The sequence below is a fragment of the Clostridium sp. K04 genome, assembly GCF_019734375.1.
Taxonomy (GTDB): domain Bacteria; phylum Bacillota; class Clostridia; order Clostridiales; family Clostridiaceae; genus Clostridium; species Clostridium saudiense.
Genome location: NZ_JAASHD010000004.1, coordinates 1 through 115,343 on the forward strand (window position 1 = coordinate 1; position 115,343 = coordinate 115,343).

Below are 115,343 nucleotides of genomic sequence, written 5' to 3' on the forward strand. Positions count from 1 at the left end.
AAAGCTTCAGCTTCATTAACTATTTTTTACTTTGTGGATAACCGCACTTGAAAAACATTAAGTTTTTCAGTGCCCTCTTTACTTAGGCTATTTTTTTATTGTATTAAAAAAGAAATATTTTTAAGGTTGTGTATAGTTTGTTATATTTAAATAGTATACGAGAGTAATAAATAATATGGAATAATTTTTTAGAGAAAAGAGTATATCTCATATAGAGAATAAAATTATGTAAAAGATAAAGAAAATATTTACTTTGGGTAATGGGTGATTGAGGATGAAAAAATGGTACAAGTTTTTTATAATTTTTATTGCTATATGGATAGTTGTGGCAATAGTTTTAAATATTAAGCTAGACAAAATAAATAGTAGAAATAGTAGTAATGAAAAAGAAGTAACTGAAAAAGATAATAGTAATGAGACTTTTAATAGCAAGTTTAAGGAGCAAGGAGAAATGAGAGGGGTATGGCTTTCAACAGTTAATAATTTAGATTGGCCGGAGGTAGGAAGTTATAACAATAATAAGATGCAACAGGAATTATTAAAGGAAAAATTAGATTTTATTGAAGATAATAATATGAATACTATATTTTTTCAAGTAAGACCTATGGGAGATGCTTTATATGAGTCAGAGTATTCTCCATGGTCAAAATATTTAACTGGAGAATTGGGAAAGGACCCTGGATATGATCCATTAGAATTTGCAATAAAAGAAGCTCATAAAAGAGGAATTGAAATACAAGCTTGGTTTAATCCATTTAGAATAGATAGTAATTCAGAAAAATTTAATTTAGATAATTATATAAATGAATTACCAGAAGGTAGTCCTTTAAAAGAAAATAAAGACTGGATTGTAAAATATGATAAATATAGTTATTTAGATATTGGAATACCAGAGGTAAGGCAATATGTAATAGATTTAATTTTAGAAGTAGTGGATAAATACAATATAGATGGAGTTGTGCTTGATGATTATTTTTACCCTTATCCAGTTAATGGATTAGAGTTTTCAGATGATGAAACATATAAAAAGTATGGTGAAGGATTTTTTACAAAGGAAGAATGGAGAAGAAATAATGTAGATACATTTATTAGTGAACTAAATAATGCAATAAAATCAAAAGATTCTACCCTGAAATTTGGAGTAAGTCCATTTGGAATATGGAGAAATGGGGAGTCAGTTGGAGGTAGTGCAACAAGTGGATTAAGTAGTTATGATGATGTTTATGTAGATTCAAGGAAGTGGATAAAAGAAGGATATATTGATTATATTATTCCACAAATATACTGGCAGTTTGATAATAAAAATGCACCTTATTCTATTCTTGTTGATTGGTGGGCTAAGCAAGTTGAAGGAACAAATGTAGAGCTATATATAGGAAATGCTGTTTATAAAATAAATGATTCAACTTATGGAGATGCATGGTTAAATGAAAATGAGGTAATAAATCAAATTAGATATTCAAGAACAATATCTAATGTTAAAGGTAACTGTTTCTTTAGATTAGGTAGTTTAGAAGAGAATCGATTAGGATTTACAGATGAATTAAAAGAATTTTATGAAAAAAATCAATAGAATATTTGACAAAAAATAGAAATAATGATATTATTATCTCATAATGATAGTAAATTTAATTCGTTTAACAAAGGCAATGGGGCCTTAAGGTTATCTTAAGGTACTGTTGTCTTTTTTACATTTAAATTTCTATTATCTTTTTGATATTACTTCAAAAAGCTAAACCCTTAAAATTTTTATATAGTTTGCAAAGCACTTATTTAAAAATAAATTAGTAAAATGTAACCCCTAAAATTAAATTGCCTAAGTGATAAATAAGTGCTTTGTAATATATAAGTATTGGTATATTATTTATTAATTATTTATAGTAGAGTAGTATAAAAATTAATTGGTTTAGTATTAAAACTTAATTAATAATAACTATTTCTATTTAAATTATTAGTTTTTGATTATTTGCATAGATTAATAGAAAATTAATTATGATTAAGTAGTTGCTATTATTTTACCAAGATCTTTTAGATCATACCCACCAATTCCTTGTAGCTCATTTTTAAATTTATCAGAAGATAAAATGGAAATAATATTTTGATAAATTGGATTATTTAAATCACTTTTTTTTATAATCAAATCATATCTTTCAGTCTGAATTGGTATAAAATCAATAGTTTCGACTTGCATAGAAGCTTTTTTATTGCCAATTCCAACATTTGCATCTCCACGACCAACTGTACTTGCAACGGCTAAATGCGAAGTTTCTTCATTATAATATCCATTTATACAGTTTGGATCAATATTAAGTAATCTTAGCTTTTCATCAAGTAAGACTCTAACACCGCTACCTTTTTCTCTGTTAACAAATTTAATTTTATTATTAATTAAATCTTCAAAAGATTTTATATTTAATGGATTTCCTTTAGCAACATAAAAACCTTGTAATCTATAGGCTAAATTGATAAGTACGCAAGATGTTCCAGGAACAAGTCTTTTAACATAATCTACATTATAGTTATCATTGTCACCATCCCAAAGGTGACATGAAGCTATAGAAACTTTATTGTTATATAAATCATACAAGCCGTTATAACTCCCTTTGTAGGAGCGTAAAACAGTAAAATCAGGATATAGCTCTTCTATGTATCTTGCTAAAATATCTAATAAGATATCTTGACCAGAAATTATAATTTCGTTAGTAGATTGATTGCTTAATGTAATAGAATTATGAGTTTTCTGCTTGGGTATATTAGCTTTTGATTCAAATGTATTATTTTGAGATTCAGTATATTTTAGCTGCTTAGAGCCAATTTTTTGATTGCGTATATATTCTTCTACATCATGCATATCAATTCTAATTTTTTTCCCTATTTTATAGCTTGGCAATTCACCGCGTTTTATAAGTTCATAAACAGTATTTTTCGTTATTTTTAGTAATTCTGACACTTCTAGTGGAGTCAAAGAAGATTTTAAGTCCATGTTATCCCTCCTATATATTATGATAATTTTAGCATTATTAATAAATAAATTGCAAGAATTAACGATATATGATACTATCTATTTGTATCAAACGTGACAAAACTAAACAAAACATAATAAAACATGTTTATTTAAAGGAAATGGAGGATGTAATAATGAAGAAATTAGGAATGATTTCAATGTTACTATGCTGTAGCTTATTATTTGTAGGTTGTGGTAAAGGTACTGAGGGGGAGAATACTAGTAAAGGTGATACAGAGGCAAAGGCTCCTGTAGAGCTAAATATATCTGCAGCTGCAAGTTTAAAAGAAGTAATGGCTGATTTAGAAACAGAATATAAGAAGAGTAATGAAAATGTTACTTTAGTTGTAAACTATGGTTCATCAGGTTCTCTTCAACAACAAATAGAGCAGGGAGCACCTTGTGATTTATTTATTTCTGCAGGGCAAAAGCAAATGAATGCATTAAAAGATGAGGGATTATTAGTTGATGATACAACAAAAGATTTAGTTGAAAATTCTTTAGTTCTTGTAGCAGCTAATGGAATTGATATTACTAGCTTTGATGATTTAAAAAGTGATAAAGTTACTCATATAGCTGTTGGTGAACCAGAAAGTGTTCCAGCTGGTAAATATGCAGATGAAGTATTAACAAATACAGGAATAAAAGATAGTATTACTGATAAATTAGTTTTTGCTAAAGATGTTAAAGAAGTTTTAGCTTGGGTTGCATCAGGAAATGCAGATGTAGGATTTGTATACTTAAGTGATGCATTAAGTAGTGATAGTGTTACTATAGTTGAAAATATTGATGAAGTAAATAATCATTCATCAATTACTTATCCAGTATCTGTTATAAAAGATTCAACTAATGCTGATGAAGCAAAGAAATTTGAAGATTTCTTATTTACTGATGCAGCACAAAAGATATTTGAAAAGTATGGATATAAATCTGTAGAATAATATTCTGTAGAGTTAAATTGAAGAAAGTAAGGTTATAAGTTATGGATTTTTCACCTTTATGGATATCGCTTAAAACGGCCTTTCTTGCAACTATTATAACTTCAATAATAGGGATATTTATATCTTATAAAATGGCTAATTATAAAGGAAGAGGTAGAGGATTCATAGATGGAATCTTCACTCTTCCTCTAATATTGCCACCAACTGTTATAGGATTTTTCTTATTACTTATTTGTGGGAAAAATGGATTTGTAGGAAAGATTTTTATGAGTTTTAATAAAAATATTATATTTAGCTGGAGTGCAACAGTTATAGCTGCTACTGTAGTTGCATTTCCTATGATGTATAGAACTTGTCGTTCTGCATTTGAACAAATAGATAAGAATATGATTTCAGCAGCAAGAACATTAGGTTTAAGTGAAACTAAGATATTTTTTAAAATTGCAATGCCACTTGCATGGCCAGGAATAATTGGTGGATTGGTATTAAGTTTTGCAAGGGCGTTAGGAGAATTTGGGGCGACTTTAATGATTGCTGGTAATATACCAGGAAAAACACAAACAATGCCAGTGGCAATATTCTTTGCTGTTGAAGGTGGAGATATGAATAAGGCTATGCTTTGGGTTTTAATTATAGTTGCAATTTCATTTATAATGATATTTTTACTAAATTATTGGTGTGATACTCAACAAAAAATAATAGGCAATAGGGGGAGATAATTATGAGTTTATATATAGATATTAATAAAGAATTATCTTCTTTTAATTTAGATGTTTCTATGGAAAGTAAAGGTGGTATTATAGGCTTTTTAGGAGCATCGGGTTCAGGAAAAAGTATGACGCTTAAATGTATAGCAGGTATTGAAAAAGCTGATAGTGGAAAAATAATAATTAATGATAAGGTACTTTTTGATTCAGAAAAAAAAATAAATGTAAAGACCAAGGATAGAAAAGTAGGATTTTTATTTCAAAATTATGCCTTATTTCCTCATATGACTATAAAAGACAACATTGAAATTGGATTAGATAGGATAAGTAAGGCAGAAAAGAATAAATTATCATCTAATTTTATTAAAAAATTTGGATTAGAAGGACTAGAAAAGAGATATCCATGGCAGCTTTCAGGTGGACAACAACAGAGAGTTGCACTTGCAAGAGCTCTTATTACTTCACCAGATATCTTGCTTTTAGATGAACCTTTTTCTGCATTGGATAATCACTTAAGAGCTACAATGGAAAGAGAGCTTGTAGAAATTTTAAAGGATTATAATGGGACAGTTGTTTTTGTAACTCACGATATTGCAGAGGCTTATAGAGTTTGTGATAAAATTATAGTTTTTGATAGTGGAAAGGCTAGTAATATTAGAGAAAAAAATCTTTTATTTGAAAATCCTTTAAGTTTTGCAGAAGCTAAGCTTACTGGCTGTAAGAATATATCAAAGGCTAAAAAGCTAGAAGATAATTTGATTTTAGCTGAAGATTGGGATTTAAAATTAAAATGTTCAAGTAACAATAGAGATACTGATTATATAGCAATAAGATCCCATAATATTAAGTTGTTTAAAGGGCAAGAAAATGATGAAAATGTATTTACTATGAGTATTGAAAATATAGTAGAAAATCCTTTTGATTATACTTTATATATTAGGAGCATTAAGTCAAATAAATCAAATTTAATACATTTTACTATTTCAAAAGAAGAAATGGTATTTGATATTAATGAAAAGATAAAGGTTAAATTTGAGCCAGAATATTTATTTACCTTTAAAGGTGAATAAATCATTATAGAAAATCATGTCATGAAGTTTGACATGATTTTTTTGTATTGTTATTTATTTAGATGATATAATTATAAATAAAGTTAGATATGTATAAAGGAGGAGAGGTATGTATAAAAATATTATTTTTGATTTAGGAAATGTAGTTTTAGATTATAATCCAAAGGTATATTTAAAGAACAAATTAAATGATACTAAAAGTGAAGAATTGGTATTAGATAGTATTTTTAAAAGCAAAGAGTGGCCGATGTTAGATAGAGGAACTATTACAGAAGAAGTAGCAATTAAAAATATAGTTAGTAGAAATATTGAAAGTAAAGATATAATAGAGTTAGCTTTTGAAAACTGGTATGAAATGTTAACACCTTTAAATGAGACTGTTGATATTATAAAAGAACTTAAAGATGATGGGTATAAAATATACTATTTATCAAATTTTCATTCAAAAGCATTTGAGATTGTAACAGAAAAATATGAGTTTTTTAACCTTTTTGAAGGTGGGATTGTATCATTTAGAGAACAGCTTTTAAAACCAGAAAAAGAAATTTATAATAGGCTTTTAGAGAGGTATGGTTTAATTCCTGAAGAAAGTATTTTTATAGATGATGTCCTTGAAAACGTTAAAGGAGCAGGTGAAGAAGGAATTAAGGGGATTCAATTTAAAAATATAAATGAATTGAGAAAAGAGTTAAATGAATGTGGTGTTTTAAAAAGATAAATACAGAAAAGTATAAATTGAAATTTAACTTAAAAGAGTACAATGGAGGAATTTTATGGGCATTTTATTAGAAGCTTGTGTTGGATGTTATAAAGAGGCTAAAAAAGCAGAGTTACAAGGAGCAGATAGAATTGAGCTTTGTGATAACCTAGGTGAAGGTGGGACAACTCCGTCTTATGGAACTATATATTTAGCAACGCAAAATATTAATATACCTATAGCAGTAATAATAAGACCTAGAGGTGGAGATTTTGTTTATTCAAATGATGAATTTGAAATAATGAAAAAAGATATAGTTATTTGTAAAGAGTTAGGTGTAGAAACTGTAGTATTTGGTATATTAAATAAAGAAAATAAGATTGATATAGAACGAACTAAGGAATTAATTGATTTAGCTAGCGGATTAAAGGTTACTTTTCATATGGCTTTTGATGAAATAGATGATAAGTTTGAAGCATTAAATCAATTGATATCTATGAATGTTGATAGAGTTTTAACTAAAGGATGTAAGACTTGTGCATTAGATGGTAAAAATACATTAAAGAATCTTGTGGAAAAAAGCGATAATAGAATTACTATTTTAGTAGGAGGAGGAGTTACTTATAAAAATTATAAAGAACTTTCAAATTATATAGGATGTAATGAAATGCATGGAAGTAAGATAGTAGGAACTTTAAAATAGTATAGTTTTTGAATGAATTTAATAATTTTATATTTAAGATAATAGATTTAAATATAAAAATAGATGTAAAATTTATTTTTAACAGTATGCTTATATAAATGAACTAATCAAATAAATTCCAATAAGTTCAACTTATTGGAATTTTATTTGATTTATACTTTATAGAATTTTTTTAAAGAAAATTTCTCCAACACCATCCTCATTAATCCCACATAGCATTCCACATTCAATAAAACCCATTTTTAAGTGCCATTTTTGAGGATTAACTGCATCTGTCATAGTTGAGCTTAATAAGGTATTTTGTCCATTATTTTTTAAATAATTTTCTAAAAATGATAACATAGATTTTCCAATGCCATTAGCTCTATAATCCTTTTTTATGACTATGTAACTTATAAATGGAAGGTGTGTCCAGATATATTCTATTTTTAAACAACCAATAATTTTATTGTTATGCTCTGCTACTATTACTTCTTTCATATGAATTTTATTTTTTATAATATTAACATTTTTATGTAAGTCCAATTCTACACAGCTATTAAAATCTTTTTCTTCAGCAAATCGAATATTCATATTTAATTACTACCTTTCTATACACTATTTTACAATTTGATTATAGCCTATTTTTGCTATTTTATAAATAATTATTATAGTATATAATAAGAAATAAATTAAATTATAAGAAAAGGAATAAGATTATGGTACATGAATTAACAGTATATAAGTTAGGTAAATTATTAAATGAACTTTCTTCACAGTATGATGTGAATTTATTAGTAAAAAGAAAGTTAAGTGGAGGATTTATTACAATTACAGGTGAAGTAAATGTAGATTATATTCCAACTGATAAAAAGACTTTAAAGGGAAATAACATTATTGGTTTAAAGGTAAAAAACAACAGTGGAGAAATTGATTTAAAAATTACAGGAATTAAGGATACTTTATTTAAAGTTGAAGTTGCCCCTACAAAGTTTAAAGAAGTTAGTATTGGGGGATTATCTATAGATAAGATTCAAGAAAGTAAAGATGAGTGCAAAGTAAGAGTTGATGAAGATTTAATTTTTACAGTTCCTGCACCAAGCGAAGTAGTAGAAAAATTAATATAAAAAATAAATTAATAAATGTCGATGCTATTTAAGTATCGATATTTTTATGTTTTTATAAAGTCATAAGGAAAAGTAATTTTATAGTATAACAAGAGTAATTATATAAATTTTAACTTAAATTTCATAGTATTCTGTATATTTAAGATTAATAAAATTATGCTATAATGATGTAGTTGAAAAAATTAAGATATTGGGGGTAAAAGATTGAGTGACGATATTATAAAGAAGCTAACCCTTGAAATAAATAAGCATGAAAATTTAGAAGATAAAGAACTTAAAATAATTAAGTTCCAACTTTTAAGAAAAAGTATGATTTTAAAAGTTGTTTTAAGAGGTAAGGAAAAATTAACTCATGACGAAGAGGAGTTAATTAAAAAGATAATTTGTAAAACTTTAATGATAAGAATTACTGTTGAAATAGTATTTTATAGGGATGCATCGGACATAACTTTAGAAGAAGTTATACAAAATCACTGGATTGAATGTATTTCAAGTACTATTAAAAAAACTCCTTTATGTAAAAGTCTTTTATTAAATTGTAGAAAAGAAATTAATGGGAATAAAGTTACTATTTACAATGGATATGATAAATTAACAGATCATTTAAAAGGTAAACAAGGAGAAAAGTCATTAGAAGATACTGTAAAAGCAATGTTTGGTATATCTTGTAGATTTGAATTGAAATTTGATCCTGAAATGGAGATAACTATAGACTTTGAAGCTAGGGAGAAAGAAGAACGAGAATTATTAAGTAAAGCAATGCAAGCAAGAGTTCAAGAAATGAGTAACAGCTCTAGTGGAGGAAGTAAACCAGCGGAGAAAAAGCCTGCTGAAAAGAAAGCTTATGAAAAGAAAGAAAATGGATATAAGAGAGAGGCAAAAGCTGAAAATGCTATTTATGGTAGAAATATATCTATTGAAGCAACTCCTATTAATGAAATAAATGAAAGATCAGGTTATGTTGCAGTTTTAGGTGATGTATTTAAAGTTGATACTATGGAAACTAAAACAGGAAAGATAATTTTAACATTCTATATTACTGATTATACAAGTTCAATAACAGTAAAATGTTTCTTAAAACCACAAGAAAAAGATGAAGTTCTCGATAATGTTAAGAAAGGTTTATATTGTAAGGTAAGAGGGGAAGCAGTATATGATACTTACCAAAGAGAAGTTGTAATAATGGGTAGAGACATTTTAAAAATGAAAAAGATGGAGAAAATGGATGGAGCTGAAGAAAAAAGAGTTGAGCTTCATTGCCATACTACTATGAGTGCAATGGATGGAGTTACTCCAGTTTCTAAAATAATAGAAAGAGCTGCTAAATGGGGGCATCCAGCAATAGCTATTACTGATCATGGTGTTGTTCAGGCCTTTCCTGATGCACAGATAGCTGCTAAAAAAAATAAAATTAAGGTTATTTATGGTGTTGAAGGGTATTTAGTTGATGATGGTGTTCCATTAGCATTAAATGAAAAAGGGCAAAATTTAGATGATACTTATGTTGTATTTGACTTAGAAACAACAGGATTTTCATCTAAGAATGATAAGATAATTGAAATAGGTGCAGTTAAAATTAGGAATGGAGAAATTATTGATAACTTTAGTGAGTTTGTTAATCCAAGACGACCTATACCATATAAGATAATAGAATTAACAGGTATTAATGATGATATGGTTAGAGATGCACAATCAATTGAAGATATACTTCCAAGATTTATAGAGTTTATAGGAGATTCTGTTGTTGTTGCACATAATGCTTCTTTTGACTGTAGTTTTATTTCTAAAAATTGCAATGATTTAGGATTGAAATTTGAGCCAACTATAGTTGATACAGTGCCGTTATGTAGATTTTTATATCCAGAATTAAAATCTGTAAAATTAAATATTGTAGCAAAGCATTTAGGTGTAAAGCTTGAAAGTCACCATAGAGCTGTAGATGATGCTAAAGCAACGGGAGATATATTACTTGAATGTATTAAAAAAATTAAGGAAGAAATAGAAATAAATACTCTTTCAGAATTGAATAAGGTATTTTTAGAGAAAGTTGATATTAAAAAATTACCTACTTACCACATAATTATATTGGCTAAAACTCAAGCTGGGATTAGAAACCTGTATAAACTAGTATCTGAAGCGCATATAGATAATTTCTTTAGAAGACCTAGGACTAAAAAGTCAAGGCTTATGGAAATGAGAGAAGGGCTTATTATTGGTGGAGCTTGTGAGGCTGGTGAAGTTTATAGATCAGTAGTTGGTGGAAAAAGTGATGAAGAAATAAAAGAAGTAATGAGCTTTTATGATTATGTTGAGATTCAACCTATTGCCAATAATGCTTATATGATAGAAAAAGGTTCGGTTAAAGATGAAGATGAACTAAAAGATATTAATAGAAAAATATATGATTTAGCGAAGGAAATTAACAAACCTACTGTAGCAACTTGTGATGTTCATTTCTTAGACCCTCAAGATGAGGCATTTAGAAGAATTATAATGGCAGGGCAGGGGTTTGGTGATGCTGATAATCAAGCACCACTTTATCTTAGAACTACAGAAGAGATGTTAAAGGAATTTGCTTATTTAGGAACTGATATTGCTAAAGAAGTAGTAATTAAAAATCCTACTGAAATTGCTAACTCGGTTGAGGAAAATTTAAAGCCAATTCCAGATGAAACATATCCTCCTAAAATTGAAGGTGCTGATGATGATATAAGAAATATGACGATGAATAAGGTACACTCAATTTATGGTGATCCTTTGCCAGAAGTAGTACAAAAAAGATTAGATAAGGAGTTAAATTCTATTATTAATAATGGTTATGCTGTTCTTTATCTAATTGCTCAAAAATTAGTTGCTAAATCTTATTCAGATGGTTACTTAGTTGGATCAAGAGGATCTGTTGGTTCATCATTTGTTGCAACAATGTCTGATATAACAGAGGTTAATGGACTACCACCACATTACGTTTGTCCAAAATGTAAAAAGTCTCATTTCTTCTTAGATGGATCTGTTAGTTCTGGTGCCGATCTTGAGGATAAGGATTGTCCTGATTGTGGTGTTCCTTATATTAAGGATGGTCATGATATTCCTTTCGAAACATTCTTAGGTTTTGAAGGAGATAAAGAACCTGATATAGATTTAAATTTCTCTGGAGATAACCAAGGAGATATTCATAAATATACAGAAGTATTATTTGGAAAGGGTTATGTCTTTAAGGCAGGAACAATTGGTACAGTAGCAGAAAAGACAGCATATGGATTTGTTAAAAAGTATTTAGATCAAAAGGGACTTGTGGTATCTCAAGCAGAAATTGAAAGATTGACAATTGGATGTACAGGGATAAAAAGAACTACTGGTCAGCATCCAGGTGGAATAATGGTTGTACCTAATTATACAGATGTGTATAATTTTACACCAATTCAAAGACCTGCAGATGACCCAACATCTGATGTTACAACAACACATTTTGACTATCACTCTATCTCTGGTAGATTGCTTAAGTTAGATATACTTGGGCACGACGATCCGACAGTACTTAGAATGTTACAAGATATAACTGGATTAGACCCTAAAACTATACCTTTAAATGATAAAAAGGTACTGTCTTTATTTACATCACCGGAAGCTCTTGGTGTTACAAAGGAGGAGTTAGAATGTGAAGTTGGTTCATATGGTTTACCTGAGTTTGGAACTAAATTTGTTCGTCAAATGCTAGTTGATACTCAACCACAAACATTTTCAGATTTAGTAAGAATATCAGGACTTTCACATGGTACTGACGTTTGGCTTAATAATGCACAATATTTTATTAAAGAAGGATATACTACCTTAAGAGATTGTATTGCAACCAGAGACGATATCATGGTTTATCTTATGTATAAAGGTGTTGCACCTAAAACAGCTTTTACAATAATGGAAAGCGTAAGAAAAGGTAAGGGGTTAACAGAAGAATTTGAAAAGACCATGAAGGAAAATAACGTTGAAGATTGGTATATAGAATCATGTAAAAGAATAAAATACATGTTCCCGAAAGGGCATGCTGTTGCATATGTTATGATGGCAGTTAGAGTTGCTTATTACAAGGTATATTATCCATTAGCATATTATGCAACATACTTTACAGTTAGAGGAGCTGACGATTTTGATGCAGATTTAATATGTAAGGGTGAAACTGCAGTTCATGCAAGGCTTCAAGAGTTATATGAACTTGGAAATCAAGCAACTGTAAAAGATAAAGGATTAATTACAGTATTAGAACTTTCTTTTGAAATGTATAAAAGAGGATTTAAAATGTTAAAAGTAGATTTATATAAATCTGATGCAACAAAATTCTTAATTGTAGATAATGCATTAAGGCCACCTTTAAGCTCATTGCAAGGGGTTGGAGTGAATGCCGCAAAATCTATTGCGGAAGCAAGAAAGGATGGAGAGTTTATTTCAAAAGAAGATTTAAGATTAAGATCAAAGGTATCAAAAACTGTTATTGAAACATTAAGCAATCATGGTTGTTTAGAAGGTATGTCTGAAACTAATCAATTATCATTATTTTAATATTATATATAAATAAGACTAATTATTTAATGAGAAATCATAAAATAATTAGTCTTTTTTTATATTTTTTATTGTATAATAATTAAATTGGAAAAGAAAGGAGATTTTAAATGGATTTGTCAGTTATAGTTAATGGAGTAATATCATTATTTTTAATAATATTAGTAGGGGTATATGCTGCTAAGAAAAGAATAATAACTAAAGAAATAAATAAAGGTTTAACTAATATTCTTCTTAAAATTACATTACCATGTCTTGTAGTATCATCATTTATATTTGATTTAAGTGACGAGTTAAAAGATAACATTATTAGATGTTTTATATATAGTCCATTGGTTTTAATTATTTCAATAGTTATATCGTATATACTTCTTATACCAATCAAAGGTGAAAAAAAGATAATAATACAATTTGCAAATGTGTTTTCTAATTGTGGATTTATTGGCTTTCCTATAGTGTTTAGTATATATGGAAATGAAGGAGTAATATATGCTTCTATATTTAATTTATTTTTTACTGCTTTTTTATGGACATATGGAGTTATTTTATTTAATGGGAAAATGAAAAGAGAGGATATAAAAAAAGTATTGTTAAATCCAGCTATAGTTGCAGTGTTTATTGGATTAATAATTATGATTTTTGGTTTTGATATTCCTAGTGTTTTATCTTCTACATTAGATTTAGTTGGAAATATGACTTCACCACTGTCTATGATAATAGTTGGTGTTATACTTGGAAATGCGAAAATAATTTCATATTTAAAGGATAAAACAATTTATTATAGCGCATTTTTGAAATTAATAATTATGCCATGTATATTAATTTTAATTTCAAGGTTACTTAAAGATACTTCTTTAGTAATTAAGACATTGATAATAGTAACTGCAATGCCAGCTGCAGCTATGACATCTATATTAGCAGAAAGCTTTGATAAGGAAAGTGAATATTCAGCAGTAATTGTATTTATAACTACTTTATTTTCAGTTATTACATTTCCGATATTGCTTAATTTTATACTTTAGAGAAATGATAATTATTTATGAACAAATATAATATGATCATCATAGGATATTTATAAGTAATCTTAAAAGGAGATTAAAGTGAGTTATAATTCAATTTATGATATTATTGGATTGAACAATGAGGTAAATAGATTAGAAACTCAAGCTAAGCTGGGGTGGAGTAAAGAATTTAGAGCTCTTAAATGGTTAGGGCTAAAAGATGGAATGAAAATATTAGATGTTGGTTCTGGACCAGGTTCATATACTGAATTGTTATTAGAAAATTTACCTAATAGTGAAATAACGGGTTTAGAAATAGATAAAAATTTATTATCTATAGCAAAAGATAGGTTGAAAGATTATCCTAGTGAAAGGTTAAATTTTAAGTATGGATCAATTTTGAATAGTGGATTAAAGGAAAATTCTTTTGATTTTATTATTTGTAGGTTTGTATATCAGCATTTAGAAAAACCTTTAGCTGCAACAAGAGAAATATATAAATTATTGAAACCAGGTGGAATAGTTGCCATTATTGATTCAGATAGGGGGCTTTATGGGGTAAGTGAACCTGATATTTTATTTAAAAGTGGAAGAGGGTTTATAAGTCAAATAGAGAGAAGAGCTAAATGGAACAGAGAAATTGGTAGAAAACTTTTGAAAATTTTAAAGTATGAAGGATTTGATAAGTTAGATTTTGAAGCAGTAACAATCCACAGTGACTTGGTTGGAATACAGAATATTATTGGAGTTGATAATGTTCCTCCAGAATTAATCAAAATTGTTAGCAGGAATAATCCTAGATTGGGTAAGATAATGAAAATGTGCTGTGACAAAAAAGAAAGGGAAAATTGCACAATAATTTTTTTGAATTTAATTGCAAAAGGTCAAAAGCCTATAATAACATAAAAAGGGTAAGAACCCTTTTAAATTAATTATACCACCATTTAGAAGGAACACTTTTAGGTGTATAAATATTATTTTGAATATTTTTATTTATTTGTTTAGTAGAGTATGTATTAATGAAATTAAAAGATAAACTTATAAATAATAATGGGATAATGAATAATGATTTTTTCATAATAACCTCCATAAAAATAAAATTATATAATATTAATATCCCACATATTTATCTTAATTATTTATAAAATAAAAGATACTGTAGAAAAATAAATTTTGCTACAGTATCCCTTTTTATGTTCTAAAGTCAAATTTAGTAGAGCATTTTTTGCACGTAACGACAATCTTACCTTTTCTTCTTGGAAGTCTTAATTTTTGACCACAATTAGGACATTTGGTAATCTTATAATCACGAAATTGAGTGTACTTTTGTTTTATTCTACCAAATAAAAATGAGATATTATTTAAATCATAGTTTTGTAAGTTATAAGGTATAGATTTACCGAATTTATTTAATAGTTTATTTGTGTATGTATAAAATACATTATATTCTTCTTTTCTTTTATATATTTTTTTTGAAAAAGCTCTATATATTGCATATGCAAATACAATAATACCTAAAACTCTTGTTATATCAAATATATTAAGTATAAAAGATAATAAAACAAGTACTATAGATAATAAATCAAATCCATAAGTACCATTTAAAAAGTTCATATAATCACCCCTAATTATATAAGTTTTTTTATAATTATAATATAAATTCAAAGGTTGTACAATTTAAAATATAAGAACAAATGGTGAATAAAAAATTAATAATAGGATAATATAAAATTGTAATCACTTAGTTACATGTGTAACTAATGATTGATTATGGGGCGTTGCAATAAAAAATGCAACGTCTTTTATTTTGTAGTATATAATACAAGTATAAATTGAACTAAAAAAATAAATGGAAATCCTATTTTAAATTTCAAATGTTTAGTTTTATGTCTGAAAGTATACATTCCGATTATTCCACCAATACTTCCACCTAAAAGGCATAAAATAAATAGTGTTTTTTCTTTTATTCTCCATTTGTTTGTAACTGCTTTTCTTTTATCTATACCCATTAAAATAAATAGTAATAGGTTTATTAATAAAAAATAAATAAGTTTTAAATTCATATAACCTCCTAAAAAATAAAAAACACTGAGGCATATTATTCAGTGTTTTTTATAGATTTACTTTTCTTGGCCTTTAGCTAATCTTACAATATTACTTTTATGTCTCCAAAAAACAAGTATGCAAGCAAATAAAGTTGCACATACATAATATTTGTCATAGCCAAGTAATAAAGTTGAGATAAATAAAGTTACACCAGCAGATAATGAGCGAATTGAAACTATCTTAGTAAATAGTTTTAAACCAAAAAATACAACTGCTGTAATTAAAAATGGAATTGGTAATGCAACCATGAATGCAGCTGCAGAAGTAGCAACACCTTTTCCGCCTTTAAATTTTAAAAATATTGTGTAATTATGACCTAATATAGCAGCTATAGCAACTAATGATAAGCTTAAGCTTTCGTTAGTTTGTAAAATATCAGTCCAAATTAAAATTCTTGTTAATAAAACAGGAATAATAGCTTTTAACATATCACATATTGCAGTGATTTTTGAAAGCTTGTCCCCGGCAACTCTTTTAACATTTGTTGCTCCAATATTTCCACTTCCATAATCTCTTACATCTTTGTTAAGAGTTTTTTTAACTAAAATATAGCCAGTTGGAATTGATCCCATTAAATAAGAAAAAATAACTAGTAATGCTAACATGGGTACCTCCTTATATATATCTTTACATAAATATAATATTTAAGAATGTTAAAATATGCAAGTAATATTTAGTTTTTTATTTGTGGAAAAAATTGAAATATTAAAGGGTTATAATAACAACAAAGAAATAACCAGCATATAATACAATATAAGATAAATATAATGAGGAGTATTTTATGAATAGATGGGATGATATAGCTATTATTACATTTATTGCTTGTGACGCTGTTTTGGAAAATCTTAATTTGGGTAAAAATTTTTATAGGTATTTTTGTAAAAAAATTGAAAGTGGAGCTAAAGAGATAGTTGGTAAATTATCGAAATAATAAAAAAATAAAGCTTAATTAAGTAAAAAATGGTAAACATAAATTTTAGATATTTAGGAAAATATAAAATATGTAAATAACAAGGGTGTAAATTGGGAAAAAAAGAAAAATATAATTTATATTTAGCTAATTTAGCATAAAAAATTAATTTTAATAAAATGCATAAAAAAATGAGGATAATACAAGAGTAAAAAATGTTGACAAATGCTAATAAAATGTCGTATTCTGTAACGGTGCGAAAAAATGTTTACGCATTTTTAGGATTGTATTAGAAAAACATGAGGTGAATTATCAATGGGAATAAGACTAGAAAACCTAGTTGTAAAATTTGGAGACTTTAAAGCAATTAATGACGTTACATTACAAATACCAAAAGGAAAGCTAGTTTCATTATTGGGTCCATCTGGTTCAGGGAAATCTACTACATTATTTACGATTTCTGGAATACATAAGCCTTCTAGTGGAAAGATATTTTTTGGAGATAGAGATGTAACAGGTTTAGAACCGGAACAACTTGGAATAGGGCTTGTTTTTCAAAACTATGCACTATATCCACATATGACAGTAAGAGAAAATATATTATTCCCTTTAAAAAATTTAAAGTGGGATAAGCAAGAAGCTGAAAAGAGAGTAGTTGAAGTTGCTAAAATAGTAAAAATAGCGGATCAACTAGATAAAAAGCCATCTCAGCTTTCAGGGGGACAACAGCAAAGAGTTGCTATAGCAAGAGCTTTAGCAAAGAAACCAGAAATTCTACTTTTAGATGAACCTTTATCAAACTTAGATACAAAGTTAAGGGTTGAAACAAGACAAGAAATAAGAAGAATACAAAAAGAAACAGGGGTTACAGCTATATTTGTAACACATGACCAAGAAGAGGCTATGTGTATATCAGATGAAATAGTATTAATGAAAGACGGAGCAATTCAGCAAGTTTCATCACCAACAGATATTTATATGAACCCAGTTAATAAGTTTGTTGCTTCATTTATAGGAAGTCCAGAAATGAACTTTATTGATATTGATTTAAAAGATGGAGTAGGAAATTTAGATACTTTAACAATTGAAAACTTACCAAAAAATAAGAATAAGGTAATACTTGGAGTAAGAGCTGAAGATTTTGAAGTTGCAGAAAAAGGACTTCAAACTAAAGTAGTTACAGTAGAGATATTAGGTAGAGAAAGATTATTAACTTTAGACCATAAAGGAAAAGAGTATAAAATGCTAGTTGATAAGGAATTCTTTATTGATGAAGGTGCAGACTTAACGATTAGGCCTAAGAATGGTAAGAGTTATGTATTTGACTCTGAAAGTGAGGAGTTCATAGCAAAATGTTAAAGAAAAATAGAAAAGGATATTTATACTTATTGCCTGCAATTTTAATATTAGGTATTTTTGTATTTTATCCTATAATAAATACTATTATTTTTAGCTTTGATGAAACAAAAGCTAAAGGATTTGTTTTTGGATTTGGATCTTACAAATACTTATTTCAAGATAAGAGATTTATACAATCTTTATTTAATACAGTAATTTATGCTGCTATTGTACCAGCTTTATCAGTAATTATATCTTTATTAATTGCAAATGCCTTAGCAAACATAAAAAATGAAAAGGTAAGAGGGATGTTCCAAAGTATATATTTCTTACCATATGTAACATCGCTTGTTGCAATAGGAATAGTGTGGTCATGGTTATTTAATTCAGAATATGGAATAATTAATTTTATTTTAGGTAAGGTAGGGATTAGCCCTATAAACTGGTTAAATGATCCTAAGTATGCGATGATAGCATTAATAATTTTTGCAGTTTGGAAAAGTTTAGCTTTCAATACGTTGATTTTAACAACAGGAATAGCTTCAATTAATCCACAATATTATCAAGCAGCGAAGATTGACCAAGCAACTAGTGGAACAATATTTAGAAAAATAACTGTTAAATTAGTTTCACCTATGATTGCATATACATATGTTATAAGTTTAATTGCAGCATTTAAGGTTTATACTGAGGTTTATGTTTTATTTGGGGGACGTACTTTAGATGGTGCAGTATCAACGGTGGTTAGATATATAATAGATAGATTCTATGGAGATCAGGATTTCCCATTAGCATTTGCAGCTTCAGTTGTTCTTTTAATTATTATATTAACAGTAACTTTAGTTCAAAAAACTGTAGCGCGTAATAAGATTCATTACTAAGAGGTGTAAAAATGAAAACTAAGAATAATATAAAAGCAGCCATTAAATACTTCTTATTAGTTGCCTTTGCTATAATAACGCTGTTCCCATTTTATTGGATGATAGCATCTTCATTAAAATCAAGCTTTGAAGTTATTCAAACACCACCAACTATGGTGCCTGAAAAGTTTATGTGGAGTAATTTTAGCACGGCATTTTCAATGGCTCCTTTTGGGAGATATTTTATAAATACAATAATAGTAACAGCTTTAAGTATTGTTACAACTGTAGTAATTGCGATACTATCAGCCTTTGCTTTTTCACATCTTGAATTTAAGGGAAGAGATTTAATATTTTCAATTTTCTTGGCTTCAATGATGATTCCAGGTGAAGTTCTTATAGTAACAAACTTTAAGACAATTTCAGCGTTAAAAATGATAGATAGTTATAGTGCATTATTTGTGCCATACATGGCTAATGTATTATACATATATATGCTTAGAGAATTCTTCTTAAAGATTCCAAAGCAACTTTATTATGCTGCAAAAGTTGATGGAGCAAGTGATTGGAAGTTCTTATGGAAAATAGTTGTACCTATGGCTAAACCATCAATAATAACAATATGTATTTTAGTTGGTATAAATTCATGGAATGCTTTCTTATGGCCATTATTAGTAACTAATAGTGATAACATGAGATTACTTGCAAATGGATTAACTGCATTCCAATCAGATGTTGGAAATAGATATGAATTATTAATGGCAGCTTCAACAATAATTACAATGCCGATAGTTATAGTTTACTTGTTCTTACACAAGAAGATTATGAATGGAATTTCTATTGGGGGAACTAAGGGATAATACAATAATTAGTTATGTAGGTGAAAGATATTTTAAAAGTTAAAGTATTAGCTGAATTTAGTACTTTTAAAGTAATTTATTATATAGTTTGGTTATGAAATTTATATTTTAACTTTTAATTATCTTTTATTATAAAAAATATATATATATTTAAGGTTTTAGAGGTGAAACAAATGAAAAGAAGATTATTAGCATCTTTAATGACTGCAGTAGTTGCAGTTACAGCATTAACTGGTTGCGGAAGTAATAATTCATCAAGTGAAAAAGCTGAGATTGTTACTGAGTTAACACAACCAGTATCAATTGAAATGTGGCACTATATGAATGGTAAACAAGCTGAAATTTTACAAACTATAGTAGATGATTTCAATGCAACAAATGGAAAAGGTATAACAGTTACTGCATCTAGCCAAGGGAGTATTACCGATTTAAACAAGAAAGTTATTGCTGCATCACAATCAAATACATTACCAGCAATAATTAATGTTTATCCAGATGCTGCAACAGGATTAATCAATGAAAATAAAGTTGTTGATTTAACTCCATATGTAAATGATTCTTCAATAGGAATGAAAGAGGATATTGAAAATGATTTCATTCCAGACTTTATTAAAGAGTTATCACAATGGGGAAATAATAAAATTTATGGATTACCTATGACTAAATCTACTGAAGTTTTATATGTAAATAAAAACTTATTAGAGCAATTAGGTTATACTGTTGATGATTTAAAAGATTTAACTTTTGAAAAATTAGCTGAAATTTCTCAAAAAGCATATGATGAATTAGGAATACCAGGATTTGGTTTTGATTCAAGCTCGAATGCATTTATTTCATCATTAAAAGAAGAAGGTAAAGATTTCGTTGAGTTAGATGGAAAAATAAATGTTAATAATGATTGGTCTAAAGAATTTATGCAATTCTTTAGAGATAAGACTCAAAGTGGTGCTTTTAGAGTTCCAGGTGAAGATAAATTCTTATCAGGTCCATTTTCAAACCAAAAATTATTAGCTTATCAAGGATCATCTGCAGGTTTTGCACACATAAACACTAATGGTGCTTTTGAAATTGCAGTAGTAGAAGTTCCACATTTTGAAGGTAAAGATAAAGCTGTTATACAACAAGGTGCATCATTATTTGTTACAAATGATGTTTCTGCAGAAGCTCAATATGCAGCTTATGAATTTATAAAGTTTGCAACAAACACTGAAAACACTGCTAAGTTTGCTACTGGTACTGGATATTTACCAGTAAGAAAATCAGCTTTAGATTCTTCAATTGTTCAAGATGTTTTAGCTGATACTACTTCTTTATATGGTAAGATTTATGATGTAGCAAATACTTCTTTAAATTATGCTTACTTTACACCAGCTGTAAATAATGCTCAATCAGCTAGAACAGTAGCAGAAGAAAAATATGCTTCATATGTTACTGGAACATCTGATGATGTAGAAGCAATGTTAAAAGAAATGAATTCTCAAGTTGAAACTTCTATAAGTCGTCAATAAAAGAATTAATACAATTATTACCCTACTTAGCTATCTAAGTAGGGTGTTTTTCTAGAAATTATTAATATAATTATCAATTAAGGAGGTAATTAATTATGAAAGAAAAATTAATGAAGGAAATTATTAATAAAATTGAAGAGTTTGAGACAATTGCAATATTTAGGCATGTGTTTCCAGACCCTGATTCATATAGTTCTCAAACAGCATTAAAAAGTATAATAAATAATACATATCCAGATAAAAAAGTTGTTATTTTAGGTGAACACTCTAAAAATTTAGAATATATAAATACAATGGATGAAGAAATTGATTTAGATAAAGAGTGCTTAGCTATTATTGTGGATGTTGCAAATGCTCCAAGAGTAGACAATCAATCATTTAATAAATGTGGATATATAATTAAAATAGATCATCATAAACCTTTTGATGCTCCTTTTGAAAATTTAACTTGGGTTGATACAAACTATTCGTCTTGTAGTGAAATGATATTAGATTTATATCTAAATAATTGTGATAAACTTAAGATTGATAAAAAGGGAAGAAAGGCATTATATACAGGAATTATTGGAGATACAGGAAGATTTTTATATGTTGAAAATCCTACGGAATTATTTAAGAAATTATCAAAAATAACATATGATTTAGAAACTAAAGACATATATGCAAATATGTATAGACGTGAAGAAAATGAACTTAAATTTTTAGGATATATTTATAGTAATTATAAGACTACTGAAAATGGAATGGCATACTTAAAAGTTCCTAAAGAAGTTGTTAGAGAATATAACTTAGAAACAATGAAGGCTGTTAGAATGGTAAATGCGCTTCAAGATACAGCTGGAATAATTAATTGGAACTTCTTTGTTGAAAAAGAAGAGAATGGTATATTCTGTGAATTTAGATCTAATGGGCCTAGAGTGAATGATATAGCAGCAAGTTTTGGTGGCGGTGGTCATATGTTTGCAGCAGGTGCATCATTAGCAAATTGGGAAAAAGTTGATGAGATAATAAAAGCTTTTGATGAAAATTGCAGACAGTTTAATAATAGTAAATAAAAAATATATATAGTATGATAAAAAAGTACCTAAGGACAAAATTTTAAATAATTGTCTTTAGGTATATTTTTATGTAAAAATATTTTCAAATAGTAATTTTATGGTATAATTAAATTATATTTACTTAACAGTAATATATTAAATTAAAAGGTGTAAATTTTAAAATAAATTCTTTTTATAGGGTAGATTTATAGAATTTATTTTAGATTTAGAGATGAAAAAGAGGATTTTTAGGAGGAGAGAAAATGGCAAGATTTACATTACCAAGAGACATTTATCATGGAAAGGGCTCTTTAGAGGTCCTAAAGACATTGAAAGGGAAAAAAGCTGTAGTAGTCGTAGGCGGCGGATCAATGAAGAGATTTGGATTCTTAGATAAGGTTGAAAGCTATTTGAAGGAAGCTGGATTAGAAGTTAAATTAATAGAAGGTGTTGAACCAGATCCATCAGTTGAAACTGTTATGGATGGAGCTGCTGTTATGAGAGAGTTTGAGCCAGATTGGATAGTGGCTATGGGTGGAGGTTCACCTATAGATGCAGCAAAAGCAATGTGGATTTTCTATGAATATCCAGACTTTACTTTTGAACAAGCTGTTGTACCATTTGGATTACCTGAACTTAGACAAAAAGCAAAATTTGTTGCAATACCATCTACTTCAGGAACAGCAACTGAAGTTACAGCATTTTCTGTAATTACTGATTATAAAGCAAAAATTAAATATCCTTTAGCTGATTTCAATATAACACCAGATATAGCAATAGTTGATCCAGATTTAGCGCAAACTATGCCTGCTAAACTTGTTGCACATACAGGGATGGATGCATTAACACATGCAATTGAGGCATATACAGCATCATTAAAATCTAATTTCACTGATCCATTAGCATTAAAGGCAATTGAAATGGTTGATGAAAATTTAGTTAAATCTTTTGCTGGAGATAAAGAGGCAAGAAATTTAATGCATGAAGCTCAATGTTTAGCAGGTATGGCATTTAGTAATGCTTTATTAGGAATAGTACATTCTATGGCACATAAAATAGGGGCCGTATTCCATATTCCTCATGGGTGTGCAAACGCAATTTTCTTACCATATGTTATTCAATATAATAGATCTGTATGTGAAGATAGATATGCAAATATAGCAAGAGTATTAAAATTAGAAGGGCAAACAAATAGTGAATTAACAGATTCATTAATTGAAAAAATAAATGAATTTAATAAGGAACTTAATATTCCAGCAACTATGAAAGAATATGGAGTTACTGAAGAAGAATTCCTAGCTAATGTAAAACATATAGCTCATAATGCAGTTTTAGATGCATGCACTGGATCTAATCCAAGAGAAATCGATGATGAAACAATGGAAAGATTACTTTCATGTACATTCTATGGAAATAAAGTAGACTTTTAATAGTTTGGATTTAAGACTTAGGAGTTAGTAGTTAGTGGTTAGTAGTTGAGGTTAAAATTCAGCTGAGTTGGATTTTAAAATATATTATTATGAAACTTCAAAAGTAGTTTCAATCTTAACTACTAACTTAAAACTACTAACTCTTAATTTTTAATATAGAGTGTTAATAAAAAATATTATATAAATACTTAAGAAAATTTTAGGGGGTTATTAAGGTGTATAAAATAACAAGTAAAAGATTATTAACTGAAAATATTTATTTAATGGATATTGAGGCTCCTAGAGTAGCTAGATCTGCTCAACCAGGGCAATTTATTATTATTAAAAATAATGATAAGGGAGAAAGAATTCCACTAACTATAGCAGATTATGACAGAGAAAATGGAACAGTAACTATTGTTTTTCAAACAGTAGGTTATGCAACTAAAGAGTTAGCCAAATACGAAGTTGGTGATTATGTAGAAGATTTTGTAGGACCGTTAGGTCAACCAAGTGAATTTATTCATGAGGAATTAAGTGAACTTAAGAAATCTAAGATTATATTTGTTGCTGGAGGAGTGGGGGCAGCTCCAGTATATCCTCAAGTAAAGTGGTTCTATGAACATGGTATTGATGTTGATGTTATTATTGGAGCAAGAACTAAAGACCTTATAATTTTAGAAGATGAAATGAGAAAGGTTGCTAAAAATTTATATATTTCAACTGATGATGGATCATACGGATTTAATGGAAGAGTTACAGATTGTTTAACAGATTTAGTTGAAAATAATGAGAAAGAATACAACCATGCGGTTGTAATTGGACCTATGATTATGATGAAGTTTATGAGTGCTCTTACTAAAGAATTAGGTATAAAGACTACAGTTAGTTTAAATCCTATTATGGTAGATGGAACAGGTATGTGTGGTGCGTGTAGAGTAACTGTTGGAAATGAAGTTAAATTTGCTTGTGTTGATGGACCAGAATTTGATGGCCATCTTGTGGATTTTGATGAAAGCATGAGAAGACAAACTCTATATAAGAGTGAAGAAGGAAGAGAATTATTAAAAATTGAAGAAGGCGACACACATCATAGAGAAGGTTGCGGATGCGGAGGTCATAATTAGTATGAATAATGTAGTTGATAGAATGAAAAGAATACCTGTTGTTGAACAAGAAGCAAGTGTAAGAGCGAAAAATTTTAAAGAGGTATGTTTAGGATATGATGAAGAGCGAGCTTTTAATGAAGCAAGCAGGTGCTTAGGATGTAAAAATCCTAAATGTGTCAGCGGATGTCCTGTATCTATAAATATACCAGCATTTATATCAGAACTTAAGGAAAAAAATATAGAAGGAGCAGCTAAAGAAATAGCTAAATATAGTGCATTACCTGCAGTATGTGGTAGAGTGTGTCCTCAGGAATCACAATGTGAAGGTAAATGTATTTTAGGTATAAAAGGTGAGCCAGTAGCTATAGGAAAATTAGAAAAATTCACGGCTGATTGGGCTAGGAAGAATAACATAGATCTTTCTGAAAAAGAAGATTCTAAGGGTAAAAAAATTGCAGTAATAGGTTCAGGTCCTGCAGGACTTACATGTGCTGGTGATTTAGCTAAAAAGGGGTATGATGTTACAATTTTTGAAGCTTTACATGAGCCAGGTGGAGTTTTAGTTTATGGTATTCCGGAGTTTAGATTACCAAAGGATGAGGTTGTAAAGCATGAAATAGATAATATTAAAAAACTAGGAGTTAATATTGAAACTAACGTAGTTGTAGGAAGAACAGTTACAGTAGATTCTTTAATTGAAGATGAAGGATTTGATGCAATATTTATAGGGTCAGGTGCAGGTCTTCCTAAATTTATGGGTATTCCAGGTGAAAATGCTAATGGAGTATTTTCAGCTAATGAGTTTTTAACAAGAGTAAATTTAATGAAAGCATTTAAAGAGGAATATCATACTCCAGTAAAAGTGGGAAAGAGAGTTGCTGTTGTAGGTGGTGGAAATGTTGCTATGGATGCAGCTAGAACTGCATTAAGACTTGGAGCAGAAACACATATTGTATATAGAAGAAGTGAAGAAGAGCTTCCAGCAAGATTAGAAGAAGTACATCATGCTAAAGAAGAAGGTGTTATCTTTGATGTATTAACAAATCCAACTGAAATTATATGCGATGAAAATGGATGGGTTAAAGGTATGAAGTGTGTTGAAATGGAATTAGGAGAACCAGATGATTCGGGTAGAAGAAGACCTGTAGTAAAAGAAGGTTCAGAGTTTATTATGGATGTAGATACTGTTATCATGTCTTTAGGTACATCACCAAATCCTTTGATTTCATCAACAACTAAGGGATTAGAAACTAATAAGTGGAAATGTATCATTGCAGACGAAGAAACTGGACTTACTACTAAGGAAGGTGTATATGCTGGTGGAGATGCTGTTACAGGTGCTGCAACAGTTATTTTAGCAATGGGAGCAGGTAAAAAAGCAGCTGCTGCAATAGATGAGTATTTAAGCAACAAATAACTACAAAATTCATTGACTTTTTAATAATAAATTAATAAAATTATCTTATCTAATGGCTAGCCGTTGTAATACTATCGATTCTTTGGTGTGAAGATAACAATGGATATGCCGCTAGATAAGAGAATTTAGTTTATAACTCCAAAGTTATTTTCTTTCTTTGGGGTTTTTCTTTATAATAATGGGAAGTAGCAGTAGGTGGAAAAATGAAATTAACTAAAGTGCAAAATAGGTTTATAAAAAACAAAAATATGGGCTTTTCATTAATGAAAGGAAAATCATTAACAGGAAAGACTATAACAGCTTTACATAGAGTTATAAATTTAGAAAATAATTATTGTTTATATAAAGATGATAAAGTATTATTTTTATCTTCAAATTCTAATGAATTAATTAATAATAATAATTTATATGAGAATATAAGTAAAGAAAGTGAATTTTATTCTTTATTTTCTTTAAGTACCAGAAGAGTAGAGTTTAATTTAATAGATTCGTTGATAAAAGAATATTCAAATAAGTATTTGAAGTTAAATGGTTTGAATTTGGAATTAGTTTCTTTTGATAAAGGATTTGAGTTATTAAATAGTGTAGAATTTAATGAAAAAATGAATGGATTTTTAAAGAAATCAAAAGTTTTAAATAAAATTTCTGCTGAGGAGCTTTATAATGAAATTATGTGGATTAAATCATGTAATTTCACAAAAGAGGAATATAATGAAGTAGAAAGAAAAGGTAGAAAATATAGAATTATTAGAAATTCTTTTACTAGAGAAGCTATTTATTCATTAAAGAAAGTATACAATGATTTATTAATAGATAATGGATTTTATGATATTTATGATGAGACTAGCTTTGCAATTAAATATGCAAAAGAAAATAATAATAATAATAAATACACTCACATAGTTTTGGATAATGTAGAAAGTTTAACTAAAGGACAAATTGAATTTGCAAAAAGTATATATGCCAATTGTTTATATTCTTCATTTGTTTTTATTATAAATAATGATAAAAGCAGTGATGATATGTGTTGGCTAGTAAAAGGAAGAAAGTTAAAAACTCTTGGAGCTGATTTTAAAGGGAAAAGCTTTGCTTTTAAAAAAGAGTTTATTGACCAAGATAATATGAAAAATACATTTATTGATAAATATGAATATATAAATTTAAAATATAAAAATATTGTTGATTTTAATTTAGATAATTCATCGCCTAAAAAAGAAATTTATCTTAATGATAATACAGTCTTTTCTGAAGAGGAATTAGAAGAAGTTGATGTATATAATGACATAGCAGCAGGTAATCCTATTGAAATTAATGAAGAAGTGTTGGAGAAGTTCCTTTTACCAAAAGGATGGTTGGAGAAAGGGAAAGATACTTTTATACTTCATGTTAAAGGAGATAGTATGATCGATAAAAATATAAATGATGGGGATATGGTGGTAATTAAGAGACAAAATACTGCTTATAATAATGAAATCGTTGCTGCTAGTTTAGATGGTGAAGCAACGCTTAAAACATTAAAATTAAATGGTGAAGCACCTATGTTAGTTCCTGCAAATCCTAAATATAGTGAAATTTATTTAGAAGGCAAGGAAGTAAGTATTTTAGGTGTAGCAATAGGTGTTATTAAAAATAAGCTAAATTAATATATTATGGGGGGGCTAAAAATGATTTCTAAAAAGATGAAAACTATGGTTGAAAATAGTTCTACAATTAGGGCAATGTTTGAAGAAGGAAAAAGACTTTCAAGTATTTATGGAGAAGAGAATATTTTTGATTATAGTATAGGCAATCCTAATGTGGAACCACCTAATGAGATAAAGGATATAATTATTAAAATATTAAATGAAGAAAAACCTAATACAGTACATGGATATATGAATAACTCAGGTTATGAAGATGTTAGAGAAGCTATAGCTAGAAATATAAAAGAAAAAAATAGTATAGAACTAAATTATGAAAATATTGTTATGACATGCGGAGCAGCAGGGGGATTAAATATTATTTTAAAGAGTTTATTAAATCCAGGTGATGAGGTAATTGTATTTGCACCTTTTTTTGGTGAGTATATTAATTATGTAAAAAATTTTGATGGTAAAGTTAAGGTTATATCAGCAGATACTAATAGCTTTCAACTAAACTTAAAAGAGTTGAAAAATGAAATTAGTCAAAATACTAAAGCTATTATTATAAATTCTCCTAACAATCCAAGTGGGGTTATATATAGTGAAGATACTATTCAACAATTATCAAATATATTGAGAGAAAAGGAAGAGGAATTCAAACAGGATATATATTTAATTTCTGATGAACCATATAGGGAGATTGTATATGATAATGCAAAAGTTCCATGCGTATTAAAATATTATGATAATTCATTTATTGGATATTCATATAGCAAGTCATTATCATTACCAGGTGAAAGAATAGGGTATGTTGTTGTTAACCCTAAAATTAATGGTTTCAAAGAAATAGTTTCTTCATTAAATATAGCAAATAGAATATTAGGTTTTGTTAATGCACCATCTCTTTTCCAAAAGGTAATTAAAGAAAGTTTGAATTTAGAAGTTGATGCTGAGATATATAAGAAAAATAGAGATTTACTATATAATCATTTAATTAGTATTGGATTTGAGTGTATGAAGCCGGAAGGAGCATTTTATTTATTTCCAAAGGCGCCAATTAATGATGACGTTAAATTCTGTGAAGAAGCAAAGAAATTTAATATTTTAGCTGTTCCAGGAAAAACATTTGGATGTCCTGGATATTTTAGACTGTCTTATTGTATATCATATGAAAAGATAAAGAAATCATTGAAAGCTTTTGATAACTTAATGGAGAAATACAAAAAATAAATAGCTTTATAATTTGCAAAATTATTTATATTAACAATTATTAGTGAATAAAAACAATGAATTTAGGGCAAGTTTAAAATGGGGAACTTAAATGTTGCTTAGCCCCTTGTATTTATTAGTAAAGTATGTTAGTATGTATAAAGAAGTAATTTACTAATAGCTAAAAAATGTAGAGTGGGGCAGGTTCCCGCTCTTTCTATTTGAACGCAACTACTTTTTTAGTTGCGTTTTTACATATCTATTTTTTAAACTACTTGAAAATTGAATATTGCAAAGGAGGATAATTATGAAAATTGATGCCTTAGTTAATGAAATTTATGAAATGGTTAATCCCATAGCAGAAGAACTTAACTATGATATATATCATATCGAATATGTTAAGGAAAATGGAGAATTCTATTTAAGAATATATATAGAAAAAGATGGCGGCATCACTTTAAGTGATTGTGAAGCTCTTTCAAGAAGAGTTAGTGACCTTATGGATGAAAAGGATCCAATTAAAGATCCATATTTCTTAGAAGTATCATCACCAGGATTAAATAGAACTTTATTTACTGAAAATCACTATAAGAGATTTATAGGAAGAGAAGTAATGGTTAGATTCACTAAATCTATTGATGGGAAAAAGAATGTTAAAGGTATTTTAAAAGAAGTTAATGATGATAGTATAGTTGTTGAAGCAGAAAACTTAATGAATATTCCTAAAGATAAAATTAAGTCTGCAAATATTGAAGGGGAAATATAGTAAGGAGGGTATTTAAGATGAACCAAGAGTTTATAGGTGCTCTTAAAGAAATAGTAAAAGATAAAGGTATTAGTGAAGATTTATTATTCACAACAATAGAAGATGCATTAGTTGCTGCATATAAGAAGAATTATGCTGGACCAACATCATCAGCACAAAATGTTAAAGTAACAATTGATAGAGAAAGCGGTGAAATACACGTTTATTCTCAAAAAGTTGTAGTAGAAGAAGTTTTTGATAATGTTACTGAAATAGGATTAGAAGAAGCTCAAGAAATAAAACCTACTTATGACTTAGATGATATTGTTGATTTTGAAGTTACTCCAAAGAATTTTGGAAGAGTTGCAGCACAACTTGCTAAAGGTGTGGTTACTCAAAGAATTAGAGAAGCTGAAAGAAGCATAATCTATGGTGAATATAAAGAAAAAGAATATGATATTATTACTGGAACAGTTCTAAGAGAAGATAAGGGAAATGTTTTTGTTAATATTGGAAAACTTGAAACTGCAATTGGACCAAATGAACAAATTCCAAGAGAAAAATATAAGTTTAATGAAAAAATTAAATTATATGTTGTTGAAGTTAAAAATACTCCAAAAGGAGCTCAAATTATAGTTTCTAGAACACATCCAGGACTAGTTAAGAGATTATTTGAATTAGAAGTGCCAGAAATATATGAAGGTGTTGTTGAAATAAAGAGTATCTCTAGAGAAGCTGGTTCAAGAAGTAAGATAGCAGTTATTTCTCATGATGAAAATGTTGATCCGATGGGTGCATGTGTTGGACCTAAGGGATCAAGAGTTCAAAATATAGTTAACGAGCTTAAAGGTGAAAAAATTGATATAATAAAATGGAGCAAGAATCCAGAAGAATTTATCGCAAGTTCTTTAAGCCCAGCTAAAGTTTTAAGTGTGACTGTTGATGAAGAAAATAAATCTGCAAAAGTTGTTGTTGATGATAATCAATTATCACTTGCTATTGGTAAAGAAGGACAAAATGTAAGATTAGCTGCAAAATTAACAAACTGGAAAATAGATATTAAAAGTAAGTCACAAGCAGAGGCAGCTCAAGAAACAACAGAAACAATAGAAGAATAGGGGGATTTTTTTATGAAAGTAAAGAAAATACCTTTAAGAATGTGCACAGGGTGCATGGAAATGAAACCTAAAAAGGAACTTATTAGAGTTGTTAAGAGTCAAGATGGCGAAGTTTCTGTTGATTTAACAGGGAAAAAAGCAGGTAGAGGTGCTTATATCTGTAAGGATATAGAATGCTTAGAAAAGGCTTTTAAAGCTAAGAGATTAAGTAGAAACCTTGATGTTGCAATAGATGAAGAAATATACAACAGATTAAGGGAAGAGATAGTTAATGAATAAGTTTTTTAATTTTTTAGGTCTTGCTAAAAGATCAGGGAATTTAATTGAAGGATATAGCAAATGTGATGAGCAGCGTAACAGAATAAAATTTCATCTTGTTATATTAAGTGATGATGCTTCTAATAGTACTAAAAAGAAGTTTAGAAATCACTGCTCAGAAAAGAAAATTCCTCTTATAGAAGGCTTTTCAAAAGAACAACTAGGAAACCCAATTGGGAGAGAGGAAATCAAAGTTTTAGCTGTAACTGATAAAAATATGGCTGAAAAGTTATTATCCTTATACCAAAATGAAGAAGGAAGAAATTAACCGGGGGTGATTTTATTGTCAAAGATTAGAGTATATGAATTGGCAAAAGAGCTTAATGTAAGCTCAAAAGATTTAATAAATTTATTAATGGAAGAGTTTGGTGTTGAAGTAAAAAACCATATGAGTGTAATCGAAGATGAAGATGCTACACTTATAAAGGAATTACTAGGAGATACATCAAATGGTGATTCAGAAGGGAAAAAGAGTCTTGTTGATGAATATGAAGAGGAACTTGCTGAATCACTAAATAAAGGTGTTAAAAAGAAAAAGAAGACTAAAAAAGAGTTAGAGCAAGAAGAAGTGGAAAGAAATGCTGAAGCTGCTTGTGGAGTAATTGAAATTGGTGAAACAATTACAGTTAAAGAATTATGTGAAAAACTTGGAAAACCAACAAATGACGTTATTAAGAATTTAATATTCTTAGGTGTTATGGCTGGTGTAAACCAAGAAATAGATTTTACTACTGCTGAAAAACTTTGTGAAAAATATGAAGTGCTAGTAGAAAAGAAGGAAGAAGAAACTGAATTAGAAGCATTTGAAGAAGATACAGATGTTGTTGAAGAAAATTTAGTTAAGAGACCACCAATTGTTACAATAATGGGTCACGTTGACCATGGAAAAACTTCACTTTTAGATGCTATTAGACACGCTAAAGTAACTGCTAGTGAAGCAGGTGGAATAACTCAACATATAGGTGCTTATACAGTTTCTTTAAATGGAGAAAAGATTACTTTCTTAGATACTCCAGGACACGAAGCTTTCACTGCAATGAGAGCAAGAGGGGCTCAAGTTACTGATATAGTAATATTAGTAGTAGCAGCAGATGATGGTATAATGCCACAAACTAAAGAAGCGATAAATCACTGTAAAGCTGCAGATGTTCCTATGATAGTTGCAATCAATAAGATTGATAGACCAGGTGCAAATGTTGATAGAGTTAAACAAGAATTAACTGAACATGGTTTAGTTTCAGAAGACTGGGGTGGAGATACAATTTGTGTTCCAGTTTCTGCTAAGACAGGAGAAAACTTAGAAAGCTTATTAGAAATGGTTTTATTAACTGCTGAAATGCAAGAATTAAAAGCTGATCCAAATAGAAAAGCTAAAGGAACAGTTATAGAAGCTAAGCTTGATAAGGGAAGAGGAGCTGTTGCTTCTTTACTTATTCAAAATGGAACATTAAATGTTGGAGATTCAATTTTAGTTGGTTCTACTTATGGTAGAATAAGAGCTATGTTTGATGATAGAGGAAAGAAAATTAAGAGTGCTGGACCATCTATACCAGTTGAAATTTTAGGGCTTTCTGAAGTACCAGCTGCTGGAGATAGATTTATTGTTTGTAAAGATGAAAAAACAGCAAGAAATATGGCTGATTTAAGAAAGCAAAAAATTAAGGCTGATAGTCATCAAGCTTCAAATAGAGTATCTCTAGAAGACTTATATAGCCAAATTCAAGAAGGTAAAGTTAAGGAATTAGCTATAGTTGTTAAGGCTGACGTTCAAGGTTCAGTAGAAGCAATAAGACAATCATTAGAAAAGTTATCTACTGATGATGTTAAAGTAAGAGTTATTCATGGTGCTGTTGGAGCAATAACAGAAACTGATGTTACGCTTGCTGCTGCTTCAAATGCATTAGTAATAGGATTTAATGTAAGGCCAGATGGAAATGCTACAGTTCAAGCAGAAAAAGAAAATATCGAGATAAAGACATATAGAATTATATATGATGCAATTGAAGATGTTAAATCAGCAATGATTGGTATGCTTGAACCAGAATATAAAGAAGTTGTAAATGGTAAAGCTGAAGTAAGAATGACTTATAAGATTTCAAATGTTGGAACTATAGCTGGATGCTATGTTACTGATGGAAAAATTGTAAGAAATTCTGAAATTAGAGTTATCAGAGATGGTATAGTTATATTTGAATCAACATTAGCTTCATTAAAGAGATTTAAAGATGATGCTAAAGAAGTAGCTAAGGGTTACGAGTGTGGTTTAAGTGTAGAAAAATTCAATGATCTTAAAGAAGGCGATGTTATAGAATCATTTACAATGGAAGCTATAAAAAGAAAAGAGCTTTAAGAGGTGTTTTAGATGGCTAACTATAGAGGCGGAAGAATAAACGAAGAAGTAAAAAGAGAAATTAGTAATATAATACAAAATGAAATCAAAGATCCTAGACTTACTGCTATGGTATCAGTTACTGATGTTAAAGTAACAAAGGATTTAAGATATGCAAAAGTATTTGTAAGTATATTTGGAAAAGATGATGAAGAAAAGAACAACACTTTTGTTGCTCTAAAAAATGCTAGTGGATATATAAGAAAAGAAATAGGGCAAAGAATTAATTTAAGATATAATCCTCAAATTATATTTGAACTTGATGATTCAATTAATTATGGAATGCATATTGAAGAATTAATTCAAAAGGTAAAAGAAAAGTAATATGACTTTAAGTCAAATTGCAGAGTATATTTTAAAGGGCAAAAAAATAGGCATTACCTATCATGTATCACCTGACGGTGATGCTGTAGGTAGTGTCCTTGCACTTCTTAATGGATTAAAAAGTTTAAATAAGAATTGCTATGTAATCTCAAAAGATAGTTTATCAGATAATTTGAAATTTTTAAAAGGATCTGAAGAAATTCTTGGGAACGTTGTAGAAGCTACAAATGACACTGATATAGTAGTGGTATTAGACTGTGGTAATTTAGAGAGAGTAAGTGCAAATTTAAATGAATTCACTGGTACAATAATAAATATAGATCATCATCTTTCAAATGATAAATACGGAGATATTAATTATATAGATTCAAAAGCTGCAGCAACTGCAGAAATAGTATTTGAATTATTAGGATATATGGGTATTTCTTTTAATGATGAAAATAATAATACTTTAAAAGAAATAGGAACATGCATATATACTTCAATAGTAACTGATACAGGGGCATTCAGACATTCTAATGTTACTGAAAGAACTCATACAATATCGGCTGCTTTAAAGAAAATAGGTGTTGATAATACAAGCATATATCAAAATCTTTTTGATAATAAAGATTTTAGCAGAATAAAATTAATTGGAAAAGCTTTAAGCAGTATGCAACTTATATTAAATGGAAAAGTTGCGTTGTTAGAAATTGATAAAGATTTTACAGCAGATTTAGGAATAGATGTAGGTGATACATCAGATATAATTTCATATGGACTTCAAATTAAGGGTGTGGAAGTAACATTATTACTTAAAGAAGTTGAAGATGGCGTTAAAGCAAGTTTAAGAGCGAAAAGCTACGTTGATGTAAGAAAAATAGCTGAAATTTTTGGCGGTGGCGGTCATGTAAGAGCTTCAGGGATAAAAATTAAAAATATATCAATGGAAGAAGCTAAATATGAAATATTAAATGAAATACAGAAAGAGTTGTAATAGATGAATGGTGTTTTAAATATTTTTAAACCTAAAGGAATGTCATCTTTTGATGCTGTAAGAATAGTAAAGAAAGTTGCAGGAACAGGTAAAGTAGGTCATACAGGAACATTAGATCCAGAAGCAACAGGGGTATTACCTATTTGTATAGGGAAAGCAACTAAAATAATAGATTATATTATGAATTCTGAAAAAGTATATGAAGTAACTTTAAAGTTAGGAATTAGGACAACTACTTATGATTTAGAAGGTGAAGTATTAGAAGAAAAAGATTGTAATCATTTAACAGATGTTGAAATACTTCAAGCTGTTAATAGCTTTATAGGAGAATACTCACAAGTTCCACCGATGTATTCTGCTTTAAAGCAAAATGGAGTTAGACTTTATGAGTTAGCGAGAAAAGGCATAGAAGTTGAAAGAGAAGGAAGATTGATTACTATTTATAATATAGAGGATATTAAAATCAATAATCCTTATATTTCAATGAAGGTTAGTTGTTCTAAGGGTACTTACATAAGGAGTTTATGTTATGATATAGGAGAAAAGCTAGGTGTTTTTGCAACTATGACAGAATTAAATAGAGCTAAAACATCAGTGTTTTCGCAAGAAGAATCAATTAATATAAATGATTTGACAAAAGAAAATATAAATGAATATATATTATCTATGGAAGAAGCTCTAGAAAAGTATGATAAAATTATTGTTCGAGGAAAATATGTTAATCTACTAATTAATGGAGTTAGAGTTGGAGATAATAGATTTACTAACGATAAAGTGATAAATCAGAAGTTATATAGAGTATATGATGAAGAAAATAATTTTATAGGTCTTGGTAAGAAAAATGATTTAGGCTTTAAAATAGAGAAGTTACTAATCACATAGGAGAAAAAATTAATGCTAATATATGATAATAACACTCTTAAAAATGAAGAAAAAAATAATTATATAGCTTTAGGTAGTTTTGATGGATTACATTTAGGGCATTTATCCTTAATAGAGAAAGTAAAAGGTTTAGCTAAAGAAAATAATGGAAAAGCTATAGTTTTTACTTTTAAGAATCATCCTAGAATTTTTCTTAATCCTAATTGCCATATTCAATTAATAATGAGTAATGATGAAAAGATTAAAGTTTTAGAGGAAAAAGGTATAGATATACTAGCATTTAAAGACTTTGACGATGAAATTATGAAAATGATGCCAGAAGAGTTTGTAAAATGGCTTTGTGATTATTATAAAGTTAAAGGTATTGTTGTTGGATTTAACTTTAAATTTGGATATAAAAATTTAGGAAATGTTGAACTTTTAGAAAAACTTCAAGAAAAATATAATTATAAATTATATGTTATGGAACCATGTATGATAAATGATGAGGTTATTAGTTCGACATTAATTAGAAATGAATTATTACAGGGAAATGTAAACAAAGTATTTAATATGTTATCTAGACCATTTATGTTATGTGGGAAGGTTGTAGATGGTAAGAAATTAGGAAGAACAATAGGATTTCCAACAGCTAATTTAGAAGTTAAAGGCAAAAAGGTCATTCCTAAAAAAGGAGTTTATTATACAAATGTAGAAGTAAACGGAAAAATTTTCAAAGGAATTACATCTATAGGGAATAATCCTACAGTTAATGGGATAGACTTAACAATAGAAACCTACATTTTAGACTTTAACAATGATATTTATGATAAAGAAATTAATGTTTACTTTATTGATAGAATAAGAGATGAAGTAAAGTTTAATAATATTGAAGAGTTAATAACTCAACTAAAAAAAGATAAAAAATATGCTGAAGAAAGAAATATAGCAATATGTCAAAATAATTTATAAACCTAGATTATTAGATAATAAATTCTAAATAGATTTAAAATAATAAATTATGTTTACAAGATAGACGGACTTTGCTATAATATTTCATGAAGAACCTACTTCTAAGATTTGAGGGTGATTTCTCTTTTCCTGGAAATAGGGGATAAAATTACTGGAGGTGTCATTATGGACGCAATAAGAAAGCAAGAATTAATCAAACAATACGGAAGACACGAAGGAGACACTGGTTCACCAGAAGTTCAAATCGCTCTTTTAACTGAAAGAATCAACTCATTAACTGGACACTTAAAAGTTCACAAGAAAGACCACCACTCAAGAAGAGGTCTTTTAATGATGGTTGGACAAAGAAGAGGTCTTTTAAACTACTTAGCTGCACAAGATATCGAAAGATACAGAGCAATAATAGCACAATTAGGCTTAAGAAGATAGTCTTTATAGAGCGGGTTTTATCCGCTCTATTATTTTAAAAAAATTAAAATTGAAGAACCGCAAAACCTGAAGGGAGGTTATTAAATGACTAATGTACTAGAAAAAAATATAGCTGGTAGAACTATGAAAGTTGAATTTGGTAGAGTTGGAATGTTATCAAATGCAGCTATTTTTATGAGCTATGGAGATACAGTTATTTTAACTAATGTTAATGCTTCAGAAAAACCAAGAGATGGGATTGATTTCTTCCCATTAAGTGTTGAATACGAAGAAAGATTATACGCTGTAGGTAAAATACCTGGCGGATTTATAAAAAGAGAAGGTAGACCTTCAGAAAACGCAATTCTTTTCGGAAGAGCTGTAGATAGACCATTAAGACCTTTATTCCCAAAAGGATATAGAAATGACGTTCAAGTGGTTTGTACAGTTGTATCAGTAGAACAAGATAACTTACCAGAAATTCTAGCAATTAATGCAGCATCAATGGCATTATGTCTATCAAGTATTCCTTTTACAACACCAGTTGCAGCAGTGCAAGTTGGTTTAATCGATGGTAATTATGTTTTAAATCCAACATCTAAAGAAAGAGAAGAAAGTATTCTTCAATTAACTGTTTGTGCAACAAAAGAAAGAGTTATGATGATTGAAGCAGGTGGAGATGAAATACCTGAAGACGTAATGATAGGTGCAATTGAATATGGTTTTGAAAAGTGCCAAGAAATTGTTACTTTCCAAGAAGAAGCTATGGCGAAGTTTGGTAAGAAGAAAGATGAACCAGTTTTATATAAACCTAATGAAGAACTTGCAAAAGATATAGAAGAATTTGCAGGTGAAATGATTAAAGAAGCTATGTGGATTACTGATAAAGATGAAAGAAATGCAGCTATGGATTTAGTAAACGATAAAATTACTGAAGAGTTTGCAGAAAAGTATCCAGATAACTTTGGAGATGCTAAAGAAATAATCTACAACATGCAAAAAGAAGTAGTTAGAGATATGCTATTAAATCACTCTAGAAGACCTGATGGAAGAGCATTCGATGAAATAAGAAAAATAACTTGTGAAGTTGATTTATTACCAAGAACTCATGGAACAGGTTTATTTACAAGAGGATTAACTCAAGTTATGACAGTAGCTACTTTAGGGGCTGTTGGAGATATTCAAATTATAGATGGTATAGGTGAAACAGAATCTAAGAGATATATGCACCACTATAATTTCCCAGCTTACTCTGTTGGTGAAGTAAGACCATTAAGAGGGCCGGGTAGAAGAGAAATAGGTCATGGAGCTTTAGCAGAAAGAGCCTTAGAACCACTTATTCCTTCAGAAGAGGAATTCCCATATACCATTAGATTAGTTTCAGAAGTATTAAGCTCAAATGGTTCTACTTCTCAAGCTTCTGTTTGTGGATCTACATTAGCATTATTAGATGCAGGTGTTCCAATAAAGAGACCAGCAGCAGGTATTGCAATGGGACTTATAACATCAGAAGATTTAACTGAAGAAGAAGTTTTAACTGATATTCAAGGAATCGAAGACTTCTTTGGAGATATGGACTTTAAGGTAGCTGGAACTACTGAAGGTATAACTTCTATACAGGTTGATACTAAAATTAAAGGATTAAGCTTTAACGTTATTGAAACGGCAATTAAAAATGCAAGAAAAGCAAGATTACACATTTTAGATAAAATTAATGAATGTATTCCAGAACCAAAAAAAGAAGTTTCTAAGTTTGCACCAAAGACATCTACTATTTCAATTGATCCAGAAAAGATTAGAGATGTTATCGGAGCTGGTGGAAAAGTTATTAATAAAATAATAGCTGATACTGGCGTTAAAATTGATATTAAAGAAGATGGTACAGTATTTGTTTCTTCTCCAGATCATGATGGAGTTAATGAAGCAATAAGAATCATTGAAGGCTTAACTAAAGAGGTTGAAGCAGGTGAAGTTTATTTAGGTAAGGTTACTAAAATTGCTGCATTTGGGGCATTTATAGAAATATTACCTAATAAAGAAGGTCTTTGTCATATTTCTAAGCTTGATAAAAAGAGAGTAGAAAAAGTTGAAGATGTTGTATCTGTTGGTGATGAGATTTTAGTTAAGGTTACTGAAATAGATTCGCAAGGAAGAATAAATCTTTCAAGAAAAGACGCACTTCCACCAGATGAAGTAACTGAATAATTGAAATAGTAAAAGAGAATTAAGAATAATTCTCTTTTTTTTACTATATAGAATAAATATGATAAGATTAAAATAAACTAAAAGCAAACTTATAAAAATGGAGGTAAGTATGTTTAATTTATATACATTAGATAATGGTTTAAGAGTAGTTACTGAATATATTGAACATGTCAATTCTATAAGTGTAGGTATTATGGTTCAAAATGGTTCTAGAAATGAATCAAAAGATGAGAATGGTATATCACACTTTATTGAACATATGTTTTTCAAGGGCACAGAAAAAAGAAGTGCAAAAGAAATAGTTCAAGAGATTGAAAACATTGGAGGGCAAATAAATGCTTATACAAGTAAGGAAACTACTTGTTATTATATAAAGGCTTTAAATACTCATGCAGATTTATGTTTAGAAGTAATTTCTGATATGTTATTAAATTCTAAATTTGATGAAGAAGAAATTGAAAAGGAAAAAGGTGTAGTAATTGAAGAAATTAATATGAGCCAAGATAATCCTGAAGATGTATTAGACGAAATACATTCTGAAGCTATTTTTGGAAATAATTCGTTAGCTTATCCAATTTTAGGTACACCAGATAGAATTAGGTCTTTTAATAGAAAGAAAATAAAGGATTATATTAGGACTCATTATACACCATATAATTCAGTACTTAGTATATGTGGTAAGTTTGATGAAAAAGAATTAAGGAAACTTATTGAGGAATATTTTGGTGGATGGAGTAAAGATGATATCTATAAACCAACATATGAAGATATTATACTTAAAAATGATAGTAAGTATTGTGAAAAGCAAATTGAACAAGTGCATATTAATCTTGGACTAAATGGATTACCATATGCTAACGATAAATCCTACTCATTAGTATTATTAAATAATATTTTCGGAGGCGGAGCATCATCAATACTTTTCCAAAAAGTAAGAGAAGAATTAGGATTGTGTTATACAATTTATTCATATATGCAACCTTACTTAGGTGTTGGGACTATGAATATTTACACTGGATTAAGCAATAAGTATTGTGATAAAGCAATAAGTGTTATTAACGAACAATTGCAAAAATTTGCTAGAGAAGGTATTAGTAATGAATTATTAGAAATTAATAAAGAAAAAATAAAAGCAAATTATATTTTAGGGTTAGAAAGTACGTCATCAAGAATGTTTGCTAATGCAAAATGCTTTTTATTACAAAATAAGATAAAAACTCAAGAAGATGTTATTGATAGAATTAACAAAATCGATCAAAATGACATAAACTATGTATTGGAGAGATGTTTTAAACCAGGAATAATCAGTACAGCTTTTGTTGGGCAAGGTGTTGAGGCAGAAAAACTAAATACAATTTTAGAAAATTCTAAAGTTGCATATAAGAATAGTACTGATGAAAAGTTTTTATTGTAAGTTGCAAATATAGTTGATATATTAGTTATGTAAAGTTGGTATTTGAAGGTTTTATGTTCTAATCCTTAAAGTAATATATTATCAAACTGATGCATAATATTATGTATAACAAGGAGGTAATTATCATGAAGGATTTTGAATATTATGAAAAGAAACCAGAAAGTAAGATAAGAAATTTAAGTGAATTAGAAGGATATGAAATTTTTAATCTTGAAAGTGCAGAAAAATATGATACTGCTTCAAATATTGATTTTGTAATAGATGAAGATGGATATCTTAAATTCCTGGTGGTTGGTATTAGTGCAGGTAAGTTTAGCTTCTTTGGTAGCAAAGAATACGTTGAAATACCATGGGAATGTGTAACGAAAGTAGGAACTAATGTCATAGTAATCTCTGCTGAGGAAGGAAAGATAAAGAGAGCGAGAGCTTAGAAAACTTAAGGGGGAAGATTCCTTGGATATTATAGTGCAAAAGTTCGGAGGAACATCTGTATCAACAGAAGAAAGAAGAAAACAAGTAATAAAGAAAATAGGAAAAGCTATTGAAAGTGGCTTAAAGCCAGTAGTAGTTGTATCGGCAATGGGGAGATTTGGAGAACCCTATGCTACAGATAGCCTATTATCACTTGTAGATAGTAATTTTAAAGATAATAATAAAAGTGCTCAGGATTTATTAATGTGCTGTGGAGAGATAATAAGTTCTGTAGTAATGTGCAATGATTTATATAAGCACGGAATAACTGCTGTTCCATTGACAGGAGGTCAAGCGGGAATAATAACTGATGATAACTTTACTGATGCGAAATCAATTAAAGTTGATACTACTAATATAATGAAAGTATTAGAAGCTGGCAAAGTACCGGTTATTACAGGATTCCAAGGTGTAACTGAAGATGGCTTTTTCACAACATTAGGAAGAGGAGGCAGTGATACATCAGCGTGTATATTAGGTGTTGCTTTAAAAGCAAAAGAAATTGATATATATACTGATGTAGATGGAATTATGACCGCTGATCCAAGGGTTGTTGAAGATGCTTCACTTATAAATGAGATTTCTTACAATGAAGTATTTCAATTAGCTGATCATGGTGCTAAAGTAATACATCCTAAGGCTGTAGCATTAGCTAAGAAAGGAAATGTACCATTAGTTATTAAAAACACAATGAATGACTGTAAAGGTACAGTGATAAAGAGTAGTGTTTCAGAAGAAGAAAAGAGATTAATTTCTGGAATTACTCATTTAAATAATAGAATTCAGGTTAGAGTAAGATTATCAGATAATAGAGATAAAGGTTCATATAAAAATTTATTAGAATTGCTTGCTAAAAATCATATAAGCTTAGATTTAATTAACATTTTCCCTGAACATCAAATGTTCACAATAGATGCTTCTGAGAAGAAAAAGCTTGATGAAATAATGAAAAAAGCTGAAATTAAATATACTATAATTGAAGGCTGTAGTACTATTGCTATAGTAGGAGCTGGTATGAATGGTGTTCCAGGTGTAATGGCAAGGATAATAAATACTTTAACTAGTAATGAGATTGAAATTTTACAAACAACAGATTCTAATATGACAATATGGTGTTTAATTTACACTAGTAAGGTAAAAGATGCTATAAGATTGCTTCATGATGAATTTAACTTAGGTAGTGCAAAGTAAAATTATATTATTATAAAAATACTTAGGAGGAAGTAAAATGGAATTTACTTTTGATGAAAAAGCAAAAAATGCATTAAATGAGCTTATAGAAAATAGTTCGGAAGAGTATGTGAGAATAAAGGTGTTTTATGGATGTGGAAGACCAGCATATGATTTGTATCCAGATTTTAAGAGTGATGAAGATGAAGAAGTTATAATTAGTGGAATAAAATTCGTAGTTAATAAAAAAGATGTTAGAGCTTGTAATAAGCTTGAAATTAAATATGATAAAGAAGTATTTAATAAAGGATTTTATATACGTGATTTAGATTAATAAAAAGGGTATGCAGAAATGCATATCCTTTTTTGTATAAACACTAATAAAAAATATTTAATTTTTTGATGATTTTATAAATAATATTTTTTATAATGGGAAAAATAATGTAAAAAGTATAGAGGTGATAAAAATGAGAGATAAGGTTATAAAGGAATTAAATAAATTTTTGACAGGAGTTCATATGGGAGGAGCTACATTTAAGGATTATTTAGATAAAGCTGAAAATTTAGAGTTAAAAAGCACATTAAAAGAGATAATAGAATCATTTAAAAAACATGAGGAAGCAATTACACATAGAATAGAAGAATTAGGTGGAAATGCAAGTGATTCATTGGGGATAAGAGGAAATATAGCAGAAGCTTTTGAAAAAATTAAGCTTATTCCTGTAGATACTGACTGTGAAGTTTGTGAACATGCGATAAAAGCAATGGAAATGGGAAATAAAAATGCAAATAAATTTATTGAGGAAAATGAAAATATGGAAAAAAGTATTTTAAATGATATTTATGGTGTAGTTAAAGATTATGATAATCATTTAAATAAATTAAAAAATTTACAAAGTAAGTTATATAATTATTAGTGAAATTTCCTGCAACATGTTGTATACTTAGTGAGAGAAAATTAGGATTGTGAGGAAGTTTTTATGAAAAAAATTAAAAGATTATTAACGATATTGTGCCTTGTTTCTATTATTTCTATTTTGCTTATAGGTTGTGGGAAAAAAGTAGAAATGGTTAGAGTTAGCACTTCAGAAGAGGTGTTAGAATTATTTAATAAATATAATACAGAAAATAATATTGAAGAAATGGTTAAGTTGTACTCTGATGAATATATAGATTATATAGGATATGATGCAAATAAAATAATAAATATGATTAAAAATAACAGAAAAGATGCAACTATTAATTCATCAACTACAAAAAGTATAGAAGAGATTAATGAAAATTTAAAAAAAGCAGTAGTTAATATTAATGCAGTAATTAATGGTGAAGAAACAAATGAAGATTATGTTTATGCATTAATTAAAGAAGAGGATGGATGGTCAATTTCACCGGATGGAATAAGTGAATGTATAAATTTTGATGTTCCTGCAAATAAAGAAAAGGAATTAAATTTAAATTTAATGAAAGAAGCTGTTTTATTTGATGGAGCTTTAATTCGTGTAGATTTATATAATGATACTAGCAATTCTTATATATTTGGAACAAAAGATGACAAAACACAAATTATTGTAGAAACTACTGAAGGTACTTTTACAAGTGAAGTAGAAGAGCCACAAGAGATAAGTAAAAGAGTGAAAAGCTATTTTATAGCTAAAATTCAAGATTTAAAAGGTGACATAAAAAAAGTTACAGTTACATCAATATATGAATTAGATAAAGAGGGAAATGTAATAGTAGATAGTAAAAGAGATATTGTAGCTTACAATAAATAATATAGAAAATACCAGTAGTTAACTACTGGTATTTATCTTTTTGATATTAATAAAAGGATATTTATTTAATACCTCATAATATTTGTTTAGCATTCCAAGATTAATAACATTTTCAATTATACTATAATGTTTTTTAAATGGAATGTTTTTTAAAATTTCACTACAATTAACCAAGCTATTCAAAATAGAAAAATCAATATCCTCAATGCAGTAAGATATTAAATCTTCGTAAGATAAATTTTGGGTGTTATATAAAATATTATAAGGATTAAAATTATTTGTAGACATATCATCTTTTAAATCATCTAAAGCATCTATTAAATAAATCCATTTACCAATAAAATATCCAAGTGAATATAAGTTATCCCTTAATATTTTACTATCTTCTTCAAATTTATACGGAAAATCACTTAATACACATGCCATAATATCTCCAAAAGGATGAGATATTTCATCTAATGAAGAAAAGGCTTTTGTCTTTTCAAAATTAGAAATTAGGTTTAAATTAGTTGATATTTTATCAGCTATTGTATTTAAATTATTAAAACTCTTTTTAGATGAGGGTGAAAGAAGTAGCTTAAAAAACTTACTTTTTATACTTTTATCATCTTCTATATTATCTTTAAGTTTATAATCAAATAGTAATATACTTAAGTCTGCACAATAATTTAAACATTGGGATTCAGCAGTAATAATAAGTTTTTTACCGGGATGGCGTATACATTTTACCTCTTTTAATTTTAGAGGATCACTAAAAAGTCCATCTAACATAAAACCAATGAAAGTTAAATCATAATTTAGGCAGAATCTAGGAATATTACCAAATTGATTTTTAATTTCGTTGCATAAGCCACAATAATAGCTTCTAAAGTATTCAAATTCTTTAACTTTAAGTTCGCTTTTAAGAGGTGTGACGTATCCAAACATTATAAGACTCCTTTATAGCTTCATAGATAGTTTTGGACGTCTAAGCGATGTTTTAGCACATTCCACCACCGCCGTTACCACACATATTCATTCCATTACCACCACCGCCTAAAAGACTTTGGAGTAGCATATTTTGCATTGGATTTCCACCCATATTATTAGCCATGCCAGCCATATTATTTAAAGGATTAGTTGCTCCATTCATAGGATTGGCATTATTAGCTGCACCAGCCATGTTATTAGCTCCTCCACCCATAGGATTAGCACCGCCCATATTACCAGCATTATTCATCAACATATTTAATACATTTGGATCAATTCCGCCACCAGATCCTTGTCCGCCACACATATTAGCTTGGTTTCCGCCACCGCCGCCACACATGTTATTATTATTTTGTGCAGCTGCATTACTTTGCATAGCACGAGCATAATTTGCCTTCATTTGTCTTACTTTTTTAGCTAAAACCATTAATGCCTCTTGATATTCCTCATTATCTGGATTAAGTTCTGCAGCCACCTTCATATGATTAACTCCTGCTTTGAACCAACCTTTTTTTAATAATACAAAGCCTTGTAAATAGTTCCATTCAGCAGATGACTTATCAGTAATTAAATTTAATTGTGTTTCAGCTGATAAAAATTGTTGCTTTTCAATTAATTCACGTATATCTTTGTATTTATACTCATTAATTAAACTATTATAGGCTGTATTTAACTCTGAAAGCTTATCTTCAGCAAGAGGTTCTTCTAGAGAACCTTCATAACTATTTATATCATAGGTATTTGCAAGGGATTCATAGGCTGTTTTAATTTCATCTAAAGATGCATTAGGTCGTACACCTAGTACCTTATAAGGGTTCATATTAAATCTCCTTAGAAAGATTGTTAAATCATTATAATATATTCACATTAATGTAAATAAGTGATTCAATAAAATAATAGAAATAATATTAAATACAATCTATTAAGTCTCCACCCATACATTCGCAGCATTGATCTAAACAAATAAGGTCACAACAGCTAAAATTACCACAGTCACAGCAATCACAACAATCATCACAACAGCAGCATGAACAACCACGATTTCTTCTTCTATAACTGTTATTATAGTAATCATCTGAATAATATCTATGTCTGCCCATAAGTGAAATAAGTTCATCTTTATATTGGGTATTGTTTGGTGATAAGAGTACTGCTTTTTTAAAGTGAGGTAAAGCTGCATCAAACCAAGCCTTATTCTTTAAAATTAATCCATATAGATAATGATACTCTGAATTCCTATTGGTTGTAGAGTTTAATATATTTTCAGCTTCTATGTAATTTCTATTGATTATCAACGTATTAATAATATTAAAAAGAGATTCATTTTTATTTAGTGAATTTTCCAAGATATCAACTCCTTTTACTAAAAAAATAATAATTTTAATATATATATTATATACAATTATCTAATATTAATCATAAATAAAAATATAAAATTTATACTATTATTTACTATTATATTATAAGTGTGATAGAATTATAAAAAAATGAAAAAAGGAGATACTTATGAAAAAATTATTTATTGAATATCCTAAATGTACAACTTGTAGAAAAGCAAAGAAATTTTTAACAGAAAATAATGTAGATTTTGAAGATAGAGATATAGTATTAAATAATCCTACAGAAGAAGAATTAGGTAAATGGATAAAGTTAAGTGGATTAGAAATTAAAAAATTCTTTAATACTTCAGGTGTTTTATATCGAGAAATGAATTTAAAAGATAAGTTGAAAGATATGAGTCAAGAAGAAATGATTAAGCTTTTGGCAAGTGATGGAAAGCTTGTAAAAAGACCATTATTAATCACTGAAGAAAAAGTATTAGTAGGATTTAAAGAGGAAACATACAAAGAAATCATTTAAATTTATTGAATGTATCAAAATAAAGATATTTTGATACATTCTTTTTTGTTAAAATAATGTATCAGTTAGTGAAAAATGTGGTAAAATAATTGATAGTGCTTTTTTAGAATAATTGAAATGAATAAACTCTAAATAAAGTTAATATATAAAATAGTTCATTTAATGAGGTGACTTAGGATGAATGTGACGCAGCTAAACGCATTAATATTAAAAAAAGATAGTAATAATCGTCTTTATAGGGGAATGAAATGTTTTAAAGAAGGATTAGTACTGGATATAAAATCTATAGCAGATAAAGAATATGGATCCTTAGATATATATGGGAAAGTCATGTCTGAAAATGATTTAAATGTTTATAATACAAATTTATCATTTGACTTAAAAAAGAATGAGTTAATTTATACTGAATGTAATTGCGTAGATTTTGAAAATAATTGTGATTTTAATTCAACATATATTTGTAAGCATATAGGGGCTACGTTTTATAAATTTGAAGCAGCAGTTGAAGAAAAAAGTAATGCTAAAAAAGAGAAAATAAATAATTTGGATAGTGAAAATGAGGATTATTCAGATAAATTACTTAGCGTAATAAATAAAATAAACAACTGTAATAAAGAAAGGGCTAGCATACAAGTAAATTTAACTAAGAAGGATATAACAAAATATAAATATTTCTATGAGTTAGATTTGAAAATAGGGACTAAAAAATATTATGTTGTTAAGAATATAGCAGAATTAATTAATGCTAGAAGATATAATAAAACATTATCATATGGAAAAGAATTTAAATATGATCCATCAATACATTATTTTTCAGAAGAAGATGAAAATATTTTAAATTTTATTGAAGAATATGTATCTTTAAATGAACCTTTTGAAAAGGAGTATTCAATTAATAGAATTACTAACAGTATATTTGGGAATAATAAGTCTTTATTTATACCTCAAAGTGCTTTAAGAAGGTTATTAAGCAGCGTAGGGGATAAATTTATAACATTCACTGAAGCTGTTACTACACTTGAATTACAAGTACTTAAAGAAGAATTGCCGGTAAAGTTCAATATAAATGAAGAAAACGGAGAAATTAAAATTTCTTCTAATGAAGACGTACCAAAACCATTAAATTATAAAGGTGATGTATATCTTTATGAGAATAATATTTATTTACCTAGTGAAAATCAAATAAAATATTATAAAACTATAAATGATATATTTATAAAAGCTCCTGTGATTGTGTTTAAAGATAATAAAAAGAAAGAAGTGTTTAATAAAGTTTTACCTTTATTTGAAACTATAAGTGATGAAATAAATATAGATGATAGTCTTAAAAAAAGTATAGTTAAAGAAAAACCAAGGTTTGAAGTATATTTAGATAGAGATAGGAAGAAAACTTGGGCCTTAGTTAAGATTTATTATGGTGACGTAAATTTTAATATGATAAAAGGCGAAAAGGATAATGAGTATGTTATTAGAGACTTAAATGAAGAAGAAGAAATAGAAAAAATATTAAATAATTTTGCTTTTTATAGAAGTAAAGATGTATTTATGTTTAACGGCGATGATGAAAAATTATTTGAGCTACTTTCAGATGATTTATCAATATTAAAAGATAAAGCTACTGTATATTATTCTGATAGATTTAAAGAAAGAAGGATTTATGGAGCTTCATCGTTGAATGCTTCTATTACAGAAGGAAGAGGGAATTATTTAGAATTTTCTTTTAATATAGAAAATGTTAGTGAAGATGAATATAAGAAAATAATTGCTGCTTTTAAGGACAATAGAAGATTTTTTAAGTTAAAAGATGAAAGTTTTATTGATTTAAAAGATGAAGAAGTAAGTAAATTATTTAATTTAATTGATAGCTTAAATGAAGAATCCATTATTGAATCTAATGAAATTAAGGTACATAAAAGCAAAGCATTATTTATCAACAATAGCATAAAAGAAAATAATTTATCTTTTATACACGGTAAAGATATAGTAGAACATATTTCTTATAAAATAGAAAATTTAAATAGTGTTAATTATGAAGTGCCAAAAGAATTAAAAGCAACTTTGAGAGATTATCAATTAACAGGGTTTAAGTGGTTTAAAACTTTAAGTTATTATGAATTTGGTGGAATTTTAGCAGATGAAATGGGATTAGGAAAAACACTTCAGACTATTACATTTTTATTATCGGAACTTGGAAAGAAAAGTATCATAATAACACCAACATCATTAATTTATAATTGGAAAAGTGAATTTGAAAAGTTTGCCCCTTCTTTGAAGATTAAGATAATCCATGGAAACAAAGAAGAAAGAGCATTTACAAAAGAAGATGTTAATGAGTATGATGTGTTAATTACAACTTATGGAACATTAAGAAATGATTATAATTTATATGAAGGTATTAACTTTGATTATTGTATAATTGATGAGGCTCAAAATATTAAAAACCCTTTATCACAAAGTAGTGAAGTTGTTAAAGAATTAAATGCTAAGGTAAAATTTGCATTAACAGGAACTCCAATTGAAAATAATCTTTTAGAATTGTGGTCTTTATTTGATTATATTATGCCTGGATATTTATATTCCAAAAGAAAATTCCAAGATAAATTTATTAAAATGGGAAAAGGAACATCTGAATTAAAGAAGCTTATTAAACCATTTATACTTAGAAGATTAAAAAGTGATGTTATGAGTGAGTTGCCAGATAAAATTGAAAAAAGATATGTAATTGAAATGACTAAAGAGCAAAAGAAGGTCTATAAATCTTATGTAGATGATATTAAAATAAAAATGAGAGAAAAGGGTGTGACTAAAGATAAGATCACAATTTTCTCTTATTTAACTAAGCTTAGACAACTTGCATTAGATCCAAGTATACTTGTTGAAGGATACACTGGGGGAAGTGGTAAGATTGATATAACTGTAGAACTAATAAATGAATTTATAAATAATAATCATAAGATATTATTATTCTCTCAATTTACATCTGTACTTGATAGTATAAAAAATATTTTTGAAGCAGAAGGGATTGAGTATTTCTATTTAGATGGAGGTACGAAGGCTTCAGAAAGGGTTCAGCTTGTAAATGAATTTAATAATTCAAACAAAGTTAAAGTATTTTTAATATCATTGAAAGCAGGAGGAACAGGATTAAATCTAACATCAGCAGATGTTGTTATTCATTTTGATCCATGGTGGAATCCAGCTATTGAAGACCAAGCAACCGATAGAGCACATAGATTTGGACAAAAGAATGTTGTAGAAGTTATTAAGCTTATCGCAAAGGGAAGTATTGAAGAAAAGATAATTAAACTACAAGAAAGTAAGAAAGAAATTATTAATGATATAATGGATGGAAATTATACTAATGGAGGTTTCTTAAGTAGCTTAAGTTCTGAAGAAATAACTGAATTGTTTAACTAAAAAAAGGATACACATATTGTGTATCCTTTCTATTATTATTCAACTGTAACAGATTTTGCTAGGTTTCTTGGCTTATCAACGTCACAGCCTTTTTGTTTTGCAACGTAATAAGAAATTAATTGTAGTGGAACAACACTTACTAGTGGAGTTAACATATCAATAGTTTTTGGTATATAAACTAAGTCATCAACAACTTCCTTAGTAGTAGTATCGCCTTCATTTACAACTGCAAATATATTTCCACCTCTTGTAGAAACTTCTCTAACGTTACTAATCATTTTATCTTTTAGTCCTTCTTGAGTTAAAAGAGTAATAACTGCAGTATTTTTTTCTATTAAAGCTATAGGACCATGTTTTAATTCACCACCAGCATAAGCATCACAATGAATATAAGATATTTCTTTAAGTTTTAATGAGCCTTCCATTGCAACGGCATAGTCAAGCCCTCTACCTAAGAAATACATATCTTTATGATTATAGTGAGAAGAAGCAAATTTTTGAAGAGAATCTTTCATTCCTAATGCTTTTTCTATTTTATTTGGTATCTCTAATAAATGTGTCTTAATTTCTTCGATTTCTTCATCTGACATAGTGCCTTTTAATGAAGCAAAATATAATCCTAAGATATAAAATGCTGCTAATTGAGTAACATAAGCCTTTGTTGAAGCAACAGCTATTTCAGGCCCAGCTAATGTATAGAATACATCATCAGCTTCTCTTGATACAGATGAACCTACAACATTAGTTATAGCTAAAACTCTAGCACCTTGTTTCTTACCATCTCTTAAAACAGCTAAAGTGTCAGCAGTTTCACCAGATTGAGATACAACGATTATTAATGTTCTATCAGTTATCATTGGATCTCTATATCTAAACTCAGATGCTATATCAACTTCTACTGGTATTTTAGCAAATTTTTCGATTACTGTTTTACCAACTAAACCAGCATGGTATGCAGTTCCACAAGCCACTATATAAATTCTATCAAAGTTTTCTAACTCTTTCTTTGTAAATGCTATATTATCTATTGTTATTTCTTTTCCTAAGACAATTTTACCTGCTAAAGTATCTTTAACAGCTTTTGGTTGTTCATGAATTTCTTTTAACATGAAATCTTCAAATCCACCTTTTTCAGCTGCATCGATGTTCCAAGTAACATGGTAAATTTCCTTTTCAATTTTTTCTCCATCTTCATTTCTTAGTTCAACGCCATTTGATGTTAAAATAGCAAACTCTTTATCCTCTAATAAATAAACTTCTCTTGTATGGTTTAATACAGCAGGAATATCTGAAGCAATAAAGCTTTCATTCTTTCCTAAGCCAACTATAAGAGGACTATCTTTTCTAACTGCAACTATTTTATCAGGTTCATTTTTAGCTATTACTCCAATTGCAAAACTTCCTTCAAGTTTAGAAGTTGCTTTAACAACTGCTTCAAATAAATCACCTTCATAGTAGTAGTCAACTAAGTTTGGTATAACTTCTGTATCTGTTTCAGAGAAGAACTTATATCCTTTTGAAGTTAACCATTCTCTTAATTTCATATAGTTTTCTATAATACCATTGTGAACTACACTAATTGTAGCATTTTCTGTAGTATGAGGATGTGAATTAACATCTGATGGTTCACCATGAGTAGCCCATCTTGTATGACCAATTCCAATATGACCGTTTATAGGATTTTCCTTTAGGCTTGTTGCTAAATTATTTAAACGTCCTTTAAACTTTCTAACATTAATTCCATTATTTAAAATGGCAACTCCTGCAGAATCATATCCTCTATATTCTAATTTTGATAATCCTTCTACTAATAAATTAGACGCTTGTCTATTTCCTACATAACCAACTATTCCGCACATATAAATAAATCTTCCTTCCATTATTAAATTATTTTTATTTTACTTTGATTTATTATGATAATTAAAGGATAGTATTTAAAAAGGGTATACTAATACTAGGACCTCTAAAAACACAATGAAGGTTTTAACACCAAACTAGGATTGTGCTACAAATCACTTTGTAGTTTTACTAGTTGTTAACGGTAGTGCGATACCGTGGGGCACCCGCCGAAGAATTCGATACTCCCCATCCTCGTCAACTTAAGTGAGCCTCCAAATCTTCGATTTGGTTAGGCGAACTTACTCCTACGATAGTAGGAGTTTCCTTTTCCAAAGCAATCTTCGATTTGGTTAGGCGAACTTGCTCCTACGATAGTAGGAGTTTCCTTTTCATTAAGGAAACTCAGATTAAACTGAGTAAGTTCAGCGTGCCGAATTAAAATTCAGAGCTTCACTTAAGTTCTGGCGCTTTTATGAAATTTTTTTCTGCTGTATTACTATAATAATCACATCCTTTGCTAATTATTTAGTATACCACTCCATAATTTTATCATAAAATAAACATTTGTCTATAGCAGTTATATAAATACCTAATCCATATATCACTATAAACAGTAACTCAAATAATATTATTATATGCATAAAGATGAAAAAAATAGATAAAAATATATAAAAATAGGAAAAAGTAAATTATTATTAGTTGATAAATTTGTAGTTTATTTAAAGTTTTATAAATATTATTAAAAATGTATGTAAGGTAAAAAACACACATAATTTAGCAAGTTAGATGTATAAATTATTAAATTCTTGGCAAAAATACCTAAGAGAGTTTAAAAACAGGAGGTAATGTGAAATGTCAGATTTAGAAATTAATAGAAGATCTATAGATGTTCCAAATAGTGCAAAGAAAGCGAGAAAAAATGGAAAGGTTCCAGGAGTTTTATATGGTAAGGCAATAAAGAACTTATTATTTGAAGTTGGAGAACTTGAATTAGCTCATGAAGTAGCAAGAAATGGGCAACATGGAGTTCTTGATTTTTGTTTAGATGGAGAAAAACATAAAGGATTAATTAAAGAAGTTCAAAAAGATCCTGTAACTAACAAAATTATTCATTTAGATTTAGAAGAAGTAAACGGAGCAGAAAAAGTTGTTTCTTCAGTTCCAATTCATTATATAGGAGAAGAGTTCCTAAATAAGAAGGGAATTGTATTACAAAAAGAAAAGGATAGTGTAAAGGTTGAATGTACAGTTGATTCAATACCTAAATATATAGATTTTAATATAGGTACAGGAACTGTTGGATCTGTTTATAAATTTGGGGATTTAGAAGTGGCATCAGAAATATCAGTATTAGATGATTTAAATTCAGTAATTGCATCTATTAGCTATGAACGAAATACAGTTAGTAGAGATATGGAAGAAGCAGAAGATGCTGATGTAAAAGATGTTGCAGAATAAAAAAATATATTAAAAATAGAATAAAAAATATACTAAAAATAAGAGTTATAAATAATTTTAAAGATAACTCTTATTTTTTTATTTAAATTTATAAGATTTTGGTATATAATAACTAATGTATGGACTACTGAAAATGTTTAGGAGGGATAATATGGATTACAAAGAGAAGTATAATGAGTGGTTAAACTCAAAAGTAATATCAGAAACAATAAAAGAAGAATTAAGAAGCATTACAGATGAAAAGGAAATAGAAGATAGATTTTATAAGGAATTAGATTTTGGTACAGGTGGTCTAAGAGGGGTTATAGGTGCTGGAACTAACAGAATGAATGTCTATACAGTATCAAAGGCAACTCAAGGATTTGCTAACTATTTAAATAAAAATTTTGAAGCTCCAAAGGTTGCAATTGCATATGATTCAAGAAACATGTCAAAAGAGTTTGCTGAAGCTGCAGCATTAACACTTTGTGCAAATAATGTAAAGGTATTTTTATTTGAAAGCCTAAGACCAACGCCAATGCTTTCATTTACTGTAAGACATTTAAATTGTCAAGGTGGAATAGTAATTACTGCTTCACATAACCCTAAAATATATAATGGATATAAGGTTTATGACGAATTCGGTGGTCAAGTTACTGATGAAAAGGCGGGGTTAATAATAGGGGAAGTTAATAGTATAGTAAACTATGAAGATATAAAGACTATTGCTTTAGAAGAAGCATTAAAAGATAATCTTTTAGAATATATAGGTGAAGATGTAGACAAGGCTTATCTTGAAGAAGTAAAAGCTCTTACTATTAGAACAGAATTAGTAAAAGAAAAGGCTAAAGATTTAAAAGTTATTTACACTCCAATTCATGGAAGTGGTAATATGCCAGTAAGAAGAGTATTAAAAGAATTAGGATATGAGAATGTAGAAGTTGTTAAAGAACAAGAAATGCCAGATGGTAATTTCCCAACTGCTTCTTACCCAAATCCAGAAAATGCTCAAGTATTTGAATTAGCTTTAGAAATGGCTAAAACAAGCAACCCAGATATAATATTTGGTACTGACCCAGATTGTGATAGAATTGGTGTTGTTGTTAAGGAAAATAGTGGAGAATATAAAGTATTAACAGGTAATCAAACTGGTTTATTGTTAACAGATTATATATTATCATCTCTTAAGGAAGAAGGTAAATTACCTTCAAACGGTGTTGTTATTAAGACTATCGTAACTTCTGAAGGTGCAAGAGCTATAGCTAACTACTATGGCGTTGAAATAATGGACGTATTAACTGGATTCAAATATATTGGAGAAAAAATAAGACAATTCCAAGAAAATGGAGATAAAAAATATTTATTTGGATTTGAAGAAAGTTATGGATATTTAGCTGGAGAATTTGTTAGAGATAAAGATGCTGTTATAGCTTCAATGTTAATAGCAGAAATGACACTTTACTATAAAGAGCAAGGAAAATCTTTATATGAAGCATTAATTGAACTTTATAATAGAGTTGGATTCTTCAAAGAAGACTTAATTTCAATTGAGTTACAAGGAAAAGAAGGTCAAGAAAAAATAGGTAAGTGTTTAGATTTACTAAGAGAAACAGCTTTAACAGAAGTTGATGGTGTTAAAATTGCAAAAAGACTTGATTATAAATTAAGCAAAGAGGAAGATTTAGTAAATGCTTCTGAAGAAGTTATTAACTTACCAAAATCAAATGTATTAAAATATATTTTAGTTGATGGTTCATCATTTGTAGTTAGACCTTCAGGTACAGAACCAAAAATGAAAGTTTATTCAGCTGTTAAAGGTGAAAGCTTAACTAATGCTGAAGAAAAGTTAAAGAGATTTAACGAAAAAGTTATGGAAATAATAAATGAAAAATTAGCTTAATATAAAGGTAGAAGTTGTTGCATTCTTAAGAATGTAACAACTTTTTTTATAAAAATTAATTGAATTTAGGTTAATTATATTTTATAAATTATTCTGAGTATTAGATTTAGTTTACAGGTATAGATGTGGTACTTTTTTCATATGAAGTTATATATGGTATAATTAAGGTAGATATTTATCTGGAGGAAAATGGGAATGAGAGTTGTTGATATGCATTGTGATACTATAGGAGAAATCTATGAAAATAGACTTTTAGGAAATAAATATGAATTGAAAGAAAATAATTTACATGTAGATATAAATAAACTAATAAAGGGAGATTATTTACTTCAAAATTTTGCAATGTTTATAGATATAAAAAAATATAAAAATCCCTATAAAACCTTGCAAGAAATGATACAAGTTTATTACGAAGAGTTAGAGGAAAACAGAGATATAATTAAGCCTGTTTATTCATATGAAGATATATCTATGTGTGCTAATGAGAATAAAATAGGTTCATTATTAACAATAGAAGATGCAGGAGCATTAGAAGGTTCTCTTATAAACTTAAAAACGGTTTATGAACAAGGGGTTAGACTTATAACATTAACATGGAATCACATAAATGGAGTAGGTTTTCCAAACTTTAAATTTAAGATTGATGCATGTGGAAATATAACTGAAAAAGTAGACCTTATAACTCCTAATACTGAATTTGGACTTACAGCATTTGGAGTTGAATTATTAAGAGAAATGGAACGATTAGGGATTATAGTAGATGTTTCTCATTTATCTGATGCTGGATTTTATGATGTTCTAAAATATAGCAAAAAACCATTTGTAGCAAGTCATAGTAATGCAAGAGCTGTTACAAATGTTGTTAGAAATTTAACTGATGATATGATAAGGAAGCTTGCTGATAAGGGTGGAGTTGTAGGTATTAATTTTTGTTCAAATTTTGTTATGCCAACGCCTCATACAGATCTAACTTTTACTTATATAGAAGATTTGGTAAAACACATTAAGCATATTAAAAATGTAGGTGGAATAGATGTAATTGCATTAGGCACAGATTTTGATGGAATACAAAGTACATTAGAAATTAAGGATGCATCACAAATTCAATTATTGGCAGAAGCGCTTTTGAATAATGATTTTACTTATGAAGAGGTAGAAAAAATATTTTATAAGAATACTATGAATTTATATAAGGAATTATTATAAAGTGTATAATAATTATTATTAGTATTAAGGATGATGATCTTAGTTGATAGATGTTGAAAAATTATTTGATTTAAATATAGGATTAGTTTTAGCTGGTGGTGGAGCTAAAGGTGCGTATGAAGCTGGAGTATTTAAAGCACTTTGGGAATTAGATATAATAAGAAGGGTTAGTGTAGTTTCAGGTACATCAATAGGTACAATTAATGGCCTTATGCTTTCTATGAATGATGGAAATGTTATGGATAAGAGTTGGTCTAATATTTCTTATTCGAGATTTATTAATAATGAAAATAAAATAAGGGATATTAATATAAAGAAATTAATTAAAAGAGAGGATACTGTAGATAAAGAAAAAAAGCTAGCTGACTTATTCAAAAAAAATGATATTGGTTTGTTATCACAAAGTGGTATAAGGAGTTTTATTGAAGATTATGTTGATTTTAATGTAATTAGACAAAGTAAAAAAATATTATATGCTTGTGCTTATAATATTGATTTAGAAAAACCTGAGTATTTTAAGCTTAATGATTACGATGACAAAAAGGCATTAGATATTTGCATAGCATCATGTGCAGTACCATTTTTATTTAAACCAATTGAAATTGATGAATATAGATATGCTGATGGGGGAGTAAATAACCCACAGTATAGGGAACCTAATGTAGATAATGTTCCAATTGCTCCACTAAAAGATCATAATTGTGATATTATTATAGTTGTTCATTTATCTTATAAGGAAGATTTGAATAGAGAAGGTTTTGAAAATACAAATATTATTGAAATATATCCTTCAACACAATTAGAGCTTATAGAAGGAATTGGTTCTTTAAATATTAGACCAAGTGCATTAAATCAACATATTGAACTAGGGTATAGAGATGCACTAACTATACTTGCACCAATGATAATTGATATGATAAAAGGAAAAGATATTAAAAAACTAATAAAAAAGCATGAAGAATATAATAAAGAACTAATAAATAGAAATAGACATTAGTTTATTGAAATATTAATATAATAGTGAATATTGATATGGTGCAATGTTTATAGTATCATATCAATATTTTATTAATAAAAGAAAATAATTAAGGTAGGAAACTAAGGATGGAAGAGAATAATTTAAAAGAATTGACAGGAAAAGAAATTTTAAACGAACTATGTGGAAAAGAATTAAATTCTAAAAAGAACATATTAGAAGCAATAGAAAAAATAAAACCTCTAGCAAAAGAGGGGTTAGAAAGTGATAAAATTCAAGAAATATATAATGTAATTTATAAGAGTATAGAGGAAATGAATACAATTGTAAAAGCAAATACTATCATGTATTTAAAAAATCAATTAAAATCAGCATTAGGGAAGTTTGTTGAAAATAAAGATCCTAAGGAAATGAACTATTTTTTAGAGTTCTTTAAAGAAGCATATCCTCCAAATAATAGACGAGTAGGATATACTAGAGTAATAAATGATTTTAGTAAAATAACAAATGAACAAATTTGGGAAACACTAACATTCATAAATAGAGCTGTAATTAAAACTAAGAGACGCTTAGGAGAAGATGAAAAACAAGATATTATAAATAATATTAATAATTTACTTGCTAGTGGAAAGATTGAATATATAAATCAAGTTAAAAGTTTAGAAAAGTTGTTAAATGTACTTAATGTTAAGGTTGTTAACTACAAAGAAGGTTTTAAACTTAAGAATAGATAGGAAATTAAAATCAATTTTCAAAATATAAGAAGTAAAATCTACTAATGTTTAAATTTAAAGAAAAGAGAGATAAAATATGAGAAATATAAGAATGACAATTCAATATGATGGATCAAGATATAAGGGGTGGCAAAAGCAAAATATAAAAGGAATGGATGTATCTACCATACAGGGAAAAATTGAGAATGTTTTATCTAAAATGACAGGAGAAGAAATTCAAGTAATTGGATGTGGAAGAACTGATACTGGAGTTCATGCAGATAAGTATACTGCAAATTTTAAAACTAATAGTAACAAAAATATTAAGGATATGTCGAAGTACTTACACGAGTTTTTACCAGAAGATATATCAGTAATTTCATTAAGAGATGTAAGTGATAGATTTCATTCAAGATTAAATGCTATTTCAAAGACTTATGTATATACTATTGATAATAATAGATTTGCAAATGTTTTTATTAAGAAATATGCTTATCATGTTGAGGGACAATTAAATATTGAAAAAATGAAAGAGGCAAGTAAATATTTTATTGGAACTCATGATTTTAAAGGGTTTAGTGGTGTAAAAGATAAATCAAAAAAATCTACTGTTAGGACTATTAATTATATAAATATTACAGAAAAAGATAATATTATTAAAATAGAATACAACGGGAATGGGTTTTTAATAAACATGGTTAGAATATTAAGTGGAACATTAATAAATGTTGGTAAGGGGCAAATAGAACCTGAGGATATTAAAAAAATGCTTCAATCTAAACAAAGAAGTGAACTTGCAGTAAAAGCACCAGCAAAAGGACTTTGTATGAAGGAAGTAAATTATTAAAAAATTTATCATAATAATTAACATAAAAGAAGGAAAATTAATATACTAATGAATATAGGTTGTTTTATTATACCTAGAAAAGTATAAATTAATTGAGGGTGTGAAAAATAAATGAATGTGGATTTTCATGTCCATGGTTTGTTAAGCAAGCGGAAAGATTTCAATAAAGATTTTTTTATGAATGAGATATACTTTTCAAAAGATAATGGATTAGATGCTATAGTTTTATGTGAGCATTTTAATGCTAAGGATTTTTTAGTAATTTATGATTTCTTAGAAAAAAACTATACTTATGATGGAGATAGATATATTATCGATGGTATTTCAGTATTCCCAGCTATGGAAGTAAGTGTGAAAAACAAAGGTCATGTGATACTTTGTGGGGATAGAGAAAGCATAGTAAATATATATAAGTCCCTTGAAACTTTTAGGGAAAAAGAGAACTTAATTGATTTAGAGGAATTATTGGATTTAGCAGAAGTATTTAATTTACTAAAAATAGGTGCACATCCATGTAGAAGAGGACATAAATTATGTAAGCATCCTCATGAATTATTAAAAAGACTTGATGCATTAGATTTAAATGGAAAAGATATATTTAAAAAAGGTGAAGGAATTGCCAGAGATGAAGTTATTAATTTATCTCAAGAGTTAGGCTTAAATATAATAACTGGCAGTGATAGTCATACTCCAGTCCAACTTGGAGGAATATATACTAGTTTAAATAAAGAATGTAAAACAATTAAAGAACTTAAAGAGTGTATCAAAAATAATGATTATACTATTGAAATAAACTCCGCACTTAATTTTAAAATATTTTCTTCAAAGATATTAAAGAGATATTTATTAAAAGCTGATACTTATGATAAAAATACTGAATTTAAAATTTAAATAAAATTAATTTATAAGCTATCTTTTGATATATAATAAAAGATAGCTTTTTGTTATATATTTGCTTTATAATTTTTAAAGAGAGAAAATTATAAGATTACATAATTATATAATTATAGACTATATAAAATATGGCAAAGATAATTAATATAAATAATTAGATAAGGAAGAAGAAATCATGGAAAATATTGAAGAAACATTTAATGAAATTTTAGCTTGTGATATTCAGGAAGCTATGAAATATGCAAGTGATGGATTTAAAAAGAATGGGAATCCAGAATATTTAATATATACTGGACATTGTTATTTAGTTCAGGGGTGTTTTGAAGAGGCAATTGCAGCTATAGATTTAGCCTTTGAATTAGGATGTGATTATATTGTTTATGGATATAATGTAAAAGGTGAAGCTTTATTAGAACTAGGACTTTATGCTGAAAGTAGAAGATGCTTTGAAAGAGTCTTAAAAGAAGAGGAAGAACAATATTTAGCTAATACATTTTTAATAGAATTAGATATTAGAGAAAAGCTTTATGTAGATGCAATAAATAGATGTATTGATTACATGGAAAAATATGAATGTGATAATATACAAATTTCAAATTTTAAGTGTATAATTGGATGGACATATTTAATTGATTTAAATAATAGTGAATTAGGAAAAGAAGCATTAGTAGAATCAATCCAAGCAAATGATAAATGTGGTAGATCTTATACAGGGCTTGGGATTTATGAAGCAAATAATAAAAATTTTGAAAAAGCAATTATGTATTTTAATAAAGCTATAGAAATAAATAAGGATGATGGTGAAAATTATTTTGCATTAGCTATATGTTGTAAAGAGTTGAAAAAATATGATTGTATTGAGGAGTATTTAATAAAAGCAAATACTTTAGAACCTGAGGATAATAGAGTTATTGAAGAATATGCTTATGAATTGTTAAGACAGGGTAGAAATAGTGAAGCAATTGAATACTTTAAGGAAATAATTGATGATAGTTTAGATAGTGAAGAAATTAAAAATTTAATTATTGATTTAGAGAAAAATGAAGAAAATAGAGAAATAGAATAGAATACATAAAAGGCAAATGATAAAATTTATAGATATCATTTGCCTAAATTATTATTTTTTATCGAAACTTCCACAGTTAGTTTCAGTATAAAGATTTGCTTCAGAGCCATTTACTTGAATAGAAGAAAGGGTACAAAGACAATTTTCATTATGTTCACAACTACTTACTTTACAAACTAAACAATCGCAAGGACCTGAACTTTCTGAAGAGTTAGTAAGATCACTATAATGCTTTTTATCTAAAAAAGACCCACAACATGTATCGTTTTCAGTTGATGAAGCCATTCCGCCTATATCAACACGATTTGAAAAACAAACTCCTGAATTGTTATATGAACAATTACATACATCACAATTAATTTTTGCCATTTTTATATCTCCTTAAAAATAAATTATTAACTAAAATATCTGTCTAATAAGCCTTTAAATGCTCTTCCATGTCTTGCTTCATCCTTACACATTTCGTGGACTGAATCATGGATAGCATCTAAGTTATGTTGTTTTGCCAAAGTAGCAAGTTTCTTCTTTCCATCACATGCTCCAAATTCAGCTTCAACCCTTGCTTGTAAGTTAGCTTTACTGCTTGGAGAAACAACTTCACCTAACATTTCTGCAAATCTACTAGCATGATCAGCTTCTTCATAAGCAATTCTTTTGTATGCTTCTGCAACTTCTGGATAACCTTCACGATCTGCAGCACGTGACATTGCTAAATACATACCAACTTCGGTACATTCGCCGGTAAAATTGGCTCTTAATCCTTCGATGATTTCTTCATCAACATCTTCAGCTAAGCCAATTCTATGTTCATCAGCCCAAGCCATATCACCTTTCATTTCTTCGAATTTACTGGCAGGTGCTTTACATACTGGACAGACTTCTGGTGGAGTATCGCCTTCATGAACGTACCCGCATATTGTACAAATAAATTTTTTCAATTAAAAATACCTCCTTAATATCATATAAACAATAAACATCTATATTATTATTTCACGCATGAAATTTAATATTCATTTGAAAAATTTAGAATATTTAATTGACTTTTGATCTAAAAATATATAATATTGTAGGATATACTATATAGTAAGAGGAGAAAAAGATGGCAAAAGATAATAGCGGAAGCGAAAATTTTCATTATAATAATGTAGAAAAAAAAGATAAGAATTTTATGTATAAAAACTTTAAAAGAAGTAATTGCTATAATTGCAATTTTTCAAATTCTAATTTTAATTTTGCGACTTTTAGAGGTGCTCATTTTAAAACTTGTAGTTTTATTAAGGGAAGTTTTGAGGGGACGGAATTTATTGGAACTAATTTAAAAAATAGTAAATTTAAAAATTCAAAATTCAAAAATGCCATTTTTGAGGGTGCAAATTTAGATGGTGCAGATTTTAAAGAAGCTATATTTGAGAATACAATATTTTTAGGATGTAAATTAGAGAAGGCTAGAAATTTTAATAAAGAATTAGAAGGTGTAAGAATTTTTGATGAAATGCCAGTAATGGAGTTAAGTGTAGAATTAAAAGCAGCTTTAGAAGATTTCATGGAAAATATATTTGTTAAAAACTCAAGAATATTTGATACTAAAGATGGTGGAATTAATACATTAACATTAATGATTTTGTTAGAAAACTTTAGCGAAAGTGAATTGATTCAAGGATTTGATAAAATAAAATCCAAAATAGATAGAGACTTTTATACAATAAGTTATATTATAAGAATGATAAAAAAAGAATTAGTATAAATGTATAATTTAAGATAAAATTCAAAAAGAAATATTATATCGATGGGAAAATTTTAAAATTTTCGTAGATATAATATTTCTTTTTTTATAATTAAAATAATAATTTTAATTACTTTAAAAATCAAAAAAATAGTTGGAAAACACCCATTAAAATTATTATTAGTGCAGATAATAATCCAGAATATTTACCAAAAATCTTAGAAAGGAAGCTGTTACCTATTTTAAAACCAATGATTAAAATTAAAACACTAAATATAAAAGTAAAGGCAGTTGTAAGTGGTATACTAATTCCAGACATACTTGCACCAATACCTAATGCAAAGTTATTTATACTTAAAGCTAATGCTAGAGAAACAGCCTCTTTTAATTCAATATTACCAGAACCATCTATGTCTGCTGTTTTGTTTTTAGTTAATATTTCATCATAATTTAAAGAATCTATTAAATCATTATTTATATCATCACTATCTGTTGTATCACTACTAAGGCTTTTTTGATCTTTATAATAATCTATTGTCATCCAAATTCCAACTGCAATTAAAAGTATTGCACCTATATAATTGCAAATATATCCGGGAATAAAGTTGCCTAATATAGCACCAAGAAGCATAGATAAAAATGTACCTAAAGTAACTATTAAAGCTATGATTATATTTATACTAAATTTGATTCTAATTTTTTTTATTCCATAAGCAATTCCAATAATTAAGCTGTCCAAACTTGCTGAAAATGCTAATAAAATAGAAGAGAATATAAACATATGTTGCTCCTTATTTCATAATTATATTAATTAGTATATTCAAAGATAAAAAGTTAGTTACTTAGACAAAAAAACTTTTAAAATCCGATAAATAGCATAGTATGTTTATATAAAAATACAATTATTTCCAGATATAATAACAAAAAATTAATAAATAATTAAAGAAATTTATAATTATTGTTTAAGATAACCAAATAATATATACTAAGATATGACATAAATTATGAATTGAAAAGGGGTGGCAAAGATGTCGGGATATATTCAGTTTAAAAATGTAAAAAAGAAGTATAAAATGGGAGAAGTAGAAATTGAAGCATTAAGTGGTGTTGATTTTTCTGTTAATAAAGGTGAATTTGTAGTTGTTGCAGGAGCCAGTGGAGCAGGAAAATCTACAATACTAAATATTTTAGGTGGTATGGATACGGTATCATCAGGACAAGTAATTGTTGATAATAATGAAATAAGTAAGTATTCGCAAAAGGAACTAATTACATATAGAAGATATGATATAGGATTTGTATTTCAATTTTATAATTTAGTTCAAAATTTAACAGCTCGTGAAAATGTAGAATTAGCAATCCAAATATCAAAAAATCCTTTAGATATTGATAAAGTATTAGATTCAGTAGGATTAGCTAATAGAAAAAATAATTTCCCATCTCAATTATCAGGTGGTGAGCAGCAAAGAGTTGCAATAGCAAGAGCTATAGCAAAAAATCCAAAACTTTTATTATGTGATGAGCCTACAGGAGCATTAGATTATAATACAGGTAAAGCTATTTTAAAATTGCTACAAGATACTTGTAGAAAAAAAGGGGTAACTGTTATTATAATTACACATAATTTAGCATTAACGCCTATGGGGGATAAGGTTATAGAAGTTAGGAATGGAAAAATACAAAAGGTAACCATAAATGAAAACCCAACTCCTGTTGAAAGGATTGAATGGTAATGATAAAAAATGCTTTATGGAAAGATATTTTTAGAGATATCAAAAAATCTAAAGGAAGATTTATTTCAATTGCATCTATAATTGCGTTGGGAGTAATGCTATTTACTGGTGTTAAAATTGCACCAATTGATATGAAAAGTACAGCTGATAAATATTATGATGATTATAATTTAATGGATTTAAAAATAATATCGACATTAGGTTTAAGTGATAATGATGTTAATGATATTAAAAATATAGAAGGTGTCTTAGGAGTTTATCCAAGTAAGACTATAGATGTATTGTCAAAGCATGGTTCAGAAGAAGTTGTAATAAGAATTCATAGTTTGCCAAGTGATAATTTAAATGATAGTAATGAAAATTACATTAATAGGCTTAATGTAGTAGAAGGAAGACTTCCTACAAATGAAAATGAATGTGTAATTGCAAATGAAAAATTTAAAAGTTTAAATATGAAAATTGGTGACAAGATAACACTTTTTTCTGGGGATAATACTGATATTAATGAGTCATTAGAAAATGATGAATATGAAATAGTAGGAATAGTAGAAACACCATATTACTTAAGTAATCAAATTGGAAGCAGTACAATAGGTAACGGGAATGTTAAAACTTATATGTATATAAATGAAAATAATTTTAAAAGTGATATTTATACAGAGGTTTATGCAACGGTTGATGGCGCAAGGAATATTAATTCTTATGAAAGTAAATATTTTGATATAATAGATAAAACAACTGCTTCAATAGAAGATATTTCATCTAAAATAAATAATAGAAGATATGCTGAAGTAATAGATTCTGCTAATGTAGAGCTAGATAATGGTAAAAAGGAATATGAAGATAAAAAATCAGAAGCATTACAACAAATTGATGATGCAAAGAAAGAAATAGAAAATTCTAAAAATACATTAGTTCAAGCTGAAAGTGAAATAAGTACTAAAGAACAACAATTAAAAGATTCTATAAAATTAGGAAAAGAAAAAATTAATGTTGCAGAAGAAGAGTTGAATCAAAAAGAAGAAGAGTATAATATTGGGTTAAGTACATTTAATGATGCAAAAAAAGTAGCTGAAGAAGGTTTTGTAAAAGCAGAGGAAAATATAAAAGAATCTGAAGAAAAATTAAATGAGTTAAAAAAACAAAAAGATAGTTTAGAACAAGCTTTAAGTAATGAAGAATTATCACAAGAAGAAAAAGAAAGAATTACTCAAGAAATAAATAGTATTAATTTTTTAGTACAACAAGGGATAGATAAATTAAGTGAAGGAAAAGCACAACTTGAAGAAAAAAAAGAGGAATTGGTAAAACAGGAAGAGAGCCTTAAATCTGTACAGATTCAGCTTGCAACAGGAAGAGAAGCAATAAATTCCTCTAAGAATTCTTTAATTGAAGCTCAAAATAGTGGAATAGCTCAATTAGAAGAAGCAAAAGCACAATTAATTGAAGGTAAAACAAAGATTCAAGAAGGTGAAAAGGAGCTTTTAGAAAAAGAAAAGTTGGCAAATGAAGAGCTAGCTAAAGCAGAAGAAGAGATTAAGAAAGCTGAAGAGGAAATTGCAAAAATTAAAAAGCCAGAATTATATGTATTAGATAGAAAATCTCATTATTCTTATGTGGATTTTGAAAATAATGCAAAGAGTATTGATAAATTATCCAATGTATTCCCAGTATTTTTCTTTATTGTTGCAGCCTTAGTTTGTTTAACAACAATGACTAGAATGGTTGATGAGCAACGAGTAAATATAGGTACTTTAAAGGCATTAGGATATAGCAAAGGTAGCATAGCTAAAAAATTTATAGTATATGCATTGTTAGCTAGTACAATTGGATGTATTATAGGTGTTGTATTAGGGTTTACAGTACTTCCACTTATAATAATAGATGCCTATAAAATATTATATATTTTACCTAATGTTAACTATGTTATTAATATTCCACTTGCAATTCTTGTTTTTGTAGCGGCTATAGGTCTTACTACATTTGCGACATATGCAGCTTGTAGAATTGAATTGATGGAAACACCTTCAGTACTTATGAGGCCAAAGGCACCTAAAGAAGGTAAAAGAATTTTATTAGAAAGAATACCGTTTATATGGAATAAACTTAATTTTATTGGAAAAGTTACTGTAAGAAATATTTTTAGGTATAAAAAGAGATTTTTAATGACTGTAATAGGAATAGCAGGAAGTACGGCATTGTTACTTACTGGTTTTGGTATTAAAGATTCTATTAAGGCTGTCGTTTCTAAACAATATGGGGAATTAACAAAATATGAAATGGCTTTGAATCTTGATAATAATATTAGTGATGAAGAGTTTAGTAGTACAAAAAATGAAATAAGTGAAGATGAAAATATAGAAGATTATTTATTTGTAACAAGTGAAAATAGTAAAGTTATAGCTAAGGATATGAGTAAAGATGTTTCACTTATTGTTTCAAATGATAATGATAAGTTTAATAATTTTGAATTATTGAGAAATAGAATAAGTGGGGATATTATTGAACTTACAGAAGAGAATGTTGTAATATCTGAAAAGCTTGCAAAGCTATTGAATGTTAAAGTTGGTGATGAAGTAGAAATTACTAATAATAATGATAAAAAAGGAAAAGTAAAAATTGGATCAATAGCTGAAAGATATGTAAATAATTATATTTATATAAGTGAAAAATATTATGAAGAAGTATTTAATGAAAATGCTAAAATTAATAGTATTCTATTAAAGTTAAATAAGGAAAGTTTAGTAAATGAAGTTTCAAATAAATTTATTACTATGGATGGAATATCTGGAACTGTAAATAATACAAGCGCTAAGCAAAATTTTGATGATACAATTAAATCACTAGATTTAGTAGTTATTGTAATGATCTTATGTGCAGGTTCATTATCCTTTATAGTGCTTTTCAATTTAACAAATGTTAATATTTCTGAACGTATAAGAGAAATAGCCACAATAAAAGTATTAGGATTTTATGATAAGGAAGTTTCGGCTTATATATATAGGGAAAATATATTGTTAACTATAATTGGTTTAATTGTTGGACTGGGATTAGGTGTTGTATTTCATAAATTTATTATAGTAACTGTAGAAATGGATTACGTTATGTTTGGAAGAAATATATCATTATTTAGTTTTATAATAGCATCAATATTAACTATGATATTTGCATTACTTGTAAATTTTGCAATGTATTATAAATTAAAAAATGTCCAAATGGTTGAATCATTAAAATCTGTAGATTAAAGCAAATTAGATGTGTAATTAGATTTTACACATCTAATTTAATTTTTTAGATAAATACCGTTTAATAGTCTAAATTCCTTTGGTGTTAAATTATATTTTCTCTTAAATAGTTTATTAAAATATGATAAGTTATCAAATCCTACTTCTAAAGATATATCCATAATTGCATTATTGGATGTAGTAAGTAAAATAGAAGCTTTTTCTAAGCGATAATTATTTATATATTGAATACAAGTTAAGCCTATATGTTTTTTAAAAAATCTCATAAAGTGATATTCACTATAATCACAAATATTTGCTAATGTGTTAATAGAAATATCTTCAGTATAATGTTCATTAATATAATTTAATACTGACTTAATTTTATCCATAGTATTAACAGTTAATAAGCTTTTATTGATTTGCTGTTCAATTAGATTATTTTTATAAAGAAGTGCAAAGAAATGAAATAAAAATGATTTTAATTCCAATTCATATGCAATATCCTTTTCGTAGTAGCAGTAAAGTATATTTTCTATTAAGTTAAATATAGTATTATAGCAAGGGCTAGTTCCTTTTATAAAAGTAGGAAGTTCATGCTCATGATTTAAAATTGGTGATATATATTTAAGTAATGCACCGTCAGTAGTTGAACTTTTAAGCATGTCCATATTAAATACAAATGATATCCAAGTCATTGTATTATCTTTAATTAATGAAAAAGAGTGAAGTTTTTGAGGTCCCACAATTAAAATATCACCTTTATTAATTATAAATGAATCTAAATCAATTCTATAATTACAACTTCCATCTATAACTATAATAACTTCTATTTCTTCATGCCAATGAACAGCAATTGAAGGAAAAGTTGGACTTATAGTACCCTTATATATAGAAAATGGTAAAATAAAATTCCCATGAGTAGTATTTTCTTTTAATCTTGTAAAATCTAATTTATCCATATAATCTCCAGTATAGCAGTATTGTTTTATTTAGTGATAGTATACTGCAAGTATTTTATATTTCTAATTATTATAATAACATTATAATAGTAGTATTTAAATAGAATAATTCAATTGGTATAAAGGGGATAGAAGTACTATGTTAGGAAAAATATTAGGTTATGAAGTAAATGGAAATTTAATATTAGTAAATTATAAAGATATTCAATGTACTGTTACTATGGTTAATGAAAGAGTAGTAAACTTTTTTGCACCATTTTTTAGAAAAGAAAGAAATTCGAAAGCGGTAGAAAATTTAAAGTGTGAAAATATTGAGTTTAGTGTAGAAAAAAATGAAGGATGTTTAAATGTAAAAACTAAATTATTAGATATTAGAATTTACGATGATTTTAAAGTTGATATATTTAAATCAAATGGAGAAGCATTATGTAGAGACTTTAGGGGAGAAAGAAAACCTTTTAGAAGATTAGGAGCAAATTTTTCGTTAGCTGCTGAAGAAGGACATAAATTGGAAGGGCACGAAGAGTATAAAATATATGTATCAAAAGTAATGGAAAATGATATGTATTTTTATGGTTTAGGGGAAAGAACAGGATCATTAAATAAAAAAGGATATCATTATAGAAATTGGAATACGGATGATCCAACACCACATGGAGAAACATATGCCCAGTTATACAAATCTATACCATTTTTAATTACAATGAAGGATAAAGAAGCATGTGGTATTTTCTTTGATAATCATTTTGAAAGCCACTTTGATATGGGAAAGGAAAACTCAAATTATTACTATTTTGGAGCGAAGGATGGAAATTTAGATTATTACTTTATTTATGGACCAGAAGTTAGTAAGGTTGTAAACGAATATACTAATTTAACTGGCAAAACACCATTACCACAAGTTTGGACATTAGGGTATCAGCAATGCAGATGGTCTTACGCACCGGCAGAACGAGCTTTAGAAATTGCGAAAACTTTTAGGAAAAAGAATATACCATGTGACACAATTTATTTAGATATTGATTATATGGATGGTTTTAGAGTGTTTACATGGGATAATAAAAAGTTTGAAAATCCTAAAGATTTTACAAATCAATTAAAGGAAATGGGATTTAAAGTTGTAACAATAATTGATCCAGGGGTAAAAGTAGATAAAGGATATAAGGTTTATGATGAAGGTATAAAAAATGGATATTTTGCAACAGATAAAGATGGAATAGTATATAAAAATGTTGTGTGGCCAGGAGATTCTGTTTTTCCAGATTTTATGAATTCAAATGTTAGAAAGTGGTGGGCAAATAATCAAAAAATAATGATTGATGCAGGGGTTGCAGGAATTTGGAATGATATGAATGAACCAGCTAGTTTTAATGGACCATTACCTGATGATATAATTTTTGATAATGATGGTACAATAGTTACTCATAAGGAAATTCATAATGTTTATGGACATATGATGGATAAGGCAACATATGATGGAATTAAAGAATTTACAGGTAAAAGACCTTTTGTAGTAACTAGGGCATGCTATGCTGGTACACAGAAATATGCTACAGTTTGGACTGGTGATAATCAAAGTACATGGGAACATTTAAGAATGTCTTTACCAATGCTAATGAATCTTGGGCTTAGTGGTATGGCTTTTTGTGGTACTGATGTTGGTGGATTTGGACATGATTGTACAGCTGAGCTTTTAAGTAGATGGGTTCAAGTTGGTGCATTTACACCATTGTTCAGGAATCATTCTACTATTGGTAGTAGAGAGCAGGAACCATGGGCATTTGGTAATGAGACAGAAGAAATTAATAGAAAATATATTAAATTAAGATATAAGTTTATTCCTTATTTATATGATATGATGCACAAATGTGAAGAAAATGGAGCTCCAATTATAAGACCGTTATTATATGATTATCAAAATGATAAAAAGACATATGAAATTAATGATGAATTCTTATTTGGTGATAATATATTAGTTTCGCCAGTGGTTGAACAAGGATCAAGGCAAAAATTAGTTTATCTTCCAGAGGGAAATAATTGGATTGATTATTGGACAGGAACAGAATTTGAGGGTGGGCAATATATTATTAAAGAAGCACCTTTAGATATTTGTCCTATTTATATTAAAGCAATGTCAATTATACCAACTAGCAAAGATGTAAATTATATAGGTGAAAAAGATAATGAGTGTTTAAATTTAAATATTTATTTATCTAATAAAAAGGGTATTGGAAATTATAATAATTTCCTTGATGATGGGGAAAGCTTTGATTATAAAGAAGGAAAATTTAATAAATATGAATTTAACTTTGAGTTAGGAGAAGCATTAAATATAGAAATGAAAGAAAAAATAGGATATGAAAAAGTCTATAAGGAAATTGAAATTATAGTTCATAATTTTGATTGTAGTAAAAAAGTATTCTTTAATGGAAATGAAGTTGAATTAATAGATAATAAATTAAAAATTAAATTATAAATTAGTTAATCTTACAATGCTTTATAGCATTTTGTAATTTTATAAATTTCCATCTTAAATTTATGAAGCACTAGGTTTTTATAAAACTGGTGCTTTTTTATGTTTAAAAGAAACTAATAATATTTATGTAAAAAAATTATACCTTGCATGACTTATAATAATAAATATAAAATTTAGAAGTTTATTTATTAGTAAGAATAGTGTTAACTGTAATGATAAGATATGTTATAATAATTTATTACTTTAAGATAATGAGGTGAAAATATGAACTTAAGAAAGCTATTAGATGCAGTATTGGCTTTAGGATCTAATATTAGTATTAAAGAAGGTAAAGAAATTCATAAGTTAAAATTAGTAACAGGCATGACAAGTAAAAGCATTGATGGTGTTTATCATATATATTCAAAAGTGAAAGAAGAGGATGACTCTAAAAGCTATAGTTGTCATATAAAATATAATTTAAAAAATGAAAAAGTTAATGGTGCAACTTGTACATGTAGTACTTATGAGGAATTTTCAAAACATAAAAATAATTATGTTTGTAAACATATAATAGCAAGCATATTTTCATTTTATATAATTGCTAAAAATAAAATAAAAAAAAGTAATAGAAGTAACAATACAATACAAAATAAAATAAATAGATCAGATAATTATAAAAAAGAAATAAAATTAGATTTAGATATAAAAAGTATTAAAGAAAAAAATATATTTATGTTTGATGTTCAATTTAGAATTGGTGAAGGTAGTACTTATTTGGTGACCAAATTAAATGAGTTTTTTCAGGCTATGGAAAATAAAAGTCCTTTAAGGATTAATGGAGAATTTTTATTTAATCCTTACAATATGTATTTTTCTGAAAGTGATAAGGAGCTTTTATCATTTGCAATTGATAGATTTAAAGAAAATGATGAAGTTAAAATAATTGAAGGTAAATATTTAAGATTAAAAAGTAATGAAATTAGAGACTTCCTATCGTTAGTTAGTAGTGATAAAAAAGTAAAATTTAATTATGATTATATTAACTATGAAACTTTTGTGTATAAAGAAAATTTACCATTATCATTTACTTTGAAACTAGAAAATGATAGTGTTAATCTTACTACTAAAAAGAAACTACCTATACCTTTGAGTAATAAATTTGATGTTTTTCTTTACGATAGAAAAATATATTTACCAAGTATTAGTGTTGCAAACTCTTATTTTGGATTTTGGAAGGAACTTAAAAGACAAGGAAAGATAGAATATTCTAAAGAAAGTAATGAGTTAATAAAGGTAATAAAAGTTTTAAGTGAAATTAGTAGCGATGTTATATTATCAGAAGGAATAAAGAGAATATGTAGAAGATTTTGGAAGCCTAAGCTAAGTTTTTCTACAGAAAATAAATTAGTTAAGTGTAAAGCAATAATAAACTATTTTGGTAAGAATATAAATATTTTAGAAAATGATAGTATTGAGTTTTTTAGAGATTTGACCTTGGAAGATGAAATTGATAGAAGACTTGAAAGATTAAGATTTATAAAGAAAAATAAAGACTATATTTTTATTGGAAATGATTATGAATATTATGAATTTTTAACTGCAGGAATAAATGAGCTTGCTTTAATTTCTAAAGTAACTTTCAATAAAAGTTTTGAAAAATCTAATTTACTAAACTCAAAAAATATAGAAGCTATAATTGAAGATGAAGAGGACAACTTATACTTTAAATTTAATATAGAGGATATTGATTTTAGTGAATATAAAGACATTTTAGAAGCTTTAAAAGATGGAAGGAAGTATTATAAAAGTAAAAAAAGTAGACTAATTAATTTAAAAGATATTGGTATGAAGAATTTTCTAAATATGCTTGATAATTTATCTTATAGAAAAGACTTAAGTCAAGGAATATTAGAAGTAGATAAAAATAAAGCTTTATTTTTAGAAAATAGCATTGAAGGAAATAATTTATCCTTTATTAGAGGCAATAAGATAGTGAAAGATATTGCAGATAAATTATCTAATCGTAATGAAACGGAAATAAGTCAAGTGAAAGGATTTAATGGACAATTAAGAAACTATCAGTTAGTTGGAGTAAATTATTTAAAGGCTTTAAGTAATTTAGGGTTTGGTGGAATTTTAGCTGATGAAATGGGATTAGGTAAAACAATACAAATTATTTCATTTCTCTTAGAAGAGAAGAATTTAAAAGAGGATAATAAAAAAAGCCTTATAGTTGCACCTACATCACTTTTATATAATTGGAAGGCTGAATTTGAAAAATTTGCGCCACAGATAAAAGTAGGAATAGTACATGGAAATAAAAATGTTAGAGAAAAAATATTAATGAACATAAATGAGTTTGATGTATTGATTACAACTTATGGAACGATTAAAAATGATATAGATTTTTATGAAAATGAAGTTTTTGATTATTGCATAATAGATGAAGCACAAAATATAAAAAATCCTAAAGCGCAAAATACCAAGGTTATTAAAGAAATAAATGCAAAAGTTAAATTTGCTTTAACAGGAACTCCTATTGAAAATACTATTGTTGAATTATGGTCAATTTTTGATTTTATAATGCCAGGATATTTATTTGATGAAAGTTCTTTTAAAGAAAAATTTATGCATAGAGATGAAGATGAACTAGAAGAATTAAAAATTCTTATTAATCCATTTATATTGAGAAGATTGAAAAGAGACGTTATTTCTGAATTACCAGAAAAAATTGAAAAAAAATATTATGTTCAAATGACATCTGATCAAAGACTTGCTTATAAAAATTATATGAAAGACGTTAAGCTAAGTATTAAAAATGGCGAAGAGGATAAGGTTACTATTTTTTCTTACTTAACAAGATTAAGACAGATATGTCTTGATCCATCATTAGTAGATGAAAATTATAACGGTAAAAATGGGAAAATTAATACGGCTATAGATATAATTGAGGATATAATTGAAAGTAAATATAAAATATTAGTTTTTTCGCAATTTACATCAGTATTAAAAAAACTAAGAAAAGAATTAATAGAAAGAGGAATTGAAAGTAAATATCTTGATGGAACAACAGTTGCAAAGGAAAGAATAAGCTTAGTTAATGAATTTAATGAAAGTAAAGAGCCACAAGTATTTTTAATTTCATTAAAGGCTGGAGGAACAGGATTAAATTTAACATCTGCAAAATTTGTAATGCACATGGACCCATGGTGGAATCCTGCAATTGAAGACCAAGCTACTGATAGAGCTCATAGGATAGGGCAAAAAAATATAGTTGAAGTTATTAAGTTAATTGCAAAAGATACCATAGAAGAAAATATTATAAAGTTACAGGAAGATAAGAGAGAAATAATTAATAGTGTTATAAGTGATGATAGCTTAAATATAAATAATATTTCAAAGCTAACAAATGAAGAAATTTTAGACTTATTTAAATAAAGACTATAGTTTTATAACAAGAGTATATTATAAATTAATGAGTTATAAGTTATAGTTAAGCAGTAATATATTAATAAAATGTCCTTAATATTAATTCATAAATTGAGTTAATACTAAGGATATTTTTTTGTGCGGTAAAGAATATAAATAAAATTAAGTAAAATTTACTAGATTAAGGTTAAATATGATAATATTAATAATATAAAAAATAATATTGACTTTTAGGAGGAGAAAATGAAAAGTAATTTTAGTGTTAATAAGGAATTCTTATTAAAGACAGCAAAAGAAATATTAGAGTTCAATAGTCCTACAGGATTTTGTTTTGAAATCATGGATAAGATAGAGGCAATTATTAAACCTTTTGGATATAACTTTGAAAGAAATAATAAGGGTTGTGGAACAATTACTGTTGAAGGAAAAAACAATGAAAAAACAATAGGAATGTGCGCACATGTTGATACATTAGGTGCAATGGTGAGGTCAATAACACCAAGTGGAAATTTGAAGTTTACAATATTAGGTGGGCCTATTTTACCTACATTAGATAGTGAATATTGTACAATAAGGACTAGAGAAGGAAAACTTTATTCAGGTACATTTCTAAGTACTAGCCCAGCTGCTCATGTTTTTGAGGATAGTAAATCTAAACCAAGAGATGAAAAAAACATGGAAGTAAGAATTGATGAAATTGTAAATTGTAAAGAGGATGTTGAAAAATTAGGTATTGGAGTTGGAGATTTTATTTTTATTGATCCAAAGACTACAATAACAGAAAGTGGATTTATTAAATCAAGATTTATTGATGATAAAGGTAGTGTTGCAGTCATAATTGCATTATTAGAAATGATGCATAGAGAAAATTTAAAACCTAAAAATACAGTAAAAATTATAATTTCTACATATGAAGAGGTTGGTCATGGTTCAGCTTCTATTCCTTCTGATATTAGTGAAATGATAGCAGTGGATATGGGATGTATAGGGGATGATTTAAGTTGTACAGAATATGATGTGTCAATTTGTGCTAAAGATTCTAGTGGGCCATACGATTATAATATGACTACTGAATTAATTAATTTAGCAAAAGAAAATAATTTAAGTTATGCTGTAGATATATATCCAATGTATGGTTCAGATGTCAGTGCAGCATTAAGAGCTGGAAATGATATTAGAGGAGCCCTTATTGGACCAGGGGTCCATGCTTCTCATGGTATGGAAAGAACTCATGTAAATGCTCTTGAAAATACAATAAAACTATTAAGTGCATATTTGATATAATATTTTGAATAGAAATATGTTTAAAGCTCACTAAGATTTAAATGTCTTAGTGAGCTATTTTATATTTAAAATCCCAATTTAATTATATAGATATGAATTTTTTTTAGGTTTTATGAACAATAAAATTTCATTTTTAATATTTTGCTTCTAGGGATATTAGCTTCTTCAATTTGTTTTGTATTATGGAATAAAGTAATACTTCATATAGGAGCAGTTAAATCTAATAATTTTATATATTTAATTCCATTAATTACAATGATAACCTCAGCGATAATGTTAAAAGAAATAATAAAAGCAATAGCAGGGATGGGGGGGATACTGATTATTTTTGGAGTTTATGTTTCAGAGAATAAGAATAAAATTATTGGTAAAAAATGCAATTATAATAGAAAAACAATAACAATATAAAGAATAAATGTAAAAAGTTTACAAAATATAAAATAGCTGATATAATTTTATTATATCAGCTATTTTTTGTCATTCTCATAAGTTTAATTACATATTTAGATATATAAATAAATCTAAAAAAATAAAAAGGGGTTTAACTATGGGAGAAAAGATAAAAATACTTATTTTAATGGGAATGACAATGAGTTTAATGGCTTGTGGAGTGGTAGATAAAAATGTTAGAGGTAATAATATTACAATAACAACAAGTATTGAAAATAAAAATGAGATAATAGAAAAGGTAGAAGGATCAGAGGAAGATATTATTGAAGAAAACAAAGAATTTGAAGCAATAGATTTAGAGCCAACTATTAATATTAATTATAGTTATGAAGTTATAGGGGATAAAAGCATATGTTCCGATATTTTATTTACTGAAAAATATACAGATTTAGAAGGAATAGTTACTTTTAGAGGAAATAATTTTAGAAATACAGCTTCTTATGGAATAAGCAAAATATCACAAAAAGAGTTAAATGTAAAATGGAAAACTTCAACATCATTTAGTTCATGGGGAGGAGGAGCAGGGTGGACTGGTCAACCGTCGATAATTAAGTGGGATGAAGAGTTGAAAAATTCAATGAATATAGATGATAAATTTAAAAGTAAAGAAAATTTTACTGAAGTAATATATGCTTCATTAGATGGGAAAGTATATTTTTTAGATTTAGAAACGGGAGAGAAAAGCAGAAGTGTTATCAATGTAGGAAATCCAATAAAAGGTAGTCTGTCAATAGATTCGAGAGGAATTCCAATGCTATATGTAGGTGAAGGTATTAATGAGAGTGGAGTAACTGGATTTAATATTTATAGCTTAATAGATGGAAGTAGTTTATATGAAATTAATGGATATGATGAATATGCATATAGAGGATGGCCAGCTTTCGATTCTTCAGCATTAATATACTCTGATGGGGATATAGTAATTGAAGGTGGAGAAAATGGAATTTTATATATTACAAAATTAAATACTGATTATGATAAGTATACTAATACTGTGTCAGTAAATCCAGAAATCTTAAAATATAGATATTATACTGGAGAAGGTTATGGTAGGCTAGGAATTGAAAATAGCGTAGCAGCATATGCAAATTTATTATATTTTGCAGATAATAATGGAGATATTCAATGTATAGATTTAAGGAAGATGGAACCTATATGGGTTATAGAAGGATTAGATGATATAGATGCTTCAATCACAATTGAAGCTGAAGAAGGAGTTCCTTATTTATATGTAGGGGATGAGGTAGATCATCAAGGGATAAGTGGAATATCAACAATTAGAAAAATAAATGGATTAACAGGGGAAGTGGTTTGGAAGAATGAGTTCTCTTGTCAATCAGTAGTTGGAACAGATGCAACTAATGGAGGAGTATTAGCTACTAATGTTATAGGGAAAAATAATATATCAGATTCAGTGATATTCTCATTGGCTAGATATGATGGATTTAATAGTGGAGCTATTATTTCAATAAATAAAAGTACAGGTGAAATACAATGGGAAACTAAAGTGGATAATTATTTGTGGTCATCACCTGTTGATTTTTACGATAAAAATGGAAATGCTTATATAATTCAATGTGATTCTATAGGAAATATGTTTTTAATAGATGGTAAAAATGGAGAAATATTAAATAGTTTAACTTTAGATGCCAATATAGAAGCATCACCAGCAATATATGAAGATACAATAGTAATAGCAACACGTGCTGGGAGTATTTATGGTATTGAAATAAAATAATAATATAAAGAAAAGTTAATATAATGATGCAAAAAAGCAAATACTGATTTCAAGTTAAATTGGAAAGTTCTAACTTAAAAAGAATTCAAAAAATGATATTTACCATAATGAATATTATAATTTAATTTTTAATGTAAATTATAATATTCATAAAGTAAATATCGTTTTTTATTGAAATAGTATTTTGTTATAAATCTTGTAATCTTCCTTTATTTTTAAGGTGAGAAATTAATTTTTCAGGATCATTCATGATTAACTCTTTAGGCATTTCTATTTTTTCAAATAATTCAATTCCATTAGAAAAATCACCAATTCTTAAATTAATATGAGCATCAGAAGTTAAAATAACTTTAGTCCCATGTTCTTTACAAAGACGTGCAACTTTTTCACAGTTAACATCACTTCCAATTCTTGACGAGCCAGATAAAGAACTGTTATTAATCTCAATCATAATATCCTTTTCTTTGGCTTTTTTTACAATTGCATCATAATCAAGTTTATAATTTGGGTTTCCTAGATGACCTAATATTTCAACTTTTTCATATTTATCCATTGTATTTAAAATAGCCATAGTATTTTCTTCTAAAGATTTTGGCTCAAATACAGGTTCGTGAAAAGAAGCAATCATATAATCTAAGTTCTTTATAGCATCACTAGGCATGTCAAGATTACCATCAACATCTAAAATATTTGCTTCACACCCTTTTAAAATTATGACTCCATTTATTATTCTTGGAAGAACCTTTAGATTACCAAAGTACCAGTAATGTGGAGCCCCGGGCATAGTAGGAGCATGTTCTGATGTACCTAAAATTTTAATGCCTTTTTGTGAACAAAAGTTAATATTCTCCATAAGAGTTGTGTATGCATGGCCGCTCACTATAGTATGAGTATGCAAATCAGATAAGTAATTCATAAAATTCTCCTTTATCGTATAATTAAAGTAATTGTATTTATAATTAAAGTATATTTATTTTTAAGTTAAACTTCAATAATATAAGAAAGAAATAATGTTTAAATTAAAATTAAATGTTTAATTTATATAAAAAAATGAAATTATAATAAATGAATAGAAAAGTTTAAAAAAAAAAAGCAGTTTAACAATTTAACAGTTTAGTATAATAAAGTGAAGTGATAATATGATAAAATTTATATATTTATATTAAATAATATTTAAATAAAATAAGTATAAAATAATATAAGTTTAATTATATTATATAAAATATACTATTTTGTGAAAAAGGTAAAGTAGAAATAATAGTTTTATTATGATAGTATATATTTTGAAATCAAATTCGATAAAAAAAGCTATAATATGAAAAAATAGCTTTTTTAAACTAAGGAGGAAATATTATGAGTAATAATAAAGGAAAATTAACTTTAATTGCATTAATACTTATGATTTTTACATCAGTATTTGGATTTAATAATATTCCAAGGGCTTTTTTCCTTATGGGATATTCAGCAATTCCATGGTATATTTTTGGTGCGATATGCTTCTTTATTCCATATGCATTTATGATGGCTGAATTTGGAGCAGCATTTAAAGAAGAAAAAGGTGGTATTTACGTTTGGATGCAAAAGTCTATTGGTAGAAAATTTGCATTTATTGGTACATTTATGTGGTTTGCATCATATATAGTTTGGATGGTTAGTGTATCATCATCTATATGGGTTCCACTTTCTAATTTAATATTTGGAACTGATAAAACATCTACTTGGTCACTATTTGGATTTACTTCTTCACAAACATTAGGTATTTTAGGAGCAATTTTTGTTATATTAATTACATTCTTATCATCAAAAGGTTTGAATAGTATTTCAAAAGTTGCATCAATTGGAGGTATATTTGTAACAAGTGCAAATGTATTATTAATAGTTGGTTCATTAATTGTATTTTTTGCTAACGGTTTTAAAGCAGCACAGCCACTAAAGCTATCAGAGTTTGTACATTCACCTAATCCAGCTTATGGAACTGTTTTAGCCGTATTAGGATTTCTAGTATTTGCTATATTTGCGTATGGAGGATTAGAAGCAGTTGGTGGACTTGTTGACCAAACTGAAAATGCTAATAAAACATTCCCAAAAGGAATTAAAATTTCAGCAATAGTAATTGGGGTAGGGTATTCTTTAGCAATATTAATGGTTGGTTTATTCACTAATTGGCAAGAAGTACTTTCAAATCCTGATGTAAGAATGGCAAATGTATCATATGTGGTTATTAAAAACTTAGGAGTTAAGCTTGGAGAGGTATTTGGATTATCTCCACATGGAATTGAAATAATGGGGACTTGGTTTGCAAGATATATTGGATTGGCAATGTTCTTAGCATTATTAGGTGCATTCTTTACACTAATTTATTCACCATTAAAACAATTAATAGAAGGTACACCAAAGGAAATATGGCCAGAAAAATGGACCGCAATAAATGATAACGGTATGCCTGTAAATGCAATGTGGATGCAATGTATCGCAGTTGTGGCTATTATTATAATTGCTGTAATAACAGGCGGAAAATCTTCTAGCTTCTTAGATTATTTAATACTTATGGGAAATGTGGCAATGACAATACCAACAATGTTCTTAGCAATTGCATTTATTTATTTCAAAAAAAATGATAGTATAGATAAACCTTTCATTTTCTTTAAAAGTAAAACAGTTGCAACAATATGGGCTATAATAGTAACTTGTACTGTTGGATTTGCTAATATATTTACTATATTACAACCAGCAATTGAAACTAAAGATTATGTTTCTACAGGATTCCAATTAGCTGGACCAATAGTATTTGGATTAATTGCTTTCTTCTTAATTTCTAAATACGAGAAAAGATATGGAAGAAATAAAGATTCAATAGATAAAATAGCATAATAAAAAAGTACCAAACGAAGTTGTTTGGTACTTTTTTATTATAAACCTGTAACTTGTATATCTTGTAGTAAATGTTTATATTTTAAAAATTCAGCATATAATGAATCTATACGTCGTTCTAATACTTCTCTCTCTGTAATTTGAGCTGTTTTCTTCAAATCAGATGTAAGTTTTTGAATTTCTTCATCAATTGCCCACATTTCTTTCATTATTTCATATGCATTATTTTTCATAATAATCCCATCCCTTTTACTGTAAAGTATTGAAATATAATTATTTCTAATATAATTATACCATATAATATATATTAATACAAAAATGATTTATTTAACAGTAAAATATTAACAAATAATTAAAAAAATATAAAAAAAAGGAAGTAAAATGTTATTTAGAAAGGTTTACAGAAAAATTATTCGCAAATATAGCAATAAACTATTTCAAAAATATGGAAATGTGGTAAAATATTATTAGAATTTAAGAAAAAAATTAATATTTAATTTAAATAACATAAAATTATAATTATAAAATAGGATAGCACAGTTTAAAAACAGGAGGAATTTTAAGATGAAAAAAATATTATTTGTCGCTTCTGAAAGTGTACCATTTATTAAAACAGGTGGATTGGCAGATGTTGTAGGATCACTTCCAAAATCATTTCCAAAAGAAGAGTTTGATGTAAGAGTTGTGATACCAAACTATACATGTATACCATGGGAGTACAGAAGTGATTTTAAATATATTACACATTTTTATATGGATTTAGGACAAGTTTCAGGTAGTGAATATGTTGGTGTATTGACAACCCAATATGATGGAATTACATTTTATTTTATCGATAATCAACGTTATTTCGGAGGGAATACTCCATATGGAGATACTAGATTTGATATTGAAAAATTCTGCTTCTTTAGTAAGGCAGCTTTATCAATTTTACCAAGTATAAATTTCAAACCAGATATAATACATTGTCATGATTGGCAAACAGGTGTATTACCTGTGTATTTGCACACAATTTTTAGAGATAATCATTTCTACGATAATATAAAAACTATAATGACAATCCATAATTTAAGATTCCAAGGAATCTGGGATATTAAGACACTTCAAAAGATTACCAATTTCCCGGATTATGTGTTTAGACCTACTGATATGGAGTATAATAAAGATGCTAATATGTTAAAGGGTGGAATGGTTTACGCAAATTATATAACTACTGTAAGTAATAGTTATAAAAATGAAATACAAAATGATTACTATGGTGAAGGACTTGATGGAGTGGTACGTCAAAAATCAGGTGATCTTTATGGTATATTAAATGGTATTGATTATAATGAGTATAATCCTGAAACGGATAATGAAATATTCAGTAAATATAATAAATACAGCTTTATAGAAAATAAATTATATAATAAAAGAGGTTTACAGCATGAATTAGGATTAGAACAAAATGATAATAAATTTATGATAGGAATTATATCAAGATTGACTGACCAAAAGGGTGTAGACTTAATTGCTAGAGTAATAGAAGAAATTGTAGATGATCACACTCAATTAGTAGTACTTGGAACTGGGGATAAAGGTTATGAAGATATGTTTAGATATTATGAATGGAAGTTAAAAGGAAAGGTATCAGGAAATATTTATTTTTCAAATAACAGAGCTCATAAAATATATGCAGCAGCTGATGCAATGCTTGTTCCGTCAAGATTTGAACCTTGTGGTTTAACACAACTTATATCATTAAGATATGGAACCGTTCCTATAGTTAGAGAAACAGGTGGTTTAAGAGATACTGTTGAACCATTTAATATATATTCTGATTGTGGTACAGGCTTCTCATTTGCAAATTATAATGCCCATGAAATGCTTAATACAATTAATTATGCTAAACATATATATTTTAATAATAGAGATAAATGGAATGGTATAGCATTTAGAGGAATGGAAAAAGATTACTCGTGGGGAAATTCAGCACAAGATTATGCTGGGCTTTATAGGAAACTAATGGGTGAATGGTAAAATATTAGGACGTTATAAAGTTGTAGAAATTAAACTTCGTAAGTTTAAAGGATTGAATATTATTTATAGAATATTTTAATATATAAGTATGTAGTATGAATATAAGTAAGAGTTATAGTAATTAGAATATCTTAATAACTAGCCACAATGTATTAAAAATATGTTGTGGCTTTTTATTTATTTCTTTGATGAATTTTTATTGGAGTTAGTTCTTGAACATCCCAATAAAAAACCTACGCAGCTACTTATTAAATCTCTAAACTGTATTATAGATGGAGTGGCTTCCTCAGGAATTAGGTTGAAATCATATCCGATAATTAGTGAGAATAAAGCAATTACACAAACTGATAAAGCAACTATAACTTGCAAAGATTTATTACAAATGTAGTATTTTAAATCATTTGTAATGTTATTAGATTTATTTTTACTTTCAACCATATAATTTTTATCATCACTTTTTAGAGTTTCTTCTTTAACTTCTTTATCATCATCATTTACTGTAACAATTATTGGAGAGTTAGAGTCATTACTCTTTATAACTTCATGTTTTAAAAAATTTTCGCTTAAAAAATAACCAAAAATAGAAGCAACACTAGTACGTACGATAACGCTAATAGAAATTCCATTATTTGTTGTAGGTTCAGGCATAAATAAATTATAAACACATTGAAGTAAAAGAATAAACATTATAATTATTAACGATTTATCACTAATAGATATTTGACTCCAACATTTAATTAATGCATGTAAGAGTGTATTTTTATTCTTTTTCATAAGTTTACCTCCTTTGCTATAATATATCTTATTAATTTACGTTTATATATGTTACATATTTAAATGATAAATCTAATTTACTTAATTAAATTTATATAAACATAACTAATAATGATAATAGGATGAAAAGATGATATAATAATTAAAAAGATATACTAGGAGGATAAAATGAAGTTTGATGGAATAATATTTGATTTAGACGGAACATTATGGGATTCAACTGCTGAAGTAGCAAAAACTTGGACAAGTGTAATTGCAAAATACAATTTAAATCGCAAAGAAGTAACTGTTGAAGATTTAAAACCATGTATGGGAAAATTATTAGATGAGATAGCAAGTATTTTATTACCAGAGTTAGATCCTAAAAAGCAAATGCAAGTAATAAAAGAATGTTGTGAATATGAAAATGAATATTTAGGTGAATATGGTGCAACACTATATGATAAATTAGAAGATACATTAAAAGAATTATCAAAAAATCATAAATTATTTATAGTGAGTAATTGCCAAGATGGTTATATAGAATGTTTTTTTAAAGCACATAAATTAGACAAGTATTTTATTGATTATGAATGTCCAGGAAGAACTGGATTACCTAAAGGCGAAAATATTAAGTTAATAGTTGAAAGAAATAATTTAAAAAATCCTGTTTATGTAGGTGATACCCAAGGAGATGCAAATGCAGCTAAATTAGCAAATGTTCCATTTATCTTTGCAAAGTATGGATTTGGAAACGTATATGAATTTTTTAATTCAATAGAATCTTTTGATGAATTATTAGAAATAATATAAGTAAGGAGAAGCAAATGATAAGTAAAAAAAAGCTAAAAGAAGATATAATAACATATGACATAATTACTTATAAAGACGAAGATGGAAAAGATATTGAATATGTTGAAGTAACTTTAGTAGATAGAATTATTGATGTTTATATGGATACAAGAGAGGTAAATATAGGAATTTTGGCTAATAAAATAATTGAAGATAACTTATATGAGGAATAAATAAAAGTCACCAAATTTGGTGACTTTTATTTATATTGAAATAATAATATTTATGTATTTAATTTAATTATTGTTGGATTTAATATGACTTCTAAATATTTTATTCATGAATAATGTATTTTAAATAAAAATAAATATTCGTAAATTGACGAATTAAAATAAAGATAAAATTGTTATTAAGTGTTTATAAAACAAATAAAACTTTGTATAATAAATATGAAAATATAATATTACGAATAATTAAAAATATTACAATAAATTATGATGTAAATTAAAATATAAGGAATTAATATGAAAATTTATGGTTATAAAAATAGTTCAATAAGTGAAGAAAAATATTTATATAAAGCTTTAGGGATAGATTTAAAAGAAAAAAATATTATATCTTTTGTTGGAGGTGGTGGAAAAACAACCTCTGTTTATACATTGGCAAGAGAGTTAAGTAATTTAGGTAAAAAGGTTTTAGTTACAACTACGACACATATGCATATGCCGAATGATTGTATAGATTTTAAAGGTGATGTTAAAGAAATAACTGAAAGACTAAAAATACATAATTTAGTAACAGTAGGAATTAAAGAAAAGAATGATAAAATTTCAAGTGTTGGTGAAGATATAGCTGAAGCACTAATAAACTTATGTGATTTTTTAATAATTGAAGCTGATGGTGCAAAAATGCTACCGCTTAAAGCTCCAGCAAGTCATGAACCTGTTATTTTGAAAAATACTACAATGGTTGTTGGTGTTGCAGGAATAGATTCGTTAAATAAAAGTATAAAAGAAACATGTCATAGACCACAGCAGGTTTGTAATATATTAAAGCAAAATGATAATTATGTTATTAAACCTAAAGATATAGCTATTTTATTAAGTAGTGAAAAGGGACAAAAAAAAGGCGTTCATGAATGCAAAAATGCTATTTATAGAGCATTAATTAATAAGGTAGATAACAAGGAATTATTAGATTTAGCAGAAGAGATATGTGAATATTTGCAGCAGAATAATATAAAAAGTATAATTACAAGTTATAAAGAATTTAATGAGGTGTAGAAATGCTAATAGTTATTAAAGGTGCAGGAGATTTAGCAAGCGGAATAGCATATAGATTAAAAAAAAGTGGTTTTGATGTTGTAATGACAGAAATAGAAAATCCTACAACAGTAAGAAGAACAGTAGCTTTTTCTCAAGCTATATTTGATAATGAAACAATTATTGAAGGAATTAAAGGAATTAAAGTTAATAGCATAGATGAGATAAATGAAGTAATAAGTCAAGGTAATATACCTGTTATGATTGATGAAAAAGCAGAAATTGTATCAAAGTTAAAACCAAATGTAGTTGTAGATTCTATAATTGCAAAGAAAAATTTAGGGACAAGTATAGATGATGCACCAATTGTTATTGGTGTAGGGCCAGGATTTGAAGCAAAGATTGATTGTGATTTAGTAATTGAAACTAAAAGAGGTCATTATTTAGGAAAGGTGATAGAAAAGGGGAGTGCAATACCTAATACCGGAATTCCAGGGAATATTGGTGGATATACTAAAGAAAGAATTATAAGAGCTTCGGCAAATGGTAAAATAAAGCCAGTTGTTAAAATTGGAGATTTTGTTAAAAGAGGTCAAGTAGTGGCTTATGTAGATAAAGAAGAAGTTTTAGCACAAATTGATGGAATAGTTAGAGGAATGTTACAAGAAAATATAGAAGTATTTAAAGGTATGAAGGCTGGAGATATTGATCCACGATGTGAAAAAGATCATTGTTTTACAATTTCTGATAAAGCAAGATCTATAGGTGGAGGAGTATTAGAAGCAATAATGTATATGAGTAATAAGAATAAATAAATGAAAGAGTGGGGAGAAAGTTATGAAAAAATTTATAGATGCTAAAGGAAAGAATTGTCCAATACCAGTGATAATGGCTAAAAAGGAAATAGAGTCTGGAGTTAATTTTTTTGAAATTGAAGTAGATAATAAAATTGCAGTTGAAAACTTAAAAAAACTTGCAAAAAATCAAGGATTTGAAATAAAAATTACACAAGATAAAGATAATTTTAAAGTTGACTTTTCTAATGGATGTGAAGAATGTGAGGATATTTTGAATAAATTAGAAGGGAAAAAAGAATTAGGAAATTGGACTGTATTTGTTAACAAAGAAACTATTGGTAGTGGTGATGATGAGTTAGGTAAATCATTAATGAAGATGTTCTTGTATACTATTTCTGAAGGTGAAGATTTACCAAGTTCAATTTTATTTATGAATGGAGGAGTAAAAGTTCCAACCCTAAATGAACAAGCAATCGAACACTTGAAAGTTTTGGAAGCTAAGGGGGTAGAACTGTTAGTTTGCGGTGCTTGCCTTAATTTCTATGGTTTAGAAGAACAATTGAGTGTAGGAAAAGTTAGCAACATGTATGATATAACAAATGTTATGAAAGAGGTATCAAAAGTAATAACTATATAATTATAAAAGATTAGTGAAATTTATTAAATTATATTATGTAGCGTATAATATTAAATAATGAGTCAGCATAATTAGTACAGTTTATCTAAAATAAACAGTAGGTTATGCTGACTTTTTAATTGTATATTATTTTATTATTATTGAATGGGATTGTTTATCAGTAACAGTACCAATAATTCTTGTCCAAGGATTATTAAGTTCCATTCTTGATATAAACTCTAAAGCATCTTTTTCTGGCATTGATAAAAGAAGACCACCAGAAGTTTGAGGATCTAAAAGTACATCTTGCATTTCTTGAGTAACAGAAGAATCACATCTAAAAATATCTTTTAAATATTCTAAATTATTGTACATACCTTCAGGAATAATTCCCATACTAGCATACTCTAAAGAATCATTAAGAAGAGGAATTGAATTAGAATAGAACTCAATAGTTTTATTACTTCCACTTGCCATTTCATACCCATGACCTATTAGGCTAAATCCAGTTATATCTGTACAAGAATTAACACTTAAGTTTTTTAAAGAATCCTTAGCATATTTATTTAAAGTTGTCATTACATTAGTTACTTCTTTAATTTTTTCAGCAGATAGTAATTCAGCTTTAGTTGCTGTATTTAAGATACCTATGCCTAAAGGTTTAGTAAGAACAAGGACATCGCCAGTTTTAGCATTGCTGTTAGTAAGTATTTCATTAGGATGAGCAAAGCCAGTTACACAAAGTCCATATTTAGGAGTAGGGTCTGCAATAGTATGACCACCACTAACAACTGCACCAGATTCAGATACCTTACTGTATCCACCAGCTAAAATATCATGCATTATTGATGTATCTAAACAAGATGGAAAGCATAATAGATTCATTGCAATTGCAGGATCACCACCCATAGCATAAACATCACTTAATGCATTAGTAGCAGCAATTTGTCCAAATATGTATGGGTCATCAACCATAGGAGGAAAAAAATCAACAGTTTGAATAAGAGCTTTGTCCTCACTTACTTTATATACACAAGCATCGTCTTTTTTATCAAAACCAACTATAAGATTTGAATCTTCAAATTTAGGTAGATTTTTTAATACTGAATCTAAAACTCCAGGACCTATTTTTGCAGCACACCCAGAAGTTTTAGTTAAGGTAGTTAATTTTATAGTATTCCCCATTTTTTCTCCCTTCGAATTAAGAAATAAATATTTTTTATATATGATTATTATAAATAAAAAATAAAAAATTATAAATATATATGGAAGAATTTATTTAATTATGGTATAGGTATATAGGACTAAAAAAAAGATGGAAAATATAAACAACCATGTTCTATCATAAAGTATTAAATATATAAACTTATAGCTTTTATATTAGAGAAAAGAGAGGATAAGATAATGTTAATAAGCAAAGAAAAAAAATTTTATAAGCTAATTTTAAGTATTGCTTTACCAATTGCAATACAAAATTTAATTACGTTTGCAGTAAGTATGGTAGATACTATGATGCTAGGAGCATTAGGAGAAGTTCAATTATCAGCTGCATCAATTGGAAATAATTTATTCTTTATATTGACGATATTAATATTTGGACTAGCTGGGGGATCTAATATTTTGATATCACAATATTGGGGAAGAGGAGATGTAAAAACAATACATAAAATACTTTCAATAATGTATAGGGGTTGCTTAATAATTGCAGCTATATTTATTTTTATAGCAATAGTATTCCCGAGTCAGTTTATGAGAATATATACTACTGATACAAGGGTAATAGAGGAAGGAGTTTCATATTTAAGAATAGTTTCTGTTGGATATATATTTTATGCAATAACAAATTGTACAATAATGATGCTTCGTTCAGTAAAAACAGTTAAAATTTCATTAGTTGTATATAGTTTATCATTAGTTGTTAATGCATTTTTTAATTATATATTAATTTTTGGTAATTTTGGTGCACCAGTATTAGGTGTTCAAGGAGCAGCAATAGCTACGGTTATAGCAAGAATAACTGAATTTAGTATAGTTTTAATTTTTATGATTAAATTTGAAAATAAAATATTATTAAAGGCTTCACATTTATTAAAAGTAGATAAAATAATTTTTAAAGATTTTTTAACAAATTGTACACCAGTATTATTTAATGAATTTTTATGGTCAACTGGGTCAACAATGATTTCTATTATACTTGGAAGGCTTGGAACTGAAACTGTAGCGGCTAATAGTATAAGTAATGTAGTATTTCAATTTGTAACTGTATTTATATTTGGACTTTCAAATGCAACTGCGGTAATTATAGGTAATACTATAGGTGAAGGCAAGAATGAAAAAGCAAAAGAGTATTCACGAACAGTTGGTGTACTTAGTATAATAATGGGGATTATGGCAGGGGGCGTAATTTTATTAATAAGGCCTATTGTAGTTGATTTTTATAATGTATCTCAAGTAACTAAAAATATAGCAGTTGAAATTATGGGATCTATGTCAGTTATAGTTATATTTCAAAGTTTTGGAGTTACATTAATGATGGGAGTTCTACGAGGTGGAGGAGATGCAAAGTTCGTCTTAATAAATGATATTATTTTCTTATGGCTTGTAGCTATACCTTGCGGATTTATTGTAGCATTTATATTAAAATGGCCAATTGAAGCAGTATTTTTTATTGTGAAAAGTGATGAGGTAATAAAATCAATTATTGCAGCTGTAAGAGTATTAGGAGGTAAATGGGTAAGAAACGTAACAAGAGAATTTGAACTTGAAGGAGCTTAATTTTTGGCTTAGAATGATATTATTGCCAGTATTATTTTGCGTAAATAAGAGCACTCTAATTAATGTAATTATTTATTACGTTAATTTATTTAAGTGAGGTGAAAATAGTTTGGCAAAGAATAGAAATGAAAAAAAGCCTAAGCAGAAGAAGAAGGCTAAGACAAAAATTGTTCAAAGTGATGAATTACAATAAATTATTATAAAAACATGCATATGAAAAAGTGTAATAAAGCACTTTTATCATATGCATTATTTTTATTTCAATTATTGTTGTATTAATTTGTTTAAAGCATAACTAAACACTTTAAGATATTTATTAATTCTACTATAAAGCATATGTATTATTGATAATAGAAATCAATTTATTTTTATAATTAAACTATTTTAAAAAAATATTTTCTGGTATATAATGTAAATATATAAACCATGAAGGTTTAACTTAGTAAAGAATAAAGTTATACAATAGGGCCATGAAGGTGCTAAATATTAGAGCTTATCTATAAAAAATATTTTTATAAAGGAGTAGATATTATGCACATGGGAGATGCCTTAGTTTCAGGGGCAGTAGGTGGAACTATGTTGGTAGCAACAGCAGCTGTTGCTACATATAGTGTAAAAAAAATAAATAGTGATATGGATGAAAAAAAGATTCCATTAATGGGTGTAATGGGAGCTTTTGTTTTTGCGGCTCAAATGATTAATTTTACAATACCAGGCACAGGATCAAGCGGACATATTGGAGGCGGAATTTTACTTTCTATTTTATTAGGACCTTATGCTGGATTTTTAACAATGGCAGCTATACTGCTCATTCAGGCGCTTTTCTTTGCTGATGGTGGATTACTAGCTTATGGATGTAATGTCTTTAATATGGGATTTTATGCATGTTTTATTGCATATCCATTTATTTATAAGTTTATTAATAGAAAAGGAATAAGTACAAAAAGAATATTTGCTGGTTCAGTTCTAGCATCTATAATAGGACTTCAGCTAGGGGCATTTAGTGTTGTTTTAGAAACATTGTTATCAGGAAAAACTGAATTGCCATTTACTACCTTTGTATTATTAATGCAACCAATACATCTTGCAATTGGATTTATTGAGGGGCTTGTAACTGCAGCAGTAGTAACTTTTGTATGGAAAGCAAGACCAGAAATTTTAGAAAAATCTTCAGATGGAGAAGCTTATGGAAATATATCTATGAAAAGGGTATTAGGTGGATTAATAATTGCAGTATTAATTGTTGGAGGAATGTTATCTTGGTTTGCATCAGCTAATCCAGATGGATTAGAGTGGTCTATGGAGAAAACCGCTGGAACTACAGAATTAGATTCGCCAGGAGGAGTACATGATACATTATCAAATATTCAAGAAAAGACTGCATTTCTTCCAGATTATAGTTTTAAGTCACAAAGTGATAATGAAGAAGAATGGCCAGCAGTTAGTGTAGGGACAAGTATTTCGGGAATTATAGGTGGAGCATTAACATTAGGACTAGCTCTTTTAATAGGGTTTGGAGTTAAGTTTATAAAGGGAAAAAGAAAAAAAGTTAATGTTCATTAAGCTTTAGGCAAGGCAAATTCTTTGCCTTGCCTTTAAATTTTAAGTAAAGGTTTGATAATAAATGGCTAATATAATGAACTCAATTTACGAAATTAATACCTTAGATGATTTAGCAAAGAAAGATACAATAATTCATTGTATTCATCCATTAGTAAAATTAATAACTACATTTTTGTATTTAATATGTGTAGTATCATTTAATAAATATGAAATTAGTGGATTAATACCTTTTGTATTTTATCCCATTCTTATTACTTCTTTAGGAGAAATACCATTAGCTCCAATATTAAAAAGAGTTTTAATAGCAGCACCATTTATACTAGGAGTAGGAGTTATAAATTTATTTTATGATAAAACTCCAATGAATGTAGCAGGAATAATAATTAATAGTGGATGGATAACTTTCTTATCTTTATCTATAAAAATTTTGCTTACAGTTGTAGTAAGTATTTTACTTATAGCTACTACGGGAATGGAAAATTTAGCTTGTGCATTAAGAATGATAAAAGTACCAAAGATATTTGTAATGCAAATTTTATTAACATATAGATATATTTCAGTTTTAGTTGAAGAAGCATCAAGAATGATGAAAGCATACTATTTAAGAGCACCAGGCCAAAAAGGAGTTAAAATGAAAGATTTAGGCTCTTTTATAGGACAGATGCTTTTACGTACCTATGATAGAGCTCAAAGGGTATATGAAGCAATGAAGTTAAGAGGATTTAATGGAGAATATAATAGTACTGCTTCTTTAAAAATTAAATTATCAGATTATTTATATTTAACTATTTGGTGTTTATTTTTCATAGTAGCAAGAAATTTTAATATACCTATTTTAATAGGAAATTTATTTTCAGGAGTGATCGGATAAATGATTCATCATAAACTACAGGTAAGAAATTTAACTTTTTCTTATCCAGATGGACAAGAAGCAATTAAAAACATGTCTTTTGATATAATGCCTGGTGAATCTGTTGGAATTATAGGAGCAAATGGGGCTGGAAAATCTACTTTACTTATGCTCTTAATGGGTATATTAACCAGTAAAAATGGTGAAATAATAGTAGGGGAAGAGAAATTAAATAAAAAAACATTAAGTAAAATAAGAGAAAAGTTAGGTATGGTATTTCAAGATCCAGATGATCAATTATTTATGACAACTGTATATGATGATGTGGCATTTGGTCCAAGAAACTATAATTTGCAAGAGGACGAAGTTGAAAGAAGAGTTATGAAAGCATTAAATTTAGTAGGAATTCCACATTTAAAGGATAGAGCACCTTTTAAATTATCTGGTGGAGAGAAAAGATGTGCAGCTATAGCTTCTGTATTATCTATGAAACCGGATATATTAATAATGGATGAACCCACATCAGCTTTGGACCCTAAGTCAAGGCGAAACTTAATAAATATGCTTAATAAATTTGAACATACCAAATTAATTACTAGTCATGATTTAGATATGGTTTTAGATACATGTAATAGAATTATAGTAATAAAAAATGGGGAGATTATTGCTGATGGATCATCTAAGCAAATATTAAGAGATAGTGAGTTGCTTGATACATGTGGACTAGAAATTCCTTTATCTATTCAAAATTGTCCTATTTGTGGGAGAGGTAATAAGCAGTTTGTTAATAAATAGGGAGGGATTATGAAGATAGCAGTTATTGATGGACAAGGTGGCGGAATAGGAAAGGCAATTGTAGATAGGCTGAGGAGAACTTGCAATGAGGAGTTAGAAATAATAGCACTTGGAACCAATTCTTTAGCAACATCAATGATGTTAAAGGCTGGAGCTAACGAGGGAGCCACAGGTGAAAATGCAATAGTTTATAATTCTACAAGAGTAGATATGATATTAGGGAGTGTTGGAATAGTTTGTGCAAATTCTTTTTTAGGTGAATTAACACCTAAGATGGCAGAAGCAATAGCAGAAAGTTCTGTAAAAAAGGTACTTATTCCTTTAAATAAATGTAATGTACTAGTTGTAGGCATAGAAAATAAATCGCTACCACATTATATTGAAGATGTAGTTGAAATAGTTAAAAATTATGGAGGTAGATAATATGTGTGAGGCTAATGTTTATTTAATTGATAGAGAGGGAAGAGAAAGATTATTACTTGAGTCAGTAGATAAAATTATACCTGGAGAAGAAGGAATTTTTTTAGAAAATATATTTAGTCAAAGAAAAACGATTAGAGCAAAAATTAAAGAGATGGAATTAGTTAATCATAAGATTATTTTAGAGGCTGAAAAATAAAGTAATTTATGCTATAATTTATACAAGTTTAATTTAGGAGGTATATTATGTCAATTAAAATGTTACATACTTGTATAAGAGTAATGGATTTAGAAAAATCACTAGAGTTCTATAAGAATGCTTTAGGACTTGTAGAAACGAGAAGAAAAGATTTTCCAGAGCATAAATTTACATTAGTTTATTTATCAGATGTACCAGGTGGTTATGAAGTAGAGCTTACTTATAACTATAATCCAGAAGTTCCTTATGATTTAGGAAATGGATTTAGTCATATTGCTATAGCTCATGATAATATTGAGTCTTTAAGAGAAAAGCACAGTGAAATGGGATATGAAGTTACTGATTTAAAGGGGCTTCCAGGAGAAAAACCTCATTATTACTTTGTAACTGATCCAGATGGATATAAGGTTGAAGTTATAAGAGGATAATTACTTTAAGAAGTAAGGGGGATATAGAAATTCTTTAGGAGTTTGTATAAGTTTCTTTACTTCTTATTTTTTTAGGTATTTTAATTTTGAAATTAAAATATTTCAGAATACAGTGGAATAAGTGTATTAGTAGGAAAAGTTAAATGTAATGAATATTCCTAGTATTAAGTGAATTTTTAATAAGCAAAGGAGAAAATAATGGATTGGTATTGTGCAGTATGGAATAGTGATAGTGTAAGTAGTGCAGTTGGAGCACAGGTTTTATATGAAATGTTATGTGAAGGAGATAGTTCTTTAGTTGGAGATATAAGCTTAATAGATGAATTTTATGAAGATTTAATTGATAAAAAGCTTAATATTGAAATTGCTAAGGGAAAAGGATTTGTAATAATTGGATGTATGCTTGAAGATGCTGAATATTTAAATGACATAATATCTGAAATGGCAAAATCACATGGATTATCATATTTTGAACCACAAAATATGACTTATATTTTTTAAGTATAAATTTATTTCTTATATATAACATCAATTTTCACATAAATGTAAATTGATGTTTTTGTTATTATATTTAATTTTAATTTACGTACAAGTTTTTGTCTAACCTAAATAATAGAAGTTTATATTTAGTGATTTTTTATAATATAAAGAAAAATAATATAAAATATAAGTAGTATACTATTAAAAATAGATATGAAAGGTAATACAATATGGAAGAAATAAAAAAGAGAACTATTAGAGGCAAGGAAGATAAAGATGAAAGATTTTTTTCAAGTAAGGAGATAGAAAGATTAAGGCATGCACAAGAAGAAGTAGTTTGGTTGCTTAATAGAAATTATCCTATTAGTAATATAATTGATTTTGTAGGGGGAAGGTATCAATTTTCAACAAGACAACGCATGGCAATTAGAAGGGCAAGTTGCTCAATCAAGGATTTAGAAGTGAGACGAGATAAGGAGATAAGTGTGTCTAGTTTAAAGGGAAAAACTATTAATATAGATGCATTTAATTTTATTATTTCTCTTGAGGTGGCATTATCTAAGGGATTATTAATAAAGTGTATGGATGGAGCTATAAGAGATTTAGCAGGACTAAGAGGTACTTATAGATTAATTGATAAAACATATGGTGTATTAGAAATCTTAGGAAAAGCTTTTAGAAGTCTAGAATTAGAATGTGTTAACTTTTATATAGATGCCCCTGTTTCTAATTCAGGAAATCTTAAAGCTGCAATTTATGAAGCTGCTGAGAAGTGGGAAGTTAATGTAAATGTTGATATAGTTATTAATCCTGATGTTATACTTGAAAAGAGTAATTACGTTGTAAGTAGTGATTCTATTATTTTAGATAAATGTGATGGTTGGATTAATTTAGTTAGTTATATTATTAAAGAATATATTGATAATGCTTGGGTTATTAATTTAGAAAAATATAATAGTGAAAAGAGAAATTGATTAATAATATTTTGATATTAGATAAAAGGTTAGAAGTACAAGTGTATTTTTAACTTTTTTTATTTAATAATATTGATATATAATAAGATAATAGAGTTGATAAAATTTAAGAGAGAGTGATGAACATATGCCAGTATATCAATTAAGTGATGAAATAATGTTTCCAAATCCTGATTTAGCAGAAGAAGATGGATTATTAGCAGTAGGTGGAGATTTAAGTTTTGAAAGACTTATCTTAGCTTATTGCAATGGTATTTTTCCATGGTACAGTGAAGGTGAACCAATTTTATGGTGGTGTCCAAAGCCGAGATTTATAATAAAGCCAAGTGAGATTAATATATCAAAATCAATGAAAAGAGTGTTTAATAAAGGTGAGTTTAAGGTTACTTTTGATAAAGATTTTAATGAGGTAATAAAAAACTGTAAAGAACTTAGGGAAAATAAAGAAGGAACATGGATAACTAATGAAATAATGGAAGCGTATATCAACTTACATAAAAAAGGTTTTGCCACAAGTGTTGAGGTATATAAAGATCAAGAACTTGTAGGAGGACTTTATGGTGTTAAGATAGGAAAGTGTTTCTTTGGAGAAAGTATGTTTTCAAAGAAAAGTAATGCGTCTAAAGTAGCTTTAATAAGTATTTGTAAAAAGCTTGAGGAAGAGGGATATATTTTTCTAGATTGTCAAATGCACACAAACCATTTAGAAAGTATGGGTGGAAAGTTTGTTAGTTGGAAAGAATTTAAGGTAATGTTAAAGGAAGGACTAGCTTTATAAATAAAAAATATTAATTTAAAGATAAGGAGATATTCTTAGTAATATCTCCTTATTATATATAAATGGTTCTATTTAAATAATTGAATTATTTAACATATAGTCTTTCCAATCTCCGTTGGGAATGTAGATTGCTTCAGTATCAAAAAGTTTATCCCTATCTTTATTATAAAAGTATACATAACATAGTTCATTTTGGTTATTTTCAATATTTTCAACTTCTAAAAGCATTTTATGGTATTCATTTTCAGAATTTCCTTCACTTATAAAGCCCTCCATTTTATCAAGTGCCTTCATAGTAGAATCATAATCCTCTTTATTAATGACCATTATTTCACCTAATACATAATCTTCACCTGGAACTATTGCAGGATAACCTTTATAGGGCATATGATATAATTTAACATTATGTAATTTTCCTTGTTTTTTCTTAAAAATCTTTCCGGCTAAAAACTTATTATAATTATAAAATCCTTCTCTTAAGCTTCCGTAAACAAAAAAATTAATATTTTTCATTAGTAATTTTCACCACCTATTTTCTAGAAAAAAATATCTGAGGATTATTCATAGTTTCCCACAAGGTATATGGGTTGATACTGAAAAAATTATACTAAATAGTATTTTAACTGTAAATAATAAAATGGGTATATTGGAATTATATATAGTGAAGTTTATGATATATGTAAATTATAAATGAAACAGTATTGAGGAGGAGATTATAAATTAAAAAATAAGTGATAATTGTAATATAAAAGATTTAATTTTAAGTGTAAATAATAAAGAATGTTAATATTATAAAAATAGTAATAAAAAAGAAAATCTGTATCAAGATATTTCTTTGATACAGATTTTTTTACTATCTATTTAGATATTCTTCCATAATATTTTTAACCATAGGAATTGGAATGCTACTTCCACCTCTATCTTTAACATCTTCTATAATTGTTGCAATAGCTAATTTTGAACTAGTAGTATCTACTGCAACAAACCATCCATTTTCAGTTCCGTTAGTATCATCTTGAGATGATTTAATTTCAGCAGTTCCAGTTTTAGCAGCTATATTATATCCGTCAATTTTCATTTCATATGCATGACCATCTTCATCATTTACCATAGCAGAAAAATCTTCAATTAAAGTTTGAAGGTTTTCAGGCTTAATAGCAGATTCTTTCCAAATAGAAGCAGTACTATTATCAGATAAAACTAATCTAGGAGTCATAATATTACCATTGTTAGCTAAAGCGCTATATGCTAAGGCCATATTTAAAGGAGTAACCATTAATTCACCTTGACCATAACCTGTATCAGCAAGTAAAATTTCAGAATTTAAACTTCCATCGTTAGAAATACTAGAATCAGTCATTGGATATTCGAAAGTCATTTCTTCACCTATACCAAATCCTTTTATACCACTAATTAAATCATCGCTACCGATCTTTAATGCAGCTTGGGCAAAGTAAATATTATCAGAGTGTTTAGCGGCTTCTCTTAATGAAACTGGACTAACATTTTCTACCCTAGTTATTTTATAATTACCCCAACTTGAATCTTTTTGCCATGTTAATCCATTAATTTCTATAGATTCATCAGGGTTAATTTTTCCAGTATTTAAGCCAATTGCAGCTGTTATTAGTTTCATAGTAGAGCCAGGGGCATATGTTTTACTGAATCTATTTACAGTATCAGTGTAATTATTTGCTTCTCTTTCTGCAGCTTTAGTTTTAGTGACATAAGTTGTAAACATATTAGAATCATATGATGGAGAGCTTACTAAAGCTAAAACTTCACCAGAAATAGGATCAACAGCTGTTACAGCTCCTTTTTCTCCATTTAACTGTGTATAGGAATTATTTTGTAAAGTTGAATCTATTGTAAGTTTAATATCTTCGCCATTAATAACTTCTTTTTTTAATATACTTATTTCATCAGAGCCTCTTTTAATGTAAATTTCAGCTCCATCTTCACCGCGTAAAGTATCTTCATAAACAGATTCGATTCCAGCCTTACCAATTAAACTTGTTGAAGTATAACTATAGTCATTTTTATTTTCCAATTCTTCAGCAGTAATTGCTCCAACGTAACCAATTAATCTTCCGAATGCTTCTCCACCATAGTAAACTCTTGAAGTTTTAGTATTAATAAGAATTCCTTCTTCATTTCTATTAGTAAGAGTTTGGAGTTTTTCATCGGTAGTAGTTATACTAACTATTGGAACAAAAAGCTCAGGATCGGTATTTGCATCTAACTTGCTTATAATAGTATCTTCACTAATATCTAATGTATTTGCTAGTTCTGTAATTTTAGAATTACGATTTTCATTATTAAATTTAGATGGATGAATTCCAACTACTGAAATTGTACCATCTTCAGCTAAAATATTACCATCTCTATCTAATATCTTACCTCTAGAATGATTTGTGGTTCTAACATAAACTTTATCATCCTTTATCATATTAGGGAAAATCAAACTTTCATCCCAATTAATTAGATAGTTGTCCTCTTCTTTATAAATATCTACGTCAAAATTTGTTAAATTTAACTCACCAGCGATAGTTGTTGCTTTTAAAGTAAATGAGGCAGTATAGTAATTATCTTTTTTTTCAAGATCCTTATTTAAGGAAATATCTAAATTGTCTAAGTTAATTGCCGAGTAGATAGTTTTATATCTATTAACAAAGGTTTCCTCATTAATTGATTCCTTAGATTCTTTTGTTAACATGGAATACATTCCAGAAAAATCACTTTTAAGCCATTTTTCAACATAGGAATTAAAAGCTTCATTATATTTACTTGTTTTTGAGCAACCTAATGAAAATATTATTACTATAATTAATGATAAAAGTAAAAGTAACTTATTTAGGTTTTTCATAATCATCCTCCTTTGATTGTTTAATATACTTTATTATACTATTTTAAGGAAAACATTCCAAATAAAATAATAAGTTAGCAATTTTATAATTATTTATGAATAATAGAATTTAAATATAAAATGTATTGATAAATTTTTAGTATATATATATAATCATCATATCGAAAAAAATAGATATGAGGTGTTGTAATGGAGAATAAATATGAAGCCAATTCTAAGGTATTTAAAGCTTTTTGTGATGAAAATAGATTGATGATTCTTGAGATTCTTCAAAGTGGAGAAAAATGCGCATGTCATTTATTGAAAAAAATAAATATCAGTCAATCCACTTTATCACATCATATGAAAATATTATGTGAATCTGGAGTAGTTAAAAATAGAAAAGAAGGTAAATGGACTTATTATTCAATAAGTAATGAGGGCTGTGAATATGCATTTAGCTTATTGAAGATATTAACGAAGGTACATAGTAACGAAAATGTGGATAATTCAAAATGTAAAAATTAAATAAAAAATATATTAAAAATATATTAAAAATAAATAAGATTAAATTAGTAAAGGATGATTGGAATGAAGAAAAAAGTAGCTTTTATTTGTGTTCACAATTCTTGTAGATCACAAATGGCAGAAGCATTAGGAAAAATTTATGGTAATGAAGAGTTTGAATGTTATTCAGCAGGAACTGAAACAAAACCAATGATTAATCAGCAAGCAGTTAAGATAATAAAAGATTTATATAAAGTTGACATGAATAAAACACAAAAGTCTAAATTGTTAAGTGATATCCCTAAAGTAGATATAGTGATAAAAATGGGATGTAATGTTGTATGTCCATATCTATATGCAGAACATATTGAAGATTGGGGCTTAGAAGATCCTACGGGAAAAAGTGATGAAGAGTTTATAAAGGTAGCTAAAGCAATAGAAGAAAAGGTAAAAGAATTAGCAAAAAAGATTAAGAATAACGAAATTTAAAAAGAAAAATTTTATAATACGAGATTATTATAAAGTAGTAAATTTTGAGAAAGATTTGCGGATGGAGATAATATGAAAAAAATAGACTTAACTAGGGGAAAAGTCATATCAGTTATAGCTGCACTAGCATTACCTATAATGGGTAGTTCATTATTACAATTTACATATAATTTAATTGATATGATATGGGTAGGAAGGCTTGGAAGTAATGCTGTAGCAAGTATTGGTTCTTCAAGTTTGTATATTAATATTGGTAATGCTTTAAATTCTTTAGTTGTTATTGGAACAGGAATTAAAGTTGCACATGCAATTGGTAGAAAAAATGAGAATGAAATAAAGGAATATATAAATTCAGGAATAGTAATAAATATAATTATTGGTACTGTTTTTGGGTTAATTCTAATCTTTTTAGGAAAAGGATTTATAGAATTTTTAAATTTGAATAATAGTGAAGTAGAAAGTAATGCTTATTATTATTTAGCTTTAAATGCTCCTATTTTATTTTTTGCTTTTTTTAATATGATGTATACAAGAATATTGGGGAGTTTTGGTAATAATAAGTTAGCTCTGAAGATAAATGGAGTTGGAGTTATTTTAAATATAATTCTTGATCCTGTATGTATCTATGTTTTAAATTTTGGTGTCATTGGTGCAGGGGTTAGTACTTTAATAGCTAATGTTATAATGTTTATTTTATTTAGAATAAATACAAATGGGATACTTAATTATAGGTATGATTTAAAGGTTGATTTTGAAAAGATAAAAGAAATAATAAGGCTTGGTTTTCCAATGGCATTTCAAAGAATTTTATTTACAATTATAAATATTATCTTAGCTAAGATTATAGCGATGTTTGGATCAGAAGCGATTGCTGCACAAAAAATTGGAGTTCAAATAGAGTCTATCGCTTATATGATAATTGGAGGATTAAATGGTGCTGTTGCAAGTTTTACTGGTCAAAATTTTGGAGCAGGAAAATCAAACAGAATAAGGGAAGGATATAGAAGTGCATTAGTAGTGGGAATAAGTTATGCAATAGTTATGGCAGGAGTATTTTTATTGCTTAATAGGCCATTAATTAGGTTATTTATAAGTGATGAATCAACAATTTTAATTGCATCAGCTTATTTAAAAGCAGTAGCTTTTTCACAAGTTTTTAGTGCTATTGAAATGATATCAAATGGAATGTTTACAGGTATAGGAAAACCTAATATTCCTGCAACTATTAGTATTGTGTTTACAAGTCTTAGAATTCCTCTTGCTCTAGTATTAATTAAACCTTTTGGGATAAGTGGAATTTGGATTAGTATTTGTATATCTAGTATTTTAAAAGGAATATGTTCTTACTTTATTTATGAAACTAAGATTAGAAAGATTTTATAGAGAATATATGTTTTTAGGAAAGTATGATATAATTAGTTAAAATTCCAAATGAAAAAGGAGCAAATATGAGTAAAGTGTTAGTATTGGCAGAAAAGCCATCAGTAGGAAGAGACTTAGCAAAGGTTTTAAAATGTAATAATAATAAGGGTTCATATATAGAAGGAAGTAAATATATTGTAACTTGGGCTATGGGTCATTTAGTTGGACTTATGGATCCAGAAGGTTATGATAATAAATATAAAGAATGGAAGATGGAAACTCTTCCTATGTTACCAAAATACATGAAGTTAGTAGTATTAAAGAAAACTGGAAAGCAATTCAACGAAGTTAAGAAACTTATGAATAGAAATGATGTTAGCGAAATAGTAATTGCTACAGATGCTGGAAGAGAAGGGGAACTTGTTGCTAGATGGACTATTGAAAAAGCAGGGGTTAAGAAGCCACTTAAAAGATTATGGATTTCATCTCAAACTGATAAAGCTATTTTAGATGGATTTAGAAATTTAAAAGATGGTAAAGAATATGAAAATCTATATAGAGCAGCCGTTTGTAGAGCTGAAGCTGATTGGCTAGTTGGACTTAATGTAACAAGAGCTTTAACTTGTAAGTATAATGCACAATTATCTGCTGGGAGAGTTCAATCTCCAACACTTGCAATGATAGTTCAAAGAGAAGAGGAAATAAGAAACTTTAAGCCTAAGCCATATTATACGATAAATGCAAAAACTAAAGGTTATAGTTTAGCGTGGGTAAATAAAGATAATAATGGTAGAATATTTGATGAAGATTTTGCAAATAAAATTGTTTCTAAAATAAAAGGAGCAGAAGGTGAAATAGCAAATATTATTTCAACAAATAAAAAGAAGTTTGCACCTGCTTTATATGATTTAACCGAATTGCAAAGGGATGCTAATAAGATTTTTGGATATTCAGCAAAGCAAACATTAAATATAATGCAAAGATTATATGAAAATCATAAAATATTGACTTATCCAAGAACAGATTCAAGATATGTTACTACAGACATAGTAGCGACTATTCCTGATAGACTTAAAGCTGTTGCAATTGGTGAATACAGAAGTATTGCTGATGATTTATTAAAAACAAAGATAAATGCTCATAAAGGTTTTGTAGATAATTCTAAGGTTAGTGATCACCATGCAATTATTCCAACTGAAGAAAAGCCTAATCTTTCTAACTTAAGTTCGGAAGAAAGAAAAATATATGATTTAGTTGTTAAAAGGTTTTTAAGTGTACTATTACCACCTTTTGAATATATACAAACTACAATTGAAGGAAAAATTGAAAATGAAAAATTTATAGCTAAGGGAAAGGTAATATTATCAAAAGGCTGGAAAAAGCTTTATGATAAATTGGAAGATGACTCAAGTGAAGAGGATATTAAAGAACAAGTATTGCCTAAATTAAGTAAAGGGAATAAATTTGTTGTAGAAAATGTTTCTTTAAATAAAGGAGAAACTAAACCTCCAGCAAGATTTAATGAAGGTACACTTTTATCTGCAATGGAAAATCCTCATAAGTATATAAATGTAGGAAAAGAAGCAGATAAGACTTTAGGGGAAACTGGAGGCTTAGGAACAGTTGCAACTAGAGCTGATATTATTGAAAAATTATTTAATTCATTTGTTATTGAAAAGAAAGGTAAAGAAATCGTACCTACATCTAAAGGAAAGCAACTTATTGAATTAGTACCAACTGAATTAAAAACACCTTTACTTACTGCAAAGTGGGAAAGTCAATTAGATGAAATTGCAAAAGGTAAAAGAGATTGGAATGGATTTATTAGGGAAATGAAAAATTATTCTATTGCTTTAGTAGAAGATGTTAAGGGCGGAAATAGTAAATTCGTACATGATAATAAAACAGGAAAAAAATGTCCTAATTGTGGCAAATATCTTTTAGAAGTTAAAGGTAAAAATGGAATAATGAATGTTTGTCAAGATAGAGAGTGTGGATATAGAGAAAATGTTGCTAGGCTAACAAATGCTAGATGTCCTGAGTGTAAGAAAAAATTAGAAATTAGAGGGCAAGGAGAAGGTAAAATTTACGTTTGCACAGGGGCAAATTGTAATTTTAGAGAAAAAGCATCTTCTTTTGAAAAGAGATTTGATAAAAAGGGAAAAGTGGATAAGAGAGAAACTCAAAGAATTATGGCTAAAATGAAGAAAGAAGCAGAAAAAGAAGCTATAGAGGATAATCCATTTGCAGCTTTATTAGGAAATATGAAGTTTGATGAAAAATAGTATAAAATAGTATATTGAAGTGTATTGAAAAGCAAGATTAGGAATAATTTTGCTTTTTAATGCTATAATATAAATAGTAAATGAAGTTTTTCTGAAAGAAGCGTAAAAAATATATGTAAAAAATGGAGAAAATCCTAATCTTACTTGCTATTGGAAAGTAGACATAATATAATTAATGTTGAAACAAAAAGAATAGAAGGGGGAAAACCATGAAAAAAGGACATACAAAAGGTAGAAGTACTATATTATTTATTCTTACCTTAATTGTTATAGTTGTATTTGCCTTTGCAGGTGCTAGAGGCGTTGAAATAGCAGGATGGGAATTTAAGTCATTCAATAAAGCTATTACTAAGGGGCTTGATCTACAAGGTGGAGTTTCTGTGTTAATGGAGATACAGGATGAAGATGTAACAAAAGAGGACTTAGAAAAGACAAGACAACTTATCGGTTTAAGAGTTAATAAGCTTGGTGTTGCTGAAACTTCAGTGACAGTGGAAGGTGACAGAAGGGTAAGAGTTGAAATTCCAGGTGAATACGATTCAAAAGATTTAGTTGATAGTTTATCTAAGACTGGTAATTTGACTTTTAAAGATGAAGATGGAAACGAAGTGTTAAGTGGTTCAGATGTAGAAGAGGCAGGAACTATGCTTGATTCTACAAGTAATGCTCCAGTTGTAACTTTAAAGTTAACTGATGAAGGAACAAAAAAGTTTGCTGAAGCAACTGAAAACAACCTTAATAAGAAGATTTATATTTACATGGATGATGAAGAAATTTCTGCTCCAACAGTTGATAGTGTAATTACTGGTGGAAATGCTATTATCAAGGGAAGTAGTTCTATAGATGAAGCTAAGAATTTGGCAGGATTAATTAATGCAGGAGCTCTTCCAGTAACAGTAAAAGCTATACAAATTGAAAATGTAGGAGCACAATTAGGTGCGGAAGCACTTCCAAATGCAGTTAAGGCTGGACTTATAGGAATAGCAATTATATTTTTATTTATGATTCTTTATTATAGGATTCCAGGAGTTATTGCATGTATTGCATTAACGTTATATGTATGCTTAACATTATTAGTATTTGTTGAAGCTGATGTTGCATTAACACTTCCAGGAATTGCAGCCTTCTTGTTAACAGTTGGTATGGCAGTTGATGCAAATGTACTTATATTTGAAAGAGTTAGAGAAGAGTTAAAAAATGGTATGTCTGTTAAATCTGCGGTTGAAAAAGGATTTAGCAATGCATTGTCATCAATCGTTGACTCTAATATAACAACTATTATTGCAGCATTAGTACTTTATTTTATGGGTACAGGTAGTGTAAAAGGATTTGCTGTTACATTAATGATAGGTATAGCAGTAAGTATGTTTACAGCTATAGTTGTAACAAAGACATTAATGAAATGGGCTGTTAACATGGGAATGTTAAAGTCTAATTGGCAGTTTAGAGTAAAGAGGGGGTAATGAGATATGTTTAAGATAGTAGAAAAGTCAAAAATTTGGTTTTCAATATCCCTTGCAATTATATTAATTGGTGTAGTTTTAATGTGTACTAGAGGATTAAACTTTGGTATAGATTTTAAAGGTGGTACTAAGTTAGTAGTTGAGCTTGGTGATAATTTTGATAAGGTAGAAGTTGATAATATAGTAAAAGAGTATGCTTCTGATGCAGTAACAAAAACTGTTGAAGGTACTCAATATGAAATTAAATCAACTGAATTAGATGAAACAAAAACTGCAGAATTATTTGATGCTCTTAAAGAAAAGTATACTTTAGATGATTCAGCATTAGTTTCTGAAACTCAAATTGGGCCATCAGTTGGTAAAGAACTTAGTAGAAATGCGATAATTGCAGTATTAGTAGCATGCGTAGCTATGTTAGTTTATATAGCAATTAGATTTGAATTTACATTTGGTGTTGCTGCAATTGGAGCTTTAATACATGATGTATTAATAACTTTATCTGTGTATGCAATATTTGATATTCCAGTTAATAGCTCATTTATAGCAGCTATGTTAACTATTGTAGGGTATTCTATAAATGATACTATAGTTGTATTCGATAGAATAAGAGAAAATAATCATAGTATGAGAAGAAGTAATCCAGCAGAAATCGCTAATAAAAGTATTAATAAAACTTTAGCTAGATCTATTAATACATCATTAACTACATTAATTATTATTGGTGCAGTAAATGTATTTGTCCCTACAGTTAGAGAGTTTTCATTCCCATTATTAATAGGTATAGCAGCAGGAGCTTATTCATCAATATTTATTGCTTCACCTATTTGGGTAATATTAAAGAATAAAATGAATAAGAAAAAGTCAGTAAAGACTGCATAATACAAAAATAACTGCTCATTTGAGTAGTTATTTTTTTGAGATAAATAATTTTTAAAAGTATTAATATTAATTTATAAATATATATAATGAGATTTAAATATATAATTAAATTATAAAGAAATTAAAATTTGAAGAGTAATATTAATTTGGACATGCAAAATATATGATATAATGACATAAAATAGTAGCAAGATGTAGGAATGAAAAGCTTTTATATAACAAATAATTAGGTAGAATTAAAAAAAATCAGAAAAATCTTATAAAATGCCATTCTTTTTAAGAAAACATTTGTAATATAGATAAAATTACATTATAATATAAATGTTTTCTTATTAATGTGGAGGAGTTTGTCATGCGTAAGTTTTGGGAAAGTATATATAGTCCAAATTACATAAGTGGATATAATCCCTTTATACTTAAAGATATGAATAAAGCAATAGAACGTATGGTATCAGCAATTAATAATAGAAAAAAAATTGTTGTTTATGGGATACCTAATGTAGATGGATTATGTGCTATTTCATCCCTTATACTGGTTTTGAAATATTTAAATGCAGATATTGAATACGTAGTCCATGATGATTCTTCAGTAAAATCGAAGATTACTACAAAGGATATAATTAATAACGTGCATTTTTTAGGTGGAGAATTACTTATAGCCTTAGGAATAGATTTAAAATCAAGTGAAGAAGAAGAGCTTTGTAAAAATCTTGGTATAGATTTGATAGTTATAGAAAATAGAGACATAAATTATGAGTATGATCACATATACTTAAATCCTAATCAAAAAGGATGTCAATATAGATATAAAAATTTATCAATAAGTGGATTAACTTTTAAATTGATGCAAGCAATTGCAATTTATTATAATATTAAAAGTATTAATAAGTATTTGGATTTAATTTTAATAGGTGAAAAGTCGGCGAAGACTCCTAAAAAGGGTGAGAACTTCGTTATTATAAAAGAAGGAATGAAGTTTTTAATTAATACAAATAATTATGGTTTAAGGTCCATAATGGAAGCCTATAATATGATAAGCATAAATGAAGAAAGTATAGATAAAATTATAGATGTTATAACACCAACTATTAATGTTGTTACTATGACGGATAATGCTAGAATTATTATAGAGTTATTAATTACAAATAGAAAAGAAAGAGCAGAACAAATAACTAAGTATTTAAATAAGTCTAAGGAAAATGTATAATATAAATATAATAATTTTTGACTATAATAAATACAAGAATAAGTGAATATGGAGGATTTGTAATGGATCTAAAAAAAAGCATTAGAATAGTGGAAAACTTTCCAAAGCCAGGTATCAGCTTTAAGGATATTACAACTTTAATATCAGATGGAGAAGCATTTAAGTATTCAATAGATGCTATTGCTGAACATTTAAAAGATAAAAATGTTGATATTATATTAGGACCTGAAGCAAGAGGATTTATATTTGGAGTACCAGTTGCATATGCATTAGGGGTAGGTTTTATTCCAGTTAGAAAGAAAGGTAAATTGCCTTTTGAAACAATTTCTGTTAACTATGATTTAGAGTACGGAACTGACGTGTTAGAAATTCATAAAGATGCAATTAAAAAAGGGCAAAGAGTTGCTATAGTTGATGATTTACTTGCTACTGGCGGAACTATTGAAGCTGTAACAAGATTAGTAGAAGAAGCTGGTGGAGAAGTTGTAGCTTTAGATTTTGCTATTGAACTTACAGATTTAAAAGGAAGAGAAAAATTAAAGGGTTATGAAGTAATGTCATTAGTTCAATATGATATATAACTTATTGAAATACCTTAAATTTTAATATATAATTACTGTAAAGGTGGCTGGTTTATTTAACCAGCCATAAATTTTAAATAAAATTTTATAAATAATGGATATAATTAATTTCAATATAGTAGATTATTATTAAATTCTTTTTAGAATTAAATAATAAAATGTTTTATTTTAGAATATATAAAGGGAGGATCCTAATGGTTGAGGTATTGATACAAAAAATAAAAGAAAATTGTACTAATGTAGATTTAAATGTTGTCAATAAGGCATTTAACTTTGCTTTTGAAGCACATAAGGAGCAAAAGAGAGAATCGGGAGAACCATACATAATTCATCCAGTAGATGTTGCTATCATCTTAGCAGAATTAGGTATGGATACTAGTACCATAGTTGCAGGATTGCTCCATGATGTTATAGAAGATACTGATTATACATATGATGATATCAAAACAATATTTAGTGAAGAAGTGGCAAATTTAGTTAGTGGTGTAACTAAAATAACTAAAATGGAATATAAGTCTAAGGAAGAACAGCAAGCAGATAATTTTAGAAAAATGCTTTTGGCAATGGCTAATGATATTAGAGTAATTATTATAAAATTAGCAGATAGATTACATAATATGAGAACATTAAAATATATGCCAAAGGAGAAACAAAAAAGAATATCTAAGGAAACGTTAGATATATATGCTCCACTTGCACATAGATTAGGTATTTCTAAGGTTAAATGGGAACTAGAGGATTTATGTTTTAGATATCTACATGAAGAAGAATATTATGATTTAGTACATCAAATTTCTGAAAAAAGAGTAGAAAGAGAAACATATATATCTCAAATTATTGATGATTTATATAATAAGCTTGAAGAAGCTGGAATTGATTCAGATATTGATGGGCGTCCAAAGCATTTTTATAGCATTTATAGAAAAATGGTTACAAAAAATAAGAGTATAGAACAGATATTTGACTTAACTGCTATAAGAATACTTGTTAATTCAGTAAAGGATTGTTATGAAGTACTAGGGATAGTTCATACAATATATAAACCTATTCCAGGTAGATTTAAAGATTATATTGCAATGCCTAAGCCTAATATGTATCAATCATTACATACTACTGTAATAGGACCACAAGGTAAAACATTTGAAATTCAAATTAGAACTTTTGAAATGCACAAAACAGCTGAATATGGTATAGCAGCTCACTGGAAGTATAAAGAAGGTGATACTTCTGATACTAAAGAAAAATCATTTGAAAATAAGTTAGTATGGCTAAGAGATATGCTTGAATGGCAAAAAGAAACTTCAGATGCGGAAGAGTTTATGGAAGGATTTAAAATTAATCTTTTTACAGATGAAATTTTCTTATTTACACCTAAGGGAGTAGTAATAGATTTACCAAATGGAGCTACACCTATAGATTTTGCTTACAGAATACATACTGATATAGGGAATAAATGTGTTGGTGCAAAGGTAAATGGTAAAATAGTTCCACTTGATTATAAGTTAAAAACTGGTCAAATAGTTGAAATATTGACATCAAATAGTTCTAAAGGTCCTAACATGGATTGGCTTAATATTGCCAAGAGTAATCAAGCTAAGAGTAAAATTAGAGCTTGGTTTAAAAAGGCTAAGAAGGAAGAAAATATCACAAAAGGTAAGGAAGTATTTGAAAAAGAGCTTAAAAAGCAAGGAGTTCATTACGCTGATATTGCTAAAGGTGAATCTTACGATAAGTTTATAAAGAGATATAATATTAATTGTATGGATGATTTATATGCTTTAGTTGGACTTGGAGCAGTAGTAGCTTCAGCATTCATAGCTAAACTTAAGGAAGAAAATTTAGCAAAAGATGAAAAGGAAGAAATATTAAATAAGGCTATTGAAGAAAATATTCAAAAAAATGGGAAAAAGAAAAAAGAAAATAATTATGGTGTTACAGTTAAAGGTGTAGATAACTTAATGGTTAGATTTGCAAAGTGTTGTAATCCCGTTCCTGGTGATGATATTTTAGGGTATATAACTAAAGGTCGTGGGGTTTCAATTCATAGAAAGGACTGTAGCAATCTTAAGACTCTTATCAATGAGGATCCACAAAAAGTTGTAGATGTATCATGGGGTATATCTAAAGGTGTTGCCTATATGGCAGAAATTCAAGTTAAAACTGAAGATAAATCAGGTATACTTTCTGATGTTATGAATATTATTATGGATACAAAATTACCACTTAATGCTTTAAATGCAAAAAGTGCAAAGGGCAATTTAGCTTATATTAATATTAAAGTTAAAATTGATACTGTAGATCAATTAAAAGAATTAATGAGAAAAATAAGAAAATTACCTGGAGTAATGGATGTATATAGAATGAATAATTAGAGGTTGATATATAATGAGAGCAGTTGTACAAAGAGTAACATATTCTAATGTAAAAGTTGATGGATCTATTGTAGGTGAAATAAACAAAGGTTTTAATGTACTTATAGGTATTTCAAAAGAAGATACTGAAGAAGATATGAAATATATTAAAGATAAACTAATAAATCTTAGAGTTTTTGAAGATGAAAATGATAAAATGAATTTATCTTTGTTGGATGTAAAAGGTGAACTTCTTATAATATCTCAATTCACGTTATATGGTGATGCAAGAAAAGGAAGAAGGCCAAATTTTATGAATGCTTTAGGCGGGGATGATGCTAAGATTTTTTATGATAAGTTTATAGAAATGATGAAGGAAACGGGATTAAAAATAGAAACTGGAATTTTTGGTGCACACATGCAAGTTGATATTAAAAATGATGGTCCAGTGACTATATTACTTGATAGTAGCAAAGCTTTTTAAGTAAAGTTAATATAATTTGTGAGGTGAATTTATGATAATAAAAACTTACCCTTTAGGAGTATATGAAGAAAATATTTATGTTTTAGTAGATGAAAAGAGTAAAGATGCTTGCATAGTTGATCCAGGAGGTCACGGAAATATATTAATTAAAAATATTGAAGAGTTAAATTGTAATGTAAAATATATTCTTTTAACTCATGGGCATTTTGATCATGTAGAAGCCTTAAATGAAGTTGCTGAAAAGTTTAAAGCTCCTATATATATGAATGAAAATGAAGTTCATTTTATGGAAACTGATAAAACAGTTTTTGGTGAACTTCCAAAGGAATATAACATTGTTAAAGATGGAGATACTTTACCATTTGGCGATGATGTAATAAAATGTATTCATACACCAGGGCATACTAAGGGTGGAATGTGCTATCTTTATAAAGATGCTTTATTTACAGGTGATACTTTATTTAAAGGGTCAGTAGGGAGAAGTGATTTTATAGGTGGAGATTTTAATGAGCTTATTACATCAATTAAAACAAAATTAATGGTTTTAGATAATGATATAAAGGTTTATCCAGGGCATATGGACTCTTCCAATATAGGGTATGAAAGATTAAGAAATCCATTCCTACAAGATGAATTTGAGATTTTCTAAACAAAAGGAGATATTATGGAAGTAAAAATTAAATTAAATGACATGAAATACAGATATGATGTATATCAGATGTTTAATATTTATTTTCCATTAGATGAAATTAAATTTTTAGATGATGGAGATTATATTGTTAATATTTTAGAAGATAAGGTAGAGTTTAAGTGCAACGAGTACTATAATGAAACTAAAATATTTGAAAATATTAAAGAAGACATTAAAAGACTGGTATTTTCTTCATTAAAAGACATTACAAAAGAAGAATATCCTTGGGGGATTTTAGTTGGGATAAGACCTTCTAAAATAGCTCTTAAATATTTAGAAGAAGGAAAAACAGAAGAAGAAATTATTGAAATTTTTAAAACTAAGCATTTAGCAAATGAAGAAAAGGCAAAGTTATGCATAGAAATAGCTAAAGCGGAAGAGAAGTTTGTAAATAAAAACAGTAATAGTATTGCAATTTATATTGGTATGGCATTTTGTCCTACAAGATGTTTTTATTGTTCTTTTGCAGCAAATCCTATAATAGGGAATAAAAAGCTAGTGAGTCCATACTTAGAAGCATTAATTAGAGAAATTAAAGCAATGAAAAAGTATGTTAATGATAGAAAGCTTAATATAGAATCTGTATACTTTGGAGGTGGTACTCCGACAGCAGTAAACAATGAAGAGTTTGAAATTGTTATGAAAGAAGCTTACGAAGCTTTTGTTAAAGATAAAAATGTTAAAGAATTTACTGTTGAATGTGGAAGACCTGATAGTATTACAAGAGAAAAACTACAAACTATGTTAAATTATGATGTTACAAGAATTAGTATTAATCCTCAAACTATGAATGATGATACTTTAAAAATGATAGGAAGAGGACATAATTCAAATGAAGTTATAGAAAAGTTTAATTTAGCTAGAAGTATGGGGTTTAATGATATAAATATGGATATGATAATAGGTCTTCCAGGTGAAGGGATAAAGGAAGTCCTTCATACTAAAGAAGAAATATTAAAGCTTAAACCTGATAGTTTAACTGTTCATGGGCTTTCTTTAAAGAGAGCATCAATTCTTTATGAAAACTTTGTTCTTAAAAAAGGAATCCAAGTTAAGAAGCAAAATGAATTAGCTTTAATGTATGAAGAAAGTAGAAAATTAGCTAATGAATTAGGATTAAAACCTTATTATATGTACAGACAAAAAAATATGGTTGGAAATATGGAGAACTTAGGTTATTCTAGAAAAGGTGCAGAATGTATTTATAATATTGAAATGATAGAAGATAAGCAAACTATTATTGCTTTAGGTGCAGATGCAGTTTCAAAGGTTGTTTTCTTAGATGAAAATAGAATAGAAAGATTTGCAAATATCAAAGATGTTAGAGAATACGTAAGTAGAATAGAAGAAATGATAGAAGGTAAGATAAAGCTATTAGATAGCCTTTACCTAAAAGAGGAGGAATAATTAAATGGAAATGCAAGCTCCAAAAGGAACGAAGGATATGCTGCCACAAGATGCGTATAAATGGCATTTTGTTGAGAAAACATTTAGAGATGTAGCAAAATATTATGGGATGAGAGAAATTAGAACTCCTATGTTTGAACACACTGAATTGTTTGCAAGAGGTGTTGGAGATACTACTGATATAGTTCAAAAGGAAATGTATACTTTTAATGACAAAGGTAATAGAAGTATTACATTAAAGCCAGAAGGAACAGCAGGAGCAGGAAGAGCTTTTATAGAAAGTAGATTATTTAATGAAGCACAACCAACAAAACTTTATTATATAACTCCATGTTTTAGATATGAAAATGTTCAAAAAGGTAGATTTAGACAATTCCATCAATTTGGTACAGAAGTATATGGTTCAAAAGAGCCATCTATGGATGCAGAAGTAATTGCTTTAGCTATGCAAGTTTTAAAAACTTTAGGACTTCAAAGCTTAAGCTTAAATATAAACAATTTAGGATGTCCAAAGTGCAGACCAAATTATAATGAAGCATTAAAGAATTATTTAAAAGAAAATTACGATAATTTATGTCCGTTATGTCAATCAAGATTCGAGAAGAATCCAATGAGAATATTAGACTGTAAAGAAAGAAAATGTAATGAAATAACTAAAAATGCTCCAATAATACTTGATTATATGTGTGAAGAATGTGATACTCACTTTGATTCAGTTAAAAAGTATTTAACAGCATTAAATATTCCATTTACAGTTGATCCAGGAATAGTAAGAGGATTAGATTATTACACTAAAACAATATTTGAAATTTTAAATGATGAATTTACTGTTTGTGGTGGTGGAAGATATGATAAGCTTATAGAACAATTAGGTGGTCCAGAAATGCCAGCAGTTGGTTTTGGAATGGGGATAGAAAGACTTATCATGATTTTAGAAAAAGAAGGAATAGAAATTCCAAATGAAACTCTTTTTGATTTATACATAGGTGCTAGGGGTGATGATGCTAAATTTGAAGCCTTTACTTTAGCTAATAAGTTAAGAGAAGCTGGTATAAAGACAGAAGTAAATCATATGGGAAGAAGTGTAAAAGCAGAAATGAAATATGCCAATAAAATTGGTGCTGCATTTACTACAATTTTAGGTGATGACGAACTTCAAAATAAATCAATAAAGCTTAAGAGAATGAGCGATGGAGAACAGTTTGAAGTAAGTTTAGATAATATACAAGAGATAGCTAATGCTATCAAATAGTTAGGAGGAAGTTTACCAATGGGTGAGTCTTTAAATGGATTAAAAAGAACCATGATGTGTGGTGAACCTAGAGAAGTAAACGTAGGAGAAAAAATAACTCTTATGGGATGGGTTCAAAGAAATAGAAAACTTGGAGGTCTTCAATTTATAGACCTTAGAGATAGAACAGGAATTATGCAAATAGTTTTTGGTGAAGAAATTAATGCAGAAAGCTTTGAAAAAGCTAAAGCTGTAAGACCAGAATATTGTGTAGCTGTAACTGGGGAAGTTGTTTTAAGAGAAGCTCCAAATGCTTCTATGGAAACTGGAATGGTAGAATTAAAATGCGAAAGTATTAAAGTTTTATCAGAATCAGAAACTCCACCAATATACATTAAAGAAGGATTAGATGCAGCTGAAAATATAAGATTAAAATATAGATATTTAGATCTTAGAAGACCAGATATGCAAAAAATCTTTATGATAAGAAACAGAACTACAAAAGCTGTAAGAGATTATCTTGATAATAATGGTTTCTTAGAAATAGAAACTCCAATATTAAATAAGAGTACACCAGAAGGTGCTAGAGATTACTTAGTTCCATCTAGAAATTATCCAGGAATGTTTTATGCACTTCCACAATCTCCACAAATATTTAAGCAATTATTAATGGTATCTGGATTTGATAAATACTATCAAGTTGCTAAATGTTTTAGAGATGAAGATTTAAGAGCAAATAGACAGCCAGAATTTACT

General features: G+C 27.8%; 107 protein-coding genes (1 of these 107 running past the window's edge). 87 read left to right on the forward strand and 20 right to left on the reverse strand.

Features of this window, described 5'->3' with window-relative positions:
• The first annotated feature begins 274 nt into the window (after window positions 1-274).
• On the forward strand, window positions 275-1,573 hold the full coding sequence (locus HCG70_RS02715) for a glycoside hydrolase family 10 protein (RefSeq protein WP_055291994.1): 1,299 nt from the start codon (window positions 275-277) through the stop codon (window positions 1,571-1,573).
• Window positions 1,574-1,996: 423 nt separating this feature from the next.
• Here the strand turns inward: HCG70_RS02715 and HCG70_RS02720 are convergent, their stop codons facing one another.
• On the reverse strand, window positions 1,997-2,983 hold the full coding sequence (locus HCG70_RS02720; RefSeq protein WP_042393777.1) for a helix-turn-helix transcriptional regulator: 987 nt from the start codon (window positions 2,981-2,983) through the stop codon (window positions 1,997-1,999).
• A gap of 155 nt (window positions 2,984-3,138) precedes the next feature.
• On the opposite strand from HCG70_RS02720, the gene modA reads away from it, so the two are divergent.
• From modA to HCG70_RS02745, 5 genes are all read left to right on the forward strand, one after another.
• Window positions 3,139-3,945 carry a molybdate ABC transporter substrate-binding protein gene (gene modA / locus HCG70_RS02725; RefSeq protein ID WP_042393780.1) on the forward strand — a complete coding sequence of 269 codons (807 nt, stop codon included), beginning with the start codon at window positions 3,139-3,141 and terminating at the stop codon, window positions 3,943-3,945.
• Window positions 3,946-3,986: 41 nt separating this feature from the next.
• Window positions 3,987-4,664, forward strand: a complete 678-nt coding sequence (modB, locus tag HCG70_RS02730; protein WP_042393783.1) for a molybdate ABC transporter permease subunit — start codon at window positions 3,987-3,989, stop codon at window positions 4,662-4,664.
• Window positions 4,665-4,666: 2 nt separating this feature from the next.
• Window positions 4,667-5,722: a sulfate/molybdate ABC transporter ATP-binding protein gene (locus HCG70_RS02735; RefSeq protein WP_154820475.1), complete on the forward strand. Its 1,056-nt coding sequence runs from the start codon at window positions 4,667-4,669 to the stop codon at window positions 5,720-5,722.
• A gap of 109 nt (window positions 5,723-5,831) precedes the next feature.
• Window positions 5,832-6,440 (forward strand): HAD family phosphatase, encoded by a 609-nt coding sequence (locus tag HCG70_RS02740; RefSeq protein WP_042393790.1) that lies wholly within the window; start codon window positions 5,832-5,834, stop codon window positions 6,438-6,440.
• A 55-nt stretch (window positions 6,441-6,495) separates the two neighbouring features.
• The gene (locus HCG70_RS02745) at window positions 6,496-7,122 is read left to right on the forward strand and encodes a copper homeostasis protein CutC (protein WP_042393792.1); all 627 of its coding nucleotides are present in this window, start codon (window positions 6,496-6,498) and stop codon (window positions 7,120-7,122) included.
• Between the two features lie 159 nt (window positions 7,123-7,281).
• Here the strand turns inward: HCG70_RS02745 and HCG70_RS02750 are convergent, their stop codons facing one another.
• Window positions 7,282-7,695 carry a GNAT family N-acetyltransferase gene (locus tag HCG70_RS02750; protein ID WP_042393794.1) on the reverse strand — a complete coding sequence of 138 codons (414 nt, stop codon included), beginning with the start codon at window positions 7,693-7,695 and terminating at the stop codon, window positions 7,282-7,284.
• 125 nt (window positions 7,696-7,820) lie between these two features.
• Here HCG70_RS02750 and HCG70_RS02755 point away from each other — a divergent pair, with 125 nt between their 5' ends.
• The 4 genes from HCG70_RS02755 (at window position 7,821) to HCG70_RS02770 (ending at window position 14,686) form a co-directional block, all read left to right on the forward strand.
• Window positions 7,821-8,228: a hypothetical protein gene (locus HCG70_RS02755; RefSeq protein WP_042393796.1), complete on the forward strand. Its 408-nt coding sequence runs from the start codon at window positions 7,821-7,823 to the stop codon at window positions 8,226-8,228.
• A 204-nt stretch (window positions 8,229-8,432) separates the two neighbouring features.
• Window positions 8,433-12,779, forward strand: coding sequence for a PolC-type DNA polymerase III (locus tag HCG70_RS02760; RefSeq protein ID WP_042393798.1), 4,347 nt, complete (start codon window positions 8,433-8,435; stop codon window positions 12,777-12,779).
• 110 nt (window positions 12,780-12,889) lie between these two features.
• Window positions 12,890-13,801, forward strand: coding sequence for an AEC family transporter (locus tag HCG70_RS02765; RefSeq protein WP_042393800.1), 912 nt, complete (start codon window positions 12,890-12,892; stop codon window positions 13,799-13,801).
• Between the two features lie 78 nt (window positions 13,802-13,879).
• Window positions 13,880-14,686: a class I SAM-dependent methyltransferase gene (locus HCG70_RS02770; protein ID WP_052330565.1), complete on the forward strand. Its 807-nt coding sequence runs from the start codon at window positions 13,880-13,882 to the stop codon at window positions 14,684-14,686.
• A 22-nt stretch (window positions 14,687-14,708) separates the two neighbouring features.
• Here HCG70_RS02770 and HCG70_RS02775 read toward each other — a convergent pair whose 3' ends face one another.
• The 4 genes from HCG70_RS02775 to plsY form a co-directional block, all read right to left on the reverse strand.
• Window positions 14,709-14,858, reverse strand: coding sequence for a hypothetical protein (locus tag HCG70_RS02775; RefSeq protein WP_156327823.1), 150 nt, complete (start codon window positions 14,856-14,858; stop codon window positions 14,709-14,711).
• 113 nt (window positions 14,859-14,971) lie between these two features.
• Entirely contained in the window at window positions 14,972-15,394 is a 423-nt protein-coding gene (locus HCG70_RS02780; RefSeq protein WP_042393806.1) for a hypothetical protein, read from the reverse strand.
• A 188-nt stretch (window positions 15,395-15,582) separates the two neighbouring features.
• Entirely contained in the window at window positions 15,583-15,843 is a 261-nt protein-coding gene (locus HCG70_RS02785) for a DUF1294 domain-containing protein (RefSeq protein WP_042393808.1), read from the reverse strand.
• 57 nt (window positions 15,844-15,900) lie between these two features.
• Window positions 15,901-16,491 (reverse strand): glycerol-3-phosphate 1-O-acyltransferase PlsY, encoded by a 591-nt coding sequence (gene plsY, locus HCG70_RS02790; protein ID WP_042393811.1) that lies wholly within the window; start codon window positions 16,489-16,491, stop codon window positions 15,901-15,903.
• 176 nt (window positions 16,492-16,667) lie between these two features.
• Between plsY and HCG70_RS02795 the strand changes: the two genes are divergently transcribed.
• The 28 genes from HCG70_RS02795 (at window position 16,668) to HCG70_RS02930 (ending at window position 44,308) form a co-directional block, all read left to right on the forward strand.
• Window positions 16,668-16,817: a hypothetical protein gene (locus HCG70_RS02795; RefSeq protein WP_156327337.1), complete on the forward strand. Its 150-nt coding sequence runs from the start codon at window positions 16,668-16,670 to the stop codon at window positions 16,815-16,817.
• Window positions 16,818-17,111: 294 nt separating this feature from the next.
• On the forward strand, window positions 17,112-18,155 hold the full coding sequence (locus HCG70_RS02800; RefSeq protein WP_042393814.1) for an ABC transporter ATP-binding protein: 1,044 nt from the start codon (window positions 17,112-17,114) through the stop codon (window positions 18,153-18,155).
• The gene (locus HCG70_RS02805) at window positions 18,149-19,015 is read left to right on the forward strand and encodes a carbohydrate ABC transporter permease (protein WP_042393816.1); all 867 of its coding nucleotides are present in this window, start codon (window positions 18,149-18,151) and stop codon (window positions 19,013-19,015) included. The genes HCG70_RS02800 and HCG70_RS02805 overlap by 7 nt, the downstream gene beginning before the upstream one ends.
• Window positions 19,016-19,026: 11 nt before the next feature.
• Entirely contained in the window at window positions 19,027-19,854 is an 828-nt protein-coding gene (locus HCG70_RS02810) for a carbohydrate ABC transporter permease (protein WP_042393818.1), read from the forward strand.
• Between the two features lie 173 nt (window positions 19,855-20,027).
• Window positions 20,028-21,362, forward strand: a complete 1,335-nt coding sequence (locus HCG70_RS02815; RefSeq protein WP_195952870.1) for an extracellular solute-binding protein — start codon at window positions 20,028-20,030, stop codon at window positions 21,360-21,362.
• A 95-nt stretch (window positions 21,363-21,457) separates the two neighbouring features.
• Entirely contained in the window at window positions 21,458-22,417 is a 960-nt protein-coding gene (locus HCG70_RS02820; RefSeq protein WP_055275166.1) for a bifunctional oligoribonuclease/PAP phosphatase NrnA, read from the forward strand.
• Window positions 22,418-22,662: 245 nt separating this feature from the next.
• Window positions 22,663-23,829 (forward strand): iron-containing alcohol dehydrogenase, encoded by a 1,167-nt coding sequence (locus HCG70_RS02825; RefSeq protein ID WP_042393827.1) that lies wholly within the window; start codon window positions 22,663-22,665, stop codon window positions 23,827-23,829.
• Window positions 23,830-24,044: 215 nt separating this feature from the next.
• Complete coding sequence (locus tag HCG70_RS02830; protein ID WP_055275164.1) at window positions 24,045-24,935, forward strand: sulfide/dihydroorotate dehydrogenase-like FAD/NAD-binding protein; 891 nt, start codon at window positions 24,045-24,047, stop codon at window positions 24,933-24,935.
• Window position 24,936: 1 nt separating this feature from the next.
• Window positions 24,937-26,334, forward strand: a complete 1,398-nt coding sequence (gltA, locus tag HCG70_RS02835) for an NADPH-dependent glutamate synthase (protein WP_042393830.1) — start codon at window positions 24,937-24,939, stop codon at window positions 26,332-26,334.
• 203 nt (window positions 26,335-26,537) lie between these two features.
• A complete protein-coding gene (lexA, locus tag HCG70_RS02840; protein ID WP_221697464.1) occupies window positions 26,538-27,977 on the forward strand; it encodes a transcriptional repressor LexA in 1,440 nt (479 codons plus the stop codon).
• Between the two features lie 21 nt (window positions 27,978-27,998).
• Window positions 27,999-29,186 (forward strand): pyridoxal phosphate-dependent aminotransferase, encoded by a 1,188-nt coding sequence (locus tag HCG70_RS02845; RefSeq protein WP_042393834.1) that lies wholly within the window; start codon window positions 27,999-28,001, stop codon window positions 29,184-29,186.
• A 286-nt stretch (window positions 29,187-29,472) separates the two neighbouring features.
• Window positions 29,473-29,931, forward strand: a complete 459-nt coding sequence (gene rimP, locus HCG70_RS02850; protein WP_042393837.1) for a ribosome maturation factor RimP — start codon at window positions 29,473-29,475, stop codon at window positions 29,929-29,931.
• 17 nt (window positions 29,932-29,948) lie between these two features.
• Complete coding sequence (nusA, locus tag HCG70_RS02855; RefSeq protein ID WP_055275162.1) at window positions 29,949-31,028, forward strand: transcription termination factor NusA; 1,080 nt, start codon at window positions 29,949-29,951, stop codon at window positions 31,026-31,028.
• Window positions 31,029-31,040: 12 nt separating this feature from the next.
• On the forward strand, window positions 31,041-31,307 hold the full coding sequence (gene rnpM / locus HCG70_RS02860) for an RNase P modulator RnpM (protein WP_042393843.1): 267 nt from the start codon (window positions 31,041-31,043) through the stop codon (window positions 31,305-31,307).
• Entirely contained in the window at window positions 31,300-31,614 is a 315-nt protein-coding gene (locus HCG70_RS02865) for a ribosomal L7Ae/L30e/S12e/Gadd45 family protein (RefSeq protein WP_195952873.1), read from the forward strand. The genes rnpM and HCG70_RS02865 overlap by 8 nt, the downstream gene beginning before the upstream one ends.
• 15 nt (window positions 31,615-31,629) lie before the next feature.
• Complete coding sequence (infB, locus tag HCG70_RS02870) at window positions 31,630-33,696, forward strand: translation initiation factor IF-2 (RefSeq protein ID WP_055291321.1); 2,067 nt, start codon at window positions 31,630-31,632, stop codon at window positions 33,694-33,696.
• Between the two features lie 12 nt (window positions 33,697-33,708).
• Window positions 33,709-34,059: a 30S ribosome-binding factor RbfA gene (rbfA, locus tag HCG70_RS02875; RefSeq protein WP_042393850.1), complete on the forward strand. Its 351-nt coding sequence runs from the start codon at window positions 33,709-33,711 to the stop codon at window positions 34,057-34,059.
• 1 nt (window position 34,060) lies between these two features.
• Window positions 34,061-35,035: a bifunctional oligoribonuclease/PAP phosphatase NrnA gene (locus tag HCG70_RS02880; RefSeq protein WP_042393853.1), complete on the forward strand. Its 975-nt coding sequence runs from the start codon at window positions 34,061-34,063 to the stop codon at window positions 35,033-35,035.
• 3 nt (window positions 35,036-35,038) lie between these two features.
• Window positions 35,039-35,917, forward strand: coding sequence for a tRNA pseudouridine(55) synthase TruB (gene truB, locus HCG70_RS02885; protein WP_042393856.1), 879 nt, complete (start codon window positions 35,039-35,041; stop codon window positions 35,915-35,917).
• A 12-nt stretch (window positions 35,918-35,929) separates the two neighbouring features.
• Complete coding sequence (locus HCG70_RS02890) at window positions 35,930-36,868, forward strand: bifunctional riboflavin kinase/FAD synthetase (protein ID WP_055291323.1); 939 nt, start codon at window positions 35,930-35,932, stop codon at window positions 36,866-36,868.
• Between the two features lie 165 nt (window positions 36,869-37,033).
• Window positions 37,034-37,297 (forward strand): 30S ribosomal protein S15, encoded by a 264-nt coding sequence (gene rpsO, locus HCG70_RS02895; protein WP_042393862.1) that lies wholly within the window; start codon window positions 37,034-37,036, stop codon window positions 37,295-37,297.
• A gap of 84 nt (window positions 37,298-37,381) precedes the next feature.
• The gene (locus HCG70_RS02900) at window positions 37,382-39,481 is read left to right on the forward strand and encodes a polyribonucleotide nucleotidyltransferase (protein ID WP_042393864.1); all 2,100 of its coding nucleotides are present in this window, start codon (window positions 37,382-37,384) and stop codon (window positions 39,479-39,481) included.
• Between the two features lie 109 nt (window positions 39,482-39,590).
• Entirely contained in the window at window positions 39,591-40,895 is a 1,305-nt protein-coding gene (locus HCG70_RS02905) for a pitrilysin family protein (RefSeq protein ID WP_055275156.1), read from the forward strand.
• Between the two features lie 125 nt (window positions 40,896-41,020).
• Window positions 41,021-41,326 (forward strand): YlmC/YmxH family sporulation protein, encoded by a 306-nt coding sequence (locus HCG70_RS02910; protein WP_042393872.1) that lies wholly within the window; start codon window positions 41,021-41,023, stop codon window positions 41,324-41,326.
• A gap of 22 nt (window positions 41,327-41,348) precedes the next feature.
• Entirely contained in the window at window positions 41,349-42,557 is a 1,209-nt protein-coding gene (gene dapG, locus HCG70_RS02915; RefSeq protein WP_042393875.1) for an aspartate kinase, read from the forward strand.
• 37 nt (window positions 42,558-42,594) lie between these two features.
• Window positions 42,595-42,870: an iron-sulfur cluster biosynthesis family protein gene (locus HCG70_RS02920; RefSeq protein WP_042393876.1), complete on the forward strand. Its 276-nt coding sequence runs from the start codon at window positions 42,595-42,597 to the stop codon at window positions 42,868-42,870.
• A gap of 133 nt (window positions 42,871-43,003) precedes the next feature.
• Window positions 43,004-43,453 (forward strand): DUF2383 domain-containing protein, encoded by a 450-nt coding sequence (locus tag HCG70_RS02925; protein WP_055275153.1) that lies wholly within the window; start codon window positions 43,004-43,006, stop codon window positions 43,451-43,453.
• Window positions 43,454-43,516: 63 nt separating this feature from the next.
• Window positions 43,517-44,308 carry a hypothetical protein gene (locus HCG70_RS02930; protein WP_055275151.1) on the forward strand — a complete coding sequence of 264 codons (792 nt, stop codon included), beginning with the start codon at window positions 43,517-43,519 and terminating at the stop codon, window positions 44,306-44,308.
• A gap of 18 nt (window positions 44,309-44,326) precedes the next feature.
• On the opposite strand, the gene HCG70_RS02935 is transcribed toward HCG70_RS02930, so the two are convergent.
• The 3 genes from HCG70_RS02935 to HCG70_RS02945 form a co-directional block, all read right to left on the reverse strand.
• Window positions 44,327-45,235 carry a DUF5685 family protein gene (locus HCG70_RS02935; protein WP_042393885.1) on the reverse strand — a complete coding sequence of 303 codons (909 nt, stop codon included), beginning with the start codon at window positions 45,233-45,235 and terminating at the stop codon, window positions 44,327-44,329.
• Window positions 45,236-45,287: 52 nt separating this feature from the next.
• Window positions 45,288-46,097, reverse strand: a complete 810-nt coding sequence (locus tag HCG70_RS02940) for a J domain-containing protein (RefSeq protein ID WP_052330566.1) — start codon at window positions 46,095-46,097, stop codon at window positions 45,288-45,290.
• Between the two features lie 88 nt (window positions 46,098-46,185).
• On the reverse strand, window positions 46,186-46,623 hold the full coding sequence (locus tag HCG70_RS02945; RefSeq protein WP_242833212.1) for a M48 family metallopeptidase: 438 nt from the start codon (window positions 46,621-46,623) through the stop codon (window positions 46,186-46,188).
• A 160-nt stretch (window positions 46,624-46,783) separates the two neighbouring features.
• Here HCG70_RS02945 and HCG70_RS02950 point away from each other — a divergent pair, with 160 nt between their 5' ends.
• The gene (locus HCG70_RS02950) at window positions 46,784-47,137 is read left to right on the forward strand and encodes an arsenate reductase family protein (RefSeq protein WP_042393891.1); all 354 of its coding nucleotides are present in this window, start codon (window positions 46,784-46,786) and stop codon (window positions 47,135-47,137) included.
• A gap of 177 nt (window positions 47,138-47,314) precedes the next feature.
• Window positions 47,315-50,554, forward strand: a complete 3,240-nt coding sequence (locus tag HCG70_RS02955) for a DEAD/DEAH box helicase (protein WP_042393894.1) — start codon at window positions 47,315-47,317, stop codon at window positions 50,552-50,554.
• A 35-nt stretch (window positions 50,555-50,589) separates the two neighbouring features.
• On the opposite strand, the gene glmS is transcribed toward HCG70_RS02955, so the two are convergent.
• Window positions 50,590-52,413 carry a glutamine--fructose-6-phosphate transaminase (isomerizing) gene (gene glmS, locus HCG70_RS02960; protein ID WP_042393898.1) on the reverse strand — a complete coding sequence of 608 codons (1,824 nt, stop codon included), beginning with the start codon at window positions 52,411-52,413 and terminating at the stop codon, window positions 50,590-50,592.
• Window positions 52,414-53,245: 832 nt separating this feature from the next.
• On the opposite strand from glmS, the gene HCG70_RS02965 reads away from it, so the two are divergent.
• From HCG70_RS02965 to HCG70_RS03000, 8 genes are all read left to right on the forward strand, one after another.
• On the forward strand, window positions 53,246-53,851 hold the full coding sequence (locus tag HCG70_RS02965; protein ID WP_042393901.1) for a 50S ribosomal protein L25: 606 nt from the start codon (window positions 53,246-53,248) through the stop codon (window positions 53,849-53,851).
• A gap of 151 nt (window positions 53,852-54,002) precedes the next feature.
• A complete protein-coding gene (locus HCG70_RS02970; protein ID WP_042393903.1) occupies window positions 54,003-55,730 on the forward strand; it encodes a phospho-sugar mutase in 1,728 nt (575 codons plus the stop codon).
• Window positions 55,731-55,925: 195 nt separating this feature from the next.
• Entirely contained in the window at window positions 55,926-56,936 is a 1,011-nt protein-coding gene (locus HCG70_RS02975) for a dipeptidase (protein WP_221697465.1), read from the forward strand.
• A gap of 43 nt (window positions 56,937-56,979) precedes the next feature.
• The gene (locus HCG70_RS02980; protein WP_055275140.1) at window positions 56,980-57,933 is read left to right on the forward strand and encodes a patatin-like phospholipase family protein; all 954 of its coding nucleotides are present in this window, start codon (window positions 56,980-56,982) and stop codon (window positions 57,931-57,933) included.
• A 107-nt stretch (window positions 57,934-58,040) separates the two neighbouring features.
• Window positions 58,041-58,646 (forward strand): hypothetical protein, encoded by a 606-nt coding sequence (locus HCG70_RS02985; RefSeq protein ID WP_042393904.1) that lies wholly within the window; start codon window positions 58,041-58,043, stop codon window positions 58,644-58,646.
• 76 nt (window positions 58,647-58,722) lie between these two features.
• Entirely contained in the window at window positions 58,723-59,472 is a 750-nt protein-coding gene (gene truA, locus HCG70_RS02990; protein WP_154820453.1) for a tRNA pseudouridine(38-40) synthase TruA, read from the forward strand.
• Window positions 59,473-59,649: 177 nt separating this feature from the next.
• Window positions 59,650-60,363, forward strand: a complete 714-nt coding sequence (locus tag HCG70_RS02995) for a PHP domain-containing protein (protein ID WP_242833215.1) — start codon at window positions 59,650-59,652, stop codon at window positions 60,361-60,363.
• A gap of 178 nt (window positions 60,364-60,541) precedes the next feature.
• Window positions 60,542-61,432, forward strand: a complete 891-nt coding sequence (locus tag HCG70_RS03000; protein WP_221697466.1) for a lipopolysaccharide assembly protein LapB — start codon at window positions 60,542-60,544, stop codon at window positions 61,430-61,432.
• Between the two features lie 51 nt (window positions 61,433-61,483).
• Here HCG70_RS03000 and HCG70_RS03005 read toward each other — a convergent pair whose 3' ends face one another.
• Both HCG70_RS03005 and HCG70_RS03010 read right to left on the reverse strand, forming a co-directional pair.
• The gene (locus tag HCG70_RS03005; protein WP_055275133.1) at window positions 61,484-61,801 is read right to left on the reverse strand and encodes a DUF1540 domain-containing protein; all 318 of its coding nucleotides are present in this window, start codon (window positions 61,799-61,801) and stop codon (window positions 61,484-61,486) included.
• Between the two features lie 26 nt (window positions 61,802-61,827).
• Window positions 61,828-62,370 carry an NADH peroxidase gene (locus HCG70_RS03010; protein WP_055275131.1) on the reverse strand — a complete coding sequence of 181 codons (543 nt, stop codon included), beginning with the start codon at window positions 62,368-62,370 and terminating at the stop codon, window positions 61,828-61,830.
• A gap of 161 nt (window positions 62,371-62,531) precedes the next feature.
• Between HCG70_RS03010 and HCG70_RS03015 the strand changes: the two genes are divergently transcribed.
• A complete protein-coding gene (locus HCG70_RS03015) occupies window positions 62,532-63,176 on the forward strand; it encodes a pentapeptide repeat-containing protein (RefSeq protein ID WP_055291335.1) in 645 nt (214 codons plus the stop codon).
• A 121-nt stretch (window positions 63,177-63,297) separates the two neighbouring features.
• Here the strand turns inward: HCG70_RS03015 and ytaF are convergent, their stop codons facing one another.
• A complete protein-coding gene (gene ytaF / locus HCG70_RS03020; protein WP_042393919.1) occupies window positions 63,298-63,936 on the reverse strand; it encodes a sporulation membrane protein YtaF in 639 nt (212 codons plus the stop codon).
• A gap of 247 nt (window positions 63,937-64,183) precedes the next feature.
• Between ytaF and HCG70_RS03025 the strand changes: the two genes are divergently transcribed.
• Window positions 64,184-64,888 carry an ABC transporter ATP-binding protein gene (locus HCG70_RS03025; protein WP_055291337.1) on the forward strand — a complete coding sequence of 235 codons (705 nt, stop codon included), beginning with the start codon at window positions 64,184-64,186 and terminating at the stop codon, window positions 64,886-64,888.
• Window positions 64,888-68,133 (forward strand): ABC transporter permease, encoded by a 3,246-nt coding sequence (locus tag HCG70_RS03030; RefSeq protein WP_221697467.1) that lies wholly within the window; start codon window positions 64,888-64,890, stop codon window positions 68,131-68,133. The genes HCG70_RS03025 and HCG70_RS03030 overlap by 1 nt, the downstream gene beginning before the upstream one ends.
• 38 nt (window positions 68,134-68,171) lie before the next feature.
• Here HCG70_RS03030 and HCG70_RS03035 read toward each other — a convergent pair whose 3' ends face one another.
• Window positions 68,172-69,074: an AraC family transcriptional regulator gene (locus HCG70_RS03035; RefSeq protein ID WP_042393926.1), complete on the reverse strand. Its 903-nt coding sequence runs from the start codon at window positions 69,072-69,074 to the stop codon at window positions 68,172-68,174.
• A gap of 139 nt (window positions 69,075-69,213) precedes the next feature.
• Between HCG70_RS03035 and HCG70_RS03040 the strand changes: the two genes are divergently transcribed.
• The 5 genes from HCG70_RS03040 to HCG70_RS03060 all read left to right on the forward strand — a co-directional run bounded on the left by HCG70_RS03040 (window position 69,214) and on the right by HCG70_RS03060 (window position 78,433).
• Window positions 69,214-71,550: a glycoside hydrolase family 31 protein gene (locus HCG70_RS03040; protein ID WP_042393929.1), complete on the forward strand. Its 2,337-nt coding sequence runs from the start codon at window positions 69,214-69,216 to the stop codon at window positions 71,548-71,550.
• Window positions 71,551-71,814: 264 nt separating this feature from the next.
• On the forward strand, window positions 71,815-74,970 hold the full coding sequence (locus HCG70_RS03045; RefSeq protein ID WP_221697468.1) for an SNF2-related protein: 3,156 nt from the start codon (window positions 71,815-71,817) through the stop codon (window positions 74,968-74,970).
• A gap of 234 nt (window positions 74,971-75,204) precedes the next feature.
• The gene (locus HCG70_RS03050; protein ID WP_221697469.1) at window positions 75,205-76,245 is read left to right on the forward strand and encodes a M42 family metallopeptidase; all 1,041 of its coding nucleotides are present in this window, start codon (window positions 75,205-75,207) and stop codon (window positions 76,243-76,245) included.
• Window positions 76,246-76,386: 141 nt separating this feature from the next.
• A complete protein-coding gene (locus HCG70_RS17755; protein WP_221697470.1) occupies window positions 76,387-76,653 on the forward strand; it encodes an EamA family transporter in 267 nt (88 codons plus the stop codon).
• A 139-nt stretch (window positions 76,654-76,792) separates the two neighbouring features.
• Window positions 76,793-78,433 carry a PQQ-binding-like beta-propeller repeat protein gene (locus HCG70_RS03060; protein ID WP_042393945.1) on the forward strand — a complete coding sequence of 547 codons (1,641 nt, stop codon included), beginning with the start codon at window positions 76,793-76,795 and terminating at the stop codon, window positions 78,431-78,433.
• A 187-nt stretch (window positions 78,434-78,620) separates the two neighbouring features.
• On the opposite strand, the gene HCG70_RS03065 is transcribed toward HCG70_RS03060, so the two are convergent.
• On the reverse strand, window positions 78,621-79,349 hold the full coding sequence (locus tag HCG70_RS03065; RefSeq protein ID WP_042393947.1) for a phosphatase: 729 nt from the start codon (window positions 79,347-79,349) through the stop codon (window positions 78,621-78,623).
• Between the two features lie 434 nt (window positions 79,350-79,783).
• On the opposite strand from HCG70_RS03065, the gene yjeM reads away from it, so the two are divergent.
• Window positions 79,784-81,304 (forward strand): glutamate/gamma-aminobutyrate family transporter YjeM, encoded by a 1,521-nt coding sequence (gene yjeM / locus HCG70_RS03070; protein WP_221697482.1) that lies wholly within the window; start codon window positions 79,784-79,786, stop codon window positions 81,302-81,304.
• Between the two features lie 38 nt (window positions 81,305-81,342).
• Here the strand turns inward: yjeM and HCG70_RS03075 are convergent, their stop codons facing one another.
• Window positions 81,343-81,537 (reverse strand): hypothetical protein, encoded by a 195-nt coding sequence (locus HCG70_RS03075; protein WP_042393952.1) that lies wholly within the window; start codon window positions 81,535-81,537, stop codon window positions 81,343-81,345.
• A gap of 331 nt (window positions 81,538-81,868) precedes the next feature.
• Between HCG70_RS03075 and HCG70_RS03080 the strand changes: the two genes are divergently transcribed.
• Window positions 81,869-83,323 (forward strand): glycogen synthase, encoded by a 1,455-nt coding sequence (locus tag HCG70_RS03080; RefSeq protein ID WP_042393953.1) that lies wholly within the window; start codon window positions 81,869-81,871, stop codon window positions 83,321-83,323.
• 177 nt (window positions 83,324-83,500) lie between these two features.
• Here HCG70_RS03080 and HCG70_RS03085 read toward each other — a convergent pair whose 3' ends face one another.
• Window positions 83,501-84,097 carry a hypothetical protein gene (locus HCG70_RS03085; RefSeq protein WP_221697471.1) on the reverse strand — a complete coding sequence of 199 codons (597 nt, stop codon included), beginning with the start codon at window positions 84,095-84,097 and terminating at the stop codon, window positions 83,501-83,503.
• Between the two features lie 168 nt (window positions 84,098-84,265).
• Here HCG70_RS03085 and HCG70_RS03090 point away from each other — a divergent pair, with 168 nt between their 5' ends.
• The 5 genes from HCG70_RS03090 (at window position 84,266) to yedF (ending at window position 87,564) form a co-directional block, all read left to right on the forward strand.
• Window positions 84,266-84,889 carry an HAD family hydrolase gene (locus tag HCG70_RS03090; RefSeq protein ID WP_221697472.1) on the forward strand — a complete coding sequence of 208 codons (624 nt, stop codon included), beginning with the start codon at window positions 84,266-84,268 and terminating at the stop codon, window positions 84,887-84,889.
• Between the two features lie 14 nt (window positions 84,890-84,903).
• Window positions 84,904-85,101 (forward strand): hypothetical protein, encoded by a 198-nt coding sequence (locus HCG70_RS03095; protein ID WP_042393962.1) that lies wholly within the window; start codon window positions 84,904-84,906, stop codon window positions 85,099-85,101.
• 291 nt (window positions 85,102-85,392) lie between these two features.
• Window positions 85,393-86,151 carry a selenium cofactor biosynthesis protein YqeC gene (gene yqeC, locus HCG70_RS03100; protein WP_221697473.1) on the forward strand — a complete coding sequence of 253 codons (759 nt, stop codon included), beginning with the start codon at window positions 85,393-85,395 and terminating at the stop codon, window positions 86,149-86,151.
• Between the two features lie 2 nt (window positions 86,152-86,153).
• Window positions 86,154-86,945: a selenium-dependent molybdenum cofactor biosynthesis protein YqeB gene (yqeB, locus tag HCG70_RS03105; RefSeq protein ID WP_042393968.1), complete on the forward strand. Its 792-nt coding sequence runs from the start codon at window positions 86,154-86,156 to the stop codon at window positions 86,943-86,945.
• Window positions 86,946-86,967: 22 nt separating this feature from the next.
• Window positions 86,968-87,564, forward strand: coding sequence for a sulfurtransferase-like selenium metabolism protein YedF (gene yedF, locus HCG70_RS03110; protein ID WP_221697474.1), 597 nt, complete (start codon window positions 86,968-86,970; stop codon window positions 87,562-87,564).
• Between the two features lie 126 nt (window positions 87,565-87,690).
• Here the strand turns inward: yedF and selD are convergent, their stop codons facing one another.
• Window positions 87,691-88,728 (reverse strand): selenide, water dikinase SelD, encoded by a 1,038-nt coding sequence (selD, locus tag HCG70_RS03115; protein ID WP_042393974.1) that lies wholly within the window; start codon window positions 88,726-88,728, stop codon window positions 87,691-87,693.
• A 219-nt stretch (window positions 88,729-88,947) separates the two neighbouring features.
• Here selD and HCG70_RS03120 point away from each other — a divergent pair, with 219 nt between their 5' ends.
• From HCG70_RS03120 to aat, 10 genes are all read left to right on the forward strand, one after another.
• Window positions 88,948-90,318 carry an MATE family efflux transporter gene (locus HCG70_RS03120; protein WP_221697475.1) on the forward strand — a complete coding sequence of 457 codons (1,371 nt, stop codon included), beginning with the start codon at window positions 88,948-88,950 and terminating at the stop codon, window positions 90,316-90,318.
• A 531-nt stretch (window positions 90,319-90,849) separates the two neighbouring features.
• A complete protein-coding gene (locus tag HCG70_RS03125; RefSeq protein WP_042393981.1) occupies window positions 90,850-91,881 on the forward strand; it encodes an energy-coupling factor ABC transporter permease in 1,032 nt (343 codons plus the stop codon).
• Window positions 91,882-91,942: 61 nt separating this feature from the next.
• A complete protein-coding gene (gene cbiQ, locus HCG70_RS03130; protein WP_042393983.1) occupies window positions 91,943-92,752 on the forward strand; it encodes a cobalt ECF transporter T component CbiQ in 810 nt (269 codons plus the stop codon).
• Entirely contained in the window at window positions 92,753-93,526 is a 774-nt protein-coding gene (locus HCG70_RS03135; protein ID WP_042393987.1) for an energy-coupling factor ABC transporter ATP-binding protein, read from the forward strand. It begins immediately after the preceding gene.
• A gap of 9 nt (window positions 93,527-93,535) precedes the next feature.
• Entirely contained in the window at window positions 93,536-93,949 is a 414-nt protein-coding gene (locus HCG70_RS03140; protein ID WP_042393990.1) for a DUF3842 family protein, read from the forward strand.
• A gap of 1 nt (window position 93,950) precedes the next feature.
• Window positions 93,951-94,145: a CooT family nickel-binding protein gene (locus HCG70_RS03145; RefSeq protein ID WP_042393996.1), complete on the forward strand. Its 195-nt coding sequence runs from the start codon at window positions 93,951-93,953 to the stop codon at window positions 94,143-94,145.
• A 47-nt stretch (window positions 94,146-94,192) separates the two neighbouring features.
• Window positions 94,193-94,573, forward strand: a complete 381-nt coding sequence (locus tag HCG70_RS03150; RefSeq protein WP_042393999.1) for a VOC family protein — start codon at window positions 94,193-94,195, stop codon at window positions 94,571-94,573.
• Between the two features lie 198 nt (window positions 94,574-94,771).
• Window positions 94,772-95,074: a hypothetical protein gene (locus HCG70_RS03155; RefSeq protein ID WP_042394002.1), complete on the forward strand. Its 303-nt coding sequence runs from the start codon at window positions 94,772-94,774 to the stop codon at window positions 95,072-95,074.
• Between the two features lie 209 nt (window positions 95,075-95,283).
• Window positions 95,284-96,027 carry a DUF434 domain-containing protein gene (locus tag HCG70_RS03160; RefSeq protein ID WP_042394005.1) on the forward strand — a complete coding sequence of 248 codons (744 nt, stop codon included), beginning with the start codon at window positions 95,284-95,286 and terminating at the stop codon, window positions 96,025-96,027.
• A 127-nt stretch (window positions 96,028-96,154) separates the two neighbouring features.
• Window positions 96,155-96,805, forward strand: a complete 651-nt coding sequence (gene aat, locus HCG70_RS03165; protein WP_042394008.1) for a leucyl/phenylalanyl-tRNA--protein transferase — start codon at window positions 96,155-96,157, stop codon at window positions 96,803-96,805.
• A gap of 72 nt (window positions 96,806-96,877) precedes the next feature.
• Here aat and HCG70_RS03170 read toward each other — a convergent pair whose 3' ends face one another.
• The gene (locus HCG70_RS03170) at window positions 96,878-97,318 is read right to left on the reverse strand and encodes a gamma-glutamylcyclotransferase family protein (protein WP_055275112.1); all 441 of its coding nucleotides are present in this window, start codon (window positions 97,316-97,318) and stop codon (window positions 96,878-96,880) included.
• A 340-nt stretch (window positions 97,319-97,658) separates the two neighbouring features.
• Window positions 97,659-99,671: a penicillin-binding transpeptidase domain-containing protein gene (locus HCG70_RS03175; RefSeq protein ID WP_042394012.1), complete on the reverse strand. Its 2,013-nt coding sequence runs from the start codon at window positions 99,669-99,671 to the stop codon at window positions 97,659-97,661.
• 189 nt (window positions 99,672-99,860) lie between these two features.
• On the opposite strand from HCG70_RS03175, the gene HCG70_RS03180 reads away from it, so the two are divergent.
• The 14 genes from HCG70_RS03180 to aspS all read left to right on the forward strand — a co-directional run.
• The gene (locus HCG70_RS03180) at window positions 99,861-100,178 is read left to right on the forward strand and encodes a metalloregulator ArsR/SmtB family transcription factor (protein ID WP_055277166.1); all 318 of its coding nucleotides are present in this window, start codon (window positions 99,861-99,863) and stop codon (window positions 100,176-100,178) included.
• A 63-nt stretch (window positions 100,179-100,241) separates the two neighbouring features.
• On the forward strand, window positions 100,242-100,646 hold the full coding sequence (locus HCG70_RS03185; RefSeq protein ID WP_042394015.1) for an ArsC family transcriptional regulator: 405 nt from the start codon (window positions 100,242-100,244) through the stop codon (window positions 100,644-100,646).
• 72 nt (window positions 100,647-100,718) lie between these two features.
• A complete protein-coding gene (locus HCG70_RS03190; protein ID WP_154820697.1) occupies window positions 100,719-102,029 on the forward strand; it encodes an MATE family efflux transporter in 1,311 nt (436 codons plus the stop codon).
• Window positions 102,030-102,094: 65 nt separating this feature from the next.
• Complete coding sequence (locus HCG70_RS03195; protein WP_221697476.1) at window positions 102,095-104,293, forward strand: DNA topoisomerase III; 2,199 nt, start codon at window positions 102,095-102,097, stop codon at window positions 104,291-104,293.
• Between the two features lie 209 nt (window positions 104,294-104,502).
• On the forward strand, window positions 104,503-105,756 hold the full coding sequence (gene secD / locus HCG70_RS03200) for a protein translocase subunit SecD (protein ID WP_221697477.1): 1,254 nt from the start codon (window positions 104,503-104,505) through the stop codon (window positions 105,754-105,756).
• A gap of 6 nt (window positions 105,757-105,762) precedes the next feature.
• Window positions 105,763-106,635, forward strand: a complete 873-nt coding sequence (gene secF, locus HCG70_RS03205) for a protein translocase subunit SecF (protein WP_042394025.1) — start codon at window positions 105,763-105,765, stop codon at window positions 106,633-106,635.
• A gap of 352 nt (window positions 106,636-106,987) precedes the next feature.
• Window positions 106,988-107,842 (forward strand): DHH family phosphoesterase, encoded by an 855-nt coding sequence (locus HCG70_RS03210; RefSeq protein WP_055277170.1) that lies wholly within the window; start codon window positions 106,988-106,990, stop codon window positions 107,840-107,842.
• A gap of 62 nt (window positions 107,843-107,904) precedes the next feature.
• On the forward strand, window positions 107,905-108,423 hold the full coding sequence (locus HCG70_RS03215) for an adenine phosphoribosyltransferase (RefSeq protein WP_042394031.1): 519 nt from the start codon (window positions 107,905-107,907) through the stop codon (window positions 108,421-108,423).
• A 194-nt stretch (window positions 108,424-108,617) separates the two neighbouring features.
• Entirely contained in the window at window positions 108,618-110,795 is a 2,178-nt protein-coding gene (locus tag HCG70_RS03220) for a bifunctional (p)ppGpp synthetase/guanosine-3',5'-bis(diphosphate) 3'-pyrophosphohydrolase (protein WP_042394036.1), read from the forward strand.
• A gap of 13 nt (window positions 110,796-110,808) precedes the next feature.
• Window positions 110,809-111,258, forward strand: coding sequence for a D-aminoacyl-tRNA deacylase (gene dtd / locus HCG70_RS03225; protein WP_042394038.1), 450 nt, complete (start codon window positions 110,809-110,811; stop codon window positions 111,256-111,258).
• 31 nt (window positions 111,259-111,289) lie between these two features.
• Entirely contained in the window at window positions 111,290-111,907 is a 618-nt protein-coding gene (locus tag HCG70_RS03230) for an MBL fold metallo-hydrolase (protein ID WP_042394041.1), read from the forward strand.
• 15 nt (window positions 111,908-111,922) lie between these two features.
• Window positions 111,923-113,356, forward strand: a complete 1,434-nt coding sequence (locus tag HCG70_RS03235; protein WP_042394044.1) for a coproporphyrinogen III oxidase — start codon at window positions 111,923-111,925, stop codon at window positions 113,354-113,356.
• Between the two features lie 4 nt (window positions 113,357-113,360).
• A complete protein-coding gene (gene hisS / locus HCG70_RS03240) occupies window positions 113,361-114,608 on the forward strand; it encodes a histidine--tRNA ligase (RefSeq protein WP_042394045.1) in 1,248 nt (415 codons plus the stop codon).
• Between the two features lie 18 nt (window positions 114,609-114,626).
• Window positions 114,627-115,343, forward strand: the 5' portion of a protein-coding gene (gene aspS / locus HCG70_RS03245; protein ID WP_221697478.1) for an aspartate--tRNA ligase. It continues 1,071 nt past the right edge of the window; only the first 717 of its 1,788 coding nucleotides appear in the window; it begins with the start codon at window positions 114,627-114,629; the stop codon falls past the right edge of the window.

Coding starts and splice junctions, on each gene's coding strand:
- HCG70_RS02715 (WP_055291994.1), top strand. CDS start 275: ATGAAAAAATGGTACAAGTTTTTTATAATTTTTATTGCTATATGGATA.
- HCG70_RS02720 (WP_042393777.1), bottom strand. CDS start 2,983: ATGGACTTAAAATCTTCTTTGACTCCACTAGAAGTGTCAGAATTACTA.
- modA (WP_042393780.1), top strand. CDS start 3,139: ATGAAGAAATTAGGAATGATTTCAATGTTACTATGCTGTAGCTTATTA.
- modB (WP_042393783.1), top strand. CDS start 3,987: ATGGATTTTTCACCTTTATGGATATCGCTTAAAACGGCCTTTCTTGCA.
- HCG70_RS02735 (WP_154820475.1), top strand. CDS start 4,667: ATGAGTTTATATATAGATATTAATAAAGAATTATCTTCTTTTAATTTA.
- HCG70_RS02740 (WP_042393790.1), top strand. CDS start 5,832: ATGTATAAAAATATTATTTTTGATTTAGGAAATGTAGTTTTAGATTAT.
- HCG70_RS02745 (WP_042393792.1), top strand. CDS start 6,496: ATGGGCATTTTATTAGAAGCTTGTGTTGGATGTTATAAAGAGGCTAAA.
- HCG70_RS02750 (WP_042393794.1), bottom strand. CDS start 7,695: ATGAATATTCGATTTGCTGAAGAAAAAGATTTTAATAGCTGTGTAGAA.
- HCG70_RS02755 (WP_042393796.1), top strand. CDS start 7,821: ATGGTACATGAATTAACAGTATATAAGTTAGGTAAATTATTAAATGAA.
- HCG70_RS02765 (WP_042393800.1), top strand. CDS start 12,890: ATGGATTTGTCAGTTATAGTTAATGGAGTAATATCATTATTTTTAATA.
- HCG70_RS02775 (WP_156327823.1), bottom strand. CDS start 14,858: ATGAAAAAATCATTATTCATTATCCCATTATTATTTATAAGTTTATCT.
- HCG70_RS02780 (WP_042393806.1), bottom strand. CDS start 15,394: ATGAACTTTTTAAATGGTACTTATGGATTTGATTTATTATCTATAGTA.
- HCG70_RS02785 (WP_042393808.1), bottom strand. CDS start 15,843: ATGAATTTAAAACTTATTTATTTTTTATTAATAAACCTATTACTATTT.
- plsY (WP_042393811.1), bottom strand. CDS start 16,491: ATGTTAGCATTACTAGTTATTTTTTCTTATTTAATGGGATCAATTCCA.
- HCG70_RS02795 (WP_156327337.1), top strand. CDS start 16,668: ATGAATAGATGGGATGATATAGCTATTATTACATTTATTGCTTGTGAC.
- HCG70_RS02800 (WP_042393814.1), top strand. CDS start 17,112: ATGGGAATAAGACTAGAAAACCTAGTTGTAAAATTTGGAGACTTTAAA.
- HCG70_RS02805 (WP_042393816.1), top strand. CDS start 18,149: ATGTTAAAGAAAAATAGAAAAGGATATTTATACTTATTGCCTGCAATT.
- HCG70_RS02810 (WP_042393818.1), top strand. CDS start 19,027: ATGAAAACTAAGAATAATATAAAAGCAGCCATTAAATACTTCTTATTA.
- HCG70_RS02815 (WP_195952870.1), top strand. CDS start 20,028: ATGAAAAGAAGATTATTAGCATCTTTAATGACTGCAGTAGTTGCAGTT.
- HCG70_RS02820 (WP_055275166.1), top strand. CDS start 21,458: ATGAAAGAAAAATTAATGAAGGAAATTATTAATAAAATTGAAGAGTTT.
- HCG70_RS02825 (WP_042393827.1), top strand. CDS start 22,663: ATGGCAAGATTTACATTACCAAGAGACATTTATCATGGAAAGGGCTCT.
- gltA (WP_042393830.1), top strand. CDS start 24,937: ATGAATAATGTAGTTGATAGAATGAAAAGAATACCTGTTGTTGAACAA.
- lexA (WP_221697464.1), top strand. CDS start 26,538: ATGAAATTAACTAAAGTGCAAAATAGGTTTATAAAAAACAAAAATATG.
- HCG70_RS02845 (WP_042393834.1), top strand. CDS start 27,999: ATGATTTCTAAAAAGATGAAAACTATGGTTGAAAATAGTTCTACAATT.
- rimP (WP_042393837.1), top strand. CDS start 29,473: ATGAAAATTGATGCCTTAGTTAATGAAATTTATGAAATGGTTAATCCC.
- nusA (WP_055275162.1), top strand. CDS start 29,949: ATGAACCAAGAGTTTATAGGTGCTCTTAAAGAAATAGTAAAAGATAAA.
- rnpM (WP_042393843.1), top strand. CDS start 31,041: ATGAAAGTAAAGAAAATACCTTTAAGAATGTGCACAGGGTGCATGGAA.
- HCG70_RS02865 (WP_195952873.1), top strand. CDS start 31,300: ATGAATAAGTTTTTTAATTTTTTAGGTCTTGCTAAAAGATCAGGGAAT.
- rbfA (WP_042393850.1), top strand. CDS start 33,709: ATGGCTAACTATAGAGGCGGAAGAATAAACGAAGAAGTAAAAAGAGAA.
- HCG70_RS02880 (WP_042393853.1), top strand. CDS start 34,061: ATGACTTTAAGTCAAATTGCAGAGTATATTTTAAAGGGCAAAAAAATA.
- truB (WP_042393856.1), top strand. CDS start 35,039: ATGAATGGTGTTTTAAATATTTTTAAACCTAAAGGAATGTCATCTTTT.
- HCG70_RS02890 (WP_055291323.1), top strand. CDS start 35,930: ATGCTAATATATGATAATAACACTCTTAAAAATGAAGAAAAAAATAAT.
- rpsO (WP_042393862.1), top strand. CDS start 37,034: ATGGACGCAATAAGAAAGCAAGAATTAATCAAACAATACGGAAGACAC.
- HCG70_RS02900 (WP_042393864.1), top strand. CDS start 37,382: ATGACTAATGTACTAGAAAAAAATATAGCTGGTAGAACTATGAAAGTT.
- HCG70_RS02905 (WP_055275156.1), top strand. CDS start 39,591: ATGTTTAATTTATATACATTAGATAATGGTTTAAGAGTAGTTACTGAA.
- HCG70_RS02910 (WP_042393872.1), top strand. CDS start 41,021: ATGAAGGATTTTGAATATTATGAAAAGAAACCAGAAAGTAAGATAAGA.
- HCG70_RS02920 (WP_042393876.1), top strand. CDS start 42,595: ATGGAATTTACTTTTGATGAAAAAGCAAAAAATGCATTAAATGAGCTT.
- HCG70_RS02925 (WP_055275153.1), top strand. CDS start 43,004: ATGAGAGATAAGGTTATAAAGGAATTAAATAAATTTTTGACAGGAGTT.
- HCG70_RS02930 (WP_055275151.1), top strand. CDS start 43,517: ATGAAAAAAATTAAAAGATTATTAACGATATTGTGCCTTGTTTCTATT.
- HCG70_RS02935 (WP_042393885.1), bottom strand. CDS start 45,235: ATGTTTGGATACGTCACACCTCTTAAAAGCGAACTTAAAGTTAAAGAA.
- HCG70_RS02940 (WP_052330566.1), bottom strand. CDS start 46,097: ATGAACCCTTATAAGGTACTAGGTGTACGACCTAATGCATCTTTAGAT.
- HCG70_RS02950 (WP_042393891.1), top strand. CDS start 46,784: ATGAAAAAATTATTTATTGAATATCCTAAATGTACAACTTGTAGAAAA.
- HCG70_RS02955 (WP_042393894.1), top strand. CDS start 47,315: ATGAATGTGACGCAGCTAAACGCATTAATATTAAAAAAAGATAGTAAT.
- glmS (WP_042393898.1), bottom strand. CDS start 52,413: ATGTGCGGAATAGTTGGTTATGTAGGAAATAGACAAGCGTCTAATTTA.
- HCG70_RS02965 (WP_042393901.1), top strand. CDS start 53,246: ATGTCAGATTTAGAAATTAATAGAAGATCTATAGATGTTCCAAATAGT.
- HCG70_RS02970 (WP_042393903.1), top strand. CDS start 54,003: ATGGATTACAAAGAGAAGTATAATGAGTGGTTAAACTCAAAAGTAATA.
- HCG70_RS02975 (WP_221697465.1), top strand. CDS start 55,926: ATGAGAGTTGTTGATATGCATTGTGATACTATAGGAGAAATCTATGAA.
- HCG70_RS02985 (WP_042393904.1), top strand. CDS start 58,041: ATGGAAGAGAATAATTTAAAAGAATTGACAGGAAAAGAAATTTTAAAC.
- truA (WP_154820453.1), top strand. CDS start 58,723: ATGAGAAATATAAGAATGACAATTCAATATGATGGATCAAGATATAAG.
- HCG70_RS02995 (WP_242833215.1), top strand. CDS start 59,650: ATGAATGAGATATACTTTTCAAAAGATAATGGATTAGATGCTATAGTT.
- HCG70_RS03000 (WP_221697466.1), top strand. CDS start 60,542: ATGGAAAATATTGAAGAAACATTTAATGAAATTTTAGCTTGTGATATT.
- HCG70_RS03005 (WP_055275133.1), bottom strand. CDS start 61,801: ATGGCAAAAATTAATTGTGATGTATGTAATTGTTCATATAACAATTCA.
- HCG70_RS03015 (WP_055291335.1), top strand. CDS start 62,532: ATGGCAAAAGATAATAGCGGAAGCGAAAATTTTCATTATAATAATGTA.
- ytaF (WP_042393919.1), bottom strand. CDS start 63,936: ATGTTTATATTCTCTTCTATTTTATTAGCATTTTCAGCAAGTTTGGAC.
- HCG70_RS03025 (WP_055291337.1), top strand. CDS start 64,184: ATGTCGGGATATATTCAGTTTAAAAATGTAAAAAAGAAGTATAAAATG.
- HCG70_RS03030 (WP_221697467.1), top strand. CDS start 64,888: ATGATAAAAAATGCTTTATGGAAAGATATTTTTAGAGATATCAAAAAA.
- HCG70_RS03035 (WP_042393926.1), bottom strand. CDS start 69,074: ATGGATAAATTAGATTTTACAAGATTAAAAGAAAATACTACTCATGGG.
- HCG70_RS03040 (WP_042393929.1), top strand. CDS start 69,214: ATGTTAGGAAAAATATTAGGTTATGAAGTAAATGGAAATTTAATATTA.
- HCG70_RS03045 (WP_221697468.1), top strand. CDS start 71,815: ATGAACTTAAGAAAGCTATTAGATGCAGTATTGGCTTTAGGATCTAAT.
- HCG70_RS03050 (WP_221697469.1), top strand. CDS start 75,205: ATGAAAAGTAATTTTAGTGTTAATAAGGAATTCTTATTAAAGACAGCA.
- HCG70_RS03060 (WP_042393945.1), top strand. CDS start 76,793: ATGGGAGAAAAGATAAAAATACTTATTTTAATGGGAATGACAATGAGT.
- HCG70_RS03065 (WP_042393947.1), bottom strand. CDS start 79,349: ATGAATTACTTATCTGATTTGCATACTCATACTATAGTGAGCGGCCAT.
- HCG70_RS03075 (WP_042393952.1), bottom strand. CDS start 81,537: ATGAAAAATAATGCATATGAAATAATGAAAGAAATGTGGGCAATTGAT.
- HCG70_RS03080 (WP_042393953.1), top strand. CDS start 81,869: ATGAAAAAAATATTATTTGTCGCTTCTGAAAGTGTACCATTTATTAAA.
- HCG70_RS03085 (WP_221697471.1), bottom strand. CDS start 84,097: ATGAAAAAGAATAAAAATACACTCTTACATGCATTAATTAAATGTTGG.
- HCG70_RS03090 (WP_221697472.1), top strand. CDS start 84,266: ATGAAGTTTGATGGAATAATATTTGATTTAGACGGAACATTATGGGAT.
- HCG70_RS03095 (WP_042393962.1), top strand. CDS start 84,904: ATGATAAGTAAAAAAAAGCTAAAAGAAGATATAATAACATATGACATA.
- yqeC (WP_221697473.1), top strand. CDS start 85,393: ATGAAAATTTATGGTTATAAAAATAGTTCAATAAGTGAAGAAAAATAT.
- yqeB (WP_042393968.1), top strand. CDS start 86,154: ATGCTAATAGTTATTAAAGGTGCAGGAGATTTAGCAAGCGGAATAGCA.
- yedF (WP_221697474.1), top strand. CDS start 86,968: ATGAAAAAATTTATAGATGCTAAAGGAAAGAATTGTCCAATACCAGTG.
- selD (WP_042393974.1), bottom strand. CDS start 88,728: ATGGGGAATACTATAAAATTAACTACCTTAACTAAAACTTCTGGGTGT.
- HCG70_RS03120 (WP_221697475.1), top strand. CDS start 88,948: ATGTTAATAAGCAAAGAAAAAAAATTTTATAAGCTAATTTTAAGTATT.
- HCG70_RS03125 (WP_042393981.1), top strand. CDS start 90,850: ATGCACATGGGAGATGCCTTAGTTTCAGGGGCAGTAGGTGGAACTATG.
- cbiQ (WP_042393983.1), top strand. CDS start 91,943: ATGGCTAATATAATGAACTCAATTTACGAAATTAATACCTTAGATGAT.
- HCG70_RS03135 (WP_042393987.1), top strand. CDS start 92,753: ATGATTCATCATAAACTACAGGTAAGAAATTTAACTTTTTCTTATCCA.
- HCG70_RS03140 (WP_042393990.1), top strand. CDS start 93,536: ATGAAGATAGCAGTTATTGATGGACAAGGTGGCGGAATAGGAAAGGCA.
- HCG70_RS03145 (WP_042393996.1), top strand. CDS start 93,951: ATGTGTGAGGCTAATGTTTATTTAATTGATAGAGAGGGAAGAGAAAGA.
- HCG70_RS03150 (WP_042393999.1), top strand. CDS start 94,193: ATGTCAATTAAAATGTTACATACTTGTATAAGAGTAATGGATTTAGAA.
- HCG70_RS03155 (WP_042394002.1), top strand. CDS start 94,772: ATGGATTGGTATTGTGCAGTATGGAATAGTGATAGTGTAAGTAGTGCA.
- HCG70_RS03160 (WP_042394005.1), top strand. CDS start 95,284: ATGGAAGAAATAAAAAAGAGAACTATTAGAGGCAAGGAAGATAAAGAT.
- aat (WP_042394008.1), top strand. CDS start 96,155: ATGCCAGTATATCAATTAAGTGATGAAATAATGTTTCCAAATCCTGAT.
- HCG70_RS03170 (WP_055275112.1), bottom strand. CDS start 97,318: ATGAAAAATATTAATTTTTTTGTTTACGGAAGCTTAAGAGAAGGATTT.
- HCG70_RS03175 (WP_042394012.1), bottom strand. CDS start 99,671: ATGAAAAACCTAAATAAGTTACTTTTACTTTTATCATTAATTATAGTA.
- HCG70_RS03180 (WP_055277166.1), top strand. CDS start 99,861: ATGGAGAATAAATATGAAGCCAATTCTAAGGTATTTAAAGCTTTTTGT.
- HCG70_RS03185 (WP_042394015.1), top strand. CDS start 100,242: ATGAAGAAAAAAGTAGCTTTTATTTGTGTTCACAATTCTTGTAGATCA.
- HCG70_RS03190 (WP_154820697.1), top strand. CDS start 100,719: ATGAAAAAAATAGACTTAACTAGGGGAAAAGTCATATCAGTTATAGCT.
- HCG70_RS03195 (WP_221697476.1), top strand. CDS start 102,095: ATGAGTAAAGTGTTAGTATTGGCAGAAAAGCCATCAGTAGGAAGAGAC.
- secD (WP_221697477.1), top strand. CDS start 104,503: ATGAAAAAAGGACATACAAAAGGTAGAAGTACTATATTATTTATTCTT.
- secF (WP_042394025.1), top strand. CDS start 105,763: ATGTTTAAGATAGTAGAAAAGTCAAAAATTTGGTTTTCAATATCCCTT.
- HCG70_RS03210 (WP_055277170.1), top strand. CDS start 106,988: ATGCGTAAGTTTTGGGAAAGTATATATAGTCCAAATTACATAAGTGGA.
- HCG70_RS03215 (WP_042394031.1), top strand. CDS start 107,905: ATGGATCTAAAAAAAAGCATTAGAATAGTGGAAAACTTTCCAAAGCCA.
- HCG70_RS03220 (WP_042394036.1), top strand. CDS start 108,618: ATGGTTGAGGTATTGATACAAAAAATAAAAGAAAATTGTACTAATGTA.
- dtd (WP_042394038.1), top strand. CDS start 110,809: ATGAGAGCAGTTGTACAAAGAGTAACATATTCTAATGTAAAAGTTGAT.
- HCG70_RS03230 (WP_042394041.1), top strand. CDS start 111,290: ATGATAATAAAAACTTACCCTTTAGGAGTATATGAAGAAAATATTTAT.
- HCG70_RS03235 (WP_042394044.1), top strand. CDS start 111,923: ATGGAAGTAAAAATTAAATTAAATGACATGAAATACAGATATGATGTA.
- hisS (WP_042394045.1), top strand. CDS start 113,361: ATGGAAATGCAAGCTCCAAAAGGAACGAAGGATATGCTGCCACAAGAT.